Annotated in this window: 102 protein-coding genes and 1 riboswitch (1 of these 103 only partly in view); of the genes, 54 read left to right on the top strand and 48 right to left on the bottom strand. The window is 72.0% G+C overall.

Annotated elements, in window-relative coordinates:
* A protein-coding gene (truA, locus tag IEZ03_RS31035; RefSeq protein ID WP_184889123.1) for a tRNA pseudouridine(38-40) synthase TruA crosses the window boundary here: on the top strand, positions 1–531 show its 3' portion. The gene continues 381 nt to the left of window position 1, outside the view; 531 of the gene's 912 nt are visible here — the last part of the coding sequence; the start codon falls outside the window, past its left edge; it ends in the stop codon at positions 529–531.
* A gap of 15 nt (positions 532–546) precedes the next feature.
* Here the strand turns inward: truA and IEZ03_RS31030 are convergent, their stop codons facing one another.
* The 3 genes from IEZ03_RS31030 to IEZ03_RS31020 form a co-directional block, all read right to left on the bottom strand.
* Complete coding sequence (locus IEZ03_RS31030; protein WP_184889121.1) at positions 547–2,235, bottom strand: hypothetical protein; 1,689 nt, start codon at positions 2,233–2,235, stop codon at positions 547–549.
* Positions 2,236–2,259: 24 nt separating this feature from the next.
* Entirely contained in the window at positions 2,260–3,273 is a 1,014-nt protein-coding gene (locus IEZ03_RS31025; protein WP_184889119.1) for a hypothetical protein, read from the bottom strand.
* A 117-nt stretch (positions 3,274–3,390) separates the two neighbouring features.
* Complete coding sequence (locus tag IEZ03_RS31020; RefSeq protein ID WP_229808693.1) at positions 3,391–4,176, bottom strand: CAP domain-containing protein; 786 nt, start codon at positions 4,174–4,176, stop codon at positions 3,391–3,393.
* Between the two features lie 723 nt (positions 4,177–4,899).
* Between IEZ03_RS31020 and rplM the strand changes: the two genes are divergently transcribed.
* From rplM to glmM, 3 genes are all read left to right on the top strand, one after another.
* Complete coding sequence (gene rplM, locus IEZ03_RS31015) at positions 4,900–5,352, top strand: 50S ribosomal protein L13 (protein WP_132048786.1); 453 nt, start codon at positions 4,900–4,902, stop codon at positions 5,350–5,352.
* 115 nt (positions 5,353–5,467) lie between these two features.
* Entirely contained in the window at positions 5,468–5,974 is a 507-nt protein-coding gene (gene rpsI, locus IEZ03_RS31010; protein WP_132048788.1) for a 30S ribosomal protein S9, read from the top strand.
* A gap of 223 nt (positions 5,975–6,197) precedes the next feature.
* On the top strand, positions 6,198–7,541 hold the full coding sequence (gene glmM, locus IEZ03_RS31005; protein WP_184889117.1) for a phosphoglucosamine mutase: 1,344 nt from the start codon (positions 6,198–6,200) through the stop codon (positions 7,539–7,541).
* Here the strand turns inward: glmM and IEZ03_RS31000 are convergent.
* Both IEZ03_RS31000 and IEZ03_RS30995 read right to left on the bottom strand, forming a co-directional pair.
* Positions 7,538–7,855 carry a hypothetical protein gene (locus tag IEZ03_RS31000; RefSeq protein WP_184889115.1) on the bottom strand — a complete coding sequence of 106 codons (318 nt, stop codon included), beginning with the start codon at positions 7,853–7,855 and terminating at the stop codon, positions 7,538–7,540. The two genes, glmM and IEZ03_RS31000, sit on opposite strands and share 4 nt — an antisense overlap.
* 51 nt (positions 7,856–7,906) lie before the next feature.
* On the bottom strand, positions 7,907–8,575 hold the full coding sequence (locus IEZ03_RS30995) for an HNH endonuclease family protein (RefSeq protein WP_184889113.1): 669 nt from the start codon (positions 8,573–8,575) through the stop codon (positions 7,907–7,909).
* A 203-nt stretch (positions 8,576–8,778) separates the two neighbouring features.
* Here IEZ03_RS30995 and IEZ03_RS30990 point away from each other — a divergent pair, with 203 nt between their 5' ends.
* From IEZ03_RS30990 to IEZ03_RS30975, 4 genes are read left to right on the top strand one after another with little or no spacing between them, the layout of a single operon-like run.
* Complete coding sequence (locus IEZ03_RS30990) at positions 8,779–9,723, top strand: ABC transporter ATP-binding protein (protein ID WP_184889110.1); 945 nt, start codon at positions 8,779–8,781, stop codon at positions 9,721–9,723.
* Positions 9,720–10,598: an ABC transporter permease gene (locus IEZ03_RS30985; RefSeq protein WP_184889108.1), complete on the top strand. Its 879-nt coding sequence runs from the start codon at positions 9,720–9,722 to the stop codon at positions 10,596–10,598. Before IEZ03_RS30990 ends, IEZ03_RS30985 begins: the two co-directional genes overlap by 4 nt.
* Before the next feature lie 50 nt (positions 10,599–10,648).
* The gene (locus IEZ03_RS30980) at positions 10,649–11,563 is read left to right on the top strand and encodes an ABC transporter ATP-binding protein (protein ID WP_184889106.1); all 915 of its coding nucleotides are present in this window, start codon (positions 10,649–10,651) and stop codon (positions 11,561–11,563) included.
* 4 nt (positions 11,564–11,567) lie between these two features.
* Positions 11,568–12,284 carry an ABC transporter permease gene (locus IEZ03_RS30975; protein WP_184889104.1) on the top strand — a complete coding sequence of 239 codons (717 nt, stop codon included), beginning with the start codon at positions 11,568–11,570 and terminating at the stop codon, positions 12,282–12,284.
* A gap of 12 nt (positions 12,285–12,296) precedes the next feature.
* Here the strand turns inward: IEZ03_RS30975 and IEZ03_RS30970 are convergent, their stop codons facing one another.
* From IEZ03_RS30970 to IEZ03_RS30960, 3 genes are read right to left on the bottom strand one after another with little or no spacing between them, the layout of a single operon-like run.
* Positions 12,297–12,938, bottom strand: a complete 642-nt coding sequence (locus tag IEZ03_RS30970) for a response regulator (protein WP_184889102.1) — start codon at positions 12,936–12,938, stop codon at positions 12,297–12,299.
* Positions 12,928–14,136: a sensor histidine kinase gene (locus IEZ03_RS30965; RefSeq protein ID WP_184889100.1), complete on the bottom strand. Its 1,209-nt coding sequence runs from the start codon at positions 14,134–14,136 to the stop codon at positions 12,928–12,930. The genes IEZ03_RS30970 and IEZ03_RS30965 overlap by 11 nt, the downstream gene beginning before the upstream one ends.
* Before the next feature lie 5 nt (positions 14,137–14,141).
* Positions 14,142–16,325: an MMPL family transporter gene (locus IEZ03_RS30960; RefSeq protein ID WP_184889098.1), complete on the bottom strand. Its 2,184-nt coding sequence runs from the start codon at positions 16,323–16,325 to the stop codon at positions 14,142–14,144.
* A 184-nt stretch (positions 16,326–16,509) separates the two neighbouring features.
* On the opposite strand from IEZ03_RS30960, the gene IEZ03_RS30955 reads away from it, so the two are divergent.
* Positions 16,510–17,883 carry an alkaline phosphatase PhoX gene (locus IEZ03_RS30955; RefSeq protein WP_184889096.1) on the top strand — a complete coding sequence of 458 codons (1,374 nt, stop codon included), beginning with the start codon at positions 16,510–16,512 and terminating at the stop codon, positions 17,881–17,883.
* Between the two features lie 46 nt (positions 17,884–17,929).
* On the opposite strand, the gene murD is transcribed toward IEZ03_RS30955, so the two are convergent.
* Together murD and coaA are read right to left on the bottom strand one after the other, a co-directional pair.
* Positions 17,930–19,222, bottom strand: a complete 1,293-nt coding sequence (gene murD, locus IEZ03_RS30950) for a UDP-N-acetylmuramoyl-L-alanine--D-glutamate ligase (RefSeq protein ID WP_184889094.1) — start codon at positions 19,220–19,222, stop codon at positions 17,930–17,932.
* 119 nt (positions 19,223–19,341) lie between these two features.
* Entirely contained in the window at positions 19,342–20,286 is a 945-nt protein-coding gene (gene coaA, locus IEZ03_RS30945; protein ID WP_184889092.1) for a type I pantothenate kinase, read from the bottom strand.
* Between the two features lie 122 nt (positions 20,287–20,408).
* Here coaA and glmS point away from each other — a divergent pair, with 122 nt between their 5' ends.
* Positions 20,409–22,253, top strand: a complete 1,845-nt coding sequence (glmS, locus tag IEZ03_RS30940) for a glutamine--fructose-6-phosphate transaminase (isomerizing) (RefSeq protein WP_132048808.1) — start codon at positions 20,409–20,411, stop codon at positions 22,251–22,253.
* A 258-nt stretch (positions 22,254–22,511) separates the two neighbouring features.
* Here glmS and IEZ03_RS30935 read toward each other — a convergent pair whose 3' ends face one another.
* The 3 genes from IEZ03_RS30935 to IEZ03_RS30925 form a co-directional block, all read right to left on the bottom strand.
* Positions 22,512–22,721, bottom strand: a complete 210-nt coding sequence (locus tag IEZ03_RS30935; RefSeq protein WP_184889090.1) for a DUF397 domain-containing protein — start codon at positions 22,719–22,721, stop codon at positions 22,512–22,514.
* Positions 22,722–22,968: 247 nt separating this feature from the next.
* Positions 22,969–23,190, bottom strand: a complete 222-nt coding sequence (locus IEZ03_RS30930; protein ID WP_184889088.1) for a DUF397 domain-containing protein — start codon at positions 23,188–23,190, stop codon at positions 22,969–22,971.
* 39 nt (positions 23,191–23,229) lie between these two features.
* Entirely contained in the window at positions 23,230–24,090 is an 861-nt protein-coding gene (locus tag IEZ03_RS30925) for a helix-turn-helix domain-containing protein (RefSeq protein WP_184889086.1), read from the bottom strand.
* Positions 24,091–24,339: 249 nt separating this feature from the next.
* Between IEZ03_RS30925 and IEZ03_RS30920 the strand changes: the two genes are divergently transcribed.
* From IEZ03_RS30920 to tsaD, 8 genes are all read left to right on the top strand, one after another.
* The gene (locus IEZ03_RS30920; RefSeq protein WP_184889084.1) at positions 24,340–25,836 is read left to right on the top strand and encodes an NAD(P)H-hydrate dehydratase; all 1,497 of its coding nucleotides are present in this window, start codon (positions 24,340–24,342) and stop codon (positions 25,834–25,836) included.
* 180 nt (positions 25,837–26,016) lie between these two features.
* Entirely contained in the window at positions 26,017–27,141 is a 1,125-nt protein-coding gene (gene alr, locus IEZ03_RS30915) for an alanine racemase (RefSeq protein WP_184889082.1), read from the top strand.
* A gap of 10 nt (positions 27,142–27,151) precedes the next feature.
* Positions 27,152–28,225, top strand: coding sequence for an alpha/beta fold hydrolase (locus IEZ03_RS30910; protein ID WP_184889080.1), 1,074 nt, complete (start codon positions 27,152–27,154; stop codon positions 28,223–28,225).
* 2 nt (positions 28,226–28,227) lie between these two features.
* Positions 28,228–28,692, top strand: a complete 465-nt coding sequence (tsaE, locus tag IEZ03_RS30905) for a tRNA (adenosine(37)-N6)-threonylcarbamoyltransferase complex ATPase subunit type 1 TsaE (RefSeq protein ID WP_373293707.1) — start codon at positions 28,228–28,230, stop codon at positions 28,690–28,692.
* 130 nt (positions 28,693–28,822) lie between these two features.
* Positions 28,823–30,052, top strand: coding sequence for a hypothetical protein (locus tag IEZ03_RS30900; RefSeq protein ID WP_184889078.1), 1,230 nt, complete (start codon positions 28,823–28,825; stop codon positions 30,050–30,052).
* 72 nt (positions 30,053–30,124) lie between these two features.
* Positions 30,125–30,805, top strand: coding sequence for a tRNA (adenosine(37)-N6)-threonylcarbamoyltransferase complex dimerization subunit type 1 TsaB (tsaB, locus tag IEZ03_RS30895; protein ID WP_184889076.1), 681 nt, complete (start codon positions 30,125–30,127; stop codon positions 30,803–30,805).
* Between the two features lie 20 nt (positions 30,806–30,825).
* A complete protein-coding gene (gene rimI, locus IEZ03_RS30890; RefSeq protein ID WP_132048832.1) occupies positions 30,826–31,296 on the top strand; it encodes a ribosomal protein S18-alanine N-acetyltransferase in 471 nt (156 codons plus the stop codon).
* Positions 31,296–32,327, top strand: a complete 1,032-nt coding sequence (gene tsaD / locus IEZ03_RS30885) for a tRNA (adenosine(37)-N6)-threonylcarbamoyltransferase complex transferase subunit TsaD (RefSeq protein WP_184890948.1) — start codon at positions 31,296–31,298, stop codon at positions 32,325–32,327. The genes rimI and tsaD overlap by 1 nt, the downstream gene beginning before the upstream one ends.
* A 27-nt stretch (positions 32,328–32,354) precedes the next feature.
* On the opposite strand, the gene IEZ03_RS30880 is transcribed toward tsaD, so the two are convergent.
* The 3 genes from IEZ03_RS30880 to IEZ03_RS30870 form a co-directional block, all read right to left on the bottom strand.
* Positions 32,355–33,296, bottom strand: a complete 942-nt coding sequence (locus IEZ03_RS30880; RefSeq protein ID WP_184889074.1) for a phosphotransferase family protein — start codon at positions 33,294–33,296, stop codon at positions 32,355–32,357.
* Positions 33,297–33,518: 222 nt separating this feature from the next.
* Positions 33,519–35,168, bottom strand: coding sequence for a hypothetical protein (locus tag IEZ03_RS30875; protein ID WP_184889072.1), 1,650 nt, complete (start codon positions 35,166–35,168; stop codon positions 33,519–33,521).
* Positions 35,169–35,796: 628 nt separating this feature from the next.
* Positions 35,797–37,014 carry a class I SAM-dependent methyltransferase gene (locus tag IEZ03_RS30870; protein ID WP_184889069.1) on the bottom strand — a complete coding sequence of 406 codons (1,218 nt, stop codon included), beginning with the start codon at positions 37,012–37,014 and terminating at the stop codon, positions 35,797–35,799.
* A gap of 247 nt (positions 37,015–37,261) precedes the next feature.
* Between IEZ03_RS30870 and groES the strand changes: the two genes are divergently transcribed.
* The 4 genes from groES to IEZ03_RS30850 all read left to right on the top strand — a co-directional run bounded on the left by groES (position 37,262) and on the right by IEZ03_RS30850 (position 41,014).
* A complete protein-coding gene (groES, locus tag IEZ03_RS30865) occupies positions 37,262–37,570 on the top strand; it encodes a co-chaperone GroES (protein WP_131953481.1) in 309 nt (102 codons plus the stop codon).
* Between the two features lie 86 nt (positions 37,571–37,656).
* Positions 37,657–39,282 (top strand): chaperonin GroEL, encoded by a 1,626-nt coding sequence (gene groL, locus IEZ03_RS30860; protein WP_184889067.1) that lies wholly within the window; start codon positions 37,657–37,659, stop codon positions 39,280–39,282.
* A 314-nt stretch (positions 39,283–39,596) separates the two neighbouring features.
* On the top strand, positions 39,597–40,184 hold the full coding sequence (locus IEZ03_RS30855) for a sigma-70 family RNA polymerase sigma factor (RefSeq protein WP_132054027.1): 588 nt from the start codon (positions 39,597–39,599) through the stop codon (positions 40,182–40,184).
* 23 nt (positions 40,185–40,207) lie between these two features.
* A complete protein-coding gene (locus IEZ03_RS30850; RefSeq protein ID WP_184889065.1) occupies positions 40,208–41,014 on the top strand; it encodes a hypothetical protein in 807 nt (268 codons plus the stop codon).
* Positions 41,015–41,100: 86 nt separating this feature from the next.
* Here IEZ03_RS30850 and IEZ03_RS30845 read toward each other — a convergent pair whose 3' ends face one another.
* Positions 41,101–41,490, bottom strand: coding sequence for a DUF5319 domain-containing protein (locus IEZ03_RS30845; protein ID WP_131953484.1), 390 nt, complete (start codon positions 41,488–41,490; stop codon positions 41,101–41,103).
* A gap of 471 nt (positions 41,491–41,961) precedes the next feature.
* On the opposite strand from IEZ03_RS30845, the gene iscB reads away from it, so the two are divergent.
* The 4 genes from iscB to glpD all read left to right on the top strand — a co-directional run bounded on the left by iscB (position 41,962) and on the right by glpD (position 48,240).
* Positions 41,962–43,461 carry an RNA-guided endonuclease IscB gene (iscB, locus tag IEZ03_RS30840; protein ID WP_229808692.1) on the top strand — a complete coding sequence of 500 codons (1,500 nt, stop codon included), beginning with the start codon at positions 41,962–41,964 and terminating at the stop codon, positions 43,459–43,461.
* Positions 43,458–44,957, top strand: a complete 1,500-nt coding sequence (guaB, locus tag IEZ03_RS30835) for an IMP dehydrogenase (RefSeq protein WP_184889063.1) — start codon at positions 43,458–43,460, stop codon at positions 44,955–44,957. Before iscB ends, guaB begins: the two co-directional genes overlap by 4 nt.
* Before the next feature lie 283 nt (positions 44,958–45,240).
* Positions 45,241–46,356 carry a GuaB3 family IMP dehydrogenase-related protein gene (locus IEZ03_RS30830; RefSeq protein WP_131953491.1) on the top strand — a complete coding sequence of 372 codons (1,116 nt, stop codon included), beginning with the start codon at positions 45,241–45,243 and terminating at the stop codon, positions 46,354–46,356.
* Positions 46,357–46,506: 150 nt separating this feature from the next.
* Positions 46,507–48,240: a glycerol-3-phosphate dehydrogenase gene (glpD, locus tag IEZ03_RS30825; RefSeq protein ID WP_184889061.1), complete on the top strand. Its 1,734-nt coding sequence runs from the start codon at positions 46,507–46,509 to the stop codon at positions 48,238–48,240.
* 253 nt (positions 48,241–48,493) lie between these two features.
* Here the strand turns inward: glpD and IEZ03_RS30820 are convergent, their stop codons facing one another.
* The 3 genes from IEZ03_RS30820 to IEZ03_RS30810 form a co-directional block, all read right to left on the bottom strand.
* A complete protein-coding gene (locus IEZ03_RS30820; RefSeq protein WP_229808691.1) occupies positions 48,494–49,174 on the bottom strand; it encodes a DsbA family oxidoreductase in 681 nt (226 codons plus the stop codon).
* Positions 49,171–49,533 carry an antibiotic biosynthesis monooxygenase family protein gene (locus IEZ03_RS30815; RefSeq protein WP_184889059.1) on the bottom strand — a complete coding sequence of 121 codons (363 nt, stop codon included), beginning with the start codon at positions 49,531–49,533 and terminating at the stop codon, positions 49,171–49,173. Before IEZ03_RS30815 ends, IEZ03_RS30820 begins: the two co-directional genes overlap by 4 nt.
* A gap of 537 nt (positions 49,534–50,070) precedes the next feature.
* Positions 50,071–50,682: a TetR/AcrR family transcriptional regulator gene (locus tag IEZ03_RS30810; RefSeq protein ID WP_184889057.1), complete on the bottom strand. Its 612-nt coding sequence runs from the start codon at positions 50,680–50,682 to the stop codon at positions 50,071–50,073.
* A 269-nt stretch (positions 50,683–50,951) separates the two neighbouring features.
* Between IEZ03_RS30810 and IEZ03_RS30805 the strand changes: the two genes are divergently transcribed.
* The 3 genes from IEZ03_RS30805 (at position 50,952) to IEZ03_RS30795 (ending at position 55,276) form a co-directional block, all read left to right on the top strand.
* Positions 50,952–52,532, top strand: a complete 1,581-nt coding sequence (locus tag IEZ03_RS30805) for a succinic semialdehyde dehydrogenase (RefSeq protein WP_184889055.1) — start codon at positions 50,952–50,954, stop codon at positions 52,530–52,532.
* A 9-nt stretch (positions 52,533–52,541) separates the two neighbouring features.
* A complete protein-coding gene (locus IEZ03_RS30800; RefSeq protein WP_184889053.1) occupies positions 52,542–54,293 on the top strand; it encodes a GMC oxidoreductase in 1,752 nt (583 codons plus the stop codon).
* A gap of 251 nt (positions 54,294–54,544) precedes the next feature.
* Positions 54,545–55,276 (top strand): DNA alkylation repair protein, encoded by a 732-nt coding sequence (locus IEZ03_RS30795; protein ID WP_184889051.1) that lies wholly within the window; start codon positions 54,545–54,547, stop codon positions 55,274–55,276.
* Here IEZ03_RS30795 and IEZ03_RS30790 read toward each other — a convergent pair.
* Positions 55,264–56,223 carry a zinc metalloprotease gene (locus IEZ03_RS30790; RefSeq protein ID WP_229808690.1) on the bottom strand — a complete coding sequence of 320 codons (960 nt, stop codon included), beginning with the start codon at positions 56,221–56,223 and terminating at the stop codon, positions 55,264–55,266. The two genes, IEZ03_RS30795 and IEZ03_RS30790, sit on opposite strands and share 13 nt — an antisense overlap.
* Positions 56,224–56,439: 216 nt before the next feature.
* Between IEZ03_RS30790 and guaA the strand changes: the two genes are divergently transcribed.
* The gene (gene guaA / locus IEZ03_RS30785; protein ID WP_184890945.1) at positions 56,440–58,047 is read left to right on the top strand and encodes a glutamine-hydrolyzing GMP synthase; all 1,608 of its coding nucleotides are present in this window, start codon (positions 56,440–56,442) and stop codon (positions 58,045–58,047) included.
* Positions 58,048–58,128: 81 nt separating this feature from the next.
* On the opposite strand, the gene ahpD is transcribed toward guaA, so the two are convergent.
* The 3 genes from ahpD to IEZ03_RS30770 form a co-directional block, all read right to left on the bottom strand.
* Positions 58,129–58,671 carry an alkylhydroperoxidase, AhpD family gene (gene ahpD / locus IEZ03_RS30780; protein WP_184889047.1) on the bottom strand — a complete coding sequence of 181 codons (543 nt, stop codon included), beginning with the start codon at positions 58,669–58,671 and terminating at the stop codon, positions 58,129–58,131.
* Between the two features lie 131 nt (positions 58,672–58,802).
* On the bottom strand, positions 58,803–59,357 hold the full coding sequence (locus tag IEZ03_RS30775) for a peroxiredoxin (protein ID WP_184889045.1): 555 nt from the start codon (positions 59,355–59,357) through the stop codon (positions 58,803–58,805).
* Positions 59,358–59,692: 335 nt separating this feature from the next.
* A complete protein-coding gene (locus IEZ03_RS30770) occupies positions 59,693–60,205 on the bottom strand; it encodes a hypothetical protein (RefSeq protein WP_184889043.1) in 513 nt (170 codons plus the stop codon).
* Between the two features lie 113 nt (positions 60,206–60,318).
* On the opposite strand from IEZ03_RS30770, the gene IEZ03_RS30765 reads away from it, so the two are divergent.
* The 3 genes from IEZ03_RS30765 to IEZ03_RS30755 all read left to right on the top strand — a co-directional run bounded on the left by IEZ03_RS30765 (position 60,319) and on the right by IEZ03_RS30755 (position 68,463).
* Entirely contained in the window at positions 60,319–61,245 is a 927-nt protein-coding gene (locus tag IEZ03_RS30765; protein ID WP_132049266.1) for a hydrogen peroxide-inducible genes activator, read from the top strand.
* Between the two features lie 144 nt (positions 61,246–61,389).
* Positions 61,390–64,833, top strand: coding sequence for a bifunctional glycosyltransferase/CDP-glycerol:glycerophosphate glycerophosphotransferase (locus tag IEZ03_RS30760; RefSeq protein WP_184889041.1), 3,444 nt, complete (start codon positions 61,390–61,392; stop codon positions 64,831–64,833).
* Positions 64,834–64,869: 36 nt separating this feature from the next.
* On the top strand, positions 64,870–68,463 hold the full coding sequence (locus IEZ03_RS30755) for a bifunctional glycosyltransferase/CDP-glycerol:glycerophosphate glycerophosphotransferase (protein ID WP_184889039.1): 3,594 nt from the start codon (positions 64,870–64,872) through the stop codon (positions 68,461–68,463).
* Between the two features lie 21 nt (positions 68,464–68,484).
* Here the strand turns inward: IEZ03_RS30755 and IEZ03_RS30750 are convergent, their stop codons facing one another.
* The 6 genes from IEZ03_RS30750 to IEZ03_RS30725 all read right to left on the bottom strand — a co-directional run bounded on the left by IEZ03_RS30750 (position 68,485) and on the right by IEZ03_RS30725 (position 74,802).
* Positions 68,485–69,186 (bottom strand): class I SAM-dependent methyltransferase, encoded by a 702-nt coding sequence (locus IEZ03_RS30750; protein WP_184889037.1) that lies wholly within the window; start codon positions 69,184–69,186, stop codon positions 68,485–68,487.
* Between the two features lie 91 nt (positions 69,187–69,277).
* On the bottom strand, positions 69,278–70,072 hold the full coding sequence (locus IEZ03_RS30745) for an SRPBCC family protein (RefSeq protein ID WP_184889035.1): 795 nt from the start codon (positions 70,070–70,072) through the stop codon (positions 69,278–69,280).
* 208 nt (positions 70,073–70,280) lie between these two features.
* Entirely contained in the window at positions 70,281–71,138 is an 858-nt protein-coding gene (locus IEZ03_RS30740; RefSeq protein WP_184889033.1) for an FAD binding domain-containing protein, read from the bottom strand.
* Positions 71,135–73,558, bottom strand: a complete 2,424-nt coding sequence (locus IEZ03_RS30735; protein ID WP_373293703.1) for a xanthine dehydrogenase family protein molybdopterin-binding subunit — start codon at positions 73,556–73,558, stop codon at positions 71,135–71,137. Before IEZ03_RS30735 ends, IEZ03_RS30740 begins: the two co-directional genes overlap by 4 nt.
* Entirely contained in the window at positions 73,555–74,046 is a 492-nt protein-coding gene (locus tag IEZ03_RS30730) for a (2Fe-2S)-binding protein (protein ID WP_184889031.1), read from the bottom strand. The genes IEZ03_RS30735 and IEZ03_RS30730 overlap by 4 nt, the downstream gene beginning before the upstream one ends.
* A gap of 411 nt (positions 74,047–74,457) precedes the next feature.
* Positions 74,458–74,802, bottom strand: coding sequence for a hypothetical protein (locus IEZ03_RS30725; protein WP_184889029.1), 345 nt, complete (start codon positions 74,800–74,802; stop codon positions 74,458–74,460).
* Positions 74,803–75,038: 236 nt separating this feature from the next.
* Between IEZ03_RS30725 and IEZ03_RS30720 the strand changes: the two genes are divergently transcribed.
* Positions 75,039–75,494, top strand: coding sequence for a cupin domain-containing protein (locus tag IEZ03_RS30720; RefSeq protein ID WP_184889027.1), 456 nt, complete (start codon positions 75,039–75,041; stop codon positions 75,492–75,494).
* On the opposite strand, the gene IEZ03_RS30715 is transcribed toward IEZ03_RS30720, so the two are convergent.
* The 3 genes from IEZ03_RS30715 to IEZ03_RS30705 form a co-directional block, all read right to left on the bottom strand.
* Complete coding sequence (locus tag IEZ03_RS30715; RefSeq protein ID WP_184889025.1) at positions 75,476–76,174, bottom strand: TetR/AcrR family transcriptional regulator; 699 nt, start codon at positions 76,172–76,174, stop codon at positions 75,476–75,478. The genes IEZ03_RS30720 and IEZ03_RS30715 overlap by 19 nt on opposite strands.
* A gap of 72 nt (positions 76,175–76,246) precedes the next feature.
* Complete coding sequence (locus IEZ03_RS30710) at positions 76,247–76,516, bottom strand: hypothetical protein (RefSeq protein ID WP_184889023.1); 270 nt, start codon at positions 76,514–76,516, stop codon at positions 76,247–76,249.
* Positions 76,509–77,834: a PspC domain-containing protein gene (locus tag IEZ03_RS30705; protein ID WP_184889021.1), complete on the bottom strand. Its 1,326-nt coding sequence runs from the start codon at positions 77,832–77,834 to the stop codon at positions 76,509–76,511. Before IEZ03_RS30705 ends, IEZ03_RS30710 begins: the two co-directional genes overlap by 8 nt.
* Positions 77,835–78,088: 254 nt before the next feature.
* On the opposite strand from IEZ03_RS30705, the gene IEZ03_RS30700 reads away from it, so the two are divergent.
* From IEZ03_RS30700 to IEZ03_RS30690, 3 genes are all read left to right on the top strand, one after another.
* Positions 78,089–79,267 (top strand): ATP-binding protein, encoded by a 1,179-nt coding sequence (locus IEZ03_RS30700; protein WP_373293706.1) that lies wholly within the window; start codon positions 78,089–78,091, stop codon positions 79,265–79,267.
* Positions 79,268–79,318: 51 nt separating this feature from the next.
* Positions 79,319–79,960, top strand: coding sequence for a LuxR C-terminal-related transcriptional regulator (locus tag IEZ03_RS30695; protein ID WP_308428010.1), 642 nt, complete (start codon positions 79,319–79,321; stop codon positions 79,958–79,960).
* A 246-nt stretch (positions 79,961–80,206) separates the two neighbouring features.
* On the top strand, positions 80,207–80,812 hold the full coding sequence (locus IEZ03_RS30690; RefSeq protein ID WP_184889019.1) for a DUF4190 domain-containing protein: 606 nt from the start codon (positions 80,207–80,209) through the stop codon (positions 80,810–80,812).
* A 79-nt stretch (positions 80,813–80,891) separates the two neighbouring features.
* On the opposite strand, the gene IEZ03_RS30685 is transcribed toward IEZ03_RS30690, so the two are convergent.
* From IEZ03_RS30685 to IEZ03_RS30675, 3 genes are all read right to left on the bottom strand, one after another.
* On the bottom strand, positions 80,892–81,347 hold the full coding sequence (locus IEZ03_RS30685; protein ID WP_184889017.1) for an SRPBCC family protein: 456 nt from the start codon (positions 81,345–81,347) through the stop codon (positions 80,892–80,894).
* Between the two features lie 100 nt (positions 81,348–81,447).
* Complete coding sequence (locus IEZ03_RS30680; protein WP_184890941.1) at positions 81,448–82,131, bottom strand: PIG-L deacetylase family protein; 684 nt, start codon at positions 82,129–82,131, stop codon at positions 81,448–81,450.
* A 119-nt stretch (positions 82,132–82,250) separates the two neighbouring features.
* Positions 82,251–83,216, bottom strand: coding sequence for a nucleoside hydrolase (locus IEZ03_RS30675; RefSeq protein WP_268248574.1), 966 nt, complete (start codon positions 83,214–83,216; stop codon positions 82,251–82,253).
* Between the two features lie 110 nt (positions 83,217–83,326).
* On the opposite strand from IEZ03_RS30675, the gene dhaK reads away from it, so the two are divergent.
* Genes dhaK through IEZ03_RS30660 form a run of 3 tightly spaced genes read left to right on the top strand, consistent with a single transcriptional unit; the run spans position 83,327 to position 85,352 of the window.
* Positions 83,327–84,322, top strand: coding sequence for a dihydroxyacetone kinase subunit DhaK (gene dhaK / locus IEZ03_RS30670; protein WP_184889015.1), 996 nt, complete (start codon positions 83,327–83,329; stop codon positions 84,320–84,322).
* Positions 84,319–84,960, top strand: coding sequence for a dihydroxyacetone kinase subunit DhaL (dhaL, locus tag IEZ03_RS30665; protein ID WP_229808689.1), 642 nt, complete (start codon positions 84,319–84,321; stop codon positions 84,958–84,960). The genes dhaK and dhaL overlap by 4 nt, the downstream gene beginning before the upstream one ends.
* Before the next feature lie 5 nt (positions 84,961–84,965).
* The gene (locus IEZ03_RS30660) at positions 84,966–85,352 is read left to right on the top strand and encodes a PTS-dependent dihydroxyacetone kinase phosphotransferase subunit DhaM (protein WP_184889011.1); all 387 of its coding nucleotides are present in this window, start codon (positions 84,966–84,968) and stop codon (positions 85,350–85,352) included.
* A 17-nt stretch (positions 85,353–85,369) separates the two neighbouring features.
* Here IEZ03_RS30660 and IEZ03_RS30655 read toward each other — a convergent pair whose 3' ends face one another.
* Both IEZ03_RS30655 and IEZ03_RS30650 read right to left on the bottom strand, forming a co-directional pair.
* On the bottom strand, positions 85,370–85,678 hold the full coding sequence (locus tag IEZ03_RS30655; protein ID WP_132051295.1) for a protealysin inhibitor emfourin: 309 nt from the start codon (positions 85,676–85,678) through the stop codon (positions 85,370–85,372).
* 36 nt (positions 85,679–85,714) lie between these two features.
* Positions 85,715–87,160, bottom strand: coding sequence for a gluzincin family metallopeptidase (locus IEZ03_RS30650; protein ID WP_184889009.1), 1,446 nt, complete (start codon positions 87,158–87,160; stop codon positions 85,715–85,717).
* 251 nt (positions 87,161–87,411) lie between these two features.
* Between IEZ03_RS30650 and pcrA the strand changes: the two genes are divergently transcribed.
* Positions 87,412–89,715, top strand: coding sequence for a DNA helicase PcrA (gene pcrA / locus IEZ03_RS30645; RefSeq protein WP_221480898.1), 2,304 nt, complete (start codon positions 87,412–87,414; stop codon positions 89,713–89,715).
* A gap of 70 nt (positions 89,716–89,785) precedes the next feature.
* On the opposite strand, the gene erm is transcribed toward pcrA, so the two are convergent.
* Positions 89,786–90,550 carry an ErmE/ErmH/ErmO/ErmR family 23S rRNA (adenine(2058)-N(6))-methyltransferase gene (gene erm / locus IEZ03_RS30640; protein WP_184889007.1) on the bottom strand — a complete coding sequence of 255 codons (765 nt, stop codon included), beginning with the start codon at positions 90,548–90,550 and terminating at the stop codon, positions 89,786–89,788.
* A 374-nt stretch (positions 90,551–90,924) separates the two neighbouring features.
* Positions 90,925–92,514: a glycoside hydrolase family 15 protein gene (locus IEZ03_RS30635; protein ID WP_184889005.1), complete on the bottom strand. Its 1,590-nt coding sequence runs from the start codon at positions 92,512–92,514 to the stop codon at positions 90,925–90,927.
* A gap of 299 nt (positions 92,515–92,813) precedes the next feature.
* Here IEZ03_RS30635 and sucC point away from each other — a divergent pair, with 299 nt between their 5' ends.
* The 3 genes from sucC (at position 92,814) to IEZ03_RS30620 (ending at position 96,914) form a co-directional block, all read left to right on the top strand.
* Positions 92,814–93,989, top strand: a complete 1,176-nt coding sequence (sucC, locus tag IEZ03_RS30630; RefSeq protein ID WP_184889003.1) for an ADP-forming succinate--CoA ligase subunit beta — start codon at positions 92,814–92,816, stop codon at positions 93,987–93,989.
* A gap of 3 nt (positions 93,990–93,992) precedes the next feature.
* Positions 93,993–94,880, top strand: a complete 888-nt coding sequence (sucD, locus tag IEZ03_RS30625) for a succinate--CoA ligase subunit alpha (RefSeq protein WP_184889001.1) — start codon at positions 93,993–93,995, stop codon at positions 94,878–94,880.
* Between the two features lie 219 nt (positions 94,881–95,099).
* Positions 95,100–96,914 carry a cell division protein PerM gene (locus IEZ03_RS30620; protein ID WP_229808688.1) on the top strand — a complete coding sequence of 605 codons (1,815 nt, stop codon included), beginning with the start codon at positions 95,100–95,102 and terminating at the stop codon, positions 96,912–96,914.
* A gap of 24 nt (positions 96,915–96,938) precedes the next feature.
* Here the strand turns inward: IEZ03_RS30620 and IEZ03_RS30615 are convergent, their stop codons facing one another.
* Entirely contained in the window at positions 96,939–97,409 is a 471-nt protein-coding gene (locus IEZ03_RS30615) for a hypothetical protein (RefSeq protein ID WP_184889000.1), read from the bottom strand.
* A 126-nt stretch (positions 97,410–97,535) separates the two neighbouring features.
* On the opposite strand from IEZ03_RS30615, the gene purN reads away from it, so the two are divergent.
* The 4 genes from purN (at position 97,536) to IEZ03_RS30595 (ending at position 101,058) form a co-directional block, all read left to right on the top strand.
* Complete coding sequence (gene purN / locus IEZ03_RS30610; protein WP_184888998.1) at positions 97,536–98,201, top strand: phosphoribosylglycinamide formyltransferase; 666 nt, start codon at positions 97,536–97,538, stop codon at positions 98,199–98,201.
* A complete protein-coding gene (gene purH, locus IEZ03_RS30605; RefSeq protein WP_184888996.1) occupies positions 98,182–99,744 on the top strand; it encodes a bifunctional phosphoribosylaminoimidazolecarboxamide formyltransferase/IMP cyclohydrolase in 1,563 nt (520 codons plus the stop codon). The genes purN and purH overlap by 20 nt, the downstream gene beginning before the upstream one ends.
* Before the next feature lie 146 nt (positions 99,745–99,890).
* A complete protein-coding gene (locus IEZ03_RS30600; RefSeq protein WP_184888994.1) occupies positions 99,891–100,067 on the top strand; it encodes a hypothetical protein in 177 nt (58 codons plus the stop codon).
* Between the two features lie 33 nt (positions 100,068–100,100).
* A riboswitch (ZMP/ZTP riboswitch) is annotated at positions 100,101–100,186 on the top strand.
* Positions 100,187–100,212: 26 nt separating this feature from the next.
* Complete coding sequence (locus tag IEZ03_RS30595) at positions 100,213–101,058, top strand: bifunctional methylenetetrahydrofolate dehydrogenase/methenyltetrahydrofolate cyclohydrolase (RefSeq protein ID WP_184888991.1); 846 nt, start codon at positions 100,213–100,215, stop codon at positions 101,056–101,058.
* 181 nt (positions 101,059–101,239) lie between these two features.
* On the opposite strand, the gene IEZ03_RS30590 is transcribed toward IEZ03_RS30595, so the two are convergent.
* The gene (locus tag IEZ03_RS30590; RefSeq protein ID WP_132051483.1) at positions 101,240–101,968 is read right to left on the bottom strand and encodes an FHA domain-containing protein; all 729 of its coding nucleotides are present in this window, start codon (positions 101,966–101,968) and stop codon (positions 101,240–101,242) included.
* A gap of 320 nt (positions 101,969–102,288) precedes the next feature.
* Here IEZ03_RS30590 and IEZ03_RS30585 point away from each other — a divergent pair, with 320 nt between their 5' ends.
* The 3 genes from IEZ03_RS30585 to IEZ03_RS30575 all read left to right on the top strand — a co-directional run bounded on the left by IEZ03_RS30585 (position 102,289) and on the right by IEZ03_RS30575 (position 105,336).
* Positions 102,289–102,774 (top strand): DUF3017 domain-containing protein, encoded by a 486-nt coding sequence (locus IEZ03_RS30585; protein ID WP_184888989.1) that lies wholly within the window; start codon positions 102,289–102,291, stop codon positions 102,772–102,774.
* A gap of 156 nt (positions 102,775–102,930) precedes the next feature.
* Complete coding sequence (locus tag IEZ03_RS30580; protein ID WP_184888987.1) at positions 102,931–104,148, top strand: NADP-dependent isocitrate dehydrogenase; 1,218 nt, start codon at positions 102,931–102,933, stop codon at positions 104,146–104,148.
* A 198-nt stretch (positions 104,149–104,346) separates the two neighbouring features.
* Positions 104,347–105,336 carry a malate dehydrogenase gene (locus IEZ03_RS30575; RefSeq protein WP_184888985.1) on the top strand — a complete coding sequence of 330 codons (990 nt, stop codon included), beginning with the start codon at positions 104,347–104,349 and terminating at the stop codon, positions 105,334–105,336.
* A gap of 74 nt (positions 105,337–105,410) precedes the next feature.
* Here the strand turns inward: IEZ03_RS30575 and IEZ03_RS30570 are convergent, their stop codons facing one another.
* Positions 105,411–106,601 carry a PLL family lectin gene (locus IEZ03_RS30570; protein ID WP_189241251.1) on the bottom strand — a complete coding sequence of 397 codons (1,191 nt, stop codon included), beginning with the start codon at positions 106,599–106,601 and terminating at the stop codon, positions 105,411–105,413.
* Positions 106,602–106,729: 128 nt separating this feature from the next.
* Positions 106,730–107,050: a MiAMP1 family antimicrobial peptide gene (locus tag IEZ03_RS30565; RefSeq protein WP_184888981.1), complete on the bottom strand. Its 321-nt coding sequence runs from the start codon at positions 107,048–107,050 to the stop codon at positions 106,730–106,732.
* Between the two features lie 374 nt (positions 107,051–107,424).
* Between IEZ03_RS30565 and IEZ03_RS30560 the strand changes: the two genes are divergently transcribed.
* Positions 107,425–108,741 carry a family 43 glycosylhydrolase gene (locus tag IEZ03_RS30560; RefSeq protein ID WP_184888979.1) on the top strand — a complete coding sequence of 439 codons (1,317 nt, stop codon included), beginning with the start codon at positions 107,425–107,427 and terminating at the stop codon, positions 108,739–108,741.
* A 35-nt stretch (positions 108,742–108,776) separates the two neighbouring features.
* Here IEZ03_RS30560 and IEZ03_RS30555 read toward each other — a convergent pair whose 3' ends face one another.
* Together IEZ03_RS30555 and IEZ03_RS30550 are read right to left on the bottom strand one after the other, a co-directional pair.
* Complete coding sequence (locus IEZ03_RS30555) at positions 108,777–109,829, bottom strand: hypothetical protein (protein WP_184888977.1); 1,053 nt, start codon at positions 109,827–109,829, stop codon at positions 108,777–108,779.
* Positions 109,830–109,990: 161 nt separating this feature from the next.
* The gene (locus tag IEZ03_RS30550) at positions 109,991–110,749 is read right to left on the bottom strand and encodes a TetR/AcrR family transcriptional regulator (RefSeq protein WP_184888975.1); all 759 of its coding nucleotides are present in this window, start codon (positions 110,747–110,749) and stop codon (positions 109,991–109,993) included.
* 93 nt (positions 110,750–110,842) lie between these two features.
* On the opposite strand from IEZ03_RS30550, the gene IEZ03_RS30545 reads away from it, so the two are divergent.
* Complete coding sequence (locus IEZ03_RS30545) at positions 110,843–111,721, top strand: ATP-binding cassette domain-containing protein (RefSeq protein WP_184888973.1); 879 nt, start codon at positions 110,843–110,845, stop codon at positions 111,719–111,721.
* The gene (locus tag IEZ03_RS30540) at positions 111,718–112,572 is read left to right on the top strand and encodes an ABC transporter permease (RefSeq protein ID WP_184888970.1); all 855 of its coding nucleotides are present in this window, start codon (positions 111,718–111,720) and stop codon (positions 112,570–112,572) included. Before IEZ03_RS30545 ends, IEZ03_RS30540 begins: the two co-directional genes overlap by 4 nt.
* A gap of 11 nt (positions 112,573–112,583) precedes the next feature.
* Here IEZ03_RS30540 and IEZ03_RS30535 read toward each other — a convergent pair whose 3' ends face one another.
* Positions 112,584–113,183: a hypothetical protein gene (locus IEZ03_RS30535; RefSeq protein ID WP_184888968.1), complete on the bottom strand. Its 600-nt coding sequence runs from the start codon at positions 113,181–113,183 to the stop codon at positions 112,584–112,586.
* A gap of 124 nt (positions 113,184–113,307) precedes the next feature.
* Positions 113,308–113,913, bottom strand: a 606-nt coding sequence (locus IEZ03_RS30530; protein ID WP_189241250.1) for an RNA-guided endonuclease InsQ/TnpB family protein, incomplete at its 5' end; no start/stop codon positions are given.

Below are 113,913 nucleotides of genomic sequence, written 5' to 3'. Positions count from 1 at the left end.
GGCGTGGAGCCGCTGCGCCGCCACGACGTGCTTTGGCATCCGCGTCCCCTGGACCTGCAGCGGATGAACGAGGCCGCGCGGCTCCTCGTGGGGGAGAACGACTTCGCCGCGTACTGCCGCAAGCGGGAGGGCGCGACGACCATCCGCGAGCTGCTGCGCTACGAGTGGGCCCGCGACGACCGCGACCCCTACCTCGCCCTCGCGACCGTGGAGGCGGACGCGTTCTGCCATTCGATGGTCCGCGCGCTCGTCGGGGCGCTGCTGATGGTCGGGGACGGCCGGCGCGAGGTGGAATGGCCCGCGCAGGTGCTCGCGGCGCGCGTCCGCGACTCCGCGGTGAACGTGGCGCCCGCGCACGGGCTGTCGCTGGAGGAGATCCGCTACCCCGGCGACGACGGCCTGGCGCGGCGCGCCCAGGAGACGCGCCGCGTCCGGACGCTCGCGGCGAGCACCTCTGCGTCCGGCACGGAACCGCCCCCGGCCCTGCCGCAGCCGGAGGCGTCGCAGAGCGGAGACCGCGGCGCGCGGTGAGCGCGCCGCGTCCGGTCAGCGGCGGGCGCGCTCCACGATCGGGCGCAGGTCGTAGTCCAGGAACCGCTGGGCCGCCTGCTTTATCACCGGGTCGCCCGGACGGGCCTCCTGGCCGTTCGCCCACTGCACGTAGGCGTAGGCGACGTACCGGCCGCGGACCGTCGCGGCGGCGTAGCCGCCCGCCCGGTCGAGGTTCGGGGTGTTCTTGCCGCCCATGCCGCGGAACCACTCGTACCGGGCGGGGTCGCCGGCCCGGCTCACCCGGAGCGCGGCCTCCTTCGTCGGCATCACCGCGATCCCGGACGTGACGGCCAGCGAGGTCGACCGCTCGATGAACGTCGCGCGGACGATCTTGCGGCACTTCTCCCGTTCGAGGGCCTGCAGCATGGAGCCCCTGGCCGCGTACGACGGCTCGCGGTTGAGCGACCAGCGGTCGCGGGTGTAGGTCCGTCCGCCGAGCTTGATGGTCTCGGTGGGGAACACGTCCTGGAACGCCAGCGGCTCGCGGTCGGTCCGCTCGTTGTCGATCCTGGACGGCGGCCCGGCGGCGCTGGGGGTGGGGGACGGCGTGGCCGGTGCGGCCGGCGGGGTGGACTGCGCCGTCGCCGGGGCCTGGACGGCCGTGGCATCGCCGTCCCGGCCATCGTCCGAGCCGGTGCCGCCGACGGTGAACAGGGCGACGCCGGCGGCCAGGATGATCGCCGCGCCGCCGCCGATGAGCAGCGGCCTGCGCCGGTTGGGCCCGCCGCCCTTGGCCGGTCCGGCCGCCGCCGCGCTCTGCGGGGGCTGTCCGGGCGGGGGCGCCGTGTCGAGCGGAACGGCGCCCTCGACGTGGTAGACGGGCGCGATCACGGCGGGTTGCGGCGCGGTCGTCTCCGCGTCCTCGGCCGCGCCGCCGGTGGGCGCGGTGCCGGGCTCTGCGTCAGCGGGGGTACTGCCGGCGGCCACCGCGCCTTGTGGGAACGGTCCGCTGCCGGTGGGCGGGGTGACGCCGACCGGAAGGATGGCGTCCGGTTCGAGGACCTCGCCCGCGGAGGCGATGGACGCGTCCTCCGCGGCCCTGGCCTTCTCGAAGGCGGACGCCTGCTCGTCCCGCGCGGACTTCTCGGGGGCGACGGGAGCGTTCCCGCCGGGCTCGTCCGCCACGGCGGGCATGTCCACGGCCGTGGCGGCGGGCTCGGGCGTGCCGGTGCCCGGGGCCTCCTCGGCCGCTGCGGCGGCCTCCGCGGGCCGCTCGGCCTCCGGGGAGACGGCGGGGAAGCCGTCCGGGTCGGTGTCGCCGGACGACAGGGCCCGCTTGACGATCGGGTCGGCGGGAACGGCGCCGCGGGAGTCGACCTTAGGGACGCCGACACCGGCGACGAGCGTCCCGGGCGGGCCGCCGCCGATCGCGGGGCCGCTCTCAGCGTCGCTCTGGGAGCCGCTCTCGGCGGGGGCGCCGGAGCCCGAGGCGGGGGAGGCGTCCTCGCCGGGCGGGGCCGTCTCGGTGGACTCGGCGGCCCACCAGGGAGCTTCCAGGCCGAACGGAGGCAGCCGCAGGGAGTCGGACGCCGCGGGCTCCGCGTCCGTGGCGGGCTCGGCGTCCGCCGGCGGCGGGCCGGCCGGGGGAGCCGCGCCGCCGAAGCTGGGCGGCACCGCGTCGGCGGGGACGGCGGACGTCCCCGCCTCCTCGGCGGACTCCCGGGTGTCTCTAGAACCAGACATAGGCAGAGAGGGTATTCAAACCGGTCACCTTTGGAGGGGCTCGCCTTCGGTTTCCCTGTAGTTCAGGGCCAGGGCCAGGTTGCTGCCCTTCACCATCTCGGCACCGAAGACGCGGACTGCCGCGTGGTGCTTCGCGGGGATCTTCTTGCCGTCCGGGCGCTGCACCCACGTCATGAGCAGGTAGTGGCCGCGCGCCTGGGACGTGCCGAGGGCCTCGCCCCTGCCGTTGGTCCTGGAGACGCCCTTGCCCGGCAGGGCCTGCAGGAAGGCGTCCTTGGCGGCGGCGGCCTTCACGGCCTTCTTGGCCGCGGCCTCGGTCTCGAGGTTGAACACGCCGACGGTGCCGATGAGCTGGCCCCCGGTCAGCGCGTAGGTGGCCCGCAGCGCCTGCGTGCAGCGGCCCTGCTTGAGGGTCGTCTCCAGCGTCCTGCCGCCGACGACCGACGCGCAGCTCTTCTTCGCGTTCACGGCCGTCCGGACGTAGTTGTGGCCGTGCGCCTTGAACTTGCCCTTGCCGAAGACTTCCTTGAGCGTCAGCGGCTTGGGGTCGGTGGTGCGGCTCTTGAGCTTCACGGGCGCGAGGACGGGCTGGGTGGGGCTGGGCGTGGGCGTCGGCGTGGCCGCGGCCCGGGACTTCTCGGCGTCCGGCTTTGAGTCGTCCTTCAGCATGGACGACAGCCCGATGCCGCCGCCGATGAGGACGAGCCCGGCGACCGCCGCGGCGCCGATGACCAGCGGTGTGCGGCGGCCCTTCCCGGAGCGTTCCGGCCCGCCGGACGGCACGGCCTCGGGGTGCCCGTAGGAGTCGCCGTAGGGGTTCCCGAACCGGTCGTCGTCGAACCTGCCGTCGGGACCGCCCGGTGGCACCGCGCCGGGCCCCTCGTCGCGCGGCGCGAAGGGGTCGTCGCGCGGTGTGAAGGGGGCCTGGTCGCCGTCTCGGCCGTACGGCGGTGCTTCGGCTCCGGGTCCGTACGGCTCGTGCGGCGGCTGCCGAGGCGGCCAGCCGCCGGGCTGGCCTTGATCGCCCGGGTAACCCATGGGTTGGACCTTACCGTTCCTCGTGCAGGGCTCTGGACCTTCGGAACACCCACCATGACATGGGGGCGAACCGGACGCCGGTGATTCGCCGAAGGTCACCGCCGGGAGCGGCGCAGATCACTTCCGGCCGAAGTTCTGCGTCCAGTAGGGCCCGCCGGAGCCGGAGGCCATGCCGACGCCGATGGCGCGCAGACCGCAGTTGAGGATGTTGGCCCGGTGCCCCGGGCTGTTCATCCACCCGTTCACGACGGCCGCCGCGGTGGGGTAGCCCTTGGCGATGTTCTCCGCTCCGGCGTCGGGGTATCCGGCGGCCGCCATCCGGTCCCACGGGCTGTCGCCGTTCTGCGACGTGTGGGAGAAGTAGTTGTTGGCGGCCATGTCGGCGGAGTGCCTGCGGGCGGCGGTGACGAGCCGCTGGTCGACGCGCAGCGCTCCGCAGCCGGCCTTGGCGCGCTCGGCGTTGGTGAGCGACACCACGGCGGCCTCGGGTCCGGACTGCCCGGCCGTGTTCCCCGCCCCCCCGCCGGAGCCGCCGGAGCCGCCGGAGCCGCCGGAACCGCCAGAGCCGCCCGATCCGCCGCCGGACGGGGGCCGGGAGGCGGTGGGCTCGCTCGACTTGGACGGCGCGGCGGTCGAGCGGCTCGGGTCGCGGATCGCCTTCAGCGGCGGCGTCGGCTGCTCCGCGGTGGGCGCGGGCGCGGCGCCGGACGGCTTCTCGCCGCCTTCGGCGCCCGACCCGGCCCCGGTCGGGGTGTCGCTCTGCGGTCCGGCCGGGATCACGGTGGACGGCCGCGCCTCGGGTCCGGACGCGGCGGTCCGCTCCGACCGCAGGTCGGGCAGCAGGAAGCGGTCGATCGCCACCCCGGTGCCGATCGCGAGGCCGGACGCGGCGACGGCCACCACGATGCCGGTGAGGCTCTTCGCCCGGGAGCGCTTGCGCCCCTTGCCGGGGGGACGTCCGCCCGGCGGGCGCCCGCCCTGCGGACGGCGGCCGTCGGCCGGTCCGGAGCGGGACGTCTCGCGCCGCGGCCCGCCCGCGACGAGCTCGTCGCGGGAAGGGGTGCCGGAGGGGACGCCGCGCGCGGCGGCAGGTGCTCCGGCGCCGTCCTGCCCGGGGTACCGGGACGGGCGGCGTCCGGGGTTCTCGCCTGGTCTGCGGGGAGTAGACAGCGGGGGCTCCCGTGTGCGGGCCGGCCGGAGCCGGCGTGGACCGGTCGCCGGGCACCATATCCCGTTATGTACATCTGGTTACGAAGATCGTCCGAAAAAGGGCAAAATGGCCACTTAACGTGATCATGGGGGTGCTGACCGTCCCCGTCCCGGCGCCGCCCGCCGGGTGCCGCGCTGCTTTGCTCTTGTGCGCGCCGACGGGTATTCTGCGTGGTTGTTGTGTGTCGACGCCTGCCCAGTGCGAGCGTCCCGGCGATGCAACGACGTGTCGGGGTGTCCCCGCAGTGCCCGCGCCGCCGGTGCGGGCACCGGATCGGGGCCCGGCCTCCCGGAGCGCCAGGTCGGACGAGTTCGCTGATCGGCGTGAGCAGGATTCCGCTGATGAACATCGCCCGCCCGCGAGGACGGGTGATGATCAACCACTGAGTAGTCGACGAGAAACGAAGGCTGACGACCGTGCGCACGTTCACCCCAAAGCCCGCTGACGTCCAGCGTCAGTGGTACGTCATCGACGCGACCGATGTCGTGCTGGGCCGTCTCGCCAGTCAGGTCGCGCAGCTGCTTCGGGGTAAGCACAAGCCGATCTACGCCCCGCACATCGACACCGGTGACTTCGTCGTCATCGTGAACGCCGACAAGGTGGCGATGTCGGGCAACAAGGCGGAGCGCAAGCGCGCCTACCGGCACTCCGGTTACCCGGGCGGCCTCCGCTCGGTGACCTACGCCGAGCTGCTGGCCAAGAACCCCGAGCGGGCCGTCGAGAAGGCGATCAAGGGCATGCTGCCCAAGAACTCCCTCGGCCGGAAGATGTTCGGCAAGGTGAAGGTCTACGCCGGCCCCGAGCACCCGCACCAGGCGCAGAAGCCGGTCCCGTTCGAGATCACCCAGATCAGCCAGACCGGCAAGTGACACCCCCGCACGCGAGCCGGTCCACGAGCCGCGCCGTGTGCGACCTTGAACAAGAGGCCGCCGGGGCACCCGCAGCGCGGGCCCGCCGCCCTGGCTAGAACACCCAAGGAGAACCGTGGACGAGACCACCGAGCCGGGCACCGAGCAGCTCGACTCGTACGAGGACGCCCCGTCCGAGTACAGCACCGAGACGCCCGAGGCCGCGGGCGAGAGCTACCTCGGCCAGCCCGTCGCGACCGGCCCCGCCGCCGGCACCGGCCGCCGCAAGCAGGCCATCGCGCGGGTCCGCATCGTCCCCGGCACCGGCCAGTGGAAGATCAACGGCCGTTCGCTGGACCAGTACTTCCCGAACAAGGTCCACCAGCAGATCGTGAACGAGCCGTTCGTCCTGCTCGGCCTCGAAGGCCAGTTCGACGTCCTCGCGCGGGTCGGCGGCGGCGGCACCACCGGCCAGGCCGGTGCGCTGCGCCTCGGCATCTCCCGCGCGCTGCAGTTCGCGAACATCGAGCACCGCCCGGCCCTGAAGAAGGCCGGCTTCCTCACCCGTGACGCGCGGGTCCCCGAGCGCAAGAAGGCCGGCCTCAAGAAGGCCCGCAAGGCGCCCCAGTACAGCAAGCGTTGACCGGCGGTACGAGCCGCCGCACCTCCTGGCCCCCGCGGGGCCGGTGGGCGCGGCGGCTCGTCTGCTTTTTCAAGGACTCGTCCGCAACCGGTCCGGGCCGCGCGCGCTCCCGCGACGCGGGCGGACGGCGGACCCGTGCCCACTACATTTGACCGCGTGGCGCGATCGGGGCGTGGTCCCCGTCCGGGGCCGCGCGGTTTCCGTTTCCTCTCGGGAGTTGACTGTGGCTCGTCTGTTCGGGACCGACGGCGTGCGAGGGCTCGCCAACCGCGATCTGACCGCCCCGCTCGTCATGGACCTGTCCATCGCCGCGGCGCGGGTGCTGGGCGAGGAGGGCGCGTTCAAAGGCCACCGGCCGCTCGCGGTGGTCGGGCGCGACCCGCGGGCCTCCGGTGAGTTCCTGGAGGCGGCCGTCGTGGCGGGCCTGGCGAGTTCCGGGGTGGACGTGCTGCGGCTCGGCGTCCTGCCGACGCCCGCCGTCGCGTACCTGACCCACCAGCTGCACGCCGACGTCGGCGTCATGCTGTCGGCCTCGCACAACGCCGCCCCCGACAACGGCATCAAGTTCTTCGACCGCAGCGGCTACAAGCTGCCGGACGAGCTGGAGGACCGGATAGAGGCGCGGCTCGGCGAGCCGTGGGAGCCGCCGACCGGCGCCGGGGTCGGCCGGGTCCGGGAGGCGCACGGCGCGGTCGAGCAGTACGTGGCGCACCTGCTGAGCACGGTCCCGGTGTCGCTGGACGGCCTGCGCGTCGTCGTCGACTGCGCGAACGGCGCGTCCAGCGACGTGGCACCGGAGGCGCTGCGCCGCGCGGGCGCCGAGGTGTTCACGATCGGGACGGCGCCGGACGGCCTGAACATCAACGCCGGCTGCGGCTCCACGAGCCTGGAGGCGCTGCGCGAGGCGGTCAAGGAGCACGGCGCGGACGCGGGCATCGCCAACGACGGCGACGCCGACCGCTGCCTCGCGGTGACCGCGACCGGCGAGATCGTGGACGGCGACCAGATCATGGCGATCCTGGCGCTGGAGCTGCGCGAGTCGGGCGCGCTGGCCGCCGACACCGTCGTCGCGACCGTGATGTCGAACCTCGGCTTCAAGCTCGCGATGCGGGAGGCGGGGATCACCGTGGTGGAGACCGCGGTCGGCGACCGGTACGTCCTGGAGGCGATGAAGGAGGGCGGCTTCGGGTTCGGCGGCGAGCAGTCCGGCCACGTGATCATGCTCGACCACGCCACGACGGGCGACGGCGTCCTGACCGGCCTGCACCTGCTCGCCGCGATGGCCCGCCGGGGCCGGCCCCTGGACGAGCTGACGAAGGTGATGACGCGGCTTCCGCAGGTGCTCATCAACGTCAAGGACGTCGACAAGAACCGCGCGAAGACCTCGCCCGAGCTGGCCGCCGCGATCGCCGCCGCCGAGGCCGGGCTCGGCGCGACGGGCCGGGTGCTGATCAGGCCGAGCGGTACCGAGCAGATGGTCCGCGTCATGGTGGAGGCGGCCTCGGAGGAGCAGGCGCAGGAGGTCGCCGAGGACCTCGCCGAGGTGGTCCGCTCCGCGCTGGGCTAGCGCTCGTCGATCTCCAGCCGGCCGACCTTCAGGTGCTTGATCTCGACCGTGCCGGCCTCCAGGTGGGCGATGACCGCGCGCTTGACGACGAGCTTGCCGATGGCGACGGCGCCGACGGCGAGCGCGCCCAGCGCCATCGACCCCATGGCCAGGGAGCCGAGGCCGTTGCCGAGGCGCAGGGTGAGGCCGGTGGCGGACGCGCCCGTCACCTCGGCGCCGGTGGCGCGGGCGCCTACGCCGCGCTCCGTCCGGACGCGGGGACGGTCGTCCGCGTCGTGCGCGGTGTCCGGGGCTCTTCCGTTCGATTCGCTCATGCGAGGAGCATATTGGCGGGTGCGCCCGGTACTCAGCAGCACGCCCGGTACTCAGCAGCGCGCCAGGAAGTCCTCAAGGGCTCGGTGGTCGGCGCGGGTCACGGGGAGCGAGTACTTGTCGGCGACCGCGATGTACTTGACCGCGTAGGTGCACTGGTAGCCCTTCTGCGGTTTCCATTCGCCGGGGCCGGAGTCGCTCTTCTGCCGGTTCGGCACGCCCCACACCGCGAGCAGGTTGTCGTGGTCGTTGGCGAACTTCTCCCGCTCGTCCTCGCTCCACCGGGAGGCGCCCATCCGCCAGGCCAGCGCGAGCGGGTAGATGTGGTCGATCTGCACCTCGGCCGCGTCCTGCTTGGAGAAGTCGATCTGCTTGCCGCTGTAGGGGTCGCGGAGCCGACCGCTCAGGACGACGCAGCCGCCCTTCTTGCCGACGTCCGACAGGTCGCGGTCGAGGACGTCGTTGCGCTGGTCGCAGCCGTTGCGGTCGATGTCCTTCCAGCGCGTCCCGAACTTGTCGCGCTCGTACCCGCCGCCGTCGCCCTCGGACGCGATCCGCAGCTCCCCCAGGGCGGTGCGGGCGCGCTTCTCGGCGCCGGCCCCGGGCTTGTCGTCCGACGCGCCCGGGGCGGGGGAGCCGCCCTCGGAGAGGCCCACGCCGGCGTCGCAGCCCACCGCGAGGGGGATGACGAGCGCCAGGCCCGCCACAGCCGTCCGCACCATGACCCACCGCCCGACATATATGGATATGTATGTAGAGACCGATCAAACCGTATGGAACGGTGCCGTGGCCACCCGCCCAGGGGGAACCGCCCATGGGTAGAACCCAGGGCTGACGAAGGTCGATCCGGCGGCGGACGAAAGGCTTCCCCGTATCGCCCTTTAGGTTGACGTGGCGTGCCCGGCCAGCCGCTAGGTTCATATTCATGCCGATCATCGCCACCCAGGGCCTGACGATGAGGTTCGCCCGGGTGACCGCCTTGGACGACCTCTCCGTGGCCGTCGAGCCGGGCGTCGTCGGGCTGGTCGGCGCCAACGGCGCCGGCAAGTCGACCCTCATCAAGATCCTGCTGGGGCTGCTGCCCCCCACGTCGGGCACCGCGACCGTGCTGGGCCTCGACATCGCGCGCGAGGGCCTGCGGATCCGGGAGCGCGTCGGGTTCATGCCCGAGTACGAGTGCCTGCCCCCGGACGTGTCCGCGACCGAGTTCGTCGTGCACATGGCCCGGATGTCCGGGCTCCCCCCGACCGCGGCCCGCGAACGCGCCGCCGACACGCTCCGGCACGTCGGCCTGTACGAGGAGCGCTACCGCCCCATCGGCGGCTACTCCACCGGGATGCGCCAGCGGGTGAAGCTCGCGCAGGCCCTCGTCCACGACCCGCAGCTCGTGTTCCTGGACGAGCCCACCAACGGCCTCGACCCCGCCGGGCGCGACGAGATGCTCGACCTGATCCGGCGCATCGGCGCCGAGTTCGGGATCAGCGTGCTCGTCACGTCGCACCTGCTGGGCGAGCTGGAGCGGGTCTGCGACCACGTCGTCATCATCGACGGCGGGAAGCTGCTGCGCTCGCAGGCCGTCGAGGCGTACACGGCCGCCAGCGGCGTCCTCACCGTCGAGGTGGACGAGGGACGCGACGAGCTCGGCCGCCACCTCTTCGACCGGGGCGTGTCCGTCCAGCCGGAGGGCCGGTTCCTCGTCGTCGACATCGCCGGCGAGACGACCTACGACCTGATCCGCGACGGCGTCGCCGAGCTGGGGCTGCGGCTGATCCGGATGGAGCAGCGCCGGCACCACATCGAGGAGGTCTTCCGCGCCGGGCCGCCGGGGGAGAGCGCGGCCGGAAGCGTCCCGCAGGAGGCGTCCCGATGAGCACCAGCACCATCCACGACATCGGCTACCGCCACTACGACGGGCCCCGCAGCGGGCGCGCCTACGTGCTGCGGTCGCTGTACGTCCACAACCTGCGCGCCGCGTTCGGCCTCGGCCGCCCCGCGCGGGCCAAGATCATGCCGTTCCTGCTGGCGGCGATCATGCTGCTGCCCGCCGCCGGGTCGGTCGCGGTCTTCGCGTTCACCGACCAGGAGGACGCGCTGATCCCGTACGCGTCCTACGCGAACATCATGCAGGTCATCGTGGCGATCTTCCTGGCCACGCAGGCGCCGGTGCTGGCCTCGCGGGAGGTGCGGTTCCACGTCATCCCGCTGTACTTCTCGCGGCCCGTCGGCCACCTCGACTTCGTCCTGGCGAAGAGCGCCGCGCTGGCGACCGCGCTGTTCGCGCTCATGGCGGTGCCCGTCACCCTGCTGTACGTCGGCGGCCTGGTCGCCAAGGCGCCCGACCCCGGGAAGCAGGTCCTGGAGTACCTGGGCGGCCTGGTCGGCTGCGTGCTGTTCGCGCTCGTGCTGGCGGCGATCGGGATGGTGATCGCGGCGTTCACCCCGCGGCGCGGGTTCGGCGTCGCCGCGGTGATCGCGGTCTACATGCTCAGCACGACGATCGTCGGGATCGTCCAGGGCATCGCCGAGGAGCGGACGAACTTCACCCTCCAGGGCTGGGCCGGGCTGGGCGCCCCGTTCAACCTGGTGGACATCGTCCAGGTCAGGCTGCTCGGCGCCGAGTCGTCCTCGGTGGGCATCGCGCCCGGCGTCACCGGCGGCGTGGTCGCGCTCGCCCTGTGCGTCGCCATAGTCCTCGGCTCGATCGCGGTTCTCTACCGTCGCTTCCGGAAGGCGGGGCTTTCATGACTGAGCGGAGCGAATCGGGGGGTGCGGGGGGTCGTCCGCCCGCAGAGAACATGAGTAGCGAGCTGGTTCTGGAGAACGTTTCCCGCTGGTACGGCAACGTCGTGGCGGTCAACGGCGTGTCGATGAAGGTCGGGCCGGGCGTCACCGGGCTGCTCGGCCCGAACGGCGCCGGCAAGTCGACGCTCATCCACATGATGGGCGGGTTCCTGGCGCCGTCGTCCGGCACCGTCACGCTGGACGGGACGCCGATCTGGCAGAACCCGGGCGCCTACCGCAAGCTGGGCCTCGTCCCGGAGCGGGAGTCGGCGTACGACTTCCTCACCGGCGAGCAGTTCATCCTCGCGATGGCGAAGCTCCACAAGCTGCCCGACCCGGCCGCCGCCGCGCGCCGCGCGATCGGCCTGGTGGAGATGGACTACGCCGCCGGCCGCCCGATCGGCAACTACTCCAAGGGCATGAAGCAGCGCATCAAGATGGCGTCCGCCCTGGTGCACGACCCGCCGGTCCTGCTGCTGGACGAGCCGTTCAACGGCATGGACCCGCGGCAGCGGCTCCAGCTCATGGACCTCATCCGCCGGATGGCCGAGGAGGGCCGCACCATCCTGTTCTCCTCGCACATCCTGGAGGAGGTGGAGCGGCTCGCCAGCCACATCGAGGTGATCGTGGCCGGCCGGCACGCGGCGTCCGGCGACTTCCGCAAGATCCGGCGGCTGATGACCGACCGGCCGCACGTGTTCCTCGTCCGCTCGTCCGACGACCGCCGCCTCGCCGCCGCCGTCATCGCGGACGGCTCGGCCCGCAGCGTCCAGCTCACCGACAAGGGGCTGCAGGTCGAGGCCGTCGACTTCCAGCGCTTCACCTGGCTGCTCCCGCGGGTCTCCCGGGACGCCGACGTGCGCCTCTGGGAGGTCTCCCCGTCGGACGAGTCCCTGGAAAGCGTCTTCTCCTACCTGGTGGCCCGGTGATTCGATGAACCCCACAATCGCGATGATCACGTTCCGGGCGATGCTCGGGCGCAAGCGCGCGCTGCTCCTGCTGGGCCTGCCGCTCCTCCTGCTGGTCCTCTCGGTGATCCTGCGCGCGACCGGCAACAACGACCTGGACCTCTCGGCGCACGTCCTGCAGAACTTCGGGCTCGCGACCCTGCTGCCGCTGCTCGCGCTGATCGCCGGGACGGGCGTCATCGCACCGGAGATCGACGACGGCCAGATCATGTACGTGCTGACCAAGCCGATCCCGCGCGAGGTGATCGTGGTGACCAAGCTGGTCGTCGCGATCGTGCTGGTGACGATCTTCGCGGTCGTCCCGACGCTGCTGGCGGGGCTCGTCCTGGTCGGGACCACCGCACAGGTGACGCCCGCGTTCACGATCGGCATCCTCGTCGGCGGCATCACCTACAGCGCGGTGTTCGTCGCCCTCGGCGTGCTGAGCCGCAACGCCGTCACGATCGGCCTGCTGTACGCGCTGGTGTGGGAGACCCTCCTCGGCAGCTTCGCGCCGGGCGCCAAGTCGGCGTCCGTCCAGCAGTGGTCCCTGTCGGTCGCCGACGCGCTCACCGACGCGTCCATGGTCACCTCGACCGTCGGGCTGCCCGTGGCGGTCACGCTGCTGGTCGTGGTGGCGCTCGCGGCCACGTTCCTCGCCACCTTCCGCCTGCGCTCCCTCCCGGTCGCCAGCGCCGAGTAGCGCGGTCCCCGATCAGCGGGGAGGGCGCAGGAGGCCGCGGTCCATGGCGACGACCACGGCGTGCGTGCGGTCGCTGACGTCGAGTTTCGCGAAGACGCGGAGAAGGTGGGTCTTGACCGTCGCCTCGGCGATGACGAGGCGGCGGCCGATCTCGGCGTTGGACAGCCCGTCGGCGACCGCCCGCAGCACGTCCACCTCGCGGGCGGTCAGCGTGACCTGCGCGGGCCGCCGCATCCGGGCGACGAGCCTCTCCGCGACCCGGGGCGCGAGGACGGTCTCGCCGCGGGCGGCGGAGTGGATGGCCGCGACGAGCTCGTCGCGGGTGGTGTCCTTGAGCAGGTAGCCGATGGCGCCCGCCTCGATCGCGCGCTCGATCTCGGCGTCGGTGTCGTAGGTGGTGAGGACGAGGACGCGGGTCCCGGCCGGGCCGGCGACGATCTCGGTGGTGGCGGCGACGCCGTCCAGGACGGGCATCCGCAGGTCGAGCAGCGCCACATCGGGCCGCAGGCGCGCGGCCAGGGCGATGGCCTCGCGGCCGTCGCCCGCCTCACCGACGATCTCGATGGCGGGTTCGGAGGCCAGCAGCGCGACGAGTCCCGCGCGCATGACCGTGTGGTCGTCCACCACGATGATCCTCAGCCTGTCACCGGTCATGCCATGCCTTCGCGGGGATCATGGCGAGGACGCGGGTGCCGTCGCCGGGGGAGCTGGTGACGGTGAGCTCGCCGCCGAGTTCGGCCAGGCGTCGCCGCATGCCCTCCAGGCCGAAGCCGCCGGAGTCCCCGACCGCGAATCCCCGGCCGTCGTCGGTGATCTCCAGTTCGATGCCGTGCGGGTGCTCTTCGAGGACGACGCCGACCGTGGACGCGGCGGCGTGCCTGCGGACGTTGGCGAGAGACTCCTGGGTGCAGCGCAGCAGCGCGATCCGGGTCGTCTGGTCGCACTCGACGTCCGGGAGGTCGGCGCCGACGCGGAGACCCGTGTCCTCGGCGAACCGGTCGAGGGTGCGGCGCAACGTGCGGGCCACGGACGGCGGGGGGCCGCCCTGCGGCGCGGGGCCGGCCCGCGACGCGGACTCGACCAGGGCGCGCGCCTCGGCGAGGTTCTCCCGCGCCGTCCGCTCGATCGACATGAGCTGCCGGGCGCTCCTGCCCGGCTCGGCGCCGAGGCCGATCCGCGCCGCCTCCGCCAGGACGACGATGGACGCGAACCCCTGCGCGAGCGTGTCGTGGATCTCCCGGGCGAGCCGTTCGCGCTCTTCGGCGGCGCCCTGCCGGCGCTGGGCCTCGGCGAGCTGCCGCTGGGTGCGTTCCAGGTCGGCGGCGAGGAGACGGGCACGTTCGTCGCGGGCTCCCACGACCCGGTACATCCACAGCCCGAACAACACCCCGGCCGCGTACCCGATGAGCGCCGCGACCGAGTTGCCGGTGGCGAACTCCCCGTCCGGCGCCGACCGGACGGCGTTGCCGGCGACCGTGGCCGCGGCGGCGGCGCCGCTGAGGGCGACCGCGCGCCGCGGGCCTCCCGCGAAGAACCAGAAGTGCGGGAGCGACACGATGAGCAGGGATGCGGCGCCGTCCATCAGGTAGGAGACGGCGCCGACGCCGCCGATGAGCAGGCCCAGGAAGACATACCGGCGGACCGCCGGGTTCCCGGGGAACGTTCCCGTGGTCAGGTAGCCGAGGATGAGCACGGACAGCAGTGCCAGCGTTGAGGACCTGGTCGATTCCGGCTGGTCCCATACGCCCATGGCGGGCGGGATCAGTCCCAGGAGCACCCAGAAGGCGGCGTACCAGCGGCGGAGCGCCCGGAGCTGGAGCCGTTCGTCGGACTGCTGCGGCCCATGCTCCATGCCGGTCAGCCTACTTTTTCCAGCGGTGTGTCGGCGGTCGCGGTGCCCTGCCTCCGGTGTGACGGCCACCAGCTCCGCTCGCCGAGCAGCAGCATGATCGACGGCAGGAGCACGATCCGGATGACGACGGCGTCCAGCAGGACGGCCGTCGCCAAGGCGAAGCCCATCTGCTTCATCTCCATGATGTGGAGCGCGACGAAGCTGCCGAACACCGTCACCATCACGAACGCGGCGCTGGTCACCACGCCCGCCGAGCTGCCGATCCCGCCGAGCACGGCCTCGCGGGTCGGCGCGCCCCGCAGGACGGCCTCCCGGATCCGGCTGATCACGAAGACCTGGTAGTCCATGGACAGCCCGAACAGGATCACCAGCAGGAACAGCGGCACCCGGGAGCCGATGGAGCCGGTGGAGGTGAAGTCGAGCAGGCCCTCCGCCCACGTCCCCTGGAACACCAGCGTCAGCAGTCCGAGGGACGCGCCCGCCGACAGCAGGTTCAGCACGACGCCGACCGCGCCGAGGGCCACGGACCGGAACGCCCACACCGTCATTACGAACGTCGCCAGCAGCAGCGCTCCGATGATCATCGGCAGCTTCGACTTCTGGTGCTCGGGATAGTCGGCGTAGCGGGCGACGTCCCCGGTCACCGCGGTCTCGGCGGTCAGCTTCCCGACCGTGGCCGGGACGTGCTCGTCGCGGAGCGTCCGCAGGGACGACTGCGCCTCGTCCGCGCTCACGTAGTGCGGCACGGCGAGTTCGAGGAGGCTGATGCGTCCGTCCGGCGAGGTGCGCAGCTGCGCGGTGCCGGCGAGCCTCGGGTCGTCCTCGGCGCGCCGGGCGAGGTCGCGGAGGGCGCCGGCCACCCGGTCCACCTCACCGGCGTCGGCGCGCACGACCACCTGGTGCATCGACTTCAGCTCGGGGAACGCCGCGTTCAACCGCTCATAGGTCTGCATGGCCGGGATGTCGCGGGGGTGGGTCTCCTTCCCCATGTCGGTCAGATTCAGGTTCAGCAGCGGCGCGGCCATCGCCAGCATGACCAGGACCCCGGCGACCAGCGTCACGGCGGGTCGCCGGGCGACGGGACGCAGCATCATCCTGGTGACCCGGCCGCCGTCCCTCGACCTGCGTGCCCGGACGGCCTTGCCGCGCCGGGCACGGCGTTCGGCGCGCCGCTCCACCCACTGGCCGAGCTTCACCAGCAGGCCGGGCAGGACGGTCATGGAGCTGACCACGGCGACCAGCGTCACGATGATCGCGCCGGTGGCGATCGAGGAGAAGATGACGTCGTCGGCGAGGTAGAGCGTGGCGCTCGAGACGGCGACCGCGAGCCCGGACACGACCACGGCCCGTCCGGACGTCGCGGCCGCCAGCTCCACCACGGCCTGGGGGGAGAGCCGTCCGTCCGACCGGGCCCGTTCCTCCCGTTCCCGCTTGAGGTAGAAGAGGGTGTAGTCGACGCCGACCGCCATACCGATCAGCAGGATCACGCTGGTGCCGACCCCCGCGTCGGGGAACACGTGCGAGGCCGCCATCGACAGGCCGACCGCCGCCGCGATCGAGGACAGCGCCAGTAGCAGCGGCACGACCGCCAGCGACACCGACCCGAACACGGCCAGCAGCGTGACCAGCGTGACCGGCAGCGCGAACATCTCCGTGCGCGACAGATCCTCACCGCGCAGCTTCTCGACCCCCCTGCTGATGGACGGGCTTCCGGTCTCCTCGACCCGGACCCCGGGGTGGGCCGCCTGCACCGCGGCGGTCTGCGCGATCAGCGGCTCGACGTGCTTCCTGCCCTCGAGTTCGGGTCCCTTCAGGGTCACGTCGACGCGGACGGCGGTCCCGTCGGCCGAGGACACGGGCGCGGACACCGACGCGACCTCGGGCAGCCGCCTCATCCGCGCGGCGGCGTCCGCGGCGGCCTCCTCGGCCGCCGCCCGGTCCAGCGCGCCGCTCCCGGGTTCGGCGGTGATCAGCACCCGTTCCACGGGTCTCTGCTGCAGCCCGCCCTCGGCGGCCATCGCCTCCGCCCTTCCGGCCTCGCCGATCCGGAAGTCCTCGGACGTCGCGGCGTTCCCGCCGAGCGAGATCCCGGCGCCGAGGCACAGCGCCACGAACAGGAACCAGCCGGCGATAGCCCGCCAGGGATGCCCGGCGCTCCACCGGGCCATGCGTACAGGGAGGTTCGTCATGCCATCAAGGCTGGTCGCCGGCACCCGTCCCGCATGAGCCTCGACCGGCTGAACCTTCCGTCCACCGACCGGTGGACACCGGCCCCGAAGGCCGGAGTGTGAGGGTCTGCCATATCCCGGCGGTGTGACCCGTGTTACAACGGCCGTGGGGTACCTGATCGTCAACCCCAGGGGAGTGTGTGCCATGTCAGTCTCCCGACGCCGGCTCCTGGCCGGGACGGGCGCGGTGGGGGCGGGGATCGCCTTCACCGGCGCCGTCGAGGAACTGTTCGCCGGTGACGCGGCCGCCGCGGCGGCCGGCGGCCGTGCGGGGTACGGGCCGCTGGTGCCCGACCCGAAGGGGGTGCTGGACCTGCCGCGCGGGTTCCGGTACACCGTCCTGTCCCGCGAGGGGGAGCGGCTCCGCTCGGGAGAGGGGGCGGTCCCGAGCAGCTTCGACGGCATGGCCGCCTTCCCGGGCCGGGGGCGCACCTGGCTCGTCCGCAACCACGAGAACCGCCCGGACGCCGAGCACCGGGTGCCGCCGGTCGAGGGCGTCACCTACGACCCGGGGGCGCTCGGCGGATGCACCGCGCTGGAGGTCGGGCACGGCGGCCGGGTCCACACCGAGCGGGTGGCCATCGCCGGGACGGCGGTGAACTGCGCGGGCGGCCCCACCCCGTGGAACACCTGGCTGACCTGCGAGGAGAACGAGGACAAGGCGGGCACCGGCGACTTCACCAAGGACCACGGGTTCATCTTCGAGGTCGATCCGTACCGGCAGGACCGCACCGTCCCCGAGCCGCTGGAGGCGATGGGGCGGTTCCAGCACGAGGCGATCGCCGTCGACCCGCGCGACGGGACCGTGTACGAGACCGAGGACGCGTTCGAGCGGCCGTTCGGGCTGTTCTACCGGTTCCTTCCGCGGCGGCCGCGCGGCGGGTTCGGGAGCCTGCGCGCCGGCGGGCGGCTGGAGGCGATGCACGTGCCCGGCGTCCCGGACCTCTCGACGGTGCAGCAGCCCGGCACCGTGATCGACGGCGTGCGGTGGAAGCGGGTGCCCGATCCGCTGGCGAAGGAGACCCCGATCCGGTTCCAGGACTTCGGGCGCGGCGGCGTCACGCACGCGCAGAAGCTGGAGGGCTGCTACTGGGGCGGCGACCGCGTCTACTTCGTGACGAGCTTCGCGCGCCGGGAGGAGGGGTCGGGCGCCGACCACTTCGGGCAGGTGTGGTCGTACGAGCCGCGCGCCGGCCGGCTGACCCTGGTGATCGTGTTCGGGCCGGACACCGACGTGCGGACGCCGGGCGAGTCGCCCGACAACATCTGCCTGGCGCCGCAGGGCGGGCTGATGGTGTGCGAGGACGGCGGCGGCGCGCAGCACGTGTACGGCGTGACCCGCCGCCGCGAGGTGTACCCGGTGGCCAGGAACCGGCAGAACACCGGCACCGAGGCCGAGCCCGAGTGGGGCGAGTTCGCGGGCGTGACGTTCTGCGGCGGCGGCCGGACGACGATGTACGTCAACGTCTACGAACCGGGCACCACGTTCGCCGTCACCGGCCCCTGGAACCGGCACTAGACCCGCGGGGAAGGAGCACGGGCGCCGCCGTCCAGGCTGATGGCCCCTAGCCGGTCGGCTCCTGGCCGATGAGCTCCTGGACGGCGGCCTTGAACTGGTTCCCGCGGTCGGCGTAGTCGCGGAAGTCGCCGAAACTGGCGCAGGCCGGGGAGAGCAGGACCGTGTCGCCGGGGCGGGCCATCGCGGCGGCCTTGGCGACCACCTCGGTCATCGGGCCGTCGGCGACGGTGTGGCCGGTGATGCCCGCCTCGTCCAGCGCGGCGGCGATGCGGGGCCCGACCTCGCCGATGATGACGATGCCCCGGATGTTCTCCTTGGCCACCGCCTCGGCGAGCGCCTCGAAGGCCAGCCCCTTCGACGAACCGCCGAAGATCATGACCTTCGGCCCGGGGAAGGCGGCCATCGCCGCGCGCGCGGTCTCCGGCGTCGTGGACAGCGAGTCGTTGACGTAAGCGACGCCGCCGGACTCGCCGGCGGGCTCCAGCCGGTGGGGCAGCGGCTTGATGGCGCGCACCCCCTCGCGCAGGAGCGCGGTGTCGCGGCCGAGGAGGTCGAACGTGGCGGCGACCGCGGCCGTCAGGTTGGCGACGTTGTGCGCGCCGAGGAGCGGGCTGTCGGCGAGGTCGAGCAGCCGGGTCGTGCCGTCGTGGATCGCGCCGTCCGCCGCGTGGACGCCCTCCGGCACGCCGAACGGCACCTTCCGGCCCGCGCCGGCCGCGGCGACCCGCTCGGCCACCGGGTTGCCCGCGGCGAAGAAGACGGTGTCCCCGGGCCCCTGGTACGCGGCGATCGAGGTCTTCGCGGCGTAGTACTCCTCGATGTCGGGGTGCCAGTTGAGGTGGTCGGGCGTCACCGGCAGGACGACCGCGATGCGCGGGGAGCGCTTCAGGTCGATGAGCTGCATGTTCGACAGTTCGAGGACGACCACGTCCCCGTCCGCCAGCTCCGGGAGGAACTGCAGCGGGGGGACGCCGATGTTGCCGCCGAGGAAGACGCGGCGGCCCGACGCCCCGAGGATGGCGGCGATGGCGGTGCAGGTGGTGCCCTTGCCCTGCGTGCCGGTGACGCCGATGACCGGGACCGGGCACTCGGCCAGGAACTCGCCGATGACGCTGGTCACCTGCGGGCCGGACGGCAGCGCACTGGGGTGGACGCCCGGGGCGCGGACGATGAGGTCGGCCTCGTCCAGCCCCCGCAGGTAGTCGGCGCCGGTGCGGCCCTCGACATCGGGGGGGAGTTCGACGTCCTTGCGGTCGTGGACGACGATGTCGCCGCGCGGTCGCCAGTACTCCACGGCGGCACGTCCCTCGACGCCATAGCCGACAACTGCGATACGCATCCGGAGACTCCCCCGCACGGACATTGGAAGGCAGAACGCTCGAAGGGTACTGCAGCGGCGCCCGCCACCCGGCGCCGAGACGCGACACGCCCCGCCGGGCCGCGGCGCCGGTAACAGGGTCAGATGCGGCGCAGGCGGACGCGCTGGACGGCGTGGTCCCGGTCCTTGTGCAGGACGAGGGTGGCGCGGGAGCGGGTCGGCAGGATGTTGGAGACGAGGTTGATCTCGTTGACGTCCCGCCAGACGCGCTGGGCGAACGCGGCGGTCTCGTCCTCGTCCAGCGCGTGCGCGTACTTGTGGAAGTAGGAGCGAGGGTCGGTGAACACGGTGCGGCGCAGCGCGAACAGCCGGTCGATGAACCACTGCCGGATGTCCTCGACGCGGGCGTCCACGTAGATGGAGAAGTCGAAGAAGTCCGCGACGCCGAGGCTCCCGGCGGGCGGTGCCTGCAGGACGTTCAGCCCCTCGACGATCAGGATGTCGGGACGCCGGACGGTCTGCGTCGCGTCCGGCACGACGTCGTACTCCAGGTGCGAGTACACCGGGATCGCGTACTCGTCCACGCCCGACTTGATGGCGGAGACGAACCGGACGAGGGCCTGGCGGTCGTAGGACTCGGGGAAGCCCTTGCGGTCCATGAGACCCCGCTCGGACAGCACCGAGTTCGGGTACAGGAAGCTGTCGCTGGTGACCAGCTCGACGGCCGGGTGCTCCGGCCAGCGGGCGAGGAGCGTCCGCAGCAGCCGCGACGTCGTGGACTTGCCGACGGCGACGCTCCCGGCGACGCCGATGATGAACGGGGTCGGCGGGACCTCGCCGCCGAGGAAGGCGCTGACGGTGTCGCGCAGCCGCCCGTCGGACTGGAAGAACAGGTTCAGCAGCCGGGAGAGCGGCAGGTACACCTCCTCGACCTCGGCGATGTCGATCGGGTCCTTCAGCCCGCGCAGCGCCTCCAGTTCGCCGGGCGTGAGCGGCAGCGGCGTGTTCTCGCGCAGCCCCCGCCACTCGTCTCTGGAGAGTTCCACGTACGGGTTCGGCACGGGGGCGTCCCATCCGCTCGTCATGGCTGAACAGTAACCGGCGGCTCGTCCAATAACCGGGTTTTCACCGGCCGGCCACGCTCACGTCACCGTTCGGCGTCCCGCCCCGGTAGGCCCCGCGGAAGACAGCGAATAGAGTTGCCGCCATGTGCGGAATCGTGGGGTACGTAGGCGGCCGGCAGGCGCTCGACGTGGTCGTGGAGGGGCTGGCCCGGCTGGAGTACCGCGGCTACGACTCGGCCGGGGTGGCCGTGCTGGCCGACGGGAAGCTGGCGACGGCCAAGCGCGCGGGCAAGCTGGTGAACCTCCGGGGCGCGCTGGAGGAGGAGCCGCCGCCCGCCGGGACGCTCGGCATGGGGCACACGCGGTGGGCCACGCACGGCCCGCCGAACGACCGGAACGCGCACCCGCACGTCGACTGCACCGGCTCCGTCGCGGTGATCCACAACGGGATCATCGAGAACTTTGCCGAGCTGCGCGCGGAGCTGGAGGAGGCGGGGCACGGGCTCGGCTCCGACACCGACACCGAGGCGGTCGCGCACCTGCTGGAGGACGAGCTGAAGGCGGGCGGGGACCTCGCCGACGCGATGCGGCGCGTCTGCCGCCGGCTGGACGGCGCGTTCACGCTCGTCGCGGTGCACACCGGCTCGCCCGACCTCGTGGTGGGCGCGCGCCGCAACTCGCCGCTGGTCGTCGGGGTCGGGGACGGCGAGAACTTCCTGGCCAGCGACGTCGCGGCGTTCATCGCGCACACCCGGGACGCGATCGAGCTCGGCCAGGACCAGATCGTCGAGCTGCGCGCGAGCGGGGTGACCGTCACCGACTTCGACGGGCGGCCCGCCGAGGTGAAGGAGTACCACGTCGACTGGGACGTGTCCGCCGCGGAGAAGGGCGGCTACGACTACTTCATGCTCAAGGAGATCGCCGAGCAGCCCCGGGCGGTCGCCGACACGCTGCTCGGCCGGATCGGCGCCGACGGGCGGCTCCACCTGGACGAGATGCGCATCCCGGACCAGGAGCTCCGCGAGGTCGACAAGATCATCATCGTGGCGTGCGGGACGTCCTACCACGCCGGGCTGATCGCCAAGTACGCGATCGAGCACTGGGCGGGCCTGCCCTGCGAGGTGGAGCTGGCCAGCGAGTTCCGCTACCGCGACCCGATCCTGTCCCCGACGACGCTGGTCATCGCGATCTCCCAGTCCGGGGAGACGATGGACGCGCTGATGGCCGTCCGGCACGCGCGGGAGCAGAAGGCCAAGCTGCTCGGCATCTGCAACGTCAACGGCTCGACGCTGCCGCGCGAGTGCGACGGCGTCCTGTACACGCACGCGGGGCCGGAGATCGCGGTCGCGTCCACGAAGGCGTTCCTCACCCAGCTCGTCGCCGTCTACCTCATCGCCCTCTACATAGCGCAGGTGCGCGGCACCAAGTGGGGGGACGAGGTCTTCGCCATGGTCCAGCTCCTGGAGCTGATGCCGGACAAGGTGGAGAAGGTCCTGGACACGATGGAGCCGGTCCGCGAGCTGGCCCGGTCCCTGTCGAACGAGCACTGCGTCCTGTTCCTCGGCCGGCACGTGGGCTTCCCCGTCGCCCTCGAAGGCGCGCTGAAGCTGAAGGAGCTGGCGTACATGCACGCGGAGGGCTTCGCCGCGGGCGAGCTGAAGCACGGCCCGATCGCGCTCATCGAGGAGGGCCTGCCGGTCGTGGTGGTGGTCCCGCCGCGGGCGCGGGACGTGCTGCACGACAAGATCGTGTCGAACATCCAGGAGATCCGGGCGCGCGGCGCCCGCACGATCGTGATCGCCGAGGACGGGGACGAGTCGGTCGAGCCGTACGCCGACACGCTCATCCGGGTCCCGGCCGTGCCGACGCTGCTGCAGCCGCTGGTCACGACCGTCCCGCTGCAGGTGTTCGCGTGCGAGCTGGCCTCCGCCAAGGGCCACGACGTGGACCAGCCCCGCAACCTCGCCAAGTCCGTCACCGTCGAGTAGGCAGAGCCGGCTTAGGCCGCCGGCGGGCCGGGTGGCACGGCCACCCGGGCGCGGACGCCCCCGGATCGTGTTCCGAGGGGCGTCCGCGAGGCCCGAACAATGGTCTCGACCTGATCACGGATGGAAATTCGTCGGGCATTCCGGTGCGCGGCGTGAAAACGTTCGGTGGGCAGGGAGCGGAACGCGTTCATCGCTCATTCGCGCAATTCTCGATTTACGATGAGATTCTCAGTGGGCGTGTAAGTTGCAGGGATTCTTTCAGGGGCGGTCGTAGCGGCCCGCCTTGGCCCGCTCGGTGAACCTGCGCCATTCCTCCGGGCCGAACGCCAGGCTCGTCGCGGTGTTCTCGGTGTCCCGCACGGAAACCGCGCCGCCACCGAGCCCTGCGACCTCGACGCACCCATTGCTCGCGCCGCACCGGACGCTCCTTCTCCAGCGGGCGGGCGGCGTTTCAGGAAACGAACTCATACCGGCTCCTGCCTTGAGATCAGCGGGTGGCCGCGGCTGCGCTGCCGGTGCCAAGCACAAGGTAACAAGATCACAAAAAACTCCTGACCACCTGCGGTCTGTGCGATGCGCGGGTGCCAGGAGTGACGAGGTAGGACCGGAGTTCCGCCTGTGAGGGGCAGCGAGCCGAGTCCGGCGTGGACCCGGCCCGTCCACCGCGGCGCCCTACCGTGCCCTCAGCGGGCGGCGGCGGGGCGCGCGCCGCGTCTCATCGACGCACGTCGAATTCGCCCTTCTTGGCTCGTCCGACGAACTCCCGCCACTCTCCCTGGGAAAATGACAGGACCGGGCTCTGCGTACCGTGCTTGGCGTCGCGCGTCCCGATGAAATGGGACGAACCGGCCAGTGCGGCGACTTCGACGCACGTGTTACTCGCCCCGCAGTGGGCGCTTCTCCTCCATTGCGGAGCAGGAGTGGCGAAAGGGGACACCGAGTGCCTTTCACAAGGATTGAGCCCCTTTGCGGACCCTCACCAGGCGTCTCTGGCCTCGGTGATGCGCCGCCGTGACCCGGCGGTGTCCAGGGCCTGATCGGCCAGGCTTGAATAAGCGAGCCTGTACATATAAGTGACAGTCTCGTCCGCGAAGTGGCTGATCGTCAGGGATTCGGTGTGAACGATATCAGGGAAAACGATGTCGTGCACCGGTGAGAATTCCAGAAGTATAAAGGACTCGGCCAACACCGAGTGCGCAACGTCCAAAGGCAGTATCTGTAGCGTAACGTTGGGAAGCTCGGTCATCCGGCACAGATGTTCGAGCTGCTCCCGCATCACCTTCCGGTCGCCGATCCGGCGTTGCAGAACCGCCTCGTCGATAACCGCCGACAGTTCCAGCGGATGTGCGCCGTGCAACAGCTCCCGCCGTCGCATTCGCACCTCCAGCCGGCGTTCCAGTTCCTGCGGCGGCAGGGTCGCGAGGTCGCTCCAGCCGCCGATCACGTGCCGGGCGTAGCTCTCGGTCTGCAGCAGCCCGGGGAAGACGGTGCTGCCCCATTCCCGGACGGCGGTGGCCTCGGACTCCAGCGCGATGAAGGCCGCCAGCTCGCCCGGCAGGTCGCGGTACTCCTCCCACCACCCCCGCTGGGCGGCGTCGTGCGCCAGGGAGATGAGGTCGTCGCGGCGGGAGCCGTCGATCTCGTAGAGGTCGAGGAGGCGCCGGACGTCGCCGATCTTCGCGCCGGTCCGCGCGTTCTCGATCCGGGAGACCTTGGCGGTCGACCAGGTGAGCCGGTCGGCGACCTCGTCACCGGTGAGCCCCATCCGCTCGCGCAGTCTCCGGAGTTCGGCGGCCAGCCGCCGCTGCCGGACGGAGGGACCGCGGGAAGTGCTCATCGGTGGGGCCTCTCCAGTCCCGGCGGACTGATCTGGGCGCATTTCGCATCACGGGGGGCCGCGGTGCGAACGCATCGGACCGGATGAACACGATTCTACGGCCGGTGATCCCCGCACGCATCTGGCACCGAAAGTTGCAGTAATAGTTACAACTTTGGACAGAGGGCGCACCCGGCGCCGTTCGGGATGACGCTTGCGAAGGGGCGTCGCGTGGCACTCTAAGTGTGTGATCGACTTGGGGAGCCGCGGATGAGGTACGCGCACGAGGTCGGCAAGGTCCGGGCGGCCGAGGAGGCCCTTATGGCCCGCTTGCCGGACGGCGCCCTGATGCAGCGCGCGGCCGCCGGGCTGGCGTCCGTCTGCGCCCGCGTCCTGCCCGCCGTGTACGGGTCGCGCGTGGTCCTCCTGGCCGGCGGCGGCGACAACGGCGGCGACGCCCTCTACGCCGGGGCGCGGCTCGCCCGGCGCGGCGCCCGCGTGCACGCCGTCCAGGCCGGTTCCAAGATCCACGAAGGCGGCCTGGCGGCCCTGCTGGCCGCGGGCGGCCGGGTCCTGCGGGACGGCGAGGAGACCGCCGCCGTCGCCGACGCCGACCTGATCATCGACGGGCTGACCGGCATCGGCGGGACGGGCGGCCTCCGCGCGCCCTACGACCGGCTCGCCGCACTGGCCTCGCAGGCCCCCGGCGTCGTCGTCGCCTGCGACGTCCCGAGCGGCGTGGACGCGAGCACGGGCCGCGTCGAGGGCACCGCCGTGCACGCCGACGTCACCGTCACCTTCGGCACCCACAAGCCGGGCCTCCTCATCGACCCGGGCGCGTCCCACTGCGGAGTGGTCGAGCTGGTCGACATCGGGCTCGGCCCCGACCTGCCCGACCCGGACGTCGTCGCGGCCCGCCCGGCGGACGTCCAGCCTCCCGAGCCCGGCTCCGAGTCCGACAAGTACCGCCGCGGCGTCGTCGGCGTCCTCGCCGGCGGCGAGGAGTTCACCGGCGCGGCCGTCCTCGCCACGGGCGGCGCCGTCCGCGGCGGGGCGGGCATGGTGCGCTTCGCGTCCGTCGCCCGGCCTGCCGAACTCGTCCGGCAGCGCTGGCCCGAGGCCATCACCACGGTCATCGAGCCCGGTCCGCACGGTCCCGAGGTCCTCGAACGCGTCGGACGGGTGCAGGCGTGGGTCGTCGGCCCCGGGCTCGGCACCGGCGACGCCGGCGAGTCGCTGCTGGAGGCCGTCCTCACCACCGATCTGCCCGCCCTCGTGGACGCCGACGGACTCACCGTCCTGGCCCGCCGCCGCGACCTCCTGCGCCGCGCGGCCCCGACCGTCCTCACCCCGCACGCGGGCGAGCTGGCCCGCCTCATCGGCGCCGACCGCGAGGCCATCGAGGCCGGGCGGCTGGAGCACGTCCGGCGCGCCGCGGCCGAGCTGTCCGCGACCGTGCTGCTCAAGGGCTCCACGACCCTGGTCGCCGAGCCGGACCGCCCCGTCCGCGTCAACCCGACCGGCACGCCGCGCCTGGCCACGGCCGGGACGGGCGACGTCCTGTCCGGCTTGGTCGGCGCCCTCCTGGCGGGCGGGATGCCCGCCATCGACGCGGCGGCCGCGGGCGCCTACCTGCACGGCCTCGCCGGGCGCCTCGCCGCGGCTCCCGAGCCCGGCGGCGAAGCCCCCATCGGCGCCCACGACGTGATCAACGCCCTTCCGGAGGCATTCCGCCGGACCGCGCAGGGCGTCGCCCGCCAGATGTAGCGCTCCCGATCTTGGTGGTGGCGGCGGTGCCGCCTTTCTGGAGCGTTTCTGAACCCCTGGTCGGGCATTTACGTCCTATCGGACAGAGGGCGTCGAGGGGGCGTTCGAATACGGGCCGGAATGGCCTTGAGCTGGGCCATGACGCTCCGGGTACGGCCGCGAGGACGGCAGACTGTTGGTATGAGGGTTCCGGCGGAGGCGCGCGTCGATCTCGACGCCATCGGCGACAACATCGGCCTGCTGCGCGAGCGCGCGGGGGGCGCCGAGGTCATGGCCATGGTGAAGGCCGAGGCGTACGGGCACGGGCTGGTCGAGGCGGCCGGGGCGGCGCTCGCGGGCGGGGCGTCCTGGCTGGGCGTCGCGAAGCTGGCCGAGGCGCTGCGGCTGCGCGCCGCGGGCGTCACCGTCCGGACGCTGGTCTGCCTCGGCGTCCCCGGCGAGCCCTACGAGGACGCCGTCGCGCGGGACGTCGACCTGACCGTCGGCGCGGTATGGCTGCTGGACGAGATCGTCCGGGCGGCGGAGCGCGCGGGGCGCCCCGCGCGGATCCACCTCAAGGCCGACACGGGCATGTCCCGCGGCGGGGTGCGGGGCCGGGACTGGGAGGCCCTCGTGGACGCGGCGCTGAAGGCCGAGGCGGAGGGGCAGGTCCGGGTCGCCGGGGTCATGTCGCACTTCGCCTGCGCGGACGAGCCGGGCCACCCCTCGATCGCGGCGCAGCTCGGCGCGTTCACCGAGATGCTCGGCTACGCGGAGAAGGCCGGCGCGCGGTTCGAGGTCCGGCACATCGCGAACTCGGCGGCCGCGCTGACGCTGCCCGAGGCGCGCTTCGACCTCGTCCGGCCGGGGATCGCCGCCTATGGGCTGACGCCCGTTCCGGCGGCCGGCACGTTCGGGCTGCGGCCCGCGATGACCCTCGTGGCGGCCGCGGCGCTGGTCAAGCGGGTCCCAGCAGGCAGCGGAGTGTCGTACGGTCACACATACCACACCGAACGGGACACGACCCTCGCCGTCGTCCCCGCGGGGTACGGGGACGGCATCCCCCGGCACGGGTCCAACCTGCTGCAGGTCCTCGCGGGCGGGCGGCGCCGGACGATCGCCGGGCGGGTCTGCATGGACCAGTTCGTCATCGACCTCGGCGGCGACACGCTCGCGGCGGGGGACGAGATCGTCCTGTTCGGTCCGGGCGACCGGGGTGAGCCCACCGCCCAGGAGTGGGCGGAGGCACTGGGAACGATCTCCTACGAGATCGTCACCCGCATCGGGTCCCGGGTACCGAGGACGTACCCGGGCGGGGGGCGGTAGGGGGGCGCGTATGGACAGCAGGAACAGGCGCAGGCTCGGCGTCGCGAGCGCCGTGGCGGGCGCCGGTGTCGGCGCCGCCGTCGGCCTGCGCCATGCCGTCGTCGGCCGGGTCCGGCTGCGGCCCGACCCCGACGCCGGCGAGCCGTTCGGCGAACTGCGCGGCCGGGAGGTGCCCGTCCAGGCCGACGACGGGCTCCCGCTGCACGTCGAGGTGGACGGCCCGGATGACGCCGGCCTGACCATCGTGTTCTGCCACGGCTACACCCTGAACCTGCACTCCTGGCACTACCAGCGTCGCGACCTGCAGGGATTCGTGCGGATGGTCTTCTGGGACCAGCGCAGCCACGGCCGCTCCGGGCGGAGCGACCCCCTGAACGCGACGATCGAGCAGACCGGCGACGACCTGTACGCCGTGCTGAAGGCCACGGTCCGCAAGAACCGCCCCGTCATCCTCGTGGGGCACTCCATGGGCGGCATGTCGATCATGGCGCTGGCGGACCGGCACCCCGAGCTGTTCGACCGGCAGGTCGCGGGGGTCGCGCTGATCAACACGTCCTGCGGCGACCTGGCGGAGATGACGCTGGGACTGCCGCTGGTGCTGGCCAAGGTCGTCCGGCCGCTGGCCCCGCGGACGCTGCGCGGCCTCGGCCGCCGCGCCGAGCTGGTGGAACGTGCCCGCGGCCTCGGCTCGGACCTGGCGTTCGTCGTCACGCGGAAGATGGCGTTCGCCGACAAGCACGTGAGCCCCACCGTGGTCGACTTCCTGGAGCACATGATCAGGGGCACCCCGATCGACGTGATCGCCGAGTTCTACCCTGCGCTCATGGCGCACGACAAGGTGGCCTGCCTCGGCGTCCTCGGTAACGTGCCGACGCTGGTGCTCGCCGGCGGGGCCGACCGGATGACGCCCGCCCCGCACGCCCGCCGCATCGCCGAGGCCCTGCCGGACGCGGAGCTCGTCGAGGTGGAGGAGGCCGGGCACGTGCTGCCGCTGGAGTACCCGGGCGTGGTGACCGGCGGCCTGCGCCGGCTCGTCGAGCGCGTCCGGCCGGGTCAGGGTCAGCAGAAGGAGCGCACCGCGTGAATGTGATTTCGCTCACTATCCCCACCGCCGAGGACATGCGTGACCTGGGCGTTCGCCTGTCCGCGCTGCTCGGTCCCGGCGACCTGGTCGTGCTGACGGGCCAGCTCGGCGCGGGCAAGACGACGCTCACGCAGGGCATCGGCGAGGGCCTGAAGGTGCGGGGGCCGATCACGTCCCCCACGTTCGTGATCGCGCGGGTGCACCCCTCGCTCTGCGAGGGCCCGCCGCTCGTCCACGTGGACGCCTACCGGCTGGGCGGTTTCGCGGAGCTGGACGATCTGGATCTCGATGCCTCGCTCGATGAATCGGTGACGATCGTCGAGTGGGGAGAAGGAATCGCGGAGGGCCTTGCGGAGGACCGTCTGGAAGTGATCCTTTCGCGCGGGGAGGGCGCCGGAGAGGAACGCGAAGTAAGGATCGTCGGGGTCGGTCATCGCTGGTCCGACCTGGAACTAGGCCCTGGATGACTGGGTCCGGACAACTTCTGCGCTTTTTGCAAGTCTGGTTGGACCACTTTACGGCTAGATGTCGTACTCTTTGCCGGAACGAGCCTCACCTTCACGACATATTGATTTCCGCAAGCAGGAGTGGGAACCCGTGAGTGGTAGCCATGGCAGCGGTGGTCACCGCGACAGCTACCGCGGTTCGGACGGTGGCCGGGGCGGCGGTCAGCGGCGGGACGGCGGTGGATACGGCGCGGGCCGCGACGAGTACGCGCCGTACCCGGAGCCCCGCGGTTCCGCGGGAACCGGCGGCGGTTACGGGACCGGTGGATACGCCACCGGCGGTTACGAGTCCGGCGGGTATCAGTCCGGTGGTTACGAGTCGGGCGGGTACGAGTCCGGCGGGTACGAGTCCGGTGGTTACCAGTCCGGCGGGTACGAGTCCGGTGGTCACCCGAGCGGCGGGCAGCGCGCGGGCGGCTATCGCTCCGCCGCATCGGGTAGCGGTCCCTACCAGAGGGAGACGGGCCCTTACCAGACCGGGTCCGGCAGCGGCCAGTACGGCCGGGACACCGGCGGCTACCGCACCGACAGCGGCGGGTACCGCACCGAGAGCGGCGGCTACCGGACGGGCAGCGGCTCGTACCGGGCCGGCAGCGGCGGCTACCGGACCGGCAGCCACCGCGTCGTGCGGGACCGCCGCACGGGCCGGCGCTGGGCCGTCGTCCTCGGCGGGGCGGCCGCGGCCGTCGCGGTCTGCGTGCTCGCGGCGTTCGTCGTCCTGAGCGGCGTCGGCGCGAGCGGCGAGGACGAGGGCGGCCGGGTCGTCGGCAGCGGCGCCAGCGAGAGCTCCCCGCTGACGAAGGGCGAGCGCAACGCCGTGCCCGACTCCTGCACGATCGTCGGCCAGGACATCGTCGACAAGCTGGCGCCCGGGTCCGAGCGGACCGAGGCCGAGACCTACCAGAGCAGCGACCGGCGGAACCAGTGCGTGTGGGGCGCCTACACGGGCAAGAACAAGCGCCAGCTCACCGTCGAGCTCCGCGCCATCGCCGCCGCGCGGGGCCGGACGGCCACCGACACCGCCACCGCCACGTTCACCTCCGAGCGCACCGCGGACGAGTCCGGCAAGTCCCTCCTCACCGGCCAGAAGCTCACCGAGAAGCGCCGCCTCGACGACGTCGGCGACGACGGCTACCTCGTCTACAGCGTCGACAAGGGGCAGGGGTCCGGCGAGGCGATCGGGAACGTCCGGCTGGGCAACGTCCTCATCACCATCCACTACTCCGGCGGCAACGACGGCGACCCGATCTCCTCCGGCACCGCCACCGACGGCGCGGTCGAGGTGGCCCGCGCCGTCATCCAGGGCCTCGAACAGTCCTGACGGCCGCACGCGGCCGGGCCGCCCGGTCATCGGCGGCTCCCTACCGGAGGGCGGCCTGTAGGCTTACAACCCGTGCTGGTCTTGGCTTTCGATACCGCGACCGCCGCGATCACCGTGGCGCTGTACGAGTGGACGCCGGGTGAGGGCGCGGTGCCGCGCGGGGTGGCCGAGGCGGTCGATCGCCGCAGGCACACCGAGCTGCTCACCCCGTCCATCGCGGGCGTGATGGCGGAGGCCGGGGCTGCGCCCGCGGACCTCAGCGCCGTCGCCGTCGGGGTGGGGCCGGGCCCGTACACCGGGCTCCGGGTCGGGCTGGTCACCGCCCGCTCCATGGGGGACGCGCTCAGCATCCCCGTGCACGGTGCCTGCACCCTGGACATCATCGCGTGGGCCACCGGGAGGACCGAGCCGTTCGCCGTCGTCACGGACGCTCGGCGCAAGGAGGTCTACTGGGCGCGGTACCACTCGTGCCGCGCGCGCGCCACCGGCCCGGCCGTGGGAGCGCCGTCAGACGTGCTGGACGGGGCGCCCGCCGGGCTCCCCGTCGTCGGCGAGGGCGCCACGCTGTTCCCGGACGTCTTCGGCGAAGGCGCGCACGAGCCGCTGCTGCCCACCGCGACCGCCCTCGCCGAGCTGACCGTCGCGCGCCTGGCCGGGATGAAGGTCCCCGAGCTCCTGCCGCCCGAGCCCCTCTACCTGCGCAGGCCGGACGCCAGGGAGCCCGGGCCGCGCAAGAAGGTGACGCGGGCGTGAGCGGGGTCGTCCTGCGGACCATGACCGGTACGGACCTCCCGGCCGTCCTCCGGCTGGAGCAGGGGCTGTTCCCGGAGGACGCGTGGAGCGAGGAGATGCTCCGCGAGGAGCTCGCCGAGCAGCCCCGGACCCGGCACTACGTCGTCGCGGAGGCCCCCGGCGGCGACCTCGTCGGCTACGCGGGCCTGGCCGCGGCCGGCGGCCAGGCCGACGTGCAGACCATCGGGGTGCGCGCCGACCAGCGCGGCGGCGGCATCGGCGCCGCGCTGCTCACCGAGCTGCTGGACGAGGCCGCCCGCCGCAACAGCGAGGCGGTGTTCCTGGAGGTCCGCGCCGACAACGACGGGGCGCGCCGCCTCTACAAGCGGTTCGGTTTCGACGAGGTCGGCGTCCGCAAGCGGTACTACCAGCCCTCGGACGTGGACGCGATCGTCATGTGCCGCAAGCTCCGCACCCGTCCGCCCATGGGCTTCACCAAGGAGAGCAAGTGATTCGGGACGAGCCGCTGGTGCTCGGCATCGAGACGTCGTGCGACGAGACCGGCGTCGGCATCGTGCGGGGCAACACCCTGCTCGCGGACGCGATCGCGTCCAGCGTCGACCAGCACGCCCGGTTCGGCGGCGTGGTGCCGGAGGTCGCGTCGCGCGCGCACCTGGAGGCGATGGAGCCGACGATCGAGCGGGCGCTGGCCGACGCCGGGATCGCGTTCAGCGACGTCGACGCGTTCGCCGTGACGGCGGGCCCCGGCCTGCCCGGTGCGCTGATGGTCGGGGTGGCCGCGGCCAAGGCGTACGCCCTGTCGCTGGGCAAGCCGCTCTACGGCGTCAACCACCTGGCCGCGCACGTGTGCGTCGACCAGCTCGAACACGGCCCGCTGCCGAAGCCGTGCGTGGCGCTGCTGGTGTCCGGCGGCCACTCGTCGCTGCTGCTGGTGCCGGACGTGGCGGGCGACGTCCGGTCCCTCGGCAGCACCGTGGACGACGCGGCCGGCGAGGCGTTCGACAAGGTCGCCCGCGTCCTCGACCTGGGCTTCCCCGGCGGCCCGGTCATCGACCGGATGGCCCGCGACGGCGACCCGGCCGCGATCGCGTTCCCGCGCGGCAAGTACAACGACGGCACTTACGACTTCTCGTTCTCCGGCCTGAAGACGGCCGTGGCCCGCTGGGTGGAGGCCAAGGAGCGCGCGGGCGAGCCGGTGCCCGCCGCGGACGTCGCGGCGTCGTTCCAGGAGGCCGTGGTGGACGTCCTGACGCAGAAGGCGCTGAAGGTCTGCAAGGACAACGGCGTCCGCGACCTGCTCATCGGCGGGGGCGTCGCCGCGAACTCCCGGCTGCGGGCCCTCGCGGCGGAGCGCTGCGAGGCCGCCGGCGTCCGGCTGCGGGTGCCGCGCCCGAAGCTCTGCACCGACAACGGAGCGATGGTCGCCGCGCTCGGCTCCGAACTCGTCGCCTCCGGAGCCGCCCCCTCCGACCTCTCCCTCCCGGCGGACTCAAGCCTCCCGATCGAGACGATCACCCTTTAGCACTGGCACCCTCTGGCACTGGCACCTTTAGCACTGGGCGAGGATGCGGGCGAGGTAGTTCTCGTAGAGGGGGACGTGCGCCTCGTCCATGACCCCGGTCTCGTCTTCGGGGAGCAGGTCCAGCAGGACGCGGACGTCCCAGTACGGGTCGTGCGGGTAGCCGCCGGAGACCTGGTCGAAGGTGGTCAGGAAGCGGTCGGCGACCGGCGGGCCGTAGCGGAGGGCCAGGCCGCGGCGCATCCGGGCGATGTCGACCGCGATCGGCCCGGACGAGGCGTCGGACCAGTCGACCACGCCCGTGAGCCTGCCGTAGGACCACAGCGTGTTGTCGGCGTGGTAGTCGCGGTGGATGAACCGGGCGGGCGCCTCGGGCGCGGGCCGGGCGGCGACGTCGTGCGCGCGTTCCCACAGCGCGGGCCGCAGGGCGTGCCGGGGCGGGCGCCGCACGTCGAGCCGGTTGTGCGGGACGTACGGGGGCATCGTGGACGCCCCGTTCAGCGTGTGCAGGGGCAGCAGCGCGGCGGCCAGCTGGATGAGGTACTCGGGCAGGTCGTCGGTGGACGGGTGCGGCGGGTGGCCGGCGAGGAGGGTGATGAGCAGGGCGGGGACGTCGCAGTAGGCGCCGGCGGGGTCGGCGGCGACGAGGGCGGGGGTCGGGATCTCGCAGCCGGCGAGGAGGGCGAGCGCGGCGATCTCGCGCTCGGGGGAGAACGCGGTGGCGCTGTAGCGGCGGTGCCCGGGGGCGGGCTCCCGGGACGTCCAGCGGCGCAGGACGAGTTCGTGCGTGCTGCCGGACCCGCTCTCGACGCGCAGCGCGTGGTTGGTGTGGGCCATCCCGCCGGGCAGCGGCCGGACCGTGCGGACCTCGGCCCCCTTGCCGAGGCACTCCTCCACCCAGCGCAGCGCTGCGCGGGCGGGCGGGCCGCCGGTCGGGAGGCAGGGAGCCTGTGTGTGGGTCACCTGATCCATGAAAACGGATTCCGAAGAGTATGGGGAGTGATTTCGTGAAGACGGAACGTGACGCGGCGCACGTCATCGCGCCGCGCCGCCGGTGGACCTTCGGGGCGTTGCGGTCCTCGCCGGGCGAACTTCGCGGATCCCGACGGGTATCGAATTTCCCTGGAAAGGGCGCGGGGTGGGGCCGGTCAAGGCCCCACCCACCCGGACACCGGCCGGTCTGGGGGCGGCCCCTCAGTCCTTGCTCTCGCGGCGGGGGCGCAGCAGCGCCTCGGCGAGGGCGAGCATCGTCTCCTCCAGGGTGGAGAGCCGCTTCAGCACGTCCTCGTGCACCGCGTTGACCTGCTTGGACACGTCGTCGTGGACGCCGTCGACCTTGCGGCCGACCTCCTCCTCGACGTGCGAGAAGCGCTTGGCGAACTCGGCCTGCGCGGCCTCGGCGCGCCGTCCGGCCTCGTCCTGCATGCCCTCCACGCGCCGCGCGAACTCGTCGTGGACCCCGCCGACCTGCCGTGCGACGTCCTCCTGCATGTGGCCCACCTGCTTGGTGACGTCCTCGTGGATGCTGCCGACCTGGCGCGTGACGTCGGCGTGGATGTCGCCGATCCGCTTGCCGACGTCCTCCTGGACGCCGCTGACCTGCCGGGACACCTCGTGGTGGACGGACTCGACCTGCTTGGCGACGTCGGAGTGGACCGACTCCACGCGGCGGGAGACGATGTCGACCTGCGTGGTGAACTCCTCCAGCGCGCCGTCCACCCGCTTGGTGACCTCCTCGTGGATGCCCTCGATGCGCTTGCGGACGTTCTCGTGCACGTCCTCGAACCGGCGGGAGAACTCGTCCATCCGCTTGGCGACGTCGCTGTAGGCCGTCTCGGCGATCTGCGACATGGTCGCCTTGACCTCGTCGCGGTCGGGCCGGGCGCGCAGCTCCTCGATCAGCGGGTCGACCGCCTCGGCGAGGTGCTTCTCCAGCGCGTCGAAGCGGTCGCCGTACTCGGCCGCCGGCCGCTGCGCGATCTCGTTGAGCAGCCGGTGCAGCTCGGCGATCTCCAGGGTGGCGGGCAGCCGGCCGATCCGCTCGCCGACGCCGTCGATGCGGCCGTCGATGCCCTCGAACCGCCCGTCGAGGCCGTCCATCTTGCCGGACAGCCCTTCGAGGCGCCCGTCGACGCCGTCCAGCCGGCCGTCCAGGCCGTCGAGCCGCCCGCCGACGCCCTCGACCCGTCCGCCGACCGCCTCCAGGCCCTGCTCAATGCGCTCGGCCATCTCGCCGAGCGCCTGGTCGACCCGCGCCGTGACCCCGTTGATCGAGTGCTCCAGCCGCTCGGACCGGTGCCCGAGTTCCGCCAGCGACTTGTCGAGCCGGTTGAAGCGGACGGACGCGGCCTCCATGCTGCCCTGGAGCTTGTCCAGCCGCTTGGTCATCTCGTCCATGCGCTGCGACGCCTGCTGCGTGGCATCGGTGATGTGCTGCGCGGAGTCGAGGACGGCCTGGATGCGCGTGAGGCCCTCATCGACGTTCTCGGCGACGACGCCGACGTCGGCCCACAGTGCGGGCAGCTCGGCCACGGGCTTGACCCGGTCGCCGAACGCCTCCAGGTGCTCGGCGAGGCCCTCGGCCCATTCCGGGGGTTTGCCGGCCAGTTCGTCGACCTGCCCGCGGACGCTCTCGATCTGCCCGGTCAGCCCGCTGAGCTCCCGCTCGCGGACCTCGCGCAGCAGCCACTCCATGCCCTCCAGCCGCTGGCGGATCTCGTCGAGGACCTGACCCTGTGAGCGCTGTTCATAGACGTGGTCCTGCGCCGCACGGGCGAGCAACTCCCGCATCCGATCCGAGACCGGTTGACCCCCCGTCTGCAGGAAGTTGTGATTCGTTTCCACCCGATGCTCCTTCGTGTGCCGGCGCGACGAAATGACGCACGGCAAATGAATCTCTGGAGTGGCCACTGTAGTGCGTGTGGAGCGCGGCTATTACGGGTAGCAGAGAACATCGTGAGTTCTGTTGGATGCGCCTGTTATCCCAATGGAGCGAATAGTGAATGATCGCCGGGGGCGTGTAGATCAAGCGCTTCGCGGCTATCAGGTAGATCATGGGGATGTGCACGGTGGCAGGGGGTGCGCGGGACGGCTTCCACCCGGTGTTCTGTCCGTACATCTCGTCCAACATCGGTAGTTCGCGAACCGCCGAGCCATACGCAGTGGCCCACGCGTGTGCGTGCGACGTGATGCCCTACGGCCGGCGGCTGGCCATTTTGATGGCGTATTCGGGAGCGCCCTGGTCCCCGTCGCTGAACATGTCTTGGTGTTTCTCCGCCCGGCGGGTGCGGCGGGCCGATTGGCGGGCCGGAGCGCGGCCTTGCCGGGTATGCGCCGTCCATGGCGAAGGCAATGCCGGAAAGCGCCGATGATTTGCGCGGCCATGGTGCGCCGCGCGCTCTCCCTTGGCATTGCCCCGTCCCGGGGAAGATCTTTGGACTCGATCCCGGGACGGCCCGCCGGTCCGGGCGGGTCAGGCCCGGACGGGACGGGTCAGCAGCGCCACCGGGGCGTCGCCGACGCGGGTCACGACCAGCGTCAGCCCGGGTGCGCCGCGGGGCGCGCGGCGCCCGGCGAAGCCGAGGTCGCGGCGCAGCCGGTCCACGTCGACCGCCGAGCCGCGCTTCTTCACGGTGAGGACGCCCGTGCCGCGCCGGCGCAGCTCCGCGCGCAGCCGCTTGACCGAGAACGGCAGCACGTCCTCGACCTCGTACGCGGCGGCGAACGGGGTGGGGCGCAGCTCGTCGGACGTGACGTAGGCGATGCGGGGGTCCGCGAGCCCGCCGCCGACCAGCTCCGCGACCTCGGCGACGAGGTGGGCGCGGATCACGGCGCCGTCCGGCTCGTACAGGTAGCGGCCCCAGGGGCGTACGTCCGGGGCGCCCAGATCATGCGGGGTGAGCGTCCACACCTGTGGATCGAGGTCGGCGGAGAGCAGGGTGGCCCGCCTGCCCGTCTCGCCGGCGAGCCCGCCGAGCCAGAGGGCGGCCTCCTTGACCTCGCCGCCGACAGAGATCCACTCGGCTTCCGCGCCGTCCGGGACGGCCTCGTGCGGTATCCCCGGCGCGACCTTGACGCAGGCGGAGGGCACCCGGCCGGCCAGCTCCAGGACGACGTCCAGCGGTGGCTCATAGGAACGGGGGTCGAAGATCCGGCCTCGGGTAGTGCGTCGTCCAGGGTCGGCGAAGACCGCTCCGAAGCCGTCGGGGTCCGCCTCGGTCGCGTCACCCACGCGGACAGAGGCGAGATCGTCCAGGCCCAGCGCGGCGATGTTCGCCCGCGCCACCTCGGCGGTCAACGGGTCGAGCTCCACCCCGACACCGGAGAGCCCCGCACGCGCACGCGCGATAAGGTCCGCCCCTAGGCCGCACCCCAGTTCCAGTACACGCGCGCCAGGCAGGCGGTCCGCGAACCGTCGCGCACGATAGGCGGCCACACTCCCGCGGGTGGCCTGCTCCAGTCCGGTCTGCGTGAAGTACATGCGATCGGCGTCGTCGCCGAACTTGGCCCGGGCCCGCTGCCGCAGCCGAACCTGCGTGAGGGCCGCCGACACGAGGTCCGCATCGTGCCGCTCGCGCAGCCGGGACGCCGTCGCGAGCAGCCCGTCCTCGCTCACGTCCATGCCCGACGCCTCATCCAGGAGCGCCTGGCCGGCGGGGGTGGCCAGGGCCAGGAACGGGGCGATCTCCATGGTGGGGAAGTTAGCGGGCGGGGTACGGCGGGCGGCGGGTTTCCGGTCTCTTCGTGTCCGTGTTGACGGGCTACCGGGCACGGAATAGTCTCCAGACTGGCACTCTCCTACTGAGAGTGCCAACCACAGCGACAAAGGTCGGTCTGGCACCCGCGACGACAGGCCGGTCCAGGGTCGCCTCTTCTGTCACATGTGCTGGCCGGCCGCACTCGGCCGGCCGAGGACCAATCGAAGGGGAGGTCAGATCGTGACGACCGCCACCAAGGTCACTCTCAAGCCGCTCGAGGACCGCATCGTCGTCCAGCCGCTTGAGGCCGAGACCACCACCGCGTCGGGCCTGGTGATTCCGGACACCGCCAAGGAGAAGCCCCAGGAGGGCACCGTCCTTGCCGTTGGCCCGGGTCGCGTCGACGACAAGGGCGAGCGCGTCCCGGTCGACGTCAAGGTCGGCGAGGTCGTGCTCTACAGCAAGTACGGCGGCACCGAGGTCAAGTACAACAACGAGGAGTACCTCGTCCTCTCGGCGCGCGACGTGCTCGCGGTCATCGAGAAGTAATCACCGAGACGTGATGCATCCGCCCCGGTCGGCGCCGCCTTCGGCGGGGCTGCCCGGGGCGGAATCGCGTGAAGAGGAGAATCCGCATGGCGAAGATCCTGGAATTCGAGGAGGACGCTCGCCGGGCTCTTGAGCGCGGCGTCAACGCTCTCGCGGACGCCGTGAAGGTGACGATCGGCCCGCGCGGCCGCAACGTCGTCATCGACAAGAAGTTCGGCGCGCCGACCATCACCAACGACGGCGTCACCATCGCCCGCGAGGTGGAGCTGGAGGACCCCTACGAGAACCTCGGGGCCCAGCTCGCCAAGGAAGTGGCGACCAAGACCAACGACATCGCGGGCGACGGCACCACCACGGCGACCGTCCTCGCGCAGGCGCTGGTCCGGGAGGGCACCCGCAACGTCGCCGCCGGCGCGTCGCCGCTGTCCCTCAAGCGCGGCATCGACACCGCCGCGCAGTACGTGGCCGACCAGCTCGTCAAGTCGGCCCGCGAGGTCGAGGAGAAGGGCGAGATCGCGCACGTCGCGACCATCTCCGCGCAGGACCCGCAGATCGGCGAGCTGATCGCGGAGGCGTTCGAGAAGGTCGGCAAGGACGGCGTCATCACCGTCGAGGAGGCCCACACCATGGGCCTGGAGCTGGAGTTCACCGAGGGCCTCCAGTTCGACAAGGGCTACCTGTCGCCGCACATGGTGACCGACCACGAGCGCATGGAGGCCGTCCTGGACGACGCCTACGTGCTCATCGTGGACGGCAAGATCTCCAACGTGCAGGAGTTCCTGCCGCTGGCCGAGAAGGTCGCCCAGACCAAGAAGCCGCTGCTCGTGGTGGCCGAGGACGTCGAGGGCGAGGCGCTGGCGCTGCTCGTCGCCAACAAGATCCGCGGCACGTTCACCTCCGTCGCGGTCAAGGCGCCGGGCTTCGGCGACCGCCGCAAGGCGATGCTGGGCGACATGGCCGCGCTGACCGGCGGCCAGGTCGTCAGCGAGGCCATCGGCCTCAAGCTCGACAGCATCGGCGTCGAGGACCTCGGCCGCGCCCGCCGCATCACCGTCACCAAGGACGCCACCACGATCGTCGACGGTGAGGGCGACGCGGAGGAGATCACCGCGCGGATCAACCAGATCAAGGTCGAGATCGAGAACTCCGACTCCGACTGGGACCGGGAGAAGCTGCAGGAGCGGCTGGCCAAGCTGGCCGGCGGCGTCTGCGTGCTGCGCGTCGGCGCCGCCACCGAGGTGGAGCTGAAGGAGAAGAAGCACCGCCTGGAGGACGCCGTCTCGGCGACCCGCGCGGCGATCGAGGAGGGCATCGTCGCCGGCGGCGGCGCGGCGCTCGTCCACATCGCCAAGGAGGGCTTCGAGGCGCTCGGCCTGACCGGCGACGAGGCCACCGGCGCGGAGGCGGTGCGCCGCGCGCTGGACGAGCCGCTGCGCTGGATCTCCGAGAACGCCGGCCAGGAGGGCTACGTCGTCGTCTCCAAGGTCCGCGACCTGAAGGCCGGCCACGGCTACAACGCCGCCACCGGCGAGTACGGCGACCTGATCGCCCAGGGTGTCATCGACCCGGTGAAGGTGACGCGCAACACCGTCACCAACGCCGCCTCGATCGCGGGCATGCTGCTCACCACCGAGGTGCTCGTGGTCGACAAGCCGGAGGAGGAAGAGGACGCCGCCGGCGGACACGGCCACGGTCACGGCCACGGCCACTGAGAACCGCCGCACCGGACGGCGTCCCGTCCGGACAGCGTCACCCGAGACCCTCGCCCGTTCCGGGCGGGGGTCTCGGTTTTGAGGCGTGCGGGCGGCGTGACTCGTCGTGCTTCCCTGGGTGCGATGTGTAGTAACGCCAGGATCGCTCCAGCACTGTGACCATTCCGTTGTAAAGGACGGTGGAGACACGCCCGGGAGTGCTGGGCATCATGCTTGACGTGACCGAGGGAAGCTACGCCGGGACCATGGCCGCGCGCGCTGTCGACCCCTCGGGAGGGCCAGCGCCTCCGCCGTCCCACGACACCGGCCGTGGAATCCGCGTGCTCCGCGCGGCGCAGGCGGGTGACGGCGACCTCAAGGAGCTGACCAGTCTCGCCGTCCAGGGCGACCCGGGCGCCATCGAGGTCCTGATCGCCGAGGTCCGCCCCATGATCGTCCGGTACTGCCGGGCGCGCCTCGGACGGGTCTCCGGCCAGTACCACATCGCCGACGACGTGGCCCAGGAGGTCTGCATCGCCGTCCTGGCGGCCCTGCCCCGCTACCGGGACATGGGCCGGCCCTTCGTGTCCTTCGTCTTCGGCATCGCCGCCCACAAGATCGCCGACGCGCTGCGCAGCGCGGTCCGCGCGGCCGTGCCCACCGAGGACCTGCCGGACGGTCCCGACGACCGGCCCGGCCCGGAGGAGACGGTGGTCCGCTACATCGAGGCGCAGCGCGCCCGCGACCTGCTGACGCGCCTCCCGGAGCACCAGCGGGAGCTCGTCCTGCTGCGCGTTGTGGCGGGCCTGTCGGCCGAGGAGACCGGTAACGTGCTGGGCATGTCCGCGGGGGCGGTGCGGGTGGCGCAGCACCGGGCCCTCGCCCGGCTCCGGGCGATGGCCAGAGAGGAGTCGATCGCTTGACGGAGCGCGGCCCCTTCACTGGCATGCGGGGAGCCCCGGATCCGGCCGAGCCGTCGAACCCCGGCGAGACCCGCGCGTCCGGGAGCGGTCCACCCGGCACCGCGGACCTCGGCGCGGTGCGCCGTACCGACGCGGTCATCGACTCGCTCGCGGCGCGGCGCGCTGCCGGTTCCGCGGCCGGTTCCGCGGCCCGTCCGCACCCTGGGACTGAGACCGGCCGGCCGCGGCAGGCCGAGGAGTCCGACCCCGCGGTACGGCTGCTGCGCGCTCTGATCGACGACGTGGACGACCCCGGCTGCGGCTCCGAGGCGGCCCCGCCGCCACCGCCGCCGTCCGGCCCCGGCCCCCGGCGCCGCGGCCCCCGCACCATCGTCGCCCTCGGCGTGGCGGGCGCCGTCCTGGCCAGCACCGGCGTCGCCGCGGCGGGCAGCGTGGCCGACCGCGCCACCTCCGCCGCCCCGGCGCCGCGGCCCAGCGCCGGTACGCCCGGCGACGCGGAGCCGTCCGCCCGCACGGACACCGACGCGGGAACCTACGAACGCCCGCAGCCCTCGGCTCTCCCGCCCCGCCCGTCCCCGGAACCCGAACGCGCCGGGCCGTCCACCACCCCGGCCGAAACCCCCGAGCACCGGGAAAGCGAGAGGCCGCGCACCCGCTACCCGTTCCCGTTCGGCCCGCGCTCGCCCCACCCGGACTACCCGGCCACGACCGTCTCGGCCCCGGCCTCCGAGACCGAGTCCCCCACCCCTGAGCGCCGCCGGGACCTGCAGAAGTACGAAGACAGGAGGCGCCACTCCGACAAGGACCCCCACCGCCGCTATTACGACTGACGCATCCGGCGGTAGGAGGTCCTGCGTCGAGAGCCGAAGTACCGGCCTGATCCGGCCTCGCTTTCCGTCAGCCGGGAAGCGCCGGGTCAGTTCTCGTCGTGGCCCTCTTCGCTGTCGATGACGCCGTCGACGTACCCGCGGGCGTACTCCCAGCTCACGTAGTCGACGGGGTCGGGCGCCAGGGCGGGCTCGTGGACGCGGGGGAGCCCCTCGTCCAGCAGGTGGCGCAGGTTGCCGTGCAGGAGCTCCCAGTCGATGTAGTGGAGCTTGCCGCAGTCGCCGCAGTCGACGGTGAGCCCCCGCACCCCGAGCGGTTCCAGCAGGGCGCGGAAGACCTCCAGGTCGGCGAGGTCGGCCAGCACGTCCTCGCGCTCCGTCACGCTGAGCGGAGCGGCCTCGTCCCCGGGGTCGCCGAGTGCCGCCGCCGGGTCCTCCGGGTCTCCGGCGAACGGGTCGAGCGGAGCGTCGTCGTGCACGCCTACCACGCTACTGCTTGACCGCCCGTGAGGTGCACCCCCGGTCTTCCTCCGTGCGCGAACGAACACGCAAAGTGGGAATGCGGACCTTGCCGTGATTGTTCTCTGATGTCACGAAGACCACTTGACCGGCGTGCGCAACCCGCCGTCCCGGCGCGTACCCAGGCTCTACCATGGGAGAAGGATCGCCGTGACCTGGCCCGATACCTCCACCACTACGGGAAGGTAGTCGTAACGGGATCCCCCTCCTGAAGGAGAGGGCTTTCAGTCGCACTGGCTGAGGGCCGCCGTTACCAGCACCAGCCAACAGTACGTTGGAGGTGAACGAAGTTGGCTACGTATCGCGTAGGACGGAAGACCGACCGGGCTGTGCTTCCTCAGCAGTCCGCTCTCGAATTCGGGTCAGCAGACATCCCCCGGATCGGGGACGAAACGGGGCTCGAAGGCCGTCAGGCACCCGGCGCGGTACATGTGCGAGGGGAGACGCTCGGCGCTTCACCTGGCGTCGAGCGCGTCACCCCCAACCTCGCGGTTGGGGAGAAGGTCCGTGAGGGCCACCCCGCCGTGTTCGTCCTCGACAAGCATGGCGCACCGTTGCAGCCGACCACGCCCGCCCGGGCGCGCAAGCTGCTCAAGCAGGGCCGGGCGGTGGTCGCCCGGCACACCCCGTTCGTCATCCGGGTCAAGGACCGCACCATCGCCGAGTCACAGGTGGACGGTGTCGAGCTGGGCGTCGATCCCGGCTCCAGGCACACGGGCATCGCCGTGTTCACCGACAAGGAAGGGAACCGCCGGGGCCTGTACGGCATCGATCTCGCCCATCGCGGCGGCAGCATCCGAGACAAGCTGTCGCAGCGCGCCGCCTACCGCAGAGGCCGCAGATCGCGGAACCTGCGCTACCGCGCACCCCGCTACTCCAACCGCACCAAACCCCGAGGCTGGCTCGCCCCGTCCCTGCGGCACCGGGTCGAGACCACCATGGCCTGGACCGCACGCCTGGCCCGGTGGGCACCCGTCCAAACAGTGCACCTGGAACGGGTCGCGTTCGACACCCACGCCATGTCCGCGGGCCGCCCCCTGGAAGGGGCCGAGTACCAGCACGGCACGCTGCACGGCACCGAAGTGCGCGAGTATCTGCTGGCCAAGTGGGGACACGCCTGCGCCTACTGCGGCATCACCGCAGTGCCGCTCAACATCGACCACATCCACCCCCGGTCCGAGGGCGGCTCCGACCAGGTCGGCAACCTGTGCACCGCCTGCATCCCCTGCAACCAAGCCAAGAACAACCGGTCCGTTGAGGACTTTCTCAGCACGTCCCCCAAGCAGCTCGCCCGCATCCTCGCCCACGCCAAACCCTCGCTGCGCGATGCGGCGGCCGTCAACACCACCAGATGGGTACTTTGGCGCGCCCTGGGCGCCGCGTTTCCTACCGTGCGGACCGCTTCCGGCGGGCGCACGAAATGGAACCGCACCCGCACCGGCCTGCCAAAGACACACACCTTGGACGCCCTGTGCGTCGGCCATCTGGACACCATCGACCGCATCCCGCGCACCGTGCTCACCGCCGCGGCCACCGGACGCGGTACCTATACCCGCACCCGCACTGACCGGTACGGGTTCCCCCGCCTCCGCCTCCCCCGCGTCAAGACCTTCTTCGGCTACCAGACCGGAGACCTCGCCCGCGCCGTCGTCCCCGCTGGGAAGAACGCAGGCACCCACACCGGACGAATCGCCGTAAGAGCCAGCGGGAGCTTCAACATCCGCACCCGCCACGGCCTGCTCCAGGGCGTCCGACACAAACACCTCCATCTCCTCCAGCGCGCCGACGGTTACGGATACACCACAAAACCTGAAGGCGTGATCAGCATGCGACCTGACAGGCCGGAGCGTCGCTTGGGCCCTAGCTGCCCTCCCGCGCTTTCGTTTCCTCCACCTGCCAGAGCAGGGGAATCCACGAAAGGAACCCGATGAACCCCGCCGCCGAGCCCGAGAAGTTCCTCCCGCAGGGCCTGACCTTCGACGACGTGCTGCTGCTGCCGGGCTACTCCGACCTGCAGCCCGGCGAGGCCGACACCACCTCCCGGCTGACCCGCCGCATCTCGCTGCGGATCCCCCTCGTCTCGGCGGCGATGGACACGGTGACCGAGGCCCGCACGGCGGTCGCCATGGCGCGGCAGGGCGGCATCGGCGTGCTGCACCGCAACATGTCGATCGAGGAGCAGGCCGAGGAGGCCGACCGGGTCAAGCGCTCCGAGGCCGGGATGATCACCAACCCGGTGACCTGCCTCCCGGACGCGACGCTCGCCGACGTCGAGGACCTCTGCTCCCACTACCGGATCTCCGGCGTGCCGGTCACCGACGTGCGGGGCGTGCTGGTCGGCATCGTCACCAACCGGGACATGCGCTTCGAGACCGACCTGTCCCGTCCGGTCCGCGAGGTCATGACGCCGATGCCGCTGATCACGGCCCCGGTCGACGTGACCCGCGACGAGGCGTTCCGGCTGCTGGCGGGCAACAAGGTCGAGAAACTCCCGCTCGTGGACGCCGACGGCCGCCTCAAGGGCCTGATCACCACCAAGGACTTCACGAAGAGCGAGCAGTACCCCCACTCCACCAAGGACGCGGACGGCCGGCTGCTCGTCGCCGCGGCCGTCGGCGTCGGCGAGGACGCGATCCGCCGCGCCAAGGCCCTCATCGAGGCCGGCACCGACGTGATCATCGTGGACACCGCGCACGGCCACTCCAAGGGCGTCGCCGACACGATCGCCGTGATCAAGAACAACGCCCCGGTCGAGGTCGTCGGCGGCAACGTCGCCACCTACGCGGGCGCGAAACTCCTGGCGGACGCGGGCGCCGACGCGGTCAAGGTCGGCGTCGGACCCGGCTCGATCTGCACCACCCGCATCGTCGCCGGCGTCGGCGTCCCGCAGATCACCGCGATCTCCGAGGCAGCCCGCGCCGCGAAGGAGGCGGGCGTCCCGGTGATCGGCGACGGCGGCCTGCAGTACTCGGGCGACATCGCCAAGGCCCTGGTCGCGGGGGCCGACACGGTCATGCTCGGCAGCCTGCTCGCCGGCGTCGAGGAGTCCCCCGGCGAGCTGATCTTCGTCCACGGCAAGCAGTACAAGTCGTACCGCGGCATGGGCTCCCTCGGCGCGATGCGCAACCGCGAGCGCGGCGCCTCCTACTCCAAGGACCGCTACGCCCAGGCCGACGTCAACAGCGAGGAGAAGCTGATCCCCGAGGGCGTCGAGGGCCAGGTCCCCTACCGCGGCCCCCTCGCCAACGTCGCGCACCAGCTCATCGGCGGCCTGCACCAGTCCATGTGGTACGCGGGCACCCGCACGATCCCCGAACTCCAGGAACGCGGCCGCCTCATGCGCATCAGCCCCGCCGGCCTCCGCGAAAGCCACCCCCACGACATCCAGATGACCGTAGAAGCCCCCAACTACCAGGGCCGCCACTAACCCCGCCACCAGACCCACCCTCAGGTGGCAGGTCATTGCGGGTCGCCCCGCCGCCGCGTTCTAGGTCGTCCTGCGCGAGCTGCTCCGCGACGCCCTCGAAATAGCCGTCGGCGTCCTTGTCGAGGGGGCGTTGGCGGCTTGGCGGGTGCGGGGGGTGCGGGGAGCTGACGTAAGCTCTTCTGGGCTTGTTCTCGCAGCGGGCGGGGACTTTGAGCACGGTGGCCCGGCCTCACCGCTTGGTGAGAGTCGGGTTGCGCAGAGGAAGGGCGCAGTGGCTGCTGAGGTGGAGATCGGCCGTGGCAAGAGCGGCCGCCGGGCGTACGCCTTCGACGACATCGGCATCGTGCCGTCCCGCCGGACGCGCGATCCCGAGGAGGTCAGCGTCGCCTGGCAGATCGACGCCTACCGCTTCGAGATGCCGCTGGTGGTCGCGCCGATGGACAGCGTGGTCAGCCCGGCGACCGCGATCGCCGTGGGGCGGCTCGGCGGCCTCGCCGTCCTCGACCTCGAAGGGCTGTGGACGCGCTACGAGAACCCCGAGTCGCTGCTCGCCGAGATCGCCTCGCTGGACGAGGTGCGCGCCACGCAGCGGCTCCAGGAGATCTACACCGAGCCGATCAAGGAGGAGCTGATCGGCCGCCGGATCCGGGAGGTCCGCGAGGCGGGCGTCACCGTGGCGGCGCGGCTGTCGCCGCAGCGCACCGCGCAGTTCCACAAGGCCGTCATCGACGCGGGCGTCGACCTGTTCGTCATCCGCGGCACCACCGTGTCCGCCGAGCACGTGTCGGGGCGCGCCGAGCCGCTGAACCTCAAGCAGTTCATCTACGACCTGGACGTCCCCGTCATCGTCGGCGGCTGCTCCACCTACACGGCCGCGCTGCACCTGATGCGGACCGGCGCGGCGGGCGTGCTGGTCGGGTTCGGCGGCGGCTCCGGGCACACCACGCGGACCGTCCTCGGCGTCGCGGTGCCGATGGCGACCGCCGTCGCGGACGTGGCCGCCGCCCGCCGCGACTACCTGGACGAGTCCGGCGGGCGCTACGTCCACGTGATCGCGGACGGCGGCATGGTGAACAGCGGCGACATCGCCAAGGCGTTCGCCTGCGGCTCCGACGCCGTCATGGTCGGCTCGCCGTTCGCGCGCTCCACCGAGGCGCCGGGCCGCGGCTACCACTGGGGCAGCGAGGCCCACCACGGCGACGTCCCCCGCGGCACCCGCATCGAGCTCGGGACGATCGGGACGATGGAGCAGATCCTTTACGGCCCGTCCCATGTCGCGGACGGGTCGATGAACCTGATCGGTGCCCTGCGCCGCGCGATGGCCACGTCCGGGTACACGGAGTTGAAGGAGTTCCAGCGGGTACAGGTGGTCGTGGCTCCCCGCCACTCCACCGACTGAGTGGTCCCGTGCCCACGGGGCTTCGCGGGCCCGGGATGAGATCCGTCACCGCGCGCTAACCCTTGCGGAATCGGTCGTTCGCGGGGTGGACGCATCCCTACTCTTGGGTAGGAAAGCTCGGACAATACAACCGCTGTGGGGGGAAACGCGATGACGGGATCACCTGTGACGGGTCTGGGCAGTTCCCGGCTGGGTCCGGCGGAGCGGGCCGCGGCGCTCGACCGGATGGCCCGCGAGGAGTTCGACGTCGTCGTCGTCGGAGGCGGCATCGTCGGTGCGGGCGCCGCGCTCGACGCGGCCACCCGGGGCCTGTCGGTGGCGGTGGTCGAGGCGCGCGACTTCGCGTCCGGGACGTCATCGCGCTCGTCCAAGCTGATCCACGGCGGGCTGCGCTACCTGGAGCAGTACAACTTCGACCTCGTCCGGGAGGCGCTGACCGAACGCGGGCTCCTGCTGCAGCAGATCGCCCCGCACCTGGTGCGGCCCGTCCCGTTCCTGCTGCCGACGACGCACCGCGTGTGGGAACGCGCGTACATCGGCGCCGGCGTGGCGCTCTACGACGCGCTCGCGTTCCAGATGGGCAGCACGCGCGGCGTCCCGCACCACCGGCACCTCACCCGGCGCGGCGCGCTGCGGCTCGCGCCGTCCCTGCGCAAGGACTCCTTCACCGGCGCCATCCAGCTGTGGGACGCGCAGGTCGACGACTCCCGCTTCGTGATGATGGCGTTGCGCACCGCCGCCGAGTACGGCGCGCAGATCGCGTCCCGCACCCAGTGCATCGGCTTCCTCCGCGAGGGCGAACGCGTCACCGGGCTGCGCATCCGCGACCTGGAGGGCAACACGACCAGTGAGGTCCGCGCCAAGCAGGTCGTCAACGCCACCGGCGTCTGGACGGACGACATCCAGGAACTCGTCGGCGGACGCGGGCAGATCCACGTGAAGTCCTCCAAGGGCATCCACCTCGTCGTCCCCAAGGACCGCATCCACTCCGCGACGGGGATCCTCCTGCGCACCGAGAAGTCCGTCCTGTTCGTGATCCCGTGGGGCCGGCACTGGATCATCGGCACCACCGACACCGCCTGGGACCTCGACAAGGCCCACCCCGCCGCCTCCCAGGCCGACATCGAATACGTCCTGGACCAGGTCAACCGGGTCCTCACCACGCCCCTCACCCACGACGACGTGGAGGGCGTCTACGCCGGCCTGCGCCCCCTCCTCACCGGCGAGACCGAGGAGACCTCCAAACTCTCCCGCGAGCACGTCGTCGCGCACCCCGTCCCCGGGCTCGTCCTCGTCGCGGGCGGCAAGTACACCACCTACCGCGTCATGGCCAAGGACGCCATCGACGCCGTCGCCCACGGCCTCGACGGCAAGATCCCCGAATCCTGCACCGACCGCATCCCCCTCGTCGGCGGCGACGGCTTCCAGGCCATGTGGAACGCCCGCCACCGCCTCGCGTCCCGCTCCGGCCTCCACGTCGCCCGCATCGAGCACCTCCTGCGCCGCTACGGCACCCTGGTGGACGACCTCCTCGAACTGATCTCCGACAAGCCGGACCTGGCCAAACCCCTCCCCGGCGCCGACGACTACCTCCGCGCCGAGGTCGTCTACGCCGCCACCCACGAGGGCGCCCGCCACCTCAACGACGTCCTCGCCCGCCGCACCCGCATCTCCATCGAGACCTGGGACCGCGGCATCGGCGTCGCCCAGGAGGCCGCCGACCTCATGGCGCCCGTCCTCGGCTGGTCCAAGAAGCAACGCGACCGCGAGATCGAGTACTACCGCAAGCGCGTAGAAGCCGAACGCGCCTCCCAAACCCAGGAAGACGACCAGGAAGCCGACGCCCACCGCCGAGGCGCCCCCGACATCGTTCCTACTGCCTAGCAGCTCCCTTGGCGTCAGGCGCTAGAGCGCCTTCCTTCGGCCGGAACCGCGCGCGATCGCTGCATCGCCCCGTCTCGCCTAGTGCGGTGACCACCAAGGTGCACCGGCTCGTTGACTTGCGGCGTGTTGTTGTTATCCGGTGCGCCATAACAACAACACGCCGCAGCTCAACGGCTTGTCGACCCGGTGAACGTTCGCGGACACCGCACTAGCGGCTCGCCGCGCGGGTGGGGCGGCGGGATGCTGGTCGGTGTTAGTGGGGGGTGGCTGGGACTTCTGGCGGATCGGTTATGGCACGTTCCAATCGGTGGGACAGTTCCTCCGGGGGCTGGACGGCTGAGACCGGCGGTCGGGTGCCGAGCACTAGGGAGGGGACGCCGGTGACGCCGCGTTTGGCGGCGTTCTTTTCGTCGGCCCGGACCTCGTCGGCGAAAGCGTCACCGGACAGGAGTGCGTTGACGTCGTCGATGTCCAGGCCGGCCCTCGTTCCCAGGTGTTCTAGGACCTGGGGGTCGGCTACGTTCAGGCCGTCGGTGTGGTAGGCGGTCAGCAGGTGTTCCAGCATGTGGTCGGACCTGCCGTGAGCCGTGGCCAAGTGGAAGAGGCGGTGGGCGTCGAAGGTGTCGACGGGGCGGGCCTTGTGCAGGTTGAGTTCCAGTCCCTCGGCGGCACCGAGGCGTCGGATCAGGTCGATACGGGCGGCCGTTCGGTCGCCCCACCACTCGGTCATCTCCTCGGCCGCCGTTGGGCCCGGCGTCTTTCGGCTCTGAGGGGACAGTTCGAAACTCCGCCACACGATCTCCACCCGGCCGGCGTCGGGGAGTGCGGACAGGGCCCTCTCCAGACGCCTCTTCGCGATGAAGCTCCACGGGCACAGCACGTCGAAGTAGACATCGGCTCGCAGGGGACTCTGCTCACGCGTAGTGCGGGTCACGCGTCGCTCCGCTGGGGGCCGGGGCCGACTTCGCGCAGGACCGCGTAGTGCGGCAAGCCGGTCATCCGTGCTTCGGCCTTGCCGGACAGGCCCTCCAGCGCCCGCTCGATCGCGGCCATCCGACCCTCGGTGTCGGAGGTCTTCTCGAAGTGGCGGTAGTCGGCCTCGCTGTCCCAGTGCACGATGTTGTACACCCGGGTGCCGTCCAGGCTCACGTGGAACCGGGCCGACCGGTAGCCCGGATAGAACCGCACCCAGCGCTCCTGGATCTCTGCGAACGCCTCCACCAGCTCCCGCTGTGTCCCGGGGCCGTCGACGGTGTAGTCGATGATCGAGTAAAAGCCGGAATCCGCGCTCACGCGCACGCTCCTCTTGTCGGGTTAAGGGACAACCTCGCACCCCACCCTGCAACCTCAACCTGAGTTGAGTTCAAGGCCCTCCTGAGCGGCCCCGCGCGCGTAGTAGAGCCGGCCGTGTGAGACGAACAGCCCGGTGATGTTGCGGACCTGGTTGTGCCAAGTCGACGTGTTGACGGGCTGGTCGGCGGTGCCGAACGCGGTGGCGTGCTAAGCGGTGCCCGAAGTGGAGGCGGTGCAGGCGGCGGTGCGGATGGCGCCGGAGGGTGGAGGTGGTGCTCGGGGTGGAGGCAGTGCCTGGGGTGGAGGCCGTGCCGGGGGGCCTGGTCGTTGTCGGGGGCGGCGCCTCGGGGCGGAGTACGGGAGTCGTTGCGTGCCCTTCCTTGAGCAGTTGCACTGAGGCGCCGCGCCCGGAGTTCGGCGGTGGCTTCCACGATCTCCGTGGGGGGCGACGGGATTGCAGGTCTGTCGGTGGTTCTGGGCGCGGGTGTGTGTGCGAGGCGTTTGGTGCGTTGGTGGTTGGGTGCTGGGGCAGGGTCGTCAGTTGCCGCGCATTAGGGTCTTGCCGGTTTTGTATAGGTCGGTGGGGACTCGGGTTGGGTCTAGGAGGTGTTGGAGGGCCAGGCCCATGTCCAGGGCCAGGGTCAGCGTTGCTCGGTCGTCGGGGGCTATGTCGTCTGTGGGGTCCAGTTCGCTGGCCATCTGGGCGCGGCGTTCGGCGTACCAGTCGGCTATGCGCCAGCCGGCGGCGTAGTCGCGCATGCCGTAGAGCCAGAATTCGACCAGGAGCAGGGCCAGGCGGCGTGGACGGTCGTCGGTGTCGTGGCGGGGGGAGGAGCGGCCGGTGTGGTCGGTGTCCTCCTCGGCGGCGCGGAGTTCCTCGCAGACGTCGGTGTTGCGGTCGGCGGTGAAGCGCTCCATCAGGGCCAGTAACAGGTCGGTCTTGCCGGCGAAGTTGGAGTAGACGGCGCCCTTGGTGAGGCCGGCGGCCGCCGCGATGTCGTCCAGCGAGGCGCCGTGGATGCCGCGTTCGGCCCAGAGCCGCTCGGCGGCGGTGAGCAGCGCGGAGCGGGTCTGCTCGCGGCGGCCCGGGCGTGCCCGGGTGCTGCCGCCGGACGGTCGGCGCGTGCGCTCGCCGCGGGTGTCCGTCATGTGGTGTTCCCTCCCCGTGTTCAGGACGGCTTCCCGTGCCGGGCGCGGCAGCGGACGCCCGGGCCGCGGGTCGCGCGCCGAGATTCTCCCCTTCCCTTCGGGATACACCGGCCGGACATGGTCATTCATCCAGTTGCGCAAGTCCGTCCTGGTTGGAACGGTCCGCTTGAGGGGCGGAAACGGCAAGCCGGGAGGAGTTTCACAAACCGCCCTGACCGTTCGTTACTTGCGGGTAGCCAAAAGTGGCCGGGGGGTCATACCCTGCGTGCATGGCATCCCCGACGGTCCCTGCCAAAGGCGCGGCAGAGCACGAGCTCCCCCAGAATCTGATCGACCGGCTGGCCTCGCACGTCGTCTCGGGCGGCGCCGACACGGCCACGATCCCCAGCCCGTTCACCGGAGAGCCCCTCGCGACCGTCCCGATCTCCGGCGCGGGCGACGTCCGCGAGGCGCACCGGCGGGCGCGGGAGGCGCAGCGGGCCTGGGCGCGGCTGCCCGTGCGGGAGCGGGTCAAGCCGTTCCTGCGGCTCGCGGACGCCCTGGTCGACCGGCGCGAGGAGATCCTCGACGTCATCCAGCTGGAGACCGGCAAGGCCCGCCGCCACGCGCTGGAGGAGTTCCTCGACGTGGCCCTGTGCTCGCTGTACTACGCCCGGCGGGCCCCGAGGCTGCTGAAGCCGCGGCGCAGGCAGGGCATGATGCCGGGGGTCACCCGGGTCCAGGAGCTGCGGCACCCGAAGGGCGTCGTCGCGCTGATCGCGCCGTGGAACTATCCGTTCGCGCTCGGCGCCAGCGACATCGCGCCCGCGCTGATGGCGGGCAACGCGGTGATCCACAAGCCGGACACCCAGACGTGCCTGTCGAGCCTGTGGGTGCTGGACCTGCTGGTCGAACTCGGTCTGCCGCGTGACGTGTGGCAGATCGTGGTGGGCGACCCGGCCGAGATCGGTGACCCGCTGCTGGACGAGGCCGACTACGTCTCCTTCACCGGGTCGACGCGCGGCGGCAAGGCCATCGCGGAGCGGGTCGCGCCGCGGCTGGTGGCGTACTCGCTGGAACTCGGCGGCAAGAACCCGATGATCGTCATGCCGGACGCGGACGTCGAGCGGACCGTCCGGGGCGCCGTCCGCGCGTGCTTCACCAACGCCGGGCAGCTGTGCATCTCGATCGAGCGGATGTACGTGCACGATGACGTCTACGACCGGTTCGTCCCCCGGTTCGTCGAGGCCGTCAAGGGCATGAAGCTCGGCACCGGCCTCGACTTCGGGGCCGAGATGGGGTCGCTGACGTACCCGCGGCAGCTGGAGGCGGTGACCCGGCACGTCGACCAGGCCGTCAAGGAGGGCGCGACCGTCCTCGCCGGCGGCCAGGCCAGGCCGGACATCGGGCCGCTGTTCTACGAGCCTACGGTCCTCACGGACGTCGGCGAAGGCATGGACCTGTGCGCGAACGAGACGTTCGGCCCGGTCGTCTCGATCTACCGGTACCGCGACGAGGACGAGGTCGTCGCCCGCGCCAACGACACCCAGTACGGGCTGAACGCGTCGGTGTGGACGAAGAGCCCGTCGAAGGGCCGCCGTCTCGCCGCCCGCATCCAGGCGGGGACCGTGAACATCAACGACGGGTACGGCGCCGCGTACGCGTCGTACGACTCCCCGATGGGCGGGATGAAGCAGTCCGGAGTGGGGCGCCGCCATGGATCCGAGGGCCTGCTGAAGTTCACCGAGGTGCAGACCGTCGCGAGCCAGCACTTCATGGACCTCGAACCTCCGGGCTCCCTCGACTACGACCGGTTCGCCGCGTTCATGGCGAACGGCATCAAAGTGATGAAGAAGCTCCGGATCAAGTAGGGAACGCCCGTGAAGCATGACTTCGACGTGCTCGTCGTCGGGTCCGGGTTCGGCGGCAGCGTGTCGGCGCTGCGGCTGACCGAGAAGGGCTACCGGGTCGGGGTGATCGAGGCGGGGCGCCGTTTCGACACGAACCCGTCCGGTGCGCCCGGGTCCAGGTACCCGGAACTGCCGAAGACGAACTGGCGCGTCGCGCGCTACCTGTGGGCGCCGGCGTTCGGCCTCACCGGCATCCAGCGGATGCACCTCATCCGCGGGGCCAAGGCCAGCCGGGTGATGGTGCTGGCGGGTGCGGGCGTCGGCGGAGGGTCGCTGAACTACGCCAACACCCTCTACGTTCCGCCGGGGCCGTTCTTCAAGGACCGGCAGTGGGCGCACATCACCGACTGGCAGGACGAGCTCGCGCCCTACTACGAGCAGGCCAAGCGGATGCTGGGCGTCGTCCAGAACACCACGACGACCGCGGCCGACGAGGTCATGAAGAAGGTCGCCGACCGGATGGGCGTCGGTGACACCTTCGTCAAGACCCCCGTCGGCGTCTACTTCGGCCGCGGGGCAGGGATCGAGAGCGCCGACCCGTACTTCGGCGGGACGGGACCGCGCCGCCGCGGCTGCATGGAGTGCGGCGAGTGCATGGTGGGCTGCCGCCACGGCGCGAAGAACATGCTCACGGAGAACTACCTCTACCTGGCCGAGAAGGCGGGCGCCCGGGTGATGCCGCTCAGCCGCGTCACCACGGTCAGGCCCCTGGCGGACGGGGGATACGAGGTCGAGATCGTCCGGACCGGCTCGTTCGGCCGCAACCGCAAGACGTTCACCACCGGGCAGGTCGTCTTCGCCGCGGGCACGTACGGCACGCAGAAGCTGCTGCACAAGCTCAAGTCGACCGGCGTGCTTCCGCGCCTGTCCGACCGGCTCGGGGCGCTGACCCGCACCAACTCCGAGGCGATCCTCGGCGGCGGGCGCCGCAACGGGCGGCCCGGCCCGGACTTCTCCCAGGGTGTCGCGATCACGTCCTCGTTCCACCCGGCCCCGGACACGCACATCGAACCGGTGCGCTACGGCCGGGGCTCGAACCTCCTCGCCCTGCTGCAGACCCTCCTGGTGGACGGCGACCGGCCGGGGGAGAAGCACACGCCACGCGTCCTGAAGTTCGCGCGGGAGGTCGTCCGCCGCCCCCGTGACCTGGTGCAGCTGCTCGACCTGCGGCGCTGGTCCGAGCGGACGGTGATCGCGCTGGTCATGCAGACCCGCGACAACTCGATCACCCTGCGCCCGAAGAAGGGCCCGTTCGGCTGGGACGTCCGCGCGGAGGCCGGGCACGGCGAGCCCAACCCGACGTGGATCCCCAAGGGCCACGAGGCGACGCGCCTGATCGCCGAGGAGATCGAGGGGATGCCCGGCGGCGCCTGGGGCGACCTGTTCGACATCCCGCTGACCGCGCACTTCCTCGGCGGCTGCGCCATCGGCGACTCGCCCGAGACCGGCGTCATCGACGCCTACCACCGCGTCTACGGGCACCCCGGGCTGCACGTCGTGGACGGCTCCGCGGTCTCCGCCAACCTGGGCGTCAACCCGTCCCTGACCATCACCGCCCAGGCCGAGCGGGCGATGTCGTTCTGGCCGAACCACGCCGAGGACGACCCGCGCCCCGCGCTGGGCGACCCGTACCGCCGCGTGGTGCCCGTACCGCCGAAGAAGCCGGCCGTGCCCGCCGACGCCCCCGCCGCACTCCGGCTCCCGATCGTCGAGATCACCTGACATCCCGCCCTCCTCGATTCGACCCTCCGGATTCTCGAACCCGCTGAGAAGCCGGAACAGCAAAACCCGAACCTGTGGATAACCCGGCGCTCACGGCGCCGGCCGCGGGCCTGTGCGATGGACGGCGATCGACCGCCCGGCTCGGTTGGACGCCCGCGCTGGGTTTCGTCCCTTCGGGTTCTCGAGTCCGGGGAGCCGGGCCAAGGATTCTTGAGCCTGGCCACGGGGTGGGGCGGCGTAGCGTGGGGTGGGTGGATGTTGAGGGTGTGGTCGGGTGGGTTTTGGGGGAGTTGCGGGGGCTGGGGGATCCGGGGCGGGCCGTTAATGAGCGGCGGTATCTGAAGAGCGACTTCGTGCATTTCGGCGTGCCGGTGCCCGCGGTGCGGAAAGTGGCCGTTTCGGCGGTGCGGGGTGAGGTCGCGCGGGGCGAAGTGCTTGCGCTGGCTGAGGGGCTCTGGAGCGTTACGGAGGATGGGCGGCCCGTCCATGAGGCTCGGGTGGCGGCCATTGAAGTGCTCGTCAAGCGGGTGGCGTTGCTGGAGCCCGGTGATCTGGTGGTGGCCGAGCGGTTCGTCCGGGACTCGGCCAGCTGGGTCTATGTGGACAACCTCGCGGAGAAGGCCGTCGGCAAGCTGGTCATCCGGTACCCGGAACTGGGGGCGGTGCTCGACGCGTGGGTCGGCGACCCCTACATGTGGATACGGCGCACCGCGATGCTGGCTCTGCTTGCGGGAGTGCGGGTCGGGGAACCCGATCTGGCGAGGATCGGCCGGTTCGGGGACGCGTTGATAGGCGAGCGTGAGTTCTTCATCCGCAAGGCCCTTGGGTGGGTGCTAAGGGAGTTGTCCAAGAAGAACGCGGCCTGGGTGACGGGGTGGGTGGAAGCCCGCGTCGGGGTCATCTCGGGTGTGACGATCCGGGAGGCCGTCCGGCACCTTCCCGAAGAGGACGCCGGACGGCTCCTGGCGGCTCAGCGGCGGTAGGCCGCCCACACCTTGTGCATACGGGCGCCCTGGCCGGCGGTGAAGGACGTCATGCACGTGTCGTAGCTGTAGTCCATGTAGTTGTGCACCGGGTCGGCGCCTGGGGAGGGGCAGGTGTCCTTGCCGGTCGGGCAGCCGTTCGTGGGGTCGCGCTCGGCCGGGGTGTCCGCGACCCGGTCGCCTTCGCCGAGGCAGCCGTCCTGGAAGGTGTGGTAGAGCCCGAGCCAGTGGCCGACCTCGTGCGTGGCGCTGAATCCCTTGTTGTAGTTGGTGATGTGGCCGTCCGGCATGCTGCCGTAGTGGATCGTGACACCGTCCATCGTGGGCTCGGACGCGTACTTCCATGGGAACGTCGACCAGCCGAGCAGATCCCCGCCGATGTTGGCGCTGTAGAGGTTCAGCGTGGCCTTATCGCCCTTGCGCAGCTTCGGCTTGTACGTCGCCTCGTAGCGTTCGGGGTCATTGAACCAGGCCGCGTTGTCCGTGCGGGTCACGTCGCTGAGGCGGAAGGAGACCTGCGTGTCCGCGCCGCCGTTCCGCCCACCGTAGGAGTCGTTCAGCGTCTCGATCTGGCTCTGCACCATCGCGTCGGACAGGTTGCCCTTGGCGCCGTTGTGCAGCACGTGAAAGTGGACCGGAATGCTGATCTGCTGCTTGGCGCGGAGGTTCTCACCGGTCGGCTCGTCGGCCGGGCCCAAGCCCAGCGAACGCAGTATCCGGTTGAGGCGCTGCTCGACGGTCGCGGCCTCCGCGGGCGTCAGCTCGCTTCGGTCCCCAGCGTGCCCTCCCGGGCGCCGCAGCCGCGCGTCGGCGTGCTCGTGCGCGTGCGTGCAATCGTCCAGCCGTGCGGTCTCGTGGGACGCGCCGGCCGCCGGCACGGGCGAGGGCGGTGCGGCCAGGGCGGGGACGAGCGCGGCGATCAGGGCGGCGGCTGCGAGCAACTTCACGGCACTCCTATGGAGGACGTCGCGGACGGGAGCCATGCGAACACAGGGCGTCATCAAGAGGTATCAGAGTGGCGCCGAGGTGGGAGTGTGGTCCGGGTAAATGGAAGCTGACCGTTATCGGTCGATTGCCCAACGTGACCGACGGGTGAGGTGCGCAGCGGCGCAGCCTCCGGCTCCCCGTAGACTGGAGAGACCCTTCCGGCCGTGCGAAAGGCTTTGTTGGTGGCCGCAGACCAGTCCTTTGACACCGTTCTCGTCGTCGACTTCGGCGCGCAGTACGCGCAGCTCATAGCGAGGCGTGTCCGCGAGTGCCATGTCTACAGCGAGATCGTGCCGTCCACCATGCCGGCGGAGGAGATGCTCGCCAGGCGCCCGAAAGCGATCATCCTGTCGGGCGGCCCTGCGTCGGTGTACGCGGAGGGTGCGCCGATAGCGCCGGAAGGGCTGTTCGACCTGGGGGTGCCCACGTTCGGCATCTGCTACGGCCACCAGGTGATGGCCCAGGCCCTGGGCGGGACGGTCGAGAACTCCGATGTCGCCGAGTACGGCGGCACCACCGTGACCGTGTCCTCACCCGGCATGCTGTTCGCGGGCCTGCCGCATGAGCAGGCGGTGTGGATGTCGCACCGTGACTACGTCAGCCGCGCCCCGGCCGGCTTCACCGTCACGGCCTCCACCGACGTGACCCCTGTCGCGGGCATGGAAGACCTTGAGCGCGGCTTCTTCGGTGTCCAGTTCCACCCGGAGGTCATGCACACCGAGCAGGGGATGGAGCTCCTGCGGCGCTTCCTGTACGAGGGCGCCGGTTGCCGTCCGAACTGGACGATGGTGAACATCGCGGACGAGTCGATCGCGGCCGTCCGGGAGCAGGTGGGGCACAAGCGGGCGATCTGCGCGCTGTCCGGCGGCGTGGACTCGGCCGTCGCCGCCGCGCTCGTCCAGCGCGCCATCGGCGACCAGCTGACCTGCGTGTTCGTCGACCACGGGCTGCTGCGCAAGGGTGAGCCGGAGCAGGTCGAGAAGGACTTCGTCGCCGTCACCGGCGTGAACCTGCACGTCGTGGAGGCGCAGGACCGCTTCCTCGCCGCCCTCGACGGCGTCACCGACCCCGAGGAGAAGCGCAAGATCATCGGCCGGGAGTTCATCCGGGTGTTCGAGGAGGCGGCCCGCGAGATCGTCGCGGGAACCTCTGGGGCGACCCCCCAGGACGGCTCGCCGGAGGCGGACGAACCCGTCGAGTTCCTCGTCCAGGGCACCCTCTACCCGGACGTCGTCGAGTCTGGGGGCGGCACGGGTGCGGCCAACATCAAGTCACACCACAACGTGGGCGGCCTCCCCGATGACCTCCAGTTCAAGCTCATCGAGCCCCTGCGGAGCCTGTTCAAGGACGAGGTCCGCGCACTCGGCGAACAGCTCGGCCTGCCGTCCGAGATCGTGTGGCGCCAGCCGTTCCCCGGCCCTGGCCTCGGTATCCGCATCATCGGCGCCGTCACCCGCGACCGCTTGGACATCCTCCGCGACGCGGACGCCATCGCACGCGAAGAGCTGACGAACGCCGGGCTCGACCGCGACATCTGGCAGTTCCCCGTGGTCCTGTTGGCGGACGTCCGTTCGGTGGGCGTGCAGGGTGACGGACGCACCTACGGCCACCCCATCGTGCTGCGTCCCGTCACCAGTGAGGACGCCATGACCGCCGACTGGGCACGGCTTCCCTACGAGGTGCTGCAGCGGATCTCCACGCGCATCACGAACGAGGTCCGCGAGATCAACCGGGTCACCGTGGACATCACGTCCAAGCCGCCCGGCACCATCGAATGGGAGTGACCCCGGCCTGGTCATGACCTCGCCCAACACAACGTGAGGCCCGGGTGCGAACCGCACCCGGGCCTCACGTATGCGGCGGAGTCAGACGGTGGCGGGGGCCAGCGCGGCCTCGGCCTCCAGGGTCGCGGCCGTCGCGTTGACGACCGCGGCGATCCGCAGGGCCTCCTGCACCGGCTCGCGGGACAGGCCGGCCTCCCGGACGACCTTCTCGTGGGACTCCAGGCACCGCCCGCAGCCGTTGATCGCGGAGACGGCCAGGCACCACAGCTCGAAGTCGACCTTGTCCACGCCGGGCTTCCCGATGATCGACATCCGGAGCTTGGCGGGCAGCGTGGCGTACGTCTCGTCCCCGATCAGGTGGGTGGCGCGGTAGTACACGTTGTTCATCGCCATGATCGACGCGGCGCCCTTGGCCGCCTCGAACGCCTCGGCGGACAGGTAGTCGCCGGCCTCCTCGGCCAGCTCGCGGATGACGGTGGCGCTCCGCGTGGTGAAGGCGCAGGCCAGCACCGTCCCCCAGAGCTGCTGGTCGGTGAGCTGCGAGGTGGACGTCAGCGAGCCCAGGTTGAGCTTGGTGTCCTTGGCGTAGGCGGGAAGGGCGCCCTTCAGGGCGTCAACGCTCATGATCATGTGTCCTTTCCTGCGGACGGCCGGCCGCGCGCGGCGGCCGGCCGCGGCGCCGGGCGGTCACCGCGGTGCGGCCGCCGCCCGGCGGATGGGGAGGGAACGTTCCAAGCGCGTGGCGACGCGGTGCGTCACACCCCGGCCAGCAGCTTGGTGGCGTCGAGGGTCTCCTCGCCCTTGTTCCAGTTGCAGGGGCACAGCTCGTCGCTCTGGAGGGCGTCCAGGACCCGCAGGACCTCCTTGACGTTCCGGCCGACGGAACCGGCGGTCACCATGGCGAACTGGATCTCGTTGTTGGGGTCGACGATGAACGTCGCCCGCTGCGCCACGCCGTCCCTGGTGAGGATGCCGATCTCGGACGACAGCTCGCGGTTGAGGTCCGCCATCATCGGGAACGGGATGTCGCGAAGGTCCGGGTGGTCCTTGCGCCAGGCGAAGTGCACGAACTCGTTGTCGACGGACGCGCCCAGCACCTGGGCGTCGCGGTCGGCGAAGTCCTCGTTGAGGCGGCCGAACTCGGCGATCTCGGTCGGACAGACGAAAGTGAAGTCCTTCGGCCAGAAGAACACCACGCGCCACTTGCCCTCGTAGGACTTGTGGTTGATCGTCTCGAACGCGTTGTCCGGGTCCAGCGAGACGCAGGCGGTGAGCTCGTACTCGGGGAACTGGTCACCGACAGTAAGCACGCATGCTCCTTCGTCACGAGAAATGGGTCGCCTCCGCACGGAGGCGCGGGAGGGCCGCGGGTCTTCCACCTCGGCGGCCGATGTCACTCAGCGTGCCGCAGCGTCGTTGAGAAGAGAAATCGATGTATCGCAATCGATTGATAGATGTCGCTTATCAATAGATAGTAGAACCCGCTGACCAGCGACGATGGGAGACTTCTTGGGTGGCGTCCCCTCGTAGGGTAGATGTAAATCACATCGACCCGCCCAAAACAGGCATCACCCTCCGTGGTGGGCAAGTGTAGAGGGCCCCCTGCCTCGTCCGGCAAGAAAGGCGTTCGCCTGCCGGGGGGACGTCACTGGGGCGCGCGGACAAAGACCTCGAGCAGGAGCCGGGCGCCGCTCTGCATAATTCGCGCGCCGGTCAAAGAAGGTGAGGTGACCGATATGAGACAGCCTTCGCGGGTGCCGCACTTTTCCATCTCGGCGGGTGGATGTACCACGCGCACGCCATTCTGTGTCGTGAGCCAGCGCATGGTGGCCGTGACGCTTTCGGCGACGTCGCATTTCCCGGTGCCCGGGCACAGGTCGTACGTCACCGTGAGTTCGCCCGCGGCGACCTTGTCCGTGGACCGCTCCTGGCCAGGGGGCTTCGTCAGTGCCTGGTAGGCGTCCCTGGCGGCCCGGTCGCGGTCCGCGTCGCCTCGCAGCTTGAACGCCGACACCGCGACGGCCGCGGTCAGGGCGAGCGCCACCGCGCCGGCCACCGCGATGAGGACGAGGCGTCCGCGCCGCCGCCGAGGGCGGGGCGGCGTGGGGCCGGGGGCAGAGGCGGGCGCCGGGCCGGGCTGCTGCACGTGATCGTCCACGGGCCGACCCTATTGCCCAGGGGGCGGAGACATTCACTGTGGGGAATGCCACCCCGCTATGACCTGTGTTTTGTCACTGTGTGTGATTGAACCTCGGTACTATTCCGGCCGGGATGGCGATCAACAGACCGACGGTTGCGCAGTTGCGGGCGTTCTCCGCGCTCGCGGAGCATCTGCATTTCCGGGATGCGGCCGCCGCGTTGCGGATGAGCCAGCCCGCGCTGTCGGCGGCGGTGGCCGCGCTGGAGGAGAGCCTGGGCACGCGGCTGGTCGAGCGGACGACGCGGAGAGTGCTGCTGACGCCCGCGGGGGAGCGCGTCGCGCGGCGGGCGGAGGTCGTCCTGGCGGAACTCGACCGGCTGGTGGACGACGTCAGGGCCGTCCAAGGGCCGCTTGTGGGGCAGCTCCGGGTGGGTGTGATCCCGACTGTCGCGCCCTATTTGCTGCCTGTCGTGCTGCCTAGGGTCGCCAAGGAGTTCCCGTCCCTGGAGCTCTCGGTGCGCGAGGAGAAGACCGGGCACATCGTCGCGGAATTGCTCGCAGGGCGCCTGGACGTGGTGCTGCTGGCGCTGCCCGTGGCCACGGCCGGCGTGACGGAACTCGTCCTGTACGACGAGGACTTCGCGCTCGTCGCTCCCGCGGGCTTCCAGGTCGAAGACGAGGTCTCGCGGGAGGCGTTGAACGACCTGGACGTGATCCTGCTGAACGAGGGGCACTGCCTACGGGATCAAGCCCTGGACGTTTGTCGTGACGTTGGGGCGCGCGCCGCCGCCACCTATGCGACGAGCCTTGCCACGCTCGTCCAGCTCGTGGCGGGCGGTCTGGGAGTGACGCTCGTACCGGAGACCGCGTTGGAGGTGGAGACGCGCCGGGCGCCGGATCTGCGCGTGCACCGGTTCGCTGCTCCGGCGCCGTTCCGCAGGATAGGGCTCGGGTTCCGGTCGACGTCCCCGCGCGCGCACGAGTTCGAGGTACTGGCCGCGAGCATCCGTGAGGCGGTCGCCGACTCGGGAGTGGCGCCGGGCGTGCGGACCGCCTAGGACCGCCCCGGACGGACGGTCAGCGGACCGTAAACGCGTACCCAGGCGAGGTCAAGTCTGGGTCAGTGGACGGCCTTGCAATAGCGATGCGTGTTCATGTGGTGGCGCCGCGTCACCATGCTCGTGGGGCGAGGAGGAGGCCCCATGTCCCCGAAGCTCAGCGTCGTCGTGCCGTTCTGCAACACCGAGGAGTTCTTGCGGGAGTGCCTGGAGTCGCTGGCCGGTCAGACGCTGCGCGACCTTGAGGTCATCTTGGTGGACGACGGGTCCACCGACAACGGCGCCGTGATCGCGAAGGAGATGTGCGCCCGGGACACGCGGTTCCGGCTGGTGACGCGGGACAACGAAGGCCCCGGTTCGGCGCGCAACGCGGGTGTTCGGCAGGTGCGGGGGGAGTACCTCACGTTCGCCGACGCCGACGACGTGGTCGACCGCGAAGCCTACGCGCGGCTGGTCGGCTCCCTGGAGCGGACGGGGTCCGACATCGCGGCGGGGAACGTCATGCGGATGGAGGACGACCGCAAATGGCAGTCGCCTCTCCACGAAGGTGTGTTCACCGAGTCCAGCTCCAAGACGCACGTGTCGGCCAAGCCGGTGCTCATGCGCGACAGGACGTCGTGGAACAAGGTGTACCGGTGTGACTTCTGGGAGCGCGCGGGCCTCGAGTTCCCGACAGGCTTCTACGAGGACCCGCCCGTCACCGTGCGTGCACATGCGCTGGCCCGCTCCGTGGACGTCCTGAAGGACACCGTCTACTACTGGCGTAAGCGACCGGGCTCCATCACCGAGGACCGCTACGACCGGGAGAACATCACCCAGCGTCTGGCGTCCGCGCGTGTACTGCGTGACGCCCTGGCCGGCTACGCGCCCAACCTCCTGCACGCCTACGACGAGCACGCCCTGGTGGACATCGAGCTCCACACCCTGTTCGAGGCACTGCCGAGGACGCAGGAGGCCCATCGCGAGGAACTCGTCACGATGGGCGCGGAACTGGCGCAGCACATCAGTCAGCGGGTGCTGAAGAGGCTTCCCGCCATGACGCGCCTCCAGGTGCACCTCCTCGGCCGCGGGATGCTGCCCGAGCTGCTGGAAGTGATGCGTTACGCGCATCTCCGGAAACCGGTGGACGCGCCTAGGGTGCGGCGGGGCATGCGGCACCGCTGGTACGCGGAGTTCCCGTACTTCGAGGACGAGGAGCGTGCCGTCCCGCTGCACGTGTACGACGTGACCGACGAGCTGAGGCCGGTGGCCGCGATCGACCGGGCCGCGTGGGTGGACGGGCGGCTCCGCATCGAGGGGCATGCCTACATCCGGCACCTGGACTCCTCGACCGAGGACGGTTCGCGGATCCGGGTGTGGCTGGTGGCGGCGAACCGGTGCGGGCTCCTGCGGCTGCCGGTGACGCGGGTCCGCAGGCCGGACGTGACCGCGCGGTCGCGGCAGTCGGCGGTCTCCTACGACTGGTCCGGGTTCGTCGCGGACATCGACCCGGCGTCGCTGAAGGTGCTCGGGCGCTGGCGGGACGTCGACTGGGTGCCGTGCGTCGAGATCGTCAACCGGGGGCTGCGGCGCAGGGCGACGTTCGCGAACCCGCGGCTCACCGGCCGCCAGTGGCCGGACGACCGGGAGTGCGCGCCCGGCGTGCTCGTCCAGGGCGTGGCGGGCAGGCACCGGTTCGTGGTGCAGGTGCGGCGGACGCCCGCGGCCGTCGTCGGCGGCCATCTGGAGCGCGGCGAGCTGTGCCTGGACGGCTGGAGCCGCACCCCGCTCGGCGACGAGCCGAGTGTCGCCGCGGTGCCGCGGACGGGGCGCGGCACGGTCACCGGGCGGATCGAGCCGGCCGGGACCGGCGCGTTCCGGGCCAGGCTGCCGGTCGGCGGGCTGGCCAGGCGCCCCGGCGACTGGGACGTCACCCTCCCGGGCGAGGTCAAGCCGTACCTGGACGAGGACCCGGCAGGGACCGCGTTCCCCATTCCGGGCGGGGAGGTGGAACTCGCCAGGACGCGGCGCAGCACGCTCCGTCTGGTCGTCCGTGGAAGGACGCTGGCCGTGGACGAGGTGTCCTGGTCGCCCGATGGCGCCCTCCACCTGGCGGGGTCGTGCACAGAAGCGGCGGGGCGGCCCGACACGGTGATGCTGAGGCGGCGACGGTCGTCCGAGGAGCACGCGGTCAAGCTGCACTGGGAAGGCGACCGGTTCACGGCGTCGTTCTCCCCTGCGCGTATGCGGGTGCTCGGCCTGTCTCGTCCCCTCATCGCCGGTCGCTGGGAAGTCCTCGTGGTCCTCGCGGGGCAGGAACAACCGGTCGTCATCCGGCGCCACACCCTCCGCGAACTGCCCGAGCCGTTCGAGGCCGGTCTGCACAGGATCACGGTCGTCACCCACAAGACCGACCGGTTGCAACTGCGCATAGAGACCGCCCTGGACGATGACGAGCGCGGAGCCTACGCGCAGAGCCGCATACGGTCCGGGCACTACCGCCGCCACCTCAACCTGCCCGTGCGTGACCTGGCGGTGTTCGACGCCTACCGGGGGCGCCAGTACTCGTGCAACCCGCGCGGCATCTTCGACGAGCTCCGGCGGCGCGAAACCGACCTGGAGTGCGTGTGGATCACGCAGAACGGCCAGTTCGGCCGTCCTTCGGGTGCACGGACCGTCCTGGCCGGTACGCGGGAGTACTACGAGGCGCTGGCCCGCGCGCGCTACATCTTCGGCAACTGGTCGCAGAAGGAGTGGTTCGCCAAGCGTGACGACCAGATCTATGTGCAGTGCTGGCATGGGACGCCGCTGAAGAAGATCGGATACGACGTCAAGGAGATGCCGTACAAGCGTCCCCAGGGCCGCGACTGGATGGACTACGACGTCGCCCACTGGGACCTGCTCCTCACACAGAACGCGTTCTCCATCCCGCTGTTCCGGCGCGCGTTCCGCTATGACGGGCCGGTCTTCGAGAGCGGCTATCCGCGCAACGACATCCTGAACAGCCCGCACCGCGAGGAGATCGCGGCGGCCGTGCGGCGGCGGCTCGGCATCCCCGAGGGCAAGCGGGTCGTGCTGTACGCGCCGACGTGGCGGGACGACGCGGGCTACGCGGTCGGCAGGCGCTCGTTCCGCCTGGAGTTCGACATAGACCGGTTCAGGGCCGCGCTGGGGCACGACCACGTCCTCCTGCTGCGCACCCACTACCTCGTCACCGACCGCCCGAAGCTCCGGCCGGGCGACTGCGTGATGGACGTGTCCTTCTATCCCGACATCTCCGAACTGTTCCTCATCAGCGACGTGCTGGTCACGGACTACTCGTCGTCCATGTTCGACTTCGCCGTCACCGGCCGCCCGATGGTGTTCTTCACCTACGACCTGGAGCGCTACCGCGACCACGTGCGCGGTTTCTACTTCGACTTCGACGCGGAGGCCCCCGGGCCGCTCCTGAGCACCTCGCGCGAGGTCGTCGAGGCCCTGCGCGAGCCCGCCGCGCTCGACGCGGGGTTCCGGGACGCGCGCGCGTCCTTCGCCGCCCGGTACTGCCCGCACGACGACGGCCACGCCGCCTCCCGTGTGCTCGACCGGGTCCTCCAGCCCGCCCACTGACACCCCACCACCGACCACCCCACCACGGAGCCGCTCGTGTCACCCCAGACAAGCTCACCCCAGACCCGCACACCCGAGCTCAGCGTCGTCGTGCCCTTCCGCAACGCCGAGGAGCACCTCGCCGGCTGCCTGGAGTCCCTCGCCCGCCAGAGCATGCGCGCCCTGGAGGTGCTCATGGTGGACGACGGGTCGAGCGACGGCGGACCGGTCGTCGCCAAGGAGTTCGCGGAGCGCGACGGCCGCTTCACGCTGATCCAGCCGTCCGGCGGGATGTCGGCCGGGGACACCGGCGTCCAGCAGGCGAACGGCCGCTACCTCGCCTTCGCCGACAGCAAGGGCGCCCTGCCTCCGTACGCCTACGAGCTGATGGTGGGCTCGCTGGAGTCGACCGGGGCCGACCTCGTCGGTGGGAACGTCATGTGCCTGGACGGGACGCAGGTGCGGCAGTCGCCCCTGCACACCGTGCCCTACGCGATGACGTTGCAGGCGACGGACGCGACCCGTCACCCTGCCCTCCTGCAGGACAGGATGGTGTGCAACAAGGTGTTCCGGCGCGCGTTCTGGGACGCGTACGGCTTCAAGGTGCCGACGACCCTCGACGCGCCCACGGCCATGCTGCTCACGGCCATGCAGACCCATGTCCTGGCCTCCTCCGTGGATGTGCTCGACACGACCGTCTACTACTGGCGCGAGCGTCCGGGAACAGCGGCGCGGGTGCGTGACGAGCCGACGGACATCACCGAACGGATGGCCACCCACGCGATGGTGCGGAAGTTCGTCGAGGAGAACGCACCGGAGCTTCTGGCCGTCCACGACATGTACGCGCTGGACCTCGACGTCCGCGCGCTGGTGCTCGCCCTGCGCGGGGCCTCCTGGGAGGAACGGGAGCGCCTGGTCGAACTTGGAGCCGAGGTCGTCGCCGTCGCCGACAAGTCCGCGGCGGACCGGCTGGCGTCGATCAGGAGGCTGCAGACCCACCTGCTCGGCGAGCGGATGCTGGCTGAGCTCCTGGAGGTACTCCGCTTCGAGGAAGAGGAGGGGCTGCGGGACGTCCCGCTCGTGCGGCGCGGCCGGATCCGGCAGCGCTGGTACGCCCGCTACCCCTACTTCGACGATGTGGAACGCGCCATACCGGAGGAGATGTACGACGTCACCGACGAGACGCTCCTGTGGGCGGACGTCGACCGTGTGGAGTGGGACGTCGACACGCTCATCGTGGAGGGGCACGCCTACTTCGACCGGCTCGACGTGTCCGCGGTGACGGATTCCCGTATCCGCGCCTGGATGCGTGACGTCAAGACCGGCAAGGAGATCCGGCTGCCGGTGGAACGGATCCTCTGCACGGAGGCCACCGCCCAGTCCGACCAGTCATCGGTGTCCTACGACTGGTCCGGGTTCTCCGTGCGGGTGGAGCCGGAGTTCCTGCTGGACGGCGACGAGTGGCGGACGGCCACCTACGAGCTGTACGCCGAAGTGACGACGGCCGGGCGGAAGGCCGTGCAGCGGCTGACGGCGCTGGAGCCGGCCGTGCGGTGGACGGCGGCCCGCCAGGTGGACGAGCACGTGGCGGTACAGCCCGCGGCGGGCGACGACGGCGTGTTCGTCGTCCACGTCAAGCGCGCCAAGGCCGTCCTCACGGGCATGCGGTGCGAGGGCGACCGCCTGGAGCTGACCGGCTGGACGAGGAGGGCCCTCGGCGCCGACGCGGCCCTGGTCGCGACGCGCAGGCACGGGAACGCGGAGATCCGCGGCAGGGTGACCCTGCGCCAGTCGGCCGCGCTGCGCATGGCGGAGGGCACCGGGTTCGACTTCAAGGCGACGCTGCCGCTGAAGGGCCTGGTGTCCGCCGACGCCGACGCCGACGCCGACGCCGACGACGGGAACGGGCCGTCCTACCTCGCGCACGTCCTGGACGCCGTCGACTGGGACATCAGGCTGACCGGCGAAGGCGGCCCGCTGAGGCTCACCGTCGCGAGCAACGTCCTCCCGGCCCGGCACGCCCTCCCGGCGCCTTCGGGCGGCGGCCGGGAGATCGCCCTCACCCGCACGGCGTTCGGCAACCTGCGCGGCGTTGAGCGATGCGCCCGGCCGGTGGTGACCGCGGCTGAGTGGGACGACCACGGGCTCCTCACCCTCACCGGCGACTTCGCGGACCCCGAGGAGCGGCCCGGCCACTTCGTCCTGCGGCGCCACCGTTCGGGGGACCGGCACCGCGTCCCCGTCACCTGGGACGGCCACCGCTTCACCGCCGCGTTCAACCCGGCGACGCTGGCCTTGTTCGGGACGGACCTGCCGTTGCGCAGCGGAACATGGGACCTCCTCGCGGGCACGCGCGCCGGAGAGGTGGCCGTCGTGGCCGAACGCGAGTCGATCCCGGAGCTGCCCGGACGGAGGCAGGTCGCGACGCACGTCTTCGAGGTCGGCGTCCACCAGACCGACGCGCTGGTGCTGCACAGCCGTCCCGCCCTGGACGACGACGAGCGCGGCGGTCACGCGCAACGGCTCCTCCAGCAGCGCGACTACCCCGTGTACCTGCGCAGCCCGCTCACGGACATCGCCGTGTTCGACAGCCACGAAGGCACCCAGTACAGCTGCAACCCAAGGGCCGTCTACGAGGAGCTCACCCGGCGCAAACCGGACCTGGAGTGCGTGTGGGTGTCCCGCGACGGCCAGTTCGCGGTGGACGGGAAGGCCCGCACGGTCCAGGCGGGAAGCCGCGAGCACTACCGCCTCCTCGCGCGCGCACGTTACGTCGTCACCAACTCCGGTATGCCGCCGTGGTACGCCAAGCGCGACGGCCAGACCTACGTCCAGACCTGGCACGGCACGCCGCTGAAGCGCCTCGCCCACGACCTGAGGGACATGCCCTACCGGCGCACCGAACGGCTCGACCGGGTGGAACGGGAGGTGTCGCGGTGGGATCTGCTGCTGTCCCCGAGCCCGTTCGCCACGCAGACCATGCGCCGCGCCTTCCGGTACGAGGGCGAGGTCCTGGAGACGGGATATCCGCGCAACGACATCCTGAGCACGCCCGAGTGGGAGAGCATCGGAACCCGCATCCGCAAGGGCCTGGGGATCCCCGACGGCAAGAAGACCGTCCTCTACGCGCCGACCTGGCGGGACGACCGGAACCACGCGCTGGGCAGCCACGGGTTCTCCCTAGAGCTGGATCTGGAGACCATGCGCCAGGCCCTAGGCGACAACCACGTTCTGCTTCTGCGCACGCATCCCCTCATCACCGATCGGGACGACACCGCGATGGACGGCTTCGTCATCGACGTCTCCCGGTACCCGGACATCGCCGACCTGTACATGGCGGCGGACGTGCTCGTCACCGACTACTCGTCCGCGATGTTCGACTACGCGATCCTGGGCAGGCCGATCGTCCTCTACACCTACGACCTGGAGCGCTACCGCGACCACGTGCGCGGCTTTTACGTCGACCTGGAGGCCGAGGCGCCCGGCCCGGTGGTCACGACCTCGGCCGAGGTCGCGGAGGCGGTCGAGCGGGCGCCCGGCAGCGAGGACCGCTACGCCGACGCCTACGACCGCTTCTTCGTGAAGTACTGCCCGCACGACGACGGGCAGGCGTCCGCGCGGGTCGTCGACCACGTCTTCGGGACGAAGTGACCCCGCGGCCCGGGGGCGGGGTCAGCCGGGGCGGCGGGCGCGGGCGAACAGCCGGGTGCCCGGCCACGAGCACGGCGGGAGGCGGCGTTCCAGCGCGGCGGTGAGGCGCAGCGCCTCGTTGGCGAGGGGATGCAGCGGCGCCAGGTCCTCGCGGCGCGCCGTCCGGTGCCTCAGGCGGCGCAGGAACGGCCGGAGCAGGAGGCCCCGGCTCCACACCCGCTCCAGCACCAGCCCGGCGCCCTCGACGAGCTCCGCGAGCGCCTGGCGGGTGTACCGGCGGACCCGCCCGAGAGCGACGTCGTGCGCCGACCACAGGGCCATGTCGCACGGGACGGACACCAGCGCGATCCCGCCCGGCTTCAGCACCCGTGTGATCTCGGCCGCCGCACGGGCGTCCTCCTCGATGTGCTCCAGCACGTCCAGGGCCAGCGCGAGGTCGTACTCGCACGGCGGGAGCGGCAGATAGCGCGCGTCGCCCACGTACGCCTCCACGCCGTGCGCGCGCGCCAGCGCGACGGCGTCCGGGCTCAGGTCGATCGCGGTGGCCTGCCAGCCGTGCTCGGCGAGGACCCGCGAACCCGTACCGGCCGCCGCCCCGATGTCGACGGCGTTCCCCGGCACGCTGAACCGCAGCAGTTCCGCGGACAGGATCTCGCGGCGCTCGCGGTACCACCAGTTGTCGTTCTCGATGCGCGCGATCCGCTGGAGCTCGATGGTGTCCACGGGACAAGCCGACGGCATGGGCGGCGGAGCGTTCCACCGACGCCGCCGTCCGGCGGCGGATCGTTGACCGGCGTTTGACCCGGCCCCGACGTCAGCGCTTCTTGCGCCCGCGGCGGCGCCGGGTCAGCAGCCGGAACACCACCAGCAGCCCGACCAGCCCGCCGACCGCCGGGACGGCCCGCTTGGCGACCGACGGCCCGGCGACCTCCAGCAGGTCGATCGCGTCGTCCTCCCGCGCGACCCGCAGCGGCCGCTCCCGCTTCGCCGCGGGCGCGGCGGCGGTCTGCGGCTCGGCCGGGGCCTCCGGCGCGCCAGAAGCCTCGGCCGCCTCCGGAGCAGCGGGCGCGGCGGCGCTCTCCGGCGTGATCTCCGTGACGGAAGCGCCGGACTCGGCCTCGGTCTCGGCCGCGCCCTCGGCCCCGGCGCCGGACGACTCCGTGCCGGACGACTCCAGCTCCTCCTCCAGCGCCTTGGCGAACCGGGAAATGATCTTGGAGCCGACCTCGGCCAGGATGTTGCGCCCGAACTGCGCCGGACGTCCCGTCACGTTCAGCTTGGTGTGCACGGTCACGCGGGTCGTGTCGCCCTCGTCGATCAGCTTCGCCTGGACGGTCGCCGCAGCCGTCCCCGAGCCGCGGGCCTCCTTCGCGGACGCCTCCATCGTCACCGTGCGGGACGACTCGTCCGCGGACACGATGCGCGCGGAGCCGCGGTAGGTGATGGTCATCGCGCCGACCTTCACCTTCATCCGGCCCTTGAACTCCTCGCCCTCGATCGAGTCGAGGGTCGCGCCGGGCATGCACGCGGCGACGCGCTCCACGTCGAGCAGCACCGACCATGCCTGATCCACCGGTACGGGGACGGTGAAATCGTGGTCGAGTTCCATGATCAATGTCCTTATCGTCCGGAGACCTTGCCCGCGACCTTACGGCGGGCGCCCGTTCCGTCGCCAGAGGGGCCCCGCCGGTCCCGGCCCGGGACCTGCGATGCTACCCGCCCGCTACCCGGCGGGCGGGGGTCCATGCGGCCGGGGCCCCGCACCCGGGGACCCGGCCGCACGGCCGCTGGACCAGTCCTGCCTCGGCCGGCCGGCGTCAGGCGCCGGTCGCCGCGCTCAGCGCGCGGGCGGTCAGCACCGTCGCCAGGTGGGCGCGGTACTCCGACGACCCGTGCAGGTCGGCCGGCGGCTCGGTGCCCGCGGCGGCCTGCGCCGCCGCCGTGCGGAACACGTCCTCCGACGCGGGCCGCCCGCTGACGGCGGTCTCCACCGCGCTCGCCCTGACGGGCGCCGGGCCCATGTTGGTGAGCGCGACGCGCGCCTCCTCGACCCCGTCGCCGTTGCGGCGGACGGCGCAGGCGACGCCCACGATCGCCCACGCCTGGGCCGTCCGGTGGAACTTCTCGTAGTGCACGCCCCAGCCGGACCCCAGCTTCGGCACCCGCACGCCCACGAGCAGCTCGTCCGGCTCCATCGCGGACGTCATCCAGTCGACGAAGAAGTCCGCGGCCGGGATCTCCCGCTCGCCGCGCACGGACCGGACGAGGAACACCGCGTCCAGCGCCAGCGCGACGGCCGGGAGGTCGCCCGCCGGGTCGGCGTGCGCCATCGACCCGCCGAACGTGCCCCGGTGCCGGACGGCCGGGTCGGCGACCGTCTCGGTCGCCCGCGCGATCAGCGGGAGGTGCTCGCGCACCAGCGGGTCGCGGATCACCTCGTGGTGCGTGGCCATCGCGCCGATGACGAGCGCGTCGCCCTCGTCCCGGATCTCGCGCAGCGCGCCGATCCGGCCGACGTCGATGAGCGCGTCGGGGTAGGCGAGCCGCATCCGCAGCAGCGGCATCAGGCTCTGCCCGCCGGCGAGGACCTTCGCGTCCTCGCCCGCGTCGGACAGCGCCCGGACGGCGTCGTCCACCGAGGCGGGCCGCGTGTAGTCGAACGTCGCGGGGATCACTGGTCACCTCCGGCCGAGCCGAGTCCGCCGCCGGCGCCGGGTTCGGCGGCCCGCGGTTTCGCTTCTCCGCGCAGCGCGCGCCAGACGCGTTCGGGCGTGCAGGGCATCTGCACGTCGTTGACGCCGTGCGGGCGCAGCGCGTCCACGATCGCGTTGACGACCGCGGGGGTCGAGGCGATGGTGCCGGCCTCGCCGACGCCCTTCACGCCCAGCGGGTTGGACGTCGCGGGCGTCTCGGTGCGGTCGGTCGTGAACGCGGGCAGGTCCGCGGCCGACGGGATCAGGTAGTCGGCCATCGTGGTCGTGGTCAGGTTGCCCTCCGTGTCGTACACGGCCTCCTCGTACAGGGCCTGCGCGATGCCCTGCGCCAGGCCGCCGTGCACCTGGCCCTCCACGATGAGCGGGTTCACGACTGTGCCGACGTCGTCCACGGCCACGTACTTGCGGATCTTCACCATCCCGGTCTCTGTGTCGACCTCGGTCGCGCACAGGTGCGTGCCATGGGGGAAGGAGAAGTTCTCAGGGTCGAACGTGGCGTCGGAGTCCAGCGAGGGTTCGATGCCCTCCGGCAGGTCGTGCGCCGCGAACGCGGCCAGTGCGACCTCCTGGATCGTCTTGCCCTCCTGCTGGACGCCGCGGACGCTGAACCGCCCGCCGCTGAAGTCGAGGTCCTGCTCGGACGCCTCCAGCAGATGCGCCGCGACCTTCCGAGCCTTGTCGACGACCTTCTCGCAGGCCGAGTACAGGGCGACCCCGCCGACGGCAAGGGAACGCGAACCGTACGTGTCCATGCCCTTGGGCGAGATCGCCGTGTCGCCGTGCAGGACCTTCACGTCCTCCCACGGGACACCGAGCCGGTCGGCGGCGATCTGCGCCCACGCCGTCGCATGGCCCTGGCCGTGCGGGGACGACCCGGTGACCACTTCGACCTTGCCGGACGGCAGTACGCGCACGGAGGCGTGTTCCCAGCCGCCCGCGCCATAGGACAGCGAGCCCAGCACCCGCGACGGAGCCAGGCCGCACATCTCGGTGAACGTGGACACCCCGATGCCCAGCTGCACCGGATCCTGCCGCTCACGGCGGTCGGCCTGCTCGGCGCGCAGCTTGTCGTACTCGAACAGCTCCAGCGCCTTGTCCGTCGCGGCCTCGTAGTTACCCGTGTCGTAGGTGAGGCCGGCGATCGTCTCGTACGGGAACTCCTCGTGCGCGATCCAGTTGCGGCGCCGTACCTCGATGGCGTCGATGCCAAGTTCGGCGGCCAATTCGTCCATCAGTCGCTCGATGGCGAACGTGGCCTCCGGACGGCCTGCGCCCCGGTACGCGTCCGTGGGCGTCTTCGTCGTGAAGACCCCCGTGCACGTGAACGACAGGGCGTCCATCTTGTAGATGCCGTTGAACATGAACGCGCCCAGAAGCGGGATGCCCGGCGTGACGAGCATGAGGTACGCGCCCATGTCGGCGAGGAGGTTCACCTTCAGGCCGCGGATCCGCCCGTCGCGCTCGGCGGCGAGCGTGAGCCGCTGGATCTGGTCCCGCCCGTGGTGGACGGTCATGTTGCCCTCGCTGCGCGACTCCGTCCACTTGACCGGGCGGCCGAGCCTGCGGGCGATCAGCAGCGCGAGGACCTCCTCCCCGTACACCTGCAGCTTGGACCCGAACCCGCCGCCCACGTCCGGTGCGACGACCCGGAGGCGGTGCTCGGGGATCCCGGTGACGGTGGCCAGCATCAGCCGCAGGATGTGCGGGATCTGCGTGGCCGAGTACAGCGTGTAGTCCTCGTCCTCCGGGACGCACAGAACCGAGCGCGGCTCCATGGCCGTGGGGATGAGCCTCTGCTGGATGTACTCGCGTTCGATGACGACGGGGGCGTCCCTCATCGCGGCGTCCAGATCACCGTTCTCGAACACCCATGTGTAGGACTTGTTCGTCCCCAGGTCCTCGTGGACGAGGTCGGCGCCGTCCGCCAGTGCGGCGTCCATGTCGACCACGGCCGGCAGCGGCTCGTAGTCGATGTCGATTTCTTCCAGCGCGTCCACGGCCGCGTACTTGTCGCGGGCCACGACGCACGCCACGGGCTCACCGACGTACCGGACCTCGTTCACCGCCATCGGCGGGTGCTCGGGGTGCTTCATGTCCTCGGTGACGACCCAGGCGCAGGGCAGGGAGCCCTGCTCCTCGGCGAGGTCCGCACCGCTGAACACGGCGACCACCCCGGGGCGGCCCTTGGCCTGCGACGTGTCGACGCGGGTGATCCTCGCGTGCGCGTGGGGGCTCCGCACGAACGCCATGTGCAGCGTCCCCGCGGGCGTCATGTTGTCGGTCCACCGGGTGCGTCCGGTGATGAGCCGGGCGTCCTCCGACCGCTTGCGCGGGGAGCCGACCTCCTGCGTGGTCACGGCGTCGCCCTCCTGGACGGTCACGGCGTCACCTCCTGCTCTGCGGGGTCGCGCATCTCGCCGGCGGCGCGCCGGACGGCCTTGACGATGTTCTGGTAGCCCGTGCACCGGCACAGATTCCCCTCGAGCCCGTCCCTGACCTCTTCCTCGGACGGGTCGGCGTTCTCCCGCAGCAGGTCGAGAGACGCCATGATCATGCCGGGCGTGCAGTAGCCGCACTGGAGCGCGTGCTCCTCGTGGAAGGCCCGCTGCATCGGATGGGGCGTGCCGTCGATGCCGAGGCCCTCGACGGTCGTCACGTCGCTGCCGTCCGCCTGGACGGCGAGAACGGAGCAGCTCTTCACGCTCATCCCGTCCATCAGGACGGTGCAGGCTCCGCAGTTGCTGGTGTCGCATCCGACCGGGGTGCCGACCTTCCCCAGCCGTTCGCGCAGGTAGTGGACCAGAAGGAGGCGCGGTTCGACCTCGTCTTCGTACGTCGCGCCATCGACCTCGACACGGATACGTGGCATGCGTTTCTCCCAGGGACGTCTCGGGGTGGACTCAGGAAGAGACATCCCCGGGTGGGGCGCGCTGGTCTGGCCACGTCATCGGGGCCCACCTCCGTGGAAGGCGACCATACGAACCTATGCCGCGGTTGAATTGCGTACTAGCCCCCGGCGTCGGTTATTTACCACCGTCTGAGCGAACGATGGCCGCATTTGCACGCGATGCAGCACCGGCCGCGTCCCGGGCCCGACGATGCCGTCGTCGGCGGCCGCCGCGGGCCGTTTTACCGCCTGCCCGTCACGGACCGGCATCGAGCAGGCGAGAACCGGAGATTCCGGGGTAGGTGCGGCGTATGTTCATCTTCTCGTCCCGACTGGGGTGCCTGGGGTCGCTGGCGGTGACCATCGTCCTCACCTGGATCGCGTACCTGGTCCTCAGCCGCTGAGGCCGCAGGCGTCGCGGATCCGCTCGGCGGCCTCGGCGAAGCGGAGGGCCTCGTCGTCCGACATCTCCGCCTTGCCGTCCGAGGCGAGATCCTTGGCGCCGGACGCGATGACGGTGTCGACGTGCTCGGCGATCTCGTCGTCCTCCAGGCCGGGGCGGACCTCGCGCAGAGCTTCCAGAACCTGCTCCGCGCTGGGGTCCGCCGTGGCCGAGAGGGCCGAGGAGATCTTCGCGCAGTCGGCTTTGCGCTCCTCTTCACCGTCCGAGCAACCGGGCAGCACCAGGCAGAGCCCCAGCGAGACGGCGATCCCTATCCCGGCGTGTGCGCGTTCCACGCGGACGATGGTGCCACGCGCTCAGCGCCGGTGAGGGCCGGGCGGATTCCGGGTGGACTCCCGGTGTTCGGCTTGACAACCCTTGGTTACCGAGTGTCTGCTTGTACGCATGCCAGCGCGAGTCCTCCTCGACAGCCCCGTGGCCCTCGGCCGCGTGGCCAGCGCGCTGTGTCCTTCGTGTTGTCGCTGAACCTCGTCCCTGCCAGCCGACACACATACCCGAAGGACCTTTTTCCGTGGTTCCCGACCTCACCATGCGCGGCCAGGAAGATCCGCACGGCCGCGCGATCACCGCGCACCCGCCCACGGTCGGGCAGCTCGCCGCCCTCGTCCGGGAAGTCGCCGGACGTCCCGCCGAGTGGTGGCGGCTCGTCGGATTCGACGCCGACCGGCCCGTCCACGTCCGTCTCGACGACCAGGTGTGGCTCACGACCTGGCCGCCCGGCCACGGCGGGCCCGTCCGCGGGCGGGTCAGCACGCTGCTCGCGGGGGAGCTGGCGGAGGTGGTGATCGCCGAGTCCGGGGTGACCGAGCGGCCGCTGCGCGCCAACCGCGTCCGGGTGCACGGCACGGCGGCGGACGGCGAGTCGCCGAACGCGCTGACCAACCCCGGCCCGGCGTTCGCGGTCAGCCTGCACGCCGGGGGCCCCGGGCCGGAGCGGGCCGCGCCGGGTCAGCTCTCCGACAGGTAGGGCGACGCGGCCTCGCGGCCGGCCAGGGGCAGCAGCACGAAGTAGGTGAGGGACGGCAGCAGCGACGGCAGCTCGTCCGTCTCGCCCGTCTCCGTCTGGACGTGTATCGCGCTGTAGATGCCGCCCACGATCGCGTCGACCACCGCGACCGGGACGGGCGGCAGGGACGGCGCCGCGAAGAACGGGCGGAACCGGGTGAGGTTGTCGATGCGCGCCTGCCGGACCCGCGGGCCCGCCGCGTTCACCTCGACGAGGGAGGCCCGCGCGAACCGCGGCTCGCGGGCGAGGACGGCGAGCATGGTGCGCAGCGCGGCGTGGATGCCGTCCGGCCAGGTCGGCGCGGCCTCGTAGGCCTCCGTCATGCGGGCGAGCAGGATGTCCATGCCGCGCCGGTAGGCGGCGAGGAAGCAGTCGTCGAGGTCGGTGAAGTGCGCGTAGAAGGTCTTCTTCGTGACGCCCGCGGCCTCCGTCACCCGGCCGATCGTCGTGTGGGTGAACCCGCGGTCCGACACGACCTGGACGAACGCGTCGATCAGCCGCTCGCGCTGGATGCCGGCGACGGTCTCGGGGGACAGGCCGTGCCGGCCGGGCTTGATGGCGCGGCCGGGGTCCAGCGCGGAGCGGGAGCCGGGCAGCACGTCGGTGCCGCTCGTCTCGGGCGTGCCGGGCTGACCTGACATCCTGACCTCGCTCTGATCCCCTGCCCTCGGGGTCAGGTTACTGCCCGGTCGCGATGGCCGGGGACGGCAGGGTCAGCGCAGGTGGCGGCGGCGCGAGCGGGTCAGGACGCGGACGATCCCGACGAGGCCGAGCCCGATCAGCACCACCGGCGCCAGGACCTCGGGCGCCAGCACTCGCTCGTCGGACAGGCCCTCCGCCAGGAACAGGCCCGCGAGGACGAGGAAGAACAGCCCGGTGACGGGGCCCGCGGGGTCGAACCGGTGCCGCCGCCGCCCTGTGGTGCCCGTCCCGGTGGTGCCCGCCCCGGTCATGCCGCTCTCCGTTCCGTGCCGCTCAGCCACGGCGCACGTCCACGTCGCCGATCTTCCCGCGGATCCGCAGGACGATCACCGGCGGGTCCTCGCCCGGTCTCGCCTCGGGCTCCATGACCTCGGTGCTCCGGACGTTCGGGCCGCTGGTCGTCTTGCTGCCGACGCGGAGGTCGCCGAGGGTGATCCTGGCGTTCACCATGACGCGCGCGGCGGGCGGCACCCTGACCTCCAGCCCGCCGAGCATGACCTCGGCGGTGATCGTGACGCGCTGCCCGGCGGCGACCGGCAGGGAGGTCAGGTCGAGCGTCCCCGACCCGACGCCGACCTTGTACTCCTGGCCGGTCTGCGCGGCGTCCACGGGGCGCCACTCCACGTCGCCGTACTCGGCGTTGCGCGGGAGCTCGCCCGCGGCGGCCGTGGTCAGCATGGCGAGCGTCAGCACGGTGCCCGCGGTGGCGAGCCCCCGCGTCCGGAACCAGCCGCCGAGGACGAGGCCGCACCCGATGACCGCGAGCGCGGGCGCCATGACGATCAGCCAGGACCCCGGCGCGGCGTAGGACTGCGCGACCGGGATCATCGCCGCGCCGGCCGCCATGGCGGCCAGCAGCGTGATCGTCGCGGCGGGCGACTTCGCGCAGCCCTCGTGCTTCGCGGGCGCCTTCCCGGCCGGTTCGGCCTCTTCCGCGTAGAGCGCCTCGTCCCGGGCGGCCGCGTGCGCGGCGCCGTAGGCGGCGAGGTCGATCATGCCTTCGGGGAGTCCGTCGCGGCCCGCCCAGGACGGGACGTCCACCTGCTCGGCCGCGGTGTCCTTGTACAGGGAGACGCTGCCGACGGTGACGTCCTCGGACCGGGTCCACTCGGCGGACGGCTCCGGCCGGTGCCCGGAGAGCCGCTCGGGGACCGCCCGCGCGGCGGCCACCAGGTCCACGCCGCGCGAGTGCGCGACGAGCAGGACCAGCCCGAACACCACCATGACGGCGATCGCGTCGGTGGGCGCGCCGCCGACGATGCTGAACGCGACGCCCGCGCCCAGCAGCGCGCCGAGGACGGTCAGCACGGCCGCGGCGTCGAACCAGCGCTTGAAGAACTGCTCCGCGAGCGACGACTCCGCCGGGCTCGCGGGCATCAGCAGCGCCGCCGCGATGTAGAGGAAGATGCCCTGGCCGTGCGCGAGGACCAGGACCGCGAACCCCACGCGGAACACGACGGGGTCGACGCCGGTGTAGCGGCCGAGCCCGGTGCACACGCCGGCGAGCACGCGGCGGTCGCCGTCGCGCGCCAGCCGGGTGTAGCCCGCGCCGCCGTGCTCGGCGCCGCCGCCGTTCCTGACGTCCCGATCCTCGCTCATGCCACCATCGTGGCCCGCCGCGTCCGCGCACGGTATCGGGGACGCCCCTGATCCGACCCTGAGGTGAACCTCGGGTGAGGCCCTGATGCGATCCGCGCCCCCGACGTGTGACGATCGAAGCGTGCCGATCGGGAGTGCCTGATCGAAGGCTCGGCGGAATCTCGGAAGGGACGGCGGTGACCGAACAGACGGCCGGGACGCCCGGCGCGGCGCCCGGGCAGCCGGACGCGCCGCCGTCCGCGCCTCCCGGGCGCCTGGACGGAGACGCGGGCGCGACACGTGCGGCGCCGCGGCTGGGGCGCACCGCCGAGGGCAGGCTCATCGCCGGCGTGTGCCGCGGCCTGGCCGGGCACCTCGGCGTGGACGTCCTCGTCGTCCGCGTGGCGTTCGTGCTGCTGACGATGGCGAGCGGGCTGGGGATCGCCGCGTACGCCGCGTTCTGGATCCTGGTGCCCGCACCCGGCAAGGACGAGCGGGCGGCCGGCCGCAGGCGCGGCCGGGACTGGGGCCAGCTGCTCGCCTACGTGGCGGTCACATCGGGTCTCGCGGCGCTGCCGTGGGGTGCGGCGGGGGTCGTCCAGTGGGCGCTGTGGCCGTTCGCCATAGGCGGCATCGGCGCCGCGATCCTGTGGCAGCAGGCCGACCGCGACCAGCGGCAGCGCTGGACGCTGCCGCTGCGGGAGCGGTGGCTGCGCAGCCTGCTCGGCCTGCTGCTGGTCGTCGGCGGCGTCGGCGGCGTCCTGGTGCAGAACGTCGAGGCCGCGCAGGCCGGGTCCGTCATCATCGCGATGCTGATCATCCTCAGCGGCGTCGCGGTGATCGTGACGCCGTGGGTGGTGCGGCTCTGGCAGGACCTGGACGCCGAGCGGCACGAGCGGATCCGGTCCCAGGAGCGCGCCGAGCTGGCCGCGCACATCCACGACTCGGTGCTGCACACGCTGACCCTCATCCAGCGGAACGCGGCCGACCCCCGCGAGGTGCAGCGGCTCGCGCGGTCCCAGGAGCGGACGCTGCGGACGTGGCTCTACCAGCCGCGCGCCGACCCCGACCAGACGTTCGCCGCCGCGATCCGCGAGACGGCGGGCGAGGTCGAGGACGACCACGGCGTGCCGATCGAGATCGTCTGCGTGGGGGACACGCCCCTGGACGAGGGGCTCCGCGCGGCGCTGCAGGCCGCGCGGGAGGCCATGGTGAACGCCGCCAAGTACGCGGGGGCCCCGGTCGTGTCGGTGTACGCCGAGGTGGAGGGCGACGAGGTGGCCATCTTCGTCCGCGACCGCGGCAAGGGATTCGACTTCGACCAGGTCCCGGAGGACAGGATGGGCGTCCGGGAGTCCATCATCGGACGTATGGAGCGCAACGGCGGCAAGGCCACCGTCCGGACGGAGCCGGGTGAGGGTACCGAGGTGCGATTGGAGATCAAGAAATCATGAGCGAAGCGAACCGGGGGGTGTGGGGGGTCGTCCCCCCACGGAGGAGCGGACGTGAGTGAGCCGCTGAAGAGGGTCGTGCTGGTCGACGACCACCAGATGTTCCGGACCGGGGCCAAGGCCGAGCTCGGCGGCGGGGTCGAGATCGTCGGGGAGGCCGGCGACGTCGACGAGGCGGTCTCGGTGATCCGCGCGACGCGGCCGGACGTGGTGCTGCTGGACGTGCACCTCCCCGGCGGCGGGGGCATCGAGGTGCTGCGGCGGCTGCACGGCGCCGTCCCGTCGAAGTTCCTCGCGCTGTCGGTGTCGGACGCGGCGGAGGACGTGATCGGCGTCGTCCGGGGCGGGGCGCGCGGCTACGTCACCAAGACGATCTCGGGCCCGGAGCTGACCGACGCGATCGGCCGGGTGGCCGAGGGCGACGCGGTGTTCTCGCCGCGCCTCGCCGGTTTCGTCCTGGACGCGTTCGCCGCCACCGACGCGCCCAGCGTCGACCCCGAGCTGGACCAGATCACCCAGCGGGAGCGGGACGTGCTGCGCCTCATCGCCCGCGGCTACGCCTACAAGGAGATCGCCAAGGAGCTGTTCATCTCCGTCAAGACGGTCGAGACGCACGTGAGCAGCGTCCTGCGGAAGCTGCAACTCTCCAACCGGCACGAACTCTCCCGCTGGGCCGCCGCCCGCCGCCTCGTGTGACGCCCGGCCCCGTCCGGGCGCTGTCTCTGTATGACTCATCCTCCCCCCGCGCCCGGACAGCCGGGCGCCTACCCGCCGGTCTCCCATCCGCTCCCGCCCCCGTCTCCGCCCGCAGGAGGCGGCCCCGGCCACGCCTGGCCGCCGATGCCCGGCCATGCGGGTCACGGTCCGCGGCCGCCGGTAGGTCCCGGTTACGGTCCCCCGCCCCAGGGCCAGTTCAGCAACACGCTGGCGAAGGTCGCCTTCATGTTCGGGTGCTTCGGCGGTCTCCTCGGCGTGATCCTCGGAATCGTCGCCCTCCGCCAGATCGCGCGAACCGGCGAGAAGGGCCGCGGCTTCGCGGTCGGCGGCATCGTCATGTCATGCCTGTGGCTGGTGTTCATCGCGGCCGGTCTCGCGCTGGAAGGCACCTCCGTCCTCTCACCGGACAGCGCCAGTGGCTCGAACGGCACGTCCCGGACCGAGGCGGAGGGGGTGGACGTCAAGAAGATCAAAGTCGGCGACTGCATCAACGACGACAAGGGCGTCCCCAACGCCGCGGACGGGGAGCAGGCCATGGTCAAGCGCGTCGAGATCGTCCCGTGTGACGGACCGCATGACGGTGAGGCGCTGGCCGCCTTCCAGGTACCCGGCTCCGTCAAGCCGGACGAGCGGCAGTTGTTCGCGCTCGTCTCGGACGGCTGCAAGGAGCGGATGCTGAGCAGGCTTCGCCGCGACCCGGCGGCCGGTTCGCTCGACATGCTCTCCTACTACCCCTCGGCCGACTCATGGCGGCGGGGCGACCGCGACGTGGTCTGCCTCGCCGTCGCCGCCGGCGAGGGCACCAAGTTGACCCGGCCGATCCGCCCCTGACGGTCCGGCCCGGCGGACGGTCGGCCCACCGTCCGCCAGCCCCCACCTCGTGTGAGGTGGCCCGGCGGGTGCCGGGGTGTTAGATCGCGCCGGGGAGGCGGGCCGGGCAGCCGGGTTCGCAGTGTTCGGAGTGCCACGCCACTCGCTGCGCGTACGTGTTGAACCTGCGGCGCAGCATCGACCGCAGCAGCGGCCCGGTGCCCGGAAGGGCGTCGAATGTGCCGTGCCATCGGATCAGGGTGCCCGTGTAGTGCGGTTCGAGCGTGATGTCCACGCGGAGGCGGCGCGGCGGTGGTCCCGACAGCGCGATGTAGCCGTAGTGCTTGGGCGGGTCCCAGGCGACCACTTCCTCGCGCCAGGGCGGGACGCGCCGGACGGCGCCGATCCCGTTCGGATGGTCGTCGCCCGCCGACTCCCGCTTTCCGCGGGTCCAGAACCCGCCCCACTCGGCCCAGGCCCCGGCCACGGCCAGATGCTTGAAGATCACCTCGGCCGCGGCCCTGGACGTGGCGGTCGCTTCGATCTCTTGCGGCATGACACCCCCCGAGTCCGTCGCATGGGGCCTCATGCCCGATCTCACGCCGATTACGGCTTGTGAGGGATTGATTTTAGAACGTGACGATACCGGGCCCGGTTCAGGCGGTGTCGATGACCTGGAACGACTCGGCGAGCCGCCCCTCGGGCAGGCCGGCCGCCGCGGCGTTGGCCGACAGCCAGCCGCGCAGCATCTCCGGCAGCCCGTCGCCCATGTGCGCGGTCTGGCTGGCGTGCGCCCGCAGCGCGTTCAGCTTCCGGTCGAACCGGTCGGTGATGTCGACGTAGTGGTTCGCGACCGGGCCGCCGGTGAGCCACACCTCGCGCGCCGTCCAGGCGTCGAGCCCCTCGCCGGCCAGCAGCTCCGGGAACGCGTACGGGTTGCGCGCGTCCGGGTAGACGGCGTCGAGCGCGGCCGCGCCGACCGCGCGGTGGTCGGGGTGGCTCGGGTAGATCCGCTCGTAGTTGCGCTCGGGGCTCGGCATCAGCACCCGGTCGGGCCGCACCTGCCTGATCACCCGGGCGATGTCGCGGCGCAGGTCCAGCGTCGCCTCGACCCGGCCGTCCGGGTAGCCGAGCCACCGGACGTCGCTCACGCCGACGCACTTGGCGGCGGCGATCTGCTCCTCGCGCCGCAGCGCGGCCATCTCCGCGCGCGTGATGCCGTCGTCGAACCCGCCGGCGTCGCCGTCGGTGACCATGAGGTAGACGACCTCGGTCCCGCGGTCCGTCCAGCCCGCCACCGTCCCCGCCGCGCCGAAGTCGACGTCGTCGGGATGCGCCATCACGACCAGGATCCGCTGCACCGATTCGTCGTCCAAGGTGTTGATCACAGTTTCAACAATAAAGTCTGCGGGCGGGGCATCGGCACTCCGGAGCCCCGGAACCGGCCCGGGGCCACCGGTCACAGCGACGTGAGGGCCGCCAGGAGCCGTTCGTGGAACGCCGGGACGTCGCTGCCTACGGCGACGCGGACCGGGCGGCGGGTGTCCTCGGCGGGCAGCGACCGGGCGTCCCACACCGTCGTCCCGCGCGTCAGCTCGCCCCGCAGCTCCACCCGCACCGCCCGCTGGGCGTACTCGCCGAGCTCCGGTTCCAGCATGAGCATCGCCGCGAGCGCGTCGTGGACGACCGCGCCCCGCTGCCGCAGCACCGGCGTGTACGCGTCGACGTAGAACGACAGGACACGGACCGCGAAGCGGGCCGCCGCCGTGTCGTGCGCCGCGAGCCGGTCGAGCCAGTCGCCGTGGACGGCGGTCGGGTGGGTGGCGTCCAGCGGGACCAGCATGACCGGCCAGTCCGCCGCGAACACCAGGTCGGCGGCCTCGGGGTCGTGCCAGATGTTCGCCTCGGCGTGCGTGGTGATGTTGCCCGGGTGGTCGAACGCGCCGCCCATCACGACGACCTCCCGGACCAGCGAGGGCAGCTCCGGGTCGAGCAGCAGCGCCGCGCCGAGGTTGGTCAGCGGGCCCGTCGCGAGCACGGTCAGCTCGCCCGGCCTCGCGCGGGCCAGCCGGACGAGCAGCGCGGCGGCGGGCTCGGCGACCGGCCGTCCCGCCGGCTCGGGCAGGCGCGTGTCGCCCAGGCCGTCCGTGCCGTGCCAGTCCAGCGCGTAGTGGACGTCCTGCGCCATCGGCCGGGCGGCGCCGACCGCGACCGGCACGCCTTCCTCGCCCGCCTTGATCCCCGCCAGCTCCAGCACGCGCAGCGTGTTCAGCGCCCCGGTCAGCGGATCGGTGTTGCCGTGGACGGTGCCGACCCCGGCCAGGTCCACCGCACCGGCCCGGATGCGGGACGCCAGATAGAGCAGGGTCATCGCGTCGTCGATGCCGGTGTCGCAGTCGTAGAAGATCGTTCGCGTTCGGGTCACGGGTCGCAACCTAGCGCCGCGGCGGCGCGGAGGCACCCCGGTATCGGGCCCGCCGCGGCGACCGGCGATTGGGCCTGGGACGCGGGCCCGCACCGGGGTAGAGCTGAGACATGCGCAAACTCATCAACGCCCCGGCGGACGTGGTCTCCGACGCGCTGCGCGGCATGGCCGCCGCGCACCCCTCGCTGCGGGTCGACCCGGAGAACGGGACGGTCGTGCGGGCGGACGCTCCCCGCGCCGGGAAGGTCGCCCTGGTGTCGGGCGGCGGTTCCGGCCACGAGCCGCTGCACGCCGGGTTCGTCGGCCACGGGATGCTCGACGCGGCCTGCTGCGGCGAGGTCTTCACCTCCCCGGTGCCCGACCAGATCATCGCCGCGACGATGGCGGTGAACGGCGGCGCCGGCGTCGTCCATCTGGTGAAGAACTACACCGGTGACGTGATGAACTTCCAGCTGGCCGCCGAGCTGGCCGAGGACGAGGACATCGAGGTCACCTCCGTCGTCCTCGACGACGACGTCGCCGTCGAGGACAGCACGTTCACGGCCGGGCGGCGCGGCACCGGCGCCACGCTGTTCGCCGAGAAGATCGCGGGGGCGCTGGCGGAACAGGGAGCAGGTACCGGCGCGGTCGCTTCGGTGGCGCGCGAGGTCAACGAGCGCAGCCGGTCGTTCGGGGTCGCGCTGTCGTCGTGCACGGTTCCCGCAGCCGGGACGCCGACGTTCGAGCTGGGCGAGGACGAGATGGAGCTCGGCATCGGCATCCACGGCGAGCCCGGCCGCGAGCGCGTCAAGGCCGGCACCGCGGCGGAGATCGTGGACGCGTCGCTGAGCGCCATCGACGCCGACATGCCGCTGGCCGGGTCGGAGGTGCTGGTGCTGGTGAACGGCATGGGCGGCACCCCGCTGATCGAGCAGTACGTCGCGTACGCGGAGGTCGCGCGATGGCTGGACGGGCACGGCGCGACCGTCGCCCGCCCCCTCGTCGGCCCGTACGTCACGAGCCTGGAGATGGCCGGCTGCATGATCAGCGTCTGCCGGATGACGCCGGAGCTGATCCGGCTGTGGGACGCCCCCGTAGAGACGCCGGGGCTGCGGTGGGGCCGGTGAACGCGGAAGACTTCGTGGCCTGGGTCAGGCGCGCCGCCGAGCTGGTCGCCGCCGACGCCGACCGGCTCACCCGGCTGGACGCGGCCATCGGCGACGGCGACCACGGCCACAACATGGACCGCGGCTTCCGCGCCGCCACCGACGCCATCTCCGGCGGGACGCTCCCCGAGGACGCCCCGCCGGGGAAGGTGCTGATGACCGCCGGGCGCGCGATCGTGTCCAAGACCGGCGGCGCGTCCGGCCCCCTCTACGGGACGGCGCTGCGCCGCGCGGGCAAGGCGCTCGGCGACACCGCCGACGTGGACGCCGCCGCGCTCGGGGCCGCCCTCCGCGCCGCGCTGGACGGCGTCCGGGAACTCGGGAAGGCGACCGAGGGCGACAAGACGATGGTCGACGCGCTCGCCCCCGCCGTCGCGGCCTACGAGGCGGCCCTCGCGGACGGCTCCGACCTCGCCGGCTGCGTACGGGCCGCGGCCGGCGCGGCGGGCGAGGGCGCGGAGGCGACCGTCCCGATGCAGGCGCGCAAGGGACGGGCCAGCTACCTGGGGCCGCGCAGCACCGGTCACCTGGACCCGGGGGCGGCGTCCACCGCGCTCGTGCTGGGAGCCTTGGCGGACGTCGTGGCACAGGGAGGGTGAGGCGCATGGTCGGGATCGTGGTGATATCGCACAGCCGGGCGCTCGCGGAGGGCGTCGTCGAGGTCGCGCGGGCGATGGGGGTCGGCAAGGCCGTCGTGGAACCCGCCGGAGGGGACCTCGAAGGCGGGCTCGGGACGAGCGTCGACCTGGTCGAGGGCGCGGTCGCGACGGCGGACGACGGCGACGGCGTGCTGCTGCTCGCCGACCTGGGCAGCTCCGTCCTCACCGCCAAGATGGTCATCGAGGACGCCGGAGGGGAGTCGCTGCTGCTCGCGGACGCGCCGCTGGTGGAGGGCGCGGTCGCCGCGGCGTCCATGGCCGCGACGGGCGCCGACCTCGCCGCGGTGCACGCCGCGGCCGAGTCGGCCTACGACCACCGCAAGACCCGGTAGCCCGCCCCGCTCAGGGCTCAGGTGGCGTCGGGGCCCGCGAGGAGCGTGCGGAGGGCCGGCGACCCGTCATCGGTCGTCGGATCCCCGCGCACCTCGTAGACGCGCGTCTCCTCGCGAACCCCGGAATCCTCGGACACGGTGATCCGGTAGGCGGGGAGGTCGGCGCCGACCTCCCCCTGGTCACCGCGCGCCTGCGCCGCGTCGAGCGCCTGCACGGCGTCCCGGATGCGGCCCGCCGTCCCGGACGGGAGCGCGGCGGTGTCGTAGAGCGCGACGACGGCCTCCCGGCCGGTGAACCCGCCGGTGCTCTCGACCTTCACCCGCATGGCGTCCGCCTTCCCGCCGCGCGCCCATGCCCGGGACTACTTGCCGAAGGCGCGGCGCAGGGCTTCGATGTCCTCCCGGAGGATGTCATCGTCCTCCAGCGCGCCCCGCTCGGCCAGCCTTTCGGGGGCGACGAACTCGTACTCGGGCATCTGCATCGTGCCGCAGCAGCGCGACCTGTCCTGCTCGGCCCGCAGGCTCGCCGACCGCTCGTCGAACGGCTCGACCTCGGTGGCGTCCTGGCCGTTCCCGGTGTAACCGGCGTCCGCCATCCGCATCTGCCCGCTCATCAGGTCGTCCAGCGGCGTCACGGCGGTCGTGATCTCGCGGACCGCGAACCGGTTCCGGATGAACGTGCGATAGATCGCGGGGTTTCCGCGGTCCGCGGAGATCCGCAGCATCTCGTTCGCGACGTCCGCGTACCGCGCACCCCTGGCCGGGGACGCGACGATCGCCTCGAACACCAGCCCGCACAGCGCGGACGCGACCTCGATCAGCACGAGCGCCGGATCCTTGGTGCGCCGCTGCCGGTTCATCTCGAACGCGTAGACGTCCGCCAGCACGTCGTAGACCGCGCCGGTGAACACCTGCGAGATCGCGTGGACCTCGTTGCCGACCTCGCTCAGCTTCAGGTCGTTGTCGGCGTTGCGCAGCCCTGCGGGCATCCCGAGCGCCTTGCCGAACTCCTCGGCGAGGTCCGCCAGGAACGACTTGTCGTGCAGGTTCCCCTTGGTGAGCGCCACGAGCGCGTCCGCCTGGTCGGGCTGGGCGAGGGCCAGGAAGATCGCCGTCAGGTCGCCGAACGACTCGTGCAGGCCGCCGGTCTGCGGCGGGTTGCCCGCCGACAGCCAGCCGGGCTTAAGCCCGTCCAGCAGCGCGTGCCCGGTCTCGTGCGCGACGATGTCGAACGAACGGCACGTGTGGACGACGGTCTCCGCCGGCGCCCCCTGCGGGGTGAAGAACAGGAACTTCAGGGCCTGGGCCGTCCGGCTGTAGAACGCGTTCGCGCCCGTGGCGGCGTGCGGGAACACCGTGATGGGCTCGGTGTTGCCGTCGGTGTTCCACGCGAACGGGATCGGCTCGCCGCCGTTGTGCCGCTCGAACATCGCCATCGCCTGCCGGACGACGGCGAACGTGTGCGCGCAGTCGAACTCCGGGGTGCCGGCCTCGAACACGAAGTCGCCGCTGACGTTGCGCGCGACCGGCGTGACGCCCGGAAGCTCGATCCGCACCCGCGCGTCCGCCGGGCCGTTCAGCACGACGAACGGGAGGAAGGCGAGCCGGACGCCCAGCTCGGTGACCGACGGGTCCTGCTTGTACACGAGGACGCGGTGCCCCGTCCGCGGCGGCGACGGAATCGGCACCGGGCGGGCCGCGGACTGCGCGGGCGGCGCCGCGGCCTGCGGCTCCGGTCCCGGCCTCGGCGCGGGGACCTGCACCCGGGTCTCCCGCTGCGATCGGATCTCTTGCCGGTGGATCGTCATCGACGCCACCTCCCCTGACGGGCGCGGGTCCGGATGACCCCTGCGCTCCTGCTGACCGGGCACGCGGGGAGAGCCCGTCCTTCCAGTGGAAACGCTCCGCCGGTCAGGAGATCCAGTCAAGCGGGATGGTCCGATGGGGATGGCGTCTGGCCACATGCTGCCGTCCGCCGCCCGCCCGGAACGCGCCGCGGCCCGCCGGGCCGGGCGGGACGCGCCGAAAACGTCGCCGCGGCGCCGTAGACTCGCACGTGATGTCGAAGACCGAAGCACACCCCCTGCTCGACGGCCTCAATGAGCAGCAGCGCGCCGCCGTCGTGCACTCCGGCGGCCCGCTGCTGATCGTCGCGGGCGCCGGATCGGGCAAGACCCGGGTCCTCACCCACCGCGTCGCCCACCTGCTGGGCGAGCGGGATGTGCACCCCGGCCAGATCCTGGCGATCACGTTCACCAACAAGGCCGCGGCCGAGATGAAGGAGCGCGTCGACGCGCTCGTCGGGCCCCGCTCGCGCGCCATGTGGGTGATGACGTTCCACTCCGCGTGCGTCCGGATCCTGCGCCGCGAGGCCAAGCGGCTCGGCTTCCCCACGAGCTTCTCGATCTACGACCAGGCCGACGCGAACCGGCTCATGGCGCTCGTGTGCCGCGAGCTCGACCTCGATCCCAAGCGCTACCCGCCGAAGTCGTTCAGCGCCCAGGTGTCCAACCTGAAGAACGAGCTGATCGACTACGAGACGTTCAAGGACCGGGCGTCCACCCACATGGAGCAGACGCTCGCCGAGGCGTACGAGATGTACCAGGCGCGGCTCCAGCAGGCCGGCGCCATGGACTTCGACGACCTGATCATGATGACGGTCAACCTGCTGCAGGTGTTCCCGGAGGCCGCCGAGCACTACCGGCGCCGGTTCCGGCACGTCCTCGTGGACGAGTACCAGGACACCAACCACGCGCAGTACGAGCTGGTCAGGGAGCTGACGGCGCCCATCGCGGTTCCCGGGGGGTCTGGGGGGTCGTCCCCCCAGGAGGAGCACGTCGAAGGGGTCGGCGCGGCCGAGCTGTGCGTCGTCGGGGACGCCGACCAGTCGATCTACGCGTTCCGCGGCGCGACGATCCGCAACATCCTGGAGTTCGAGCGCGACTACCCGGACGCCACCACGATCCTGCTGGAGCAGAACTACCGCTCCACGCAGACGATCCTGTCGGCGGCCAACGCGGTCATCGAGCGCAACGCCGACCGCAAGCCGAAGAAGCTCTGGTCCGACCAGGGCGAGGGCCACAAGATCACCGGCTATGTGGCCGACAACGAGCACGACGAGGCCGCGTTCGTCGCCCGCGAGGTCGACCGGCTCACCGACGAGGACGAGGCCCGCCCCGGCGACGTCGCCGTCTTCTACCGCACCAACGCACAGTCCCGCGTCTTCGAAGAGGTGTTCATCCGCGTCGGCCTGCCCTACAAGGTCGTCGGCGGCGTCCGCTTCTACGAGCGCAAGGAGATCCGCGACCTGCTCGCGTACCTGCGCTGCCTCGCCAACCCCGAGGACACCGTCTCCCTGCGCCGCATCCTGAACGTCCCGAAGCGCGGCATCGGCGACCGCGCCGAGGCGTGCGTCGAGGCGTACGCGTCCCGCGAGCGCATCTCGTTCTGGCAGGCGCTCCGGGTGCCCGAGGACGTCCCCGGCATGGCGACCCGCTCGACCAAGGCCGTCCGCGACTTCGTCGCCCTGCTGGACGAGCTGGGCGCCGCCGCCGAGACGCTCACCCCCGCCGACCTGGTCGGCGAGGTGCTGAAGGCCAGCGGCTACCTCGCCGAGCTCCAGGCGTCCAAGGACCCCCAGGACGAGACCCGCGTCGAGAACCTGTACGAGCTGGAGGCCGTCGCCCGCGAGTTCGAGGAGCGGCTCGACGGCGAGCCCGCCGAGGGCCGCCTGCCCGAGTTCCTCGAACAGGTGGCGCTGGTCGCCGACGCCGACTCCATCCCCGGCGGCGCCAAGGGCGCCCCCGTCCCGCCGGGCGAGCAGCCCGAGGAGACCGACGACGGGGTCGTCACGCTCATGACGCTGCACACCGCGAAGGGGCTCGAATTCCCCGTCGTGTTCCTCACCGGAATGGAGGACGGCGTCTTCCCGCACCTGCGCGCCATGAGCAACCCGAAGGAGCTCGAAGAGGAGCGGCGGCTCGCCTACGTCGGCATCACCCGCGCCCGGCAGCGCCTCTACCTCTCGCGCGCCACGATGCGCAGCTCGTGGGGCGCCCCGCAGGTCAATCCGCCGTCCCGCTTCCTCGGCGAGGTGCCGAAGCCGCTCATCGAGTGGGAGCGCGAGGCGTCCGCGGCGACCGGGTCGGCGATGTCGCAGATGGCGGCGCGGCCGGGCGTCCGCTCGGCGGGCAACCGTCCCGTCCCGGCGCTGTCCCCGGGCGACAAGGTCACCCACGACGCGTTCGGCCTCGGCACGGTCGTCTCCGTCTACGACAAGGGCGAGAAGGCCAGCGTCGACTTCGGCGGCGAGTACGGCGTGCGGACGCTGGTCCTCCGCTACGCCAGCATCGAGAAGCTCTGACCGGAACGGCGCGGCGGGCCGGTGGATCCGGCCCGCCGCGATGTCCCGGCGGTGACGGCCGGAGGGCCGCCTAGAGCAGGACGCGGGCCAGGGCCAGCCACTGCTCGGGGGTGACCTCGCCGACCAGCGCCGTCCGTTCGAGGGCGGCTTCGCGGAACGCGGCGTCCAGGCGGCGCCGTGCCGCGTACGGGCGCAGGGACGCGTGCAGGCTGCCGCCCTTCCCGCCGAAGCCCGCGTCGACCATGGCCGCGTAGTCGTCCAGGAGGTCTGCGGGCAGCAGCGGAGCGGGGCGGCGGGTCAGCCGCAGCACTCCGCCGTCCACGCGCGGGACGGGCCGGAACTCCGTCCGCGGCACCCGGCCGAGCAGCCGCCACTCGACCGCCGGCCACGTGCTGATCGTGCGCCGCGTCCAGCGGCCGTAGTCACCGGTCCGCTTGCGGGCGTACTCCCATTGGGTGATCAGTGTGGCGGTGGTCAGCGACGGTGCGGCCAGGCACCAGCCGACGATGTCGGAGGTGCGGGCGAACGGCACGTTCCCCACCACCGCGAACGGCGCGGCGGGCGGCCGGGCGGCGAGGAAGTCCCCGGCGACGACGCGCACGTTGCCGGCCTCGCGGAAGCGGGCGCGGAGCGCGGCGGCATGGCGGGGGTCGAGTTCGTAGGCGACGAGTTCGCGGCAGCGCGGAGCCAGCGCCGCGGTGACGGCGCCGCGGCCGGCGCCGACCTCCCAGACGAGGCGGCCGCCGGCGTGCGCGGCGAAACGGCGGGCCGCGCGGGCGGACAGGAGGTTCTGTGACAGTTCGCGCCGGGCGCGGTCGATCGGAGTGCGGGCCACGGGCCTGCGTCCCTTCCCTGGGACGGGCAGGCGGCGGCGCGCGTCACACGCTGAGCAGGGCCGTCGCCTGCCCGAACGGAACGTTCGGACTCGGCTCGGGCCCCGGCCGGGACGCGAAAAGAGAAGGAGAAAAGAGAGCGCGCGTCGGTACGCGGATCAGCGGCGGCCGGCCGGGGCACCGTGGCCACGCCGCAGGCGCACCGCGAACGGCGCGGGGTACGGGTGGCCGGTACGGCCGGTGCGGGTCACCGCCGCGCAGCAGGAGGCCGCAGCTCCGCACATGGGGCGCCTCCAGACGACGGGACCGATCGACAGACGCAGCCTAAGCAGGGCTCCAACGCCGCGGCAAAGGGTTTTCCGCCCGGGGGCGCGGGTCAGTCGGCGGGTGGGACGGGGAGCGGGTCCTCCAGCGCGGAGAGGCTCAGCAGGACGAGCGCCGCCGTCCAGCCCAGCGGAGCGGGCCCGGCGGGGCGGCCGGCCGGGCCGACCTTCTCCGGCAGGACGCCCAGCGAGGTCCGGTGCGCCGACAGCCAGCTGAGCCGGCTGAGCGCGTCGCCGGTCCGGCCCGACGCGGCGGCCGTGAGGCCGAACATGGCGACCTCCGGCGTCCAGGCGACGTCGGGGGAGCCCGACCAGCGCTCGCCCGGCAGCACCCCGCCGTTCGGCAGCGCCTGCTTGCGGGCCGCGTCGATGACCGCACTGGTCACGGCGGGGTCGGCGGCCGCGAACGGCGGCGCGATGAACGTCACCGAGGTGTCCATCAGCCCGCCGGGGACGGGGGAGCGCGGGTAGCCGTACGGGGCGAACTGCCGGTCTACCGCGGCGGAGAGGCGCCGCGCCGCGCGCCGCCACTCGGCGGCCTTCCCGCCCTCGCCGCGGCGCTCTGCGAGGTCCGCGGCGGACCGCAGGCCCGCCAGCACCGGCCCGACGACGCCGAGCGTGGGCCGCCGCGGGTCCTGCTCGTGCCGGGGGTCGCGCTCCCAGTAGTCGGACGAGGCGGGCGGCAGCCCTTCGGCGTCCAGGGAGAGCGCCAGGTGGTCGGCGGCGCGCCGGACCATCGGCCACAGGTCGGGGACCTCGCCGTCCGCCGGCGGGTGGTGCTGCTGGTGGAACCACGTCGCCCACAGGACCCAGCCGAGCGAGTCGAGCTGCGCCGCCCGGCCGTCGGTCACGGCCGTCCCGTTGGCGTGGTAGCGCGCGGCCCACATGCCGTCGTCGTTCTGCACGCGGGAGAGGAAGCCGAGGACGCGGCGGGCCTCGGCCGGGTGCCCGGTCACGGTGAAGGCGGCGACGGCGAACGCGGAGTCGCGGGGCCAGGCGTACCGCCACTTGGAGTACCACGACGCGAGCGACGCGCCGTTCGGGCGGGTGAGGAGCCGCAGGTCGAGCAGCGCGCGGGCCGACATGTCGCGGTATCCGGGGTCGGTCCCGGTGACCGGGTCGAGCCCGCCGGTCGGGATGGTGCCCTGCGACAGCCATGCGCTGTCGGAGTGGATCGCGTGCCGGACCCTCGGGTCGTCCGCCTCGACGGTCACGGGCCGCTCGCCGCCGGACGGGATGAGCCGGATCCGCCCGTCCGGGAGCCGGACGGCGGAGCTGTCGGGGAGGTAGGACGCCCCGTCCGCCTGCTCGGGCGGCAGCGGGACGCCGGTGAACGGCCAGCCGCCCCCGCCGATCAGCCCGGGGCTCGCCCAGCCGGGCTCGGTGCGCTCCGGCGCGGTGGCGCCGCCGGTGGCGATGAGGGCCGCGACGAGGAGGAGCGCGCCGGTGCGCCGGAAAGTGCGCGTCCCCTTGTGGCGTCCCCTGTGCCGTCCCGGCCGCCGGCCCGACGGGACCCGGCGCAGCGGCGAATCGGGGGCGGACTCGGTGGGGACGCGCGGCGGGACGGTCTTGACCGCCGTCGCCCCGGAGACGGCATCGGCGGAGACGGGCGCCGCGACGGTGGTGTCCCGTTCGTCCGCCATCGCCATATGTCCGCCCCCTGCCGCTATCGCCGCCCTCGTTGATCACCGAAGCCCGAATAAGTACATCAAACTACGTCAACCGGTTCATCCTCCTCACGTGCCACTCGTGCCCGCCCCTGAGGACGAGCACACCTTCGTTTCGGTGACACTCATGGACAAACGGACCCGGCGGCATCACCACGAAGCCGGGTTGACTAGGCTGCATCGACGGAGCGGACCGCAGAGTGCCGGCCGCACGGAGTCCCGTGTAACCCCCACTCGCGTGGTCATTCGGCTGTCGATCCGTTTAAGGACGCCTCGTGGACCTGTTCGAACATCAGGCGAAGGAACTCTTCGCCGAGTACGGGGTACCGGTGCCCACCGGCAAGGTGGCCCATACCCCTGAGGAAGCCCGGGCCATCGCGGAGGAGCTGTTCGCCGCGGGTAGCTCGAAGGTCGTGGTCAAGGCCCAGGTGAAGACCGGAGGCCGCGGCAAGGCCGGCGGCGTGAAGCTGGCCGACTCGGCGGACGAGGCGCAAGCGCTCGCCGGCCGGATCCTCGGCATGGACATCAAGGGCCACACGGTCCACAAGGTCCTGGTCGAGGAGGGGAGCGCGATCGCGCAGGAGTACTACTTCTCCTTCCTGCTCGACCGCGCCAACCGCACCTTCCTCACCATCTGCTCCGTCGAGGGCGGCGTGGAGATCGAGGAGGTGCCGCACGACCGGCTGGCGATGGTGCAGATCTCGCCGCTGGACGGCGTGGACCGCGCGAAGGCCCGCGAGATCGCCGAGCAGGGCAGGCTGCCCGAGGAGGCCCTCGACGGCGCCGCCGAGATCATCGAGCGGCTCTGGGCCGTGTTCACCGACGAGGACGCCTCCCTCGTCGAGGTGAACCCGATGATCCTCACCTCCGCCGGCGAGGTGAAGGCCCTCGACGGCAAGGTCACGCTGGACGACAACGCGGCCTTCCGCCAGGAGCACGACAAGTACGAGGACAAGAGCGCGGCCGACCCGCTGGAGGCGGCGGCCAAGGCCAAGGACCTCAACTACGTCAAGCTCGACGGCAGCGTCGGCATCATCGGCAACGGCGCCGGGCTGGTCATGTCCACCCTCGACGTCGTCGCCTACGCCGGTGAGGAGTTCGGCGGCCAGAAGCCCGCGAACTTCCTCGACATCGGCGGCGGCGCGTCCGCCGAGGTGATGGCGAACGGGCTGGAGATCGTCATGTCGGACGGCGACGTGAAGTCGGTGTTCGTGAACGTCTTCGGCGGCATCACGGCGTGCGACGCCGTCGCCAACGGCATCGTGTCGGCCTACCAGCTGCTCGCCGAGCGCGGCGAGGCCGTCAACCGCCCCCTCGTCGTCCGGCTGGACGGCAACAACGCCGACCTCGGGCGCAAGATCCTGAGCGACGCGGCGCTGGACGGCGTACAGCAGGTCGACACCATGGACGACGCGGCCAGGCGTGCCGCGGAACTCGCGGCAGGTGCATGAGCGATGGCCATCTGGCTCACCGAGAACAGCAAGATCATCATCCAGGGCATCACGGGCTCCGAGGGCACCAAGCACGGCCGCCGGATGCTCGCCTCCGGCGCGCAGGTCGTCGGCGGCGTGAACGCCCGCAAGGCCGGGCAGACCGTCGACTTCGACGGCACCACGCTCCCGGTCCTCGGCACCGTCAAGGAGGCGATGGAGCAGACCGGCGCGGACGTGTCGGTCGTCTTCGTCCCGCCGAAGTTCACCAAGGACGCCGTCGTCGAGGCGATCGACGCCGAGATCCCCCTCTGCGTCGTCATCACCGAGGGCATCCCCGTCCACGACACCGCCTACTTCTGGGCCTACGCCGAGAAGAAGGGCGGCAAGACGCGGATCATCGGGCCGAACTGCCCCGGGATCGCCTCGCCCGGCAAGTCGAACGCCGGCATCATCCCGGCCGACATCACCACCCCCGGCCGCATCGGGCTGGTGTCCAAGTCGGGCACGCTGACCTACCAGATGATGTACGAGCTGCGCGACGTCGGCTTCTCCACCTGCGTCGGCATCGGCGGCGACCCCGTCATCGGGACGACCCACATCGACGCCCTCCAGGCGTTCCAGGACGACCCCGACACCGACGCGATCGTCATGATCGGCGAGATCGGCGGGGACGCCGAGGAGCGCGCCGCCGCCTACATCGAGCAGCACGTGACCAAGCCGGTCGTCGGCTACGTCGCCGGGTTCACCGCCCCCGAGGGCAAGACGATGGGCCACGCCGGCGCCATCGTGTCCGGTTCGTCCGGCACCGCGGAGGCGAAGAAGGAGGCGCTGGAGAAGGTGGGCGTCCGGGTGGGCAAGACCCCGAGCGAGACCGCCGTCCTAATGCGAGAGATCATGCGGAACCTCTAACGCAACCGAAAGACGCGACGCCCGCCCCGCCCGGGGCGGGCGTCGCGTCTTTCCCCCACCGATCCGTTGACTTGCGGCGTGTTGTTGTTATGGAGCGCTCCATAACAACAACACGCCGCAAGTCAACGAGGACGGGGGGTGGGCGGCGGGGGATGACGAAGGCGACACGCCGGGCCCGGCGGGGCTCCTGGGCGGTGCCGTGGTGTCAGCATGTAGCGGGTGAGCGAACCTAGCCCTGGACGGCGTGCCACCCCCGAGGCGGCGGGACGGGCGCCGCGGCGTCCGGAACGGGTGCCCGCGCCGCGCCGGCCGGACGGCCCGCCGCCCCCGGCCGCGCGGCCGCTGTACGTGACGGGGCTCGTCGCGGCGCTGTGGTGCATCGGGATCGGGCTCGCCGTGCTGACCACCGTCACGCTGGTCGGCTGGATCGCCGCGCCCAAGACCGCCCTCGGCGACGGCCTCGCCGGGGTCTTCCGGTCGGCCGTCAACTTCTGGCTCGTGTCCCACCACGCGGGCTTCTCCTACGACCAGGGGCGGGTGGGGCTGCTCCCGCTCGGCGTCGTCGTCCTGCCCGGGGCGCTGCTGTACCGCGGCGGCGGGTGGATGATCCGGGAGGCCGGGCTGCCGCACCGGCCCCGGAAGGCGGTCGTGCAGGTCGCGCTCGCGCTGGCCGGCCCCTACGCGGGGCTGGCGGGGCTGCTCGCGCTGGCCGCGACGTCCCCGCAGCTGCGGCCGTCGGCGTGGCAGGCGCTCATCGCGGGGTTCCTCGTCGCGGTCGTCGCGGGCGGGCTGGGCGCCGCGCGCGCCGTCGTCGCCGCGCAGGTCGCGGCGGAGGCGCGGGGGCAGCGGGTCCGCTCCGGGCTCGGCGCGCTGCTGCGGCTGCTGCCGGACCGGCCGCGCTCGCTGGTGATCGGCGTGGCCGGGTCGCTGTCGGTGCTGCTCGCCTCGGGTGCGCTGCTCGTGGGCGGGTCGCTCGCCGTGAACATGCCGGACGCCGGCCACCTGTACGACCTCCTCGCCCCCGGTGTCGTCGGCGGCGTCCTGCTGCTGATGGTGGAGCTGGCGTTCCTGCCGAACGCGGTGATCTGGGGCGTGGCGTACGCGGTCGGGCCGGGCTTCTCCGTCGGCGCCGGGACGAGCGTGTCGCCGACCGGGGTGTTCCTGGACGCCGTCCCGGCGTTCCCGCCGCTGGCCGCGCTGCCCGATCCCGGTCCGGCGCCCGCGGTGTCGCTGCTCGCGCTGGCGGCGCCGTTCGTCGCGGGCGCGGTGGGCGGCGTCCTCACGATCCGGTCCCTGCCCGCCCCGGTGTCGGAGGGGGCGCCGATGTGGGGGTTCGTGTGCGGGGCGCTGACCGGCGCCGTGGTGGCGCTGCTGAGCGCGCTGTCGGGCGGCCCGCTCGGCGGCGGGCGGATGGCGACGGTGGGGCCCTCGGCGTGGCAGGTCGGGCTGCTGGCGGCGCTGGAGGTCGGCATCTCCGCGGCGATCGCGGCGTGGGCGGCGAACTCGATGATCCTGCGCCGGCCCGCCCGCGCGGAGGCCAGGGCCGCGAAGCGCGCGGAACGTCCAGAGGGCCGTGCCGGGGAGCGGCCGGGGAAGCGCCCGCGCTCGCGGGAGGTCCCCGCGCCCATGCCGCTGTCGGCGCCCGTCCCGGGCGACTACGAGAGCACGCCCGCGCCCGCCCCTAGGGCGCCGTTCGCGCCGGATCCGCTGGAGTTCGAGGAGGCCGACCCCCTCCTCGCGCCCCGCCGCCGCACCCGCCGGAAGGCGGACCCGCCACCCGGCGCCGAACCGCCGGCCCGGGACGAGAAGCGGCCCGCGAAGGAGCCCGCCCCGCCGCCGGGCGACGGGACGGTCGTGGTCGAAGGCCATCTGGTGGACGACGTGCCCGCCGAACCCGTGGCTGAGCCGGAGGCCGCGGAGCGGCACGTGCCGCCGCCCCGCGAGGATCCCGGGCGGACCGAGAACCGCGGCGGCGCCATCTACGTCCTGCGCGAGGACCCGCCTCCCGGCGAGCACGGCGAGCCGCGCGAGTAGGCCCACGAGCAGGCCCGCCCGCGGCTAGAGCAGGTCGCCGTACTGCTCCATGCTGCCGGACGGCAGGCCGAGCTTGTCCTCGATCCTGGGGTAGAACTCGTCCTGGCACGCCTGCTCGTCGGTCGCGGTGTTGGAGGTGCTGAGGCAGTTCTGGTAGCCGCTCAGCTCCGACCACAGGAACACCGTCAGCGAGACCGACAGCACCGAGAACGCCAGCCCGACCGCGCCGAGCACGATGCCGGGGACGGCGCCCGGGGCGGAGCCGCTGGCGTCGCGCGCGGCCCGGCGGGCGCGGATGCCCACCACCAGCGCCGCGATGCCCAGCACCAGGCCGAGCGGATAGAAGAAGAACGAGGTCAGCAGCGCGATGCCGCCGAGCCACAGCGCGCGCCATCCGCCGCGCTGCGTCCGGGGCTGTCCCGCGGGCGGCTCACCCGCCGGCCGCCCGCCGGGGCGGTCTTCGGGCTGGACCGGAGGGCCCGGCTGCTCGCTCACGTGTCGTTCCTCCTGGAATGGTGCGGAACCGGACGCGGTCCGCGCGGTCTGCCGTCAAGCCGCGCCGAGCTGGCCCGATAGGCTTCGTCATGGCCGAACCCCCGCCTTAACGTCCACCAGGGAGTCATGGTGTCCGCCCGGCTCGTCGTCCTCGTCTCCGGCGCGGGGACCAACCTACAAGCGCTGCTCGACGCGTGCGCGGATCCAGCCTACGGGGCGAAAGTGGTGGCCGTGGGGGCGGACCGCCACGATATCGGCGGAACCGCCCGCGCCGAACGCTCGGGACTGCCCACGTTCACCGTCCGGATCCCGGACTTCCCGTCCCGTGACGACTGGGACGCCGCGCTCACCGAGGCGGTCGCCGAGCACGAACCCGACCTCGTGGTCTCGGCCGGCTTCATGAAGATCCTCGGTCCGCGCTTCCTCGCCCGGTTCGGCGGCCGGACCGTCAACACCCACCCGGCGCTGCTGCCGTCGTTCCCCGGCGCCCACGCCGTACGGGACGCCCTGGCGTACGGGGTGAAGGTGACGGGCTGTACGGTTCACTTCGTCGACGAAGGCGTGGACACCGGACCCGTCATCGCCCAGGAGACCGTCCCCGTGGGCTGGCATGACGACGAGGACTCCCTGCACGAGCGCATCAAGCGGGTGGAGCGCCGGCTCCTGGTCGACGTCGTCGGACGGCTGGCCCGCGACGGCTGGACCGCGCGCGGCAGGCGGGTCTCCATGAAGTGCAGGACCTGTTCGTCCGATCAAGAGGGGAGCTCGGCCGGTGAGTCGGGTGGCGATTAAGCGCGCGCTGATCAGCGTGTACGACAAGACCGGGCTGGAAGACCTCGCCCGGGGCCTGCACGAGGCCGGCGTGGAGCTCGTCTCCACCGGGTCGACCGCGGGACGGATCTCCGCCGCCGGGGTCCCGGTGCTGAAGGTGGAGAAGCTCACCGGGTTCCCCGAGTGCCTGGACGGCCGGGTCAAGACCCTGCACCCGAAGGTGCACGCGGGACTGCTCGCCGACCGCCGCAAAGAGGAGCACCTCCAGCAGCTCGACGACCTGGCCGTCGAGCCGTTCGACCTGGTCATCGCGAACCTGTACCCGTTCGCCGACACGGTCGACTCGGGCGCCAAGCCGGACGAGTGCGTCGAGCAGATCGACATCGGCGGCCCCACGATGGTCCGCGGCGCGGCGAAGAACCACGCGAGCGTCTCCGTCGTCGTCGACCCGTCCGCCTACGGAACGGTCCTGGACGCCGTGCGGGCCGGGGGCTTCACGCTCGCGGAGCGGCGCCGCCTCGCCGCGCTCGCGTTCGCGCACACCGCGTCCTACGACGTGGCCGTGGCGTCCTGGTTCGCGAGCAGCTACGCGCCCGACGAGACGGCCGCCGAAGCGCAGTGGCCCGACTTCCTCGGCGTGACGTGGGAGCGCGCGAACGTCCTGCGGTACGGCGAGAACCCCCACCAGCGCGCCGCGCTCTACACCGACGCGTCGGGCGGCGGCCTCGCCGGGGCGGAGCAGCTCCACGGCAAGGAGATGTCCTACAACAACTACGTGGACGCGGACGCCGCGCGCCGCGCCGCCTACGACTTCGCCGAGCCCGCCGTCGCGATCATCAAGCACGCCAACCCGTGCGGCATCGCGATCGGCGCCGACGCCGCCGAGGCGCACCGCAGGGCGCACGCCTGCGACCCGCTGTCGGCCTTCGGCGGCGTCATCGCGGTGAACCGCCCGGTGACCGCCGCGATGGCCGAGCAGGTCGCGGAGGTCTTCACCGAGGTCCTGGTCGCGCCCGGCTTCGAGGACGGCGCGCTGGAGATCCTCACCCGCAAGAAGAACATCCGCCTGCTGCGCTGCCCGGAGGGGCCCGCGAACGCGTCGGAGTACCGGCGGATCGACGGCGGCGTCCTGCTGCAGAGCGTCGACCGGGTCGACGCCTCCGGCGACGACCCGGCCACCTGGGAGCTCAAGGCCGGCGGCGCCGCGGACGAGGCCACGCTCGCCGACCTGGCGTTCGCGTGGCGGGCGGTGCGGTCGGTGAAGTCCAACGCGATCCTGCTCGCCGCGGACGGCGCCACCGTCGGCGTCGGCATGGGCCAGGTCAACCGGGTCGACTCCGCCAGGCTCGCCGTCGAGCGGGCCGGGGCGGAGCGCGCCGCGTCCGCCGTGGGCGCGTCCGACGCGTTCTTCCCGTTCCCGGACGGCCTGGAGGTGCTGACCGGAGCGGGCGTGCGGGCGGTCGTCCAGCCCGGCGGTTCGGTCAACGACGACAAGGTGATCGCCGCCGCCGAGAAGGCCGGGATCAGCCTCTACTTCACGGGCGTCCGGCACTTCTTCCACTGACGCGCGGCCGGCCCGGTGTGGCGGAGAACACCGACGCACCGGGTTTAGGCGTTCTCCACCGTCATTTCTGCGGGTAGCCTCGGGCTCGTCGCGTCCCCTGACTGTCCGTTGACCCCGGCGCGACGTTCGCATTGCTGGAGGCGCGGATGGATGTGCTGCTGTCGCTCGTGGTGGCCTCGGTCTACCAGGCGGACACGCTGCTGATGGAGTCCCGGCAGGTGATCGGCCTGCTCGCCGCCTTCCTGGCCGCGGTCCTGGCCGCGCATATCGGCTGGCACGGCACCGACCGCGTCATCGCCCGGCGCAGCCGCTCCGAGGACTGACCGTCCCGGGGGCCGGCGCACCGCCGACTACCATGGGTTTCACGCGACTGGCGCGGTCAAGGTGGATCACCACCGGGGAGCGATCGACGGTCCGGACACCGCGCGCCTGGGTGGACGGGCCTCCGGCGAGACCGCGGAGGAACGCATGACGGCACAGATTCTGGACGGCAAGGCCACGGCCGCGGAGATCCGCTCCGACCTCAAGGTACGCGTCGAGGCGCTCCGCGACCGCGGCGTGCACGTCGGCCTCGGCACCGTGCTGGTGGGCGACGACCCCGGCAGCCACTCCTACGTCAACATGAAGCACCGGGACTGCGCCGAGGTCGGGATCGAGAGCATCCGCCGCGACCTGCCCGCCACCGCCAGCCAGGACGAGGTCGAACGCGCCGTCGCCGAACTGAACGACGACCCCGCGTGCACCGGCTACATCGTCCAGCTCCCGCTGCCGAAGGGCCTGGACGAGCAGCGGGTGCTCGAACGCATCGACCCGGCCAAGGACGCCGACGGCCTGCACCCCACGAACCTCGGGCGGCTCGTCCTCATGCAGCCGGGCCCGCTGCCCTGCACGCCGAAGGGCATCGTGGAGCTGCTGCGCCGCTTCGACGTCCCGATCAAGGGTGCGGAGGTCACCGTCGTCGGCCGCGGCATCACCGTCGGGCGCGCCCTCGGCCTGCTGCTGACCCGCCGCTCCGAGAACGCCACCGTCACGCTCTGCCACACCGCGACCCGCGACCTCGCCGCGCACACCCGCGCCGCCGACATCGTCGTGGCCGCCGCGGGCGTGCCCGGCCTCATCACCGGCGACATGGTCAAGCCCGGCGCCGCCGTGCTGGACGTCGGCGTGTCCCGGGTGGACGGCAAGCTCGCCGGGGACGTCGCCGCCGACGTCCGCGACGTCGCCGGGTGGGTCGCGCCGAACCCGGGCGGCGTCGGCCCGATGACCCGCGCGATGCTGCTGGCGAACGTCGTCGAGGCCGCCGAGCGGGCCTGACCCGCCGCCGGCTCCGACCCGCTCCGCCGTACGCACGCGAAGGCCGCCACCAGCACCCCGGTGACGGCCTGCGCGACTGCTTCCCGGTACGGGATCGCGCCGTCACACGCGCGGCCCCGCACGGGCCGGTTCAGCGATCGCCCTCGTATCGCGCTGCCGGGAGGGCGACCGCAGGCTCACCTCAGCTGGCCCTCCGTCCCGCCGCGCTCGGCGCCGGGCGGCCCGGACCGTTGGCGTGACCGTGTCCCGTGCCCGCCCTGCGGGTCTCGGTCGTGCCGCGGACCCCGGGGACCCGCCCGTCCATCGGCGGGCGGCCCTGCGGGACGTGCACCGGCGGCAGCGGCCGGACGAGGCCCATCGCGATGACCTCGTTGGCGAGCCGCGTGCGCCGGTTGGCGCCCTCGGGGATCCGGAACTTCTGGTAGAGGCGCAGCAGGTGCTGCTTGACGGCCGCCTCCGTCACCACCAGCTCTCCGGCGATGTCGCGCGCCGTGGCCGGGGCCACGAACGCCTCGTCGGACAGTGCGGGACGGCAGAGCGAGGTCAGCACGTCGACCTCGCGGCGGGTGAGCTCGGGTGCCACGGCGCGCCGGAGTTCGACGTCCGGGTCGACCTCCTCACGGGGGATCCCCCCCATCCGGCAGCGCGCCGTGCCGAAGCTCACGACGTCGCCGTCCTCCAGGACACGGCGGGCGATCGGCCTGCCGTTGACTCGGGTCCCGTTGCGGGACAGGCCCATGTCCACCACGTAGACGTACGGACCGCGTCGGACGATTTCTGCGTGCAAACGGGACACACTCGGGTCGTCGAGGCGTACGTCGACTCCTCTCCCTCTCCCGACCGTCGTAACGTCGGGGCGCAGCGGCACCACCAGCCCGCTGTCCTCGATCCGCATGAACGGCCCCTCCACGGCAGTCCTCCCAGCTAGTTAGCGACCCCTGTCTGCCGGGTTACCCGGGCGCGTCACCGTCACACCCTCCTACTGGCGAGTAGCCCCGATGGCGCGGGGCATCCCGGCCTCTCGGGCATCGCTTCCGCCCCACCCGTCCCACCACCTTTTCCGCGCCGGGCCACAAGCCGGGCGCCCGGACCGGTGGAAGATCGCCGCGCCGCGCGCGCCGACCGGAGGCTTCGGGAGGATGTCGTGCAGGAAACCGAATGCCTATACCGTGACTTGAGCCGAGCGGAGCTCGTCCGTTGAATGGCGGTGGGCGGGGGCTGGAGGACGGTATGAGCACTCAGGTGCATCGGCGGCGGCGCAAAGCGCCGCGCGGCAGGGGCGCCGCGCCGCGCTGGCTCGCGCAGCTGCCGTACCTGATCGTGCTCAGCGGCGTCGGCGCCGGCCTCACGCTCTGCGCCTTCAACTACTTCCGCAAGGGCGCCGGCCTCATGGCGGCCGCGCTGCTCATCGGGGCGCTCGCGCGGCTGCTGCTGCCGGAGTCGCAGCTCGGGCCGCTCGCGGTCCGCAGCCGGTCCATCGACTGCTGGACGCTGGTCATCCTCGGCGAGATGGTCGCCTTCGTCTCGCTCAGCGTCCCGCCGATGCACAAGACGGGACTCATCCTCGCGGGCGCGTTCGGCGTGCTGATCCTGCTCGTCCTGCTGGCCCGCACGGTGAGGCTGCTCGTCGGCGGGCGCCGGGCCGGCCCCCCGGGCGACCGCGTCGTCCCAGGTGAAGGTGGTCATGGCCCACCGCAAAGCCGAGGGCAGGTCTAGACCTTCCGAGCGCCTCGGATAGCCTTGCCAGTTGAGCCTTACAAGGACCGAGTCCCTTTCGTCCGGGGTGTCCCGGCGGCGCGACACCGCCATACCGCCCATCGTGGATGACAAGGGCTCACCGCTGGCCAGGTGTAGGAAAGGGACAGCAACAGCATGCCCAAGATCAAAGTAGCGGGCCCGGTCGTCGAACTCGACGGCGACGAAATGACCCGGATCATCTGGAAATTCATCAAGGACCAGTTGATCCTGCCTTACCTCGATGTCGACCTGAAGTACTACGACCTGGGGATCGAGCACCGTGACGCCACGGACGACCAGGTCACGATCGACGCCGCGAACGCCATCCGCGAGCACGGCGTCGGCGTGAAGTGCGCGACCATCACCCCCGACGAGGCGCGCGTCGAGGAGTTCGGCCTGAAGAAGATGTGGCGGTCCCCGAACGGGACGATCCGCAACATCCTGGGCGGCGTGGTGTTCCGTGAGCCGATCATCTGCTCCAACATCCCCCGGCTCGTCCCCGGCTGGACCAAGCCGATCATCATCGGCCGCCACGCGCACGGCGACCAGTACAAGGCGACCGACTTCGTCGTCCCCGGCCCGGGCAAGGTGACGATCACCTACACCCCCGCCGACGACTCGGAGCCGATGGAGTTCGAGGTCGCCGATTTCCCCGGCGGCGGCGTCGCCATGGGCATGTACAACTACGACGACTCGATCCGCGACTTCGCGCGGGCGACGATGCGGTACGCGCTGGAGCGCGGGATGCCGCTGTACATGTCCACGAAGAACACGATCCTGAAGGCCTACGACGGCCGCTTCAAGGACATCTTCCAGGAGATCTACGAGTCGGAGTTCAAGGCCGAGTTCGAGTCCAAGGGCCTCGAGTACGAGCACCGCCTCATCGACGACATGGTCGCCGCGGCGCTGAAGTGGGAGGGCGGCTTCGTCTGGGCCGCCAAGAACTACGACGGCGACGTGCAGTCCGACACCCTCGCGCAGGGCTTCGGCTCGCTCGGCCTCATGACGTCCGTCCTCATGACCCCCGACGGCAAGACCGTCGAGGCCGAGGCCGCGCACGGCACGGTGACCCGGCACTACCGGCAGCACCAGCAGGGCAAGCCGACGTCGACCAACCCCATCGCGTCGATCTTCGCCTGGACCCGCGGCCTCGAGCACCGCGGCAAGCTCGACGACCAGCCCGAGGTGAGCGACTTCGCCCGCAAGCTGGAGCAGGTCTGCGTGGACACCGTCGAGAGCGGCCAGATGACCAAGGACCTGGCCCTCCTGGTCGGGCGCGACACGCCCTTCCTGACCACGCAGGAATTCCTGGAGGCCCTCGACACCAACCTCCAGAAGAAGATCAACGGCTGACCCCGCCGTGGCTTGGAGGCCGCTCCGGATTCGTCCGGGGCGGCCTTCCGCGTGTTCGGGGGCATGTCCGCCATGCCGGGTGGTGCACCTGGGCGATGGCGGGTAGGGGACGCGCGATAACCTGAGCCCGGAAATATCTCGATGGCGAGAGAACCCGCGCGGCGGCGGGCTCCGGACACAGCAGCAGGAGAAGAAGGAATGACTCGCACCCCAGTCACCGTCACCGTCACCGGCGCCGCGGGCCAGATCGGCTACGCGCTGCTGTTCCGCATCGCGTCCGGGCACCTGCTCGGCGAGGGCGTACCCGTGCGCCTGCGGCTCCTGGAGATCCCGCAGGCGGTGAAGGCCGCCGAGGGCACCGCGATGGAGCTGGACGACTGCGCGTTCCCGCTGCTGTCCGGGATCGACATCTTCGACGACGCGGGCAAGGCGTTCGAGGGCGCCAACGTCGCGCTGCTCGTCGGGGCCCGCCCCCGGACGAAGGGCATGGAGCGCGGCGACCTGCTGGAGGCCAACGGCGGCATCTTCAAGCCGCAGGGCGAGGCGATCAACGCCGGCGCGGCCGACGACATCAAGGTGCTGGTGGTCGGCAACCCGGCCAACACCAACGCGCTGATCGCGCAGCAGCACGCGCCGGACGTCCCCGCCGAGCGCTTCACCGCGATGACGCGCCTCGACCACAACCGCGCGCTCGCGCAGCTCTCGAAGAAGGCGGGCGTCTCGGTCTCCGACATCCGCCGGATGACGATCTGGGGCAACCACTCCGCCACCCAGTACCCGGACATCTTCCACGCCGAGATCGCCGGCAAGAACGCCGCCGAGACGGTCAACGACCAGAACTGGCTGGAGAACGACTTCATCCCGACCGTCGCCAAGCGCGGCGCCGCGATCATCGAGGCGCGCGGCGCGTCGTCGGCCGCGTCGGCCGCGTCCGCCGCGATCGACCACGTCCACACCTGGGTGAACGGCACCGCCGACGGCGACTGGACGTCGATGGCCGTCGTGTCGGACGGCTCCTACGGCGTCGCCGAGGGCCTGATCTCGTCCTTCCCGGTGACTGCCAAGGACGGGAAGTGGGAGATCGTGCAGGGCCTGGAGATCGACGACTTCTCCCGCGCCCGCATCGACGCCTCGGTCGCCGAGCTGTCGGAGGAGCGCGACGCCGTCCGCAAGCTCGGCCTCATCTGAGCGACTCCGCAGACGAGCCCCGGACCGCGCAGGTCCGGGGCTCGTTCGCGTCCGACCCGTTCCGCGGCCCGGCGTTACGGAACGCCGGCCGTGCGGCGGGCGAGGTCGCCTCCCATGTCGACCCAGGCCGGGTTCCATGCGTGTCCGTGCCCGGCGCCCCGCTGCCAGGTATGGGTGACATGGCCGCCGGGGTCGAGGGCGAACACCGACAGGTCATCACTGGGGTTGAGGACCACCGCGGGGTCGTCGGCGATGCGGCCGCCGAGTGGTGTCCAGGTGGACCAGGGGCCGGCGGTTCCGGTTTGCCAGCGGTGGTGGAGTTGTCCGTCGGTGCCTTGGGTGAAGACGACCATTCCTCCGTCGCGGCCGATGAGTGCGGTGGGGCGGCCTTGGAGGTCGCCTTGCATGTCGGCCCAGGTCGGGTTCCAGCGGTGGCCTTGTTCGGGGCCGTGTTGCCAGGTGTGGGTGAGGCGGCCGTCGGGGTCGCGGGCGAAGACCGACAGCGCGCCGTTGGGGGACAGCACCACCGCCGGATCCGAGGCCAGGCGGCCGCCGAGCGGTGCCCAGTCGGGGGCCCACGCCCCCTCCTCGGACTGCCAGGTGTGCCACAGTGCGCCGTCGGCGCCCCGGACGAAGACCACGAGCTTGCCGTAGCGGCCCACCAGCGGGAACGGCCGTCCGACGGCGCCCGGTGCGGGCCGGCCCAGCGGCGTCCACGCCGACCAGGCGCCGCCCGCGCCGCTCTGCCATCGATGCGTGACGCCTCCGGCCGGATCGACCCCGAACACCACCATCCCTTGTCCGGTGTCCACCACCGACGGCACCCCGACGCTCACCCGGGACTCCGGCCGCGGTCCGGGTTCGCCCACGCTCCGCGCGGCCTCCTCCAGCAGGGCTCTGGCCTTGGCCTCCTGCTGGTCGTACCTGGACGGGAACGCGGAACGCTGGACCTCCTGCGCGGTCAGCCCGGGCGTGAGCGTGGGGAAGCGCTGCTCCACGCGGATGGCCCGGACGAAGAACTGCTCCGCGGCGTAGGACACGTTCATGATCTGTTCGGGGGTGCCCCATCCCTGGCTGGGGCGCTGCTGGAACACCCCGAGGGAGTCGCGGTCCCCGCAGTGGAGATTGTTCATGTGCGACTCGACCCAGCCGGCTTCGAACCCGGCCAGCATCACCTTGGCGGACACCTTGAGCCGCAGGCCGGTCCGGTAGACGGTCTTGATGACTTCGGGATCATGGGTGGGCGGAACGTGGCAGGGCTTCATTGTGGAGCCTCCTCCTGTCGATGACGTTTTCAGCGTGTTGCGGGTGTTGCGGGTGTTGCGGGACACGCCGGCGTCCGCGCGGAAGGTGGGCGGGACGCCGGCGTGCCCGATCGCACGGGCAGGTCGCCTCAGCAGTGGATGATCATGCTCTTCCAGCCGAAGGGCGTCTTCTGCTCGTTGTCCCAGTGGGCGCTGAGCCTGTGATGGACGCGGCCCTTGCCGCCTGGCAGGTTGTACATCGAGGCGCTCTGCCCCGTCGCGTACCACTTGTAGGAGCCGTGGAACCGCTCGGGGATGTCGCTCGGCCCGCACGCGTCGATGGTCATCGATTCGCCCGAGAAGTGGCTGCCCTCGTACACGACGATGGTCGAGGCCTGGGCCGCGGCGGCGGTGCAGGCGATGATCCCGGCGGTGAGGGCCGGGACCAGGGCCAGGCGTTTCCTGTTCATGATCTCTCCTGTCGCACGCTGCATCTCTGCAGCTGTCGGATGGTCCGGCGTCGCGGCCGTGGCATCGGCCGGCGCCGAGACAGAGCAAAACCCGGCCGGTGCGGTGTCCAACAGGACCGCGGACGAGCCCGGACGGGCTCGGCCGGATCCGTGCCGGCTGCGGCGCCGATTGGGCCGGCCGCGCCGCGAGGTCCGGCCACGACCGGACACGTGCGGTCCTCGTCCGGGACGGTGCAGGACGGCCTAGGGCGCAGCCGGACGAGAGTGAAGCGGCGACCAGGTACCATCACCGACAGTGTTCGCATGGCTGCTGGTGGTCATCGTTGATCTGAGCGGCGCGGGCCGTCCGCTCCCGTACGTACGAGGAGAGCGCGATGCGATCGTGCGGCCCGGTCTTGCTGCTGGTCACCGTGCTGACGGCGGCCCTGGCGCACTCCGGAACGGCGACCGCGGCGCCGCTCGCGGTGCCTCCCACGGCGATCATCGCCGCCGACTTCCCCGACCCGGACGTGCTCCGGGTCGGCTCCGCCTTCTTCGCCTACTCCACCACCAGCACGGCCGGCACGGTTCCCGTCGCCGGCGCGCCGTCGGCCGCCGGACCCTGGACGATGCGCGGCGACGCCCTGCCCGCGAAGCCGGACTGGGCGGACAGGGAGCACGGCTTCTGGGCACCGGACGTCTCCCGGCGCGAGGACGGCCGGTACCTCATGTACTTCACCGCCCGGAGCGCCGCGACCACCCGCATGTGCGTCGGCGCCGCGCTCGCGGACGGGCCGCTCGGCCCGTTCCGGCCCGTCGGCGCCGGCCCTCTCGTCTGCGATGCGGCCGAGGGCGGCGACATCGACCCGGCGAGCTTCGTCGACGGCGACGGCCGGCGGTACCTGCTCTACAAGAGCGACGGGAACGCGCTTGACCCCCGGAAGCCTTCGATCATCTGGCTGCAGCAGGTGCGTCCGGACGGGATCGCCTTCGTCGGCCCCCGCAGGGAGCTGATCCGCAACGACCATCCCGATGAGGACGGTGTGATCGAGGCGCCCGTGCTGGTCAAGCGCCCTTCCCGGTACGTGCTCTTCTTCGCGGGCGGTGCCTACACCGGGAACGGCTACTCGACCAGGTACGCCACGTCCACCTCCCTGGCGGAGCCCTTCGCCAAGGCGCATCCGCCGCTGATGACGACCGAGACCCTCGGCGGCGCGGTGCAGGGCCCCGGCGGCGCGGACGTGCTCGGCGACGACATCTTCTTCCACGGCTGGCAGGGAAGGGCGCGCTGGACCTACAGGGCGGACCTGGGGTGGGCGGACGACCGCCCCGTCGTCCGGGGAAGCCTGGCCCGTTACGAGGCCGAGGGCGGTGCGCTGAACAACGCCCGCATCCGCGAAGGCGCCGCCGGAGCGTCCCAGGGGGCCGTCGTCGCCGGGCTGGACCACGAGGACAGCTGGGTCGACGTCCGGGTGTTCGCGCCGACCGCCGGGGACTACACCGCGCGCGTGGGGTACGCCGCCGGGTACGGCGACGCCCGGCACCTCGTGACGGTGAACGGCGGGACCCAGTTCGTGTTGGATTATCCGGCTCATGGCTGGGACGTCTGGAGAGAGGCGCCGGCCACGCTCAGGCTGGCCCGAGGCTGGAACACCCTGCGTTTTCAGCACCGCGACCGGTGGGCCGAGCTGGACTACGTCGACATCGCGTGAGACCGCGGTGGCGCGTGCGCCACTCCAGGTATGCGTCACTCCAAGTAGCTGAGGTCGCGTTTTCCGGCCCAGTTCTGCCGGGTGATGCGGTACTGGTGCGCGGCTTCGCTGCCCGGGTGGTACGGGCCGACGTCGACGGTGTCGGCCCGGGACCACTCTCCGTCGACCTTCTGGTCGACGAAGTACGTGAACTCGTTGAAGTCCATCTCCGAGGACACGAACGTGTTGGTGATCGTGAGCCGGCGGTGCCCCCGGGTCAGCGCAGGGGGGAGCATGACGCTCTGCTCCCGCCAGCCCCGCGCCTCCGCGGGCAGGGGCTGCCATACCCCGGCCAGGGCCCCGTCCACGGTGATGGTCGCGGTCTGCCCCCCGATGATGGCGTCGAGTCGGCGGGTCAGCCGTATCTCGGTGTGGGCGGGATCGACGGTCACCGAGAACCGGCTCGACCCGCCGGTCGTGAACGCGCGGCCGTCGTCGGCGACGGTGCGGGGAGGACGGGGGCCGGTGAACGCGGTGAAGCCGATGACCGCGACCAGGCCCAAGGCGGCGGCCGGCCCGGCCACCAGGACCACGCGTCGCCGCGTGGGCTTCTGGACGCGGAAGGCGCGGGCCATGACCGGCCGGACGTCCCGGCCCGCCGCTGCGCCGCCGTCCCCGGCATCGCCGGGAGGAGACGGGACTGGCCGCTCCACCTCGTCGGCCTCCGCGGGCTGCGCCACGGAGACCCGCGTCGCGGAGACCTGTGTCGCGGAGACCTGTGTCGCAGAAACCTGGGACAACTTCACCCGTGCCCAAGCCCGCTCCCAGTCGGGGACTTCCTCTTCGGGAACCTGGCATGCCCGCAGGAAGGCGACCATCATCGCCTTCTTGGGGAACCTGCGGCCGGCCAGCATGTCCGAACAGGTCGTCCGTGCCAGCCGGATCCCGCCCGCCCGCTGGGTCCGCAGCTCCAGCTCGCGCAGCGAGACATCGGCTCGCGCGTACTGCTCGGCCAGGAGTCTCGCCAGCTCTTCCGTGCACGTCACCGCGGCCAGCTCGGCGCGGCGCGCGTCGCCGGATGCTGCTGCGTCGTCAGTCGTCGTCGTCACGGCGGCCCTCTGCACTTGAGTTCTCTGCGGTCGTGCTAGCCGATCGCCCCCTCATGATAACCAAGGGTGGTCGATTGATTACTAGACGTTTTCGCAAGGGTCAGGGGAACTGCGGGGCGATCGCCGATGCCGGGCCGTGAAGGGCGGTCGTACGCCGTCGCCTAGGCTCCGCGGCGGCGGTGCTCGAGGGCTTCGAGGCCGGCGATGAGCAGGTCGAGGCCGAACTCGTACTCGTCGTCCACGCCCTCGGCCTCGGCCACCGACTCGCCGTCGACGACGTACCCGCCGGCGGCCATGATCGTGCCGACGTGCGGGAAGCGCTCGGCGGTGATGACCTTCCGCAGTGCGGCCACTCCGGCGGAGGTGATGGCGGGCCTGCCCTCCGCCGCGAGGGATCGCTCCAGCTCGACCATGGAGACGACGTGCTGGGAGACGAGCAGGATCGCGGCGACCTTCTCGTCGGCCGCGAGGTCGAGGCCCGACAGTGCCGCGAGCCCGAGGTCGGCGGCCCGGACCGAGGCGGGCATCAGGACGGTCGTCTGCCCGCGCGGGATCTCCAGCACCCAGGGGTGGGCGCGGTAGGCGTCCCGGATCAGCCCCGCCCACATCCTGATCGCGTCGCGCCAGTCGCCGGGCAGTTCGACCGTCTCCGCGGAGGTCAGCGCGGCGTCCTGCATGAGGCGCACGAGGTCGTCCTTGCTCGACACGTACCGGTAGAGCGACATGGTGGTGAAGTCCAGCGACTTCGCCACCGCCTGCATGGTCACGGCGCCGAGGCCCTTGTCGTCGGCGATCTCGATGGCGGCCGCGATGATCCGGTCATGGGTCAGCCCGCGTGCCGGCCCGCGCTGCGGGGTCTCCTGCATGCCCCAGGCGATCGCGAGGGGCTGCGGTAGGCCGGTCCCGGTCGTGTCTGCCATGTGGTCGATGTTCTCACTCGTGGTTCTCGCTCGTGACCTGGCGCGCACCTGATCACTGTGTACGACACATACTGTTTATGTCATACTCAGTGTATGTCATACACGGATTCGCCGCTGATCGAGCTCGACGGGCTCACGAAGGGCTTCGGGGGCAACGAGGTCATCAAGGGCCTCGACCTGACGCTCCCCCCGGGCATCCACGCGCTCCTCGGCCCGAACGGCGCCGGGAAGACCACGCTGGTCAACATCCTGTCCACGCTGACGCCCGCCGACTCGGGGACCGCCCGCGTCCTCGGCCTGGACGTCCGCCGGGACAAGCGGAGGATCCAGCGCCTGATCTCGCTGACCGGCCAGTACGCCGCCGTGGACGAACGGCTCACCGGCATCGAGAACCTGCACATGATGGGCCGGCTGTTCGGCCTCTCCCGCCGCGACACCGCCGCCCGCGCCGCCGGCCTGCTCGACCGGTTCGAGCTCGCCGCGGCGGCGGGCCGGCGGGTGAGCGGCTACTCCGGCGGCATGCGCCGCAAGCTCGACATCGCGGTCGGCCTCATCGCGCGGCCGCGGCTGCTCTTCCTCGACGAGCCGACCACCGGCCTGGACACCCGCAGCCGGCAGACGCTGTGGGACGAGATCACCGCCCTGGCCGGGGACGGCACCTCGATCTTCCTCACCACCCAGTACCTCGAAGAGGCCGACGTCCTGGCCGACCGGATCATGGTCCTGAACGGCGGCCGCGTCGTCGCCGACGGGACCGCCTCCCAGCTCAAGGAACGCGTGGGCGGCTCCACCATCCGGTTGCACGACGGCCAGGGCAGGGTCACCGAGGAGATCGCCACCCGCGGCACGGCCCTGGAGATCTCCCGGCACCTCGCCGCCCTGGCCGCCGAACGGCCCGACGTCCGGGTCACGGTCCGCCGTCCCACCCTCGACGAGGTCTTCCTTCAGCTCACCGGAAAGCAGGCGTCATGACCACGACCCCGAGGACCGCGATCTCAACGGTGACTCCTGCGCCACCGCACCCTCCGGCGCGCGGCGCCGGGCTCCTCGTCGGCCTGCGCGTCTTCACCGCCCGCAGCCTCAAGCACTCCTTCCGCGACGGCGAGTCGCTGCTGATGGCGATCCTCCTGCCCGTCTTGCTCATGCTGATCTTCACCTACGTCCTCGGCGGCGCCATGGACGTCGGGGAGGGCGGCGACGCGGCCGGGGCGCGCGAGGCGTACCTGGCGTTCGTCCTGCCGGCCGTCGCCCTGATCGCGGCGGGGTTCGGCGCCTCCTACACCTCCGTCGTGGTCAGCAACGACATGACGACCGGGTTCATGAACCGGCTGCGCACCATGCCGTTCCCGTCCGTGACGGTGCTGCTGGGGCACGCGGCGTCGTCGATGGTGCGCAACCTGCTGGCCACCGCGGTGGTCCTCCTCGTGGGCTTCGCCGTCGGGTTCCGCACCGACGCGAGCGTCCCGCAGTTCCTCGGCGCCGTCGGGATCATCGCGGTGTGGATCCTGGTGATCACATGCGTGTTCGCGATGCTCGGGATGGTGGCGGGGTCGGCCGAGGCCGCCACCGGCTACGGCTTCATCCTGCTGTTCCTGCCCTACATCTCCAGCGGCTTCGCACGTGTGGAGACCATGCCCGCCTGGCTGCGGCCGATCGCCGAGCACCAGCCGATGACGCCCGTCATCGACTCCTCGCGCGCTCTGCTGAACGGCCGGGCGCCCGGTTCCGAGCTCTGGGTGGGGATGCTCTGGTGCGCCGGCCTCATGCTGCTGGCCGTCTGGCTGATCGCCGTGATCTTCCCCCGGAAGGTGGCCCGCACCTGAGAGCCGGCGGGTCAGGGGCGGCGGGGCGGGCTGCCGATGGCGATCGAGAGGAGGAGGACCAGGCCGGCGGCCGCCGCCACCTGGAGCTGTCCGGCCACGGGTATGTCCTCCTTCGGGCCTGCGATCGGGGCGACGCGGCCCTGCGGGTCGAGGACGACCGGCAGCGTGTCGCCGGGCTCGTGGCCTTCGCAGTTCGACCCGTACTCGTGCGGGATCGGTGTGCCGTCGGTGCGGCGCAGCGTGCAGTGGTGGTGCGGCCTGCCTCGGGACTGGGTCGTCCACGTCCGGGCCACGACCGCGTCGGCGTCGGTGCCGACCAGCGCCATCGCGACGTCCCGTGCGGCGATGACGCCGACGCCGTAGAGGACGAGCAGCGCCAGGGCGCCGAGCGACAGGGGCACGGTCTTGAACCCGAGCGGCCGCCGCCCGCCGTACAGGAGCCCCAGCGCGACGACCGCGCCGAAGAAGCCGCAGATGGCGAGGAGGGCCGCGGCCGTCACGCCGCCCCGCATGTAGGCGGCCGACGCCGGTACCAGGCCGAGCACGGCGATGGCGGCCGTCCGGGTCCCGCGCCACAGCGCGCGGAGCACCGGGCGCGGTCGTGCGGGCATGCGTCCTCCAGCGGGTCGTCCCCTGGGACGTTGACACGCTCCCCGGCCCGAAGGCCGGAGATTCAGCCTGTGTCGCGTGTGCGGCACTTCTGTGGCTTCCTGTTTCACCGGGTCCTGCCTTCCGCTAGGCGGAGGGGCTTATGGTCCCTCCGCAGGCGTTTAGGCTGTCCGCCCGTCCGGCGGCCAGGATGTTGTTGGCGGCGTTGACGTCCCGGTCGTGGACCGCGCCGCACGGACAGGCCCATTCGCGGACGTTCAGTGGCATGGCTTCGGCGACCGTCCCGCACGCTCCGCAGAGCTTGGAGGAGGGGAACCAGCGGTCCACCTTCGTGAAGGTGCGGCCGTGCCGTTCGGCCTTGTACTCCAGCCTTGCGACGAACTGGGACCAGCCCGCGTCGTGTACGGACTTGGCCAGCCGGGTGCGGGCGAGACCGTTCACCGCGAGGTCCTCCACGTAGACCGCTTGGTTGTCGCGGATCAACTGTGTGGAGAGCTTGTGGTGGTGGTCCCGCCGCGCATCGGTGACGCGGGCGTGCATCCGCGCGACCTTCGCGACGGCCTTCCGCCGGTTCTGCGATCCCTTCTGCTTGCGCGACAGCGCCTGCTGCGCTTTGCGGAGGCGGCGTTCGGCGCGGCGCAGGAACCTCGGCGAGGTGATCTTCCGGCCGTCCGAGGTCACCGCGAAATGCGTCAACCCCAGATCGATCCCGACCTCGGCCGCCACCTCCGG

The organism is Actinomadura livida (assembly GCF_014648675.1).
GTDB lineage: Bacteria > Actinomycetota > Actinomycetes > Streptosporangiales > Streptosporangiaceae > Spirillospora > Spirillospora livida.
Note: the sequence above shows the minus strand (reverse complement) of the source record. Positions and strands in the feature narration are given on the sequence as shown.

Excerpts from the sequence above, each read along its gene's own strand:
- IEZ03_RS31030 (WP_184889121.1), bottom strand. The coding sequence starts at position 2,235 with ATGTCTGGTTCTAGAGACACCCGGGAGTCCGCCGAGGAGGCGGGGACG.
- IEZ03_RS31025 (WP_184889119.1), bottom strand. The coding sequence starts at position 3,273 with ATGGGTTACCCGGGCGATCAAGGCCAGCCCGGCGGCTGGCCGCCTCGG.
- IEZ03_RS31000 (WP_184889115.1), bottom strand. The coding sequence starts at position 7,855 with ATGAGCGAATCGAACGGAAGAGCCCCGGACACCGCGCACGACGCGGAC.
- IEZ03_RS30995 (WP_184889113.1), bottom strand. The coding sequence starts at position 8,575 with ATGGTGCGGACGGCTGTGGCGGGCCTGGCGCTCGTCATCCCCCTCGCG.
- IEZ03_RS30990 (WP_184889110.1), top strand. The coding sequence starts at position 8,779 with ATGCCGATCATCGCCACCCAGGGCCTGACGATGAGGTTCGCCCGGGTG.
- IEZ03_RS30985 (WP_184889108.1), top strand. The coding sequence starts at position 9,720 with ATGAGCACCAGCACCATCCACGACATCGGCTACCGCCACTACGACGGG.
- IEZ03_RS30980 (WP_184889106.1), top strand. The coding sequence starts at position 10,649 with ATGAGTAGCGAGCTGGTTCTGGAGAACGTTTCCCGCTGGTACGGCAAC.
- IEZ03_RS30975 (WP_184889104.1), top strand. The coding sequence starts at position 11,568 with ATGAACCCCACAATCGCGATGATCACGTTCCGGGCGATGCTCGGGCGC.
- IEZ03_RS30970 (WP_184889102.1), bottom strand. The coding sequence starts at position 12,938 with ATGACCGGTGACAGGCTGAGGATCATCGTGGTGGACGACCACACGGTC.
- IEZ03_RS30965 (WP_184889100.1), bottom strand. The coding sequence starts at position 14,136 with ATGGAGCATGGGCCGCAGCAGTCCGACGAACGGCTCCAGCTCCGGGCG.
- IEZ03_RS30960 (WP_184889098.1), bottom strand. The coding sequence starts at position 16,325 with ATGACGAACCTCCCTGTACGCATGGCCCGGTGGAGCGCCGGGCATCCC.
- IEZ03_RS30955 (WP_184889096.1), top strand. The coding sequence starts at position 16,510 with ATGTCAGTCTCCCGACGCCGGCTCCTGGCCGGGACGGGCGCGGTGGGG.
- murD (WP_184889094.1), bottom strand. The coding sequence starts at position 19,222 with ATGCGTATCGCAGTTGTCGGCTATGGCGTCGAGGGACGTGCCGCCGTG.
- coaA (WP_184889092.1), bottom strand. The coding sequence starts at position 20,286 with ATGACGAGCGGATGGGACGCCCCCGTGCCGAACCCGTACGTGGAACTC.
- glmS (WP_132048808.1), top strand. The coding sequence starts at position 20,409 with ATGTGCGGAATCGTGGGGTACGTAGGCGGCCGGCAGGCGCTCGACGTG.
- IEZ03_RS30935 (WP_184889090.1), bottom strand. The coding sequence starts at position 22,721 with ATGAGTTCGTTTCCTGAAACGCCGCCCGCCCGCTGGAGAAGGAGCGTC.
- IEZ03_RS30925 (WP_184889086.1), bottom strand. The coding sequence starts at position 24,090 with ATGAGCACTTCCCGCGGTCCCTCCGTCCGGCAGCGGCGGCTGGCCGCC.
- IEZ03_RS30920 (WP_184889084.1), top strand. The coding sequence starts at position 24,340 with ATGAGGTACGCGCACGAGGTCGGCAAGGTCCGGGCGGCCGAGGAGGCC.
- alr (WP_184889082.1), top strand. The coding sequence starts at position 26,017 with ATGAGGGTTCCGGCGGAGGCGCGCGTCGATCTCGACGCCATCGGCGAC.
- IEZ03_RS30910 (WP_184889080.1), top strand. The coding sequence starts at position 27,152 with ATGGACAGCAGGAACAGGCGCAGGCTCGGCGTCGCGAGCGCCGTGGCG.
- rimI (WP_132048832.1), top strand. The coding sequence starts at position 30,826 with ATGACCGGTACGGACCTCCCGGCCGTCCTCCGGCTGGAGCAGGGGCTG.
- IEZ03_RS30880 (WP_184889074.1), bottom strand. The coding sequence starts at position 33,296 with ATGGATCAGGTGACCCACACACAGGCTCCCTGCCTCCCGACCGGCGGC.
- IEZ03_RS30870 (WP_184889069.1), bottom strand. The coding sequence starts at position 37,014 with ATGGAGATCGCCCCGTTCCTGGCCCTGGCCACCCCCGCCGGCCAGGCG.
- groL (WP_184889067.1), top strand. The coding sequence starts at position 37,657 with ATGGCGAAGATCCTGGAATTCGAGGAGGACGCTCGCCGGGCTCTTGAG.
- IEZ03_RS30850 (WP_184889065.1), top strand. The coding sequence starts at position 40,208 with ATGCGGGGAGCCCCGGATCCGGCCGAGCCGTCGAACCCCGGCGAGACC.
- guaB (WP_184889063.1), top strand. The coding sequence starts at position 43,458 with ATGAACCCCGCCGCCGAGCCCGAGAAGTTCCTCCCGCAGGGCCTGACC.
- glpD (WP_184889061.1), top strand. The coding sequence starts at position 46,507 with ATGACGGGATCACCTGTGACGGGTCTGGGCAGTTCCCGGCTGGGTCCG.
- IEZ03_RS30810 (WP_184889057.1), bottom strand. The coding sequence starts at position 50,682 with ATGACGGACACCCGCGGCGAGCGCACGCGCCGACCGTCCGGCGGCAGC.
- IEZ03_RS30805 (WP_184889055.1), top strand. The coding sequence starts at position 50,952 with ATGGCATCCCCGACGGTCCCTGCCAAAGGCGCGGCAGAGCACGAGCTC.
- ahpD (WP_184889047.1), bottom strand. The coding sequence starts at position 58,671 with ATGAGCGTTGACGCCCTGAAGGGCGCCCTTCCCGCCTACGCCAAGGAC.
- IEZ03_RS30765 (WP_132049266.1), top strand. The coding sequence starts at position 60,319 with ATGGCGATCAACAGACCGACGGTTGCGCAGTTGCGGGCGTTCTCCGCG.
- IEZ03_RS30760 (WP_184889041.1), top strand. The coding sequence starts at position 61,390 with ATGTCCCCGAAGCTCAGCGTCGTCGTGCCGTTCTGCAACACCGAGGAG.
- IEZ03_RS30745 (WP_184889035.1), bottom strand. The coding sequence starts at position 70,072 with ATGGAACTCGACCACGATTTCACCGTCCCCGTACCGGTGGATCAGGCA.
- IEZ03_RS30730 (WP_184889031.1), bottom strand. The coding sequence starts at position 74,046 with ATGCCACGTATCCGTGTCGAGGTCGATGGCGCGACGTACGAAGACGAG.
- IEZ03_RS30715 (WP_184889025.1), bottom strand. The coding sequence starts at position 76,174 with ATGTCAGGTCAGCCCGGCACGCCCGAGACGAGCGGCACCGACGTGCTG.
- IEZ03_RS30705 (WP_184889021.1), bottom strand. The coding sequence starts at position 77,834 with ATGAGCGAGGATCGGGACGTCAGGAACGGCGGCGGCGCCGAGCACGGC.
- IEZ03_RS30690 (WP_184889019.1), top strand. The coding sequence starts at position 80,207 with ATGTTCGGGTGCTTCGGCGGTCTCCTCGGCGTGATCCTCGGAATCGTC.
- IEZ03_RS30685 (WP_184889017.1), bottom strand. The coding sequence starts at position 81,347 with ATGCCGCAAGAGATCGAAGCGACCGCCACGTCCAGGGCCGCGGCCGAG.
- IEZ03_RS30680 (WP_184890941.1), bottom strand. The coding sequence starts at position 82,131 with ATGGCGCATCCCGACGACGTCGACTTCGGCGCGGCGGGGACGGTGGCG.
- dhaK (WP_184889015.1), top strand. The coding sequence starts at position 83,327 with ATGCGCAAACTCATCAACGCCCCGGCGGACGTGGTCTCCGACGCGCTG.
- IEZ03_RS30660 (WP_184889011.1), top strand. The coding sequence starts at position 84,966 with ATGGTCGGGATCGTGGTGATATCGCACAGCCGGGCGCTCGCGGAGGGC.
- IEZ03_RS30655 (WP_132051295.1), bottom strand. The coding sequence starts at position 85,678 with ATGCGGGTGAAGGTCGAGAGCACCGGCGGGTTCACCGGCCGGGAGGCC.
- IEZ03_RS30650 (WP_184889009.1), bottom strand. The coding sequence starts at position 87,160 with ATGACGATCCACCGGCAAGAGATCCGATCGCAGCGGGAGACCCGGGTG.
- pcrA (WP_221480898.1), top strand. The coding sequence starts at position 87,412 with ATGTCGAAGACCGAAGCACACCCCCTGCTCGACGGCCTCAATGAGCAG.
- IEZ03_RS30635 (WP_184889005.1), bottom strand. The coding sequence starts at position 92,514 with ATGGCGGACGAACGGGACACCACCGTCGCGGCGCCCGTCTCCGCCGAT.
- sucD (WP_184889001.1), top strand. The coding sequence starts at position 93,993 with ATGGCCATCTGGCTCACCGAGAACAGCAAGATCATCATCCAGGGCATC.
- purN (WP_184888998.1), top strand. The coding sequence starts at position 97,536 with ATGGTGTCCGCCCGGCTCGTCGTCCTCGTCTCCGGCGCGGGGACCAAC.
- IEZ03_RS30600 (WP_184888994.1), top strand. The coding sequence starts at position 99,891 with ATGGATGTGCTGCTGTCGCTCGTGGTGGCCTCGGTCTACCAGGCGGAC.
- IEZ03_RS30595 (WP_184888991.1), top strand. The coding sequence starts at position 100,213 with ATGACGGCACAGATTCTGGACGGCAAGGCCACGGCCGCGGAGATCCGC.
- IEZ03_RS30585 (WP_184888989.1), top strand. The coding sequence starts at position 102,289 with ATGAGCACTCAGGTGCATCGGCGGCGGCGCAAAGCGCCGCGCGGCAGG.
- IEZ03_RS30580 (WP_184888987.1), top strand. The coding sequence starts at position 102,931 with ATGCCCAAGATCAAAGTAGCGGGCCCGGTCGTCGAACTCGACGGCGAC.
- IEZ03_RS30575 (WP_184888985.1), top strand. The coding sequence starts at position 104,347 with ATGACTCGCACCCCAGTCACCGTCACCGTCACCGGCGCCGCGGGCCAG.
- IEZ03_RS30570 (WP_189241251.1), bottom strand. The coding sequence starts at position 106,601 with ATGAAGCCCTGCCACGTTCCGCCCACCCATGATCCCGAAGTCATCAAG.
- IEZ03_RS30565 (WP_184888981.1), bottom strand. The coding sequence starts at position 107,050 with ATGAACAGGAAACGCCTGGCCCTGGTCCCGGCCCTCACCGCCGGGATC.
- IEZ03_RS30560 (WP_184888979.1), top strand. The coding sequence starts at position 107,425 with ATGCGATCGTGCGGCCCGGTCTTGCTGCTGGTCACCGTGCTGACGGCG.
- IEZ03_RS30550 (WP_184888975.1), bottom strand. The coding sequence starts at position 110,749 with ATGGCAGACACGACCGGGACCGGCCTACCGCAGCCCCTCGCGATCGCC.
- IEZ03_RS30545 (WP_184888973.1), top strand. The coding sequence starts at position 110,843 with ATGTCATACACGGATTCGCCGCTGATCGAGCTCGACGGGCTCACGAAG.
- IEZ03_RS30540 (WP_184888970.1), top strand. The coding sequence starts at position 111,718 with ATGACCACGACCCCGAGGACCGCGATCTCAACGGTGACTCCTGCGCCA.
- IEZ03_RS30535 (WP_184888968.1), bottom strand. The coding sequence starts at position 113,183 with ATGCCCGCACGACCGCGCCCGGTGCTCCGCGCGCTGTGGCGCGGGACC.